The organism is Nocardiopsis sp. M1B1 (genome assembly GCF_052466615.1).
In genome coordinates, this window is sequence record NZ_CP196194.1 from 6626836 (window position 1) to 6740145 (window position 113310).

Consider the following 113310-nt stretch of genomic DNA (forward strand, 5'->3'; position numbering starts at 1 on the left):
CACCGAGGCGGACCCGACGACCAGGTAGGCCTGGCCGACGCTGCCGTCCAGCCACTCGATGTAACCGGTCTCGTCGACGCTCTTGACTCCCAGCACGGAGTAGAAGCCGCTGGGGTTGGAGCCGCGCCGGGTGATGACGCGGCGCGCGGGCCGGGGCAGGTACTCCAGAAGCGCGGGCAGGGACGCGAAGCGCATCTCCTTGGTCTTGGAGTACTGACCGAAGAAGGCGGTGGTCGCCAGCCACCAGACGACCACCAGGAGGATGAGCCACCAGTCGGCGCTGGAGACGAACGTGGAGGTGGTGACCCAGAACAGGAGCATCAGGGAGCCGGCCCAGAACAGGATCACCTTCATCGGCAGCGGCCGCATCTGCCATCCGCCACCGGCCAGCGCGATCTCGTGGTCAAGGAACGACCGATCCAGGCTGGTGGGGATCTTGAAGACGCTCTTGGCCATCGTTCAGATACTCCGCTTCTGCTCGTCTACGAGCAACACCTTACAGTTGGGGTCGGACAGTGGCAGCTGCTCGACCACCTGTGCACCACCAGCACCATCCGGCCCACCAGGGGCCGGATCCGGGCCGATCACCGAGCTGATCGGCTGCTGTCGGATCCGCTCCGGCGAGCCCTGGGCGGCTGGGGGCACACGGCCTTGATGTCGGGACGGGCTGCTTCTCTGGTTCGCGTTCCCCGGGAGGCACAGGTGCCTCTTCCAGGGGCTAGGGGTCGGGGGTCGGGGGTTCCCAGAGGAAGATGCCGAAGGCTGTGCGATGGTTCGGCGCAGGGGAACCGGACGGGGCGATCGATCGGGGCGTGGGCGACTCGCAGGGGACGCGAGCGCTTCGGGGGATGCTCATGGTCTCGCATCCGTGGTGCCGTCCGGTAGGCGGGTCCGGAATCAGGGAAAAGCGGGCCGGTTCGGAGCGTCTCCCGGGATGATCGCCTGCCGTGGACAGTGCGGGCGGCGGATCCGGAGTCCGATTCCCTGTGTCGGTACGCTGAGGGCTCCTGTGCCACTCTTCATCGCCCTCTCCACAGGGCAGCGATCAAGGTCGACCGGCACCACACCGCCCGGACACGCGTCCAACCAGCATGACCCTTTTGTCCTCCGGACACACCAGACCGAAGAAGGGACCCCTCATCATGCTCCTGCCCGCGCTCATGGCGTTCTCCTCCGGAGAACTCACTCCCGAACAGGTGAGGTGGCTACACGACACGCTCCAACTCGAAGAGAACACGCCCCGCACCGAGGGATACGGCGCCGGGCCGAGCATCGCGCACCGCCCCTTCACCGACGACGAGGGGCGCGGCCTCGTCCTGGAACTCGCCCGAACAGGCGAGAGCGGGTGGGTGTTCGCCTTGTGGTTCGGAGAGGACGGACGGCCCTCGACCGAGACCCTGGAGAGTCACAGGACACTCTTCCGCGACCTCATCGAACGGCTTGGGCTCACGCTCATCGAGATCAATCCGCCCGCGACCGCCGACGAGGTGGGCAGGATGTACATTCCCCCTGAGCCCGGCAATGTGGAAGGGGGGGTCGGTGGTGTGTACTGGGACCTTCCCTACAAGGAGCTGGATCATGCCTGGCTCCACCTCGGCCTGCGCAAGGACGCTCCCCGGGAGGTGAAGGAGGTCAAGCTGCGAGAGTTGATGCGCTTTCCGATCTGGTCCGTCGCCCCCGAGCCACTCCGCAGCCAGGTCGAGGAATTTCTCCGCGAGACCTGACGCCCCGGTCCCTCCCCCTCCCCCCGCGCTGTACCCGGCGCAGGGTCCGGTAGGGCCGGGATGATCGCCTGCCGTGGACAGTGCGGGCGGCGGATCCGGGGTCCGATTCCCTGTGTCGGTACGCTGAGGGCTCCTGTGCCATTCTTCAGCGTTCCCCGGCAAGCAGGGCTGACCGCCAGCCACGCTGCCCGAACACGCACCCGGTCGGTATGACCCTCCCGGCCCTCGAACACACCAGACCGAAGAAGGGACCCCTCACCATGCTCCTGACCGCGCTCATGGCGTTCTCCAACGGAGAACTGACCCCCGAACAGGTGCGGTGGCTACACGAGGCACTCCGGCTCGAGGAGAACACACCCCGCACCGAGGGTTACGCGGCGGGGGCGAGTATCGCGCACCGCACCTTCACCGACGACGAGGGGCACCGTCTCGTCCTGGACCTCGGCCGGATCGGCGAGGACACGTGGTCTTTCGGTCTGCACTTCGAGAAGGGCGAGCGGCCCTCGACCGAGACCGTCGAGAACCACCGGGCGCTCTTTCGCGAACTCATGAGCCAGTTTGGTCTCACGCTCCACAAGATCGATCCGCCCGCGACCGCCGACGAGGTGGGCAGGACATTCGTTCCCCCGCGTCCCGACAACCGTGAGGAGGACACTCTTGGTCTGGCCTGGGATCTGCCCTACGACGAACTCGACCACATGTGGTTCCACCTCGGCGTGGGCAAGGACGCTCCCCGGGAGGTGAAGGAGGTCAAGCTGCGCGAGTTGATGAGCACGCGGGTCTGGTCCGTCGCTCCCGAACGCCTCCGCAGCCAGGCTGAGGAGTTCCTCCGCGACGCCTGAGTGAGGGCGGGTCGGCGCCATCCGGGCTCCGAGCCGACGCCTGACCGACGCTCCGACATCCCCACGTGAGTCGTCGGTCCGCCGGATGGTGCCGCCGCACACGCCCAGACGGATGAGTGGCGCCGTGCGGGACCGGCCCGAGCTTCCCACAGGGATCACGGGAGCCGTCCGCGCCTCGACAATGGTGTGCTCCTCGACTCCACTCCCCTGGCCCGGGCCGCTGTTCCACCTTCCTCCCGGATTCACTGGACACCGCCCGGGAACAGCCCTTTCGCGTCCATGCGGAAGCCCGCCGACAACGTGCGGCCCGCGCCGAAGCGCCCTGCACCCACGAATTTCGGCGGAGTCGTCCTGCCCCTGGACGGCCTGTCCCCGCTCTCTCGGAGATCGCCACGGGTGCGAAATCATGATCGCTCCCCTAGCTTGTTGGCACCCCTGTCGAATTCTTCCTGATTCCCTCCGCCGAACCATTGTGAAAACTTCGGCGTCTTCCTCATAGGAACCCCTAACCCCGCCCCTCAGTCGCTAGAGAAGACACCCGTGCCTCCTCAGGAACGTGAACCAGAGCAGCCCGTCCCGATGTCCGAGCCGTATGTCCCCCCACCCGCTCAGGAATCGCCGGAACGCATCCGACAACAGCGGATCGGCGAGGTTTTACTGAGTGACGGCGGCCGTATCAGCGATACCAGCCAGGCCAAGACCATCGCCATCGAAGCCCTCGCCAGGCGCATGCGATCCTCGACCGGGCAGCTCGTCAGCGCGGCGATCGGCCTGAAGGTCGGAACCGACATGGCGGAGAGGCTGGGCGACCACCGATACGTCCTCGTCCCGCACAACGAGCGGTACCCCTCCATCGGGGCCGACGTCCTTCATGTCGACGAACTCGACCCGGAGCGGCCCGAACACGCCCCGGACAGAGTCGTGCGCATGGACCAACCGGAGGCCGACAACCTGGTTCGCCAGATCTCCGTCAGCGAGATCATGGGTGCCTGGGCCTACGGCTCCAACAACAACGTGCGCGTGTTCGCGATACAGGAGGCGACCCAGGAGGAGTTCGGTCTCACCCAAGCTCTGGACTGGAACTTGGACGCGCAGACACGCAAGGACGTGGACATCGAACTGGCCTGCAACCGTCACACGTTGCGGGACTTCGTGCGTACCCAGTACGAGATGACCCAGGAGGTCCTCGCCGAGCGCGGCATCTCGGAGTTGATCGGCTACCGGGCCATGAGCTGGCAGGAGGGAGCGCCTCGGCCCGACTGGTTGGGGCTGAACGTCGGTGACGGCTTCCAGGCTCGCCACCGGCCGCTGGCGAGCTGGTCGGCGGACCGCCAGATCGTCGCTGACTGGTTGGAGACACGTGGAGCCCCGGGCGCGATCCTGGTCGATCGCACGCCCGCGAGGGACGTCCTGTCCGTCCCGACGACAGGCATGGGGTACTTCGCGCAGATGGAATGGGTCGCCTTGCCCGGCGACCGGCCGAGCACGCTGGACGGTGTCTACCTCGGCAGGAGCCAGGAGCTCTCCGCGGAACAGACGGCGGCGAGCAGCGTCAACGTCGGCGCCCCCGCCTTGGACGGCGAGACGACGACCTTGCCGAACGCCTCGGCTGAGGATCCGAACGGGCAGGACCCGGGATCCGGCCCCCGATGGCAGCCGATCGAGATCACGGGGCGGCTCGACCCAGCCGATCCGTTCGACAGCCGGATGATCCGGGTCCTCGACGGCGAGGAGCCGTACCCCGACTGGTGGCCGCGCGACGATTCCGGCTACGCCGTCACCAAACGCGACCTGGAGTTCCTCGGAATCAACCCGGTCCAGATCAAGTGGCTCGCCGAGCGGGAGGCCCCGATGGGGATGACTCCGGAGCTCTACGAGCAGTTCGGCACAGAGATGCTGGAAGCACTGCGCCAGGACGGAGTGGACCCGTCAGCGGTGGACATCCGCCTCAAGGGCACCGGCGCCGGGTTCTTCTCAGGGATGCACAAGACCCTGCCCCGTGAAGAGGATCTGCCGGACAACCCGGAGGCGGCGCAGCGCCTTCAGGAGTGGTTCGGCGACAGCCGGGACCGCCCGCTGCGCCGCCCGCACGACGCGATGTGGCGCCTCGGCCTCGAGTCGGTGCCCAGCGACTTCGATCTCGACATCAACAGCACCCCCATGATCCGGGTCGCTCGCCAGCACTGGCGGGAGCATCACTCCGACCGCTATCCGGGCGACTTCATGGGCGGGCACGGGTACCTGGACAAACAGGCTGTCAAGGGCGCCTTCCCGTCACTGGCCGAGTGGTCGAACAAGTGGGAGAAGAAGCTGGGCCGGGAGCTCTCCCTGGGCGCCTTCGAGTCCAGCGGCCCCATCAACGCGACCAAGTTCGGCCGTACCATCTCCGGTCACTTCCGCGACAGCGACTGGATCATCCACAACACCGACAACCCCTGGCACGCGCCCGCGGAGCCGCGTCGGCAGATGGAGGCGGACGCGGGCGGGCAGGGACCGGATCGTGCGCTGGCCGATCGGGTCGTCGTGAACGACCTGCTCGCGGAGCGCGGTCACCGTGAGGCCTCGCGGTTCGACATGCTCGTCACCGGCATGAGCCCCGAGGATGCCGATGCCGCGATCTCCGCTTGGGAGGCACTGGGCAAGCCGGAGACCGCACGGGAGCGCGAGGCCCGTGGCGGGGCTGAACAGACCACTCCGGAAGCCGCCCAAGGGAGGACGCAGGAGCCGACCGCGACTTCGGAGCCCGCCAGGGAGCAGTCCTCCGAGCCGACCGGAAACCTCGGCAACACCCCGGAGCCCTCCCGTGAATCCCCCGCTCCGTCCGCCGACCGGGAAAAGGCACCCGAACGCCACCAGGGCGCGGGCGACCAGACCACGGCGAGGACGTCCAGCGCGATCTGGGGGACACCGCAGCCGCGGTTGGAGTCGCTGGCGGCGCAGCGGACCGAGTGGGCACTCTACGACGACCTGCACGGTTACGGGCGGCGTCCCCGGACGCTGACGGTCAGGACACCGTCCCAGGCGCCCGGCCCCTACGAGGCACTGCTCCACCCGAACACCGGTGCGGCCTACGAACGCGATCAGCGCCAGGCCGAGTCGGGCGACCGGGGGTACGGCGAGTAGCCGTCCGCGGGCAGCGGCGCGCTGCCCGCGGGACCCGGACGCACGAACACCTCCGCAACCTTTCGTCGCGGGGGTGTTCTCGTCACGGACAACAAATGACGGGATTTCTCTCCGGATACCGTTCGGCCCTACTCGGCCGGGATCCAGTTGCCATTGGAGTCGAGCTGCCAACCGTTGGTCTCGGGTTCGTGGACGAACAGCTCGTTGCCCTGCATGACGGCGATCTCGGCGCGGGCGAAAGTTTGGGGCTCGTCCTCGATCATCTGCGTGAAGACTACGTGCACGGTGTTCTCGGTATCGTTCGGCGAGACTGCGCACGTTACGGGCACCATCGCGGAGGTGTAGTCCTCGCTGAGTTCCGTGCTGCTGGGCTCTCCGGTGAGGAAGTTAGCTATGCGCTCTTCCATGGTGCTGTCGCCACGGTCGGCCGTCTCCTCGATGTATGCGAGGAAACGGTCGAGGCCGCCTTCGACGTACTCGAACTGGTATTCCACGGCGCACTGCGAGGGGTCCTCGGACTCGACCGCGGTGACGGTGATGGACTCGTACACACGGTCCTGGGCGTAGTCCTCGCTCAGTTCGAGCAGCTCGTCCGGGATACGGAACCCGATGCTCTGAGTCGGTTCCGTCACGGGCTCGGTGAAGTCGTAGCCGGTCGTGCCGCCCGAGCACGCGGTCAGAGACAGCACAGCAGCCGCGCTCACGGCCGCGAGCACCTTGGTGGGGGCCTTGCTGGAGGTCACAGTGGGGGTCTCCTTGGTTCGACTGGAAATCCAGGGGTTTTCAACGCTGCCCAGTTTGTCGCACCGAGGCGTTCTTGGCATTCCGGACATGACGCATTGAATGTGCCACATCGGTCTTGAGGACTTCGCGCAGACCGGGGAACTCCCATGGGAGGACCGCCCTTCGTCCTTTGTCATGCCGCACAGCGGTCCAGAGTACGCGTATCTGATAATTTCGCGCCATGTGTGCTGGTGGACCAGCGGAAACGCTGTACCGGGCACGGTTGCACGGTGTCCGCGTCCTTCCTGGCGGTGGCCGGGCTCGAGGCGGTCCTGGCCCGCAGTCACTCGGCTCAGGCCCTGCTCGACGATCACCTCGTCGGGGTCGCGGCCTACGGATGCGATCAGCGTCAGGCCGAGTCGGACGACCGGGGGTAAGGCGAGTAACGGCCCACCGGTGGCGACGCGCTCCCCTGTGACCCTCACAGACGGACTCCCCGCGATCTTGCATCGCGGGGGTGTTCTCGTCACAGACAACAACTGATGGTGTTTCTCCCCGGATACCGTTCGGCCCTACTCGGCCTGGATCCAGTTGCCATTGGAGTCGAGCTGCCAACCGTTGGTCTCGGGTTCGTGGACGAACAGTTCATTGCCCTGCATGACGGCGATCTCGGCGCGGGCGAAAGTTTGGGGCTCGTCCTCGATCATCTGCGAGAAAGCTACACGCACGGTGTTCTCGGCATCGTTCGGCGAGACCGCGCACGACATGGGCACCACCGCGGAGCTGTAGTCCTCGCTGAGTTCCGAACTCTCGGGCTCTCCGGTCAGAAGGCCGGCTATGCGCTCTTCCATGGTGCCGCTGTTGCGTTCGGCCGTCTCCTCGACGTATGCGAGAAGACGGTCGAGACCGCCTTCGGCGTACTCGAACTGGTATTCCACGGCGCACTGCGAGGGGTCCTCGGACTCGACCGCGGTGACGGTGATGGACTCGTACACACGGTCTTGGGCGTAGTCCTCGCTCAGCTCAAGCAGCTCATCGGGAACGCGGAACCCGATGCTCTGAGTCGGCTCCGTCACGGGCTCGGTGAAGTCGTAGACGGTCGTGCCGCCCGAGCACGCGGTCAGAGACAGCACAGCAGCCGCGCTCACGGCCGCGAGCACCTTGGTGGGGGCCTTACTGGAGGTCACAGTGGGGGTCTCCTTGTTCCGACTGGAAATCCGAGGGTTTTCAACCCTGCCTAGTGTGTCGCACTGAGATGTTCTTGGCATTCCGGACATGGTGCATTGAATGTGCCACATCGGTCTTGAGGACTTCGCGCAGACCGGGGAACTCCCATGGGAGGACCGCCCTTCGTCCTTTGTCAGGCCGAGTCGGGCGACCGGGGGCACGGCGAGTGAGGCACGAACACCCCCGCGACCTTGCATCGCGGAGGTGTTCTCGTCACGGACAACAACGGACCGTGTTTCTCCCCGGATACCGTTCGGCCCTACTCGGCCTGGATCCAGTTGCCGTTGGAGTCGAGCTGCCAGCCGTCATTGACCTCTGACTCGTGGACGAACAGCTCGTTGCTCTGCATGACGGCGATCTCGGCGCTGGCGAAGGTGATGCTCTCGTCCTCGACGATGTGCGAGAAGGCAACGTGCGCGGTGTTCTCGGCGTCGTTCGGCGAGACCGCGCACGTTACGGGCACCACCGCGGATCTGTAGTCCTCGCCGAACTCGATCGAGTCCAGGTCCTCGTCGACCAGGCGGCCAGCCATGCGCTGTTCCACCGTGTCGTCACGATCGGACTCGCTGTTCAGACGCTCGTAGTATTCGACGAGGCGGTCGAGGCCGCCTTCGACGTACTCGAACTGGTATTCCACGGCGCACTGCGAGGGGTCCTCGGACTCGACCGCGGTGACGGTGATGGACTCGTACACACGGTTCTCGGCGTAGCCGTCGCTCAGTTCGAGCAGCTCGTCCGGGATACGGAACCCGATGCTCTGGGTCGGTTCCGTCACGGGCTCGGTGAAGTCGTAGCCGGTCGTGCCGCCCGAGCACGCGGTCAGAGACAGCACAGCGGCCGCACTCGCGGCCGCGAGCACCTTGGTGGGGGCCTTGCTGGAGGTCACTGTGGGGGTCTCCTTGTTCCGCCTGGAAATCCGAGGGTTTTCAACCCTGCCTAGTGTGTCGTACTGACACATCCCCCGATATTTTGGGCGTGGCGCACCGAGTGCGCACCATCGGTTTCGAATACTCCGCAAAGGCCGGGCCCATGGGGGGACCGCCCTTCGTCCTTTGTCATGCCGCACGGCGGTCCAGAGTACGCATATCTGATAATTTGATGCCATGTGTGCTGGTAAACGAGTAGAAACGCCTGTACCGGGCACGACGGAGAACTCTGACAGGCGCCTACTCGTTCCGGACCTGGCGCGAGGGGCGATGCTGCTCCTCATTGCCTCGGCCAACGCCCATTACTGGTTTCGGCTGGACCCAAATGCGTCCGAAAACCACGAAAACTTGGTCTCGAACCTGCTGCACCTGCTGGTCGACGGGCGGGCCTACCCGCTCTTCGCGCTGCTGCTCGGCTTCGGCCTGGCGAGGACCGCGTACAAATCCATCCAGGCGGACCTGGCCGCGGGCCTCGACCGCGGGCGGGCCGAACAGCGCGCCGCGGCGCTGCTGCGCAGGCGGGGCCTGTGGCTGCTGGCCTTCGGCGCCGTGCACGCCCTCGTCTTCCCCCAGGACATCCTGGGCGTCTACGGGCTCGTCACGGTGGCGGTCGCCGGTATCGTCGCCTTCCGCCGCTGGCGGTCCGCACTGTTGTGGGCCGTCCTCGTCTGCACGGTGTCCACGTCCTTCCTGGCACTGGCCGGGCCCGAGGCGGTCCTGGCCCGCAGCCACGGTCTGGCGGCCCAGGCCCTGTTCGACGAGCGCCTCGCCGGAATCGCGGCCAACCTGGTGGTCTGGGCCGTCGCGACACCGGCGACGGTGCTGTCGTCGATGGCGCTGCCCGGCGCGCTGCTCGGAGCATGGCTGGCGGGCCGGGGACCGATCGAGCAGCCGCACCGGCACCGGCGGGGGCTCTCCGGTGCGGTCCTGGTCGGACTCGTCGTACCCGCCGCGGCCCTCCCTGTGCTCTGGGTGAGCGTGGACGGCACCGGCGTCGTGGCGCGGGCCCTCATGGCCTGGCACCAGGGCTTGGCGGGACTGCTGGCCGGAGCCGCCTACCTGGCGCTCGTCGCCCTGGTCGCCTCACACCGCGCCGCGGGGTCGGGGGTCCTCGGCCGAGCGCTGGCGGCCACCGGAAGGCGTTCCCTGTCGGCCTACCTGTCGCAGACCGTGCTTCTGGCGCTGGCGGCCGGGGCGCTGCGCGTGTGCGGCGTCGGGGAACTGGCCCTGGCCTGGCAGGTGTTCGTGGCGGCCGCCGTCTGGTCGGTGTCGGTACTCGCCTGTTCACTCATGGAGCGGTGCGGGGTCCGGGGACCTGCTGAGCGGGGGTTGCGCGGCCTGACAGCCGCGGACGCCCGGCGGTGAGGGTCTCCCGCGCCGCACCGGGCCGGTCCCGTCCCCGTGGCGGTTGGCCGGTACCGGCCAACCGCCACGGGGACGGATAGGACACGATCATCCCGGCGAGGGGGCCTTCCTGCCGCGGTCGTCGTCGTTGCGCGTCGGGTACAGCACCATCAGGACCGAGGCCGCGCCCACCAGCGCCGTGGAGAACACCAGAGGGGTCGCCATCGCCTCGACCAGGTAGACGGGCACCAGCACCGAGGCGAGGTTGAACAGCGCGTGCAGCACGACCACCGGCCAGAGCCTGCCCACGTGCTCGTGGACGAAGGCCAACAGCATCCCCAACGGCAGTGCCACGGCGACCTGCACGAGGTTGCCGTGCAGAACGGCGAACACCGTCGAGCTGACCAGTGCCGAGGCCAGTACCGGCCAGCGGCGCCGCAGCAGCGGGTAGACCAGACCGCGCATGAGGGCTTCCTCGCCCGCCGGGGCGGCCACGACCAGGGCGAACAACAGCAGCGCCACCGGCACCGCGTTCTGGGCGCTCTGCGCGGCGTCGAAGACGGGTGACCCGTACTCGGCGTAGAGCCACACGGCCAGCGTCTGGCCTCCGAGGAAGCACGTCACCAGCCCGAGGAGGACGAACACCCAGAACTGGGTCTCCCGTGCCTGCTGCGAGACACGGCTGGACGACCAAGCCCCGGGGGCCCAGCGCCGCCAAGCCGCGACCGCGCCGAACACCACGGGGCCGGAGACGGCCGTGCCGAGCACCGGCGAACCCGAGAGCAGCCCCACCGTGAACGACACGGTGACGTAGAGGACGAGCCCCGCGGCGCACTGGGCGAGGATCGCCGCCCAGGAGCGGGAACGGCTACCGCGGGCACTCACGTGTACTTCCGACAAGCGGGTCTCGTCGCCGACGGGGGTCTTCGGTTCACCACAGCGGTTCGTCCATTCCTTACTCTTTATCGCCAGATGCCATGATGGCCTTGATCGTTCGCTTGAAAGGTGAATATCCAGGTGTCTTCTTCTCGGCGGAAATAGGGATCACCACCGTGTCGGGACCGTCCACGGAACCGGTGGGGGTGCTTCGGCTCCCGCCACCGTGACGGCGCGGCGGACCGGAGGAGCGAACACGCCACGACAGCACGCCGCACGGCCGTCATGGCGCGGCGCACGTGGAAGGACGCGAGGGGAAGGCGACGGCGGACATGGACGACGGGGCGGAGCGGAGCCCTGACCGGGCTCCGGAGGAGAGGGACGCGGACGACCACGGTGAGGACCATATGTCCGAGGACGGTACCGGTGACGCCGAGGAGTCGGCCGAGGACCTGGTACCCACACGGCTGCCCGCGCTCGCCGTGGTCCTGGCGTTCCTCGCCCCGCCGGCGGGAGCGGTGCTGGGCCACGTCGCGGTGCGGCGCACCTACTGGCGGCGCGGCCTGTCCCGGCTGGCGATCACGGCCGGATGGACCATGACGGCGTTGAGCGCCTGCGGAGTGCTGCTCTACCTGGGCTACCGGGAGGAGGAGGCCCGGATCGAGGCGCTGGCGGCGGCCGAGGAGCGGGCCCAGGAGCAGATGCGCCAGGCGATCGCCGGGAGCCCCAGCACGGGGCTCCTCGACGAGGAGTTCTGCCGGGTGCTGGGCGAGGTCGCCGAGACCGCGCCCGCCACCGGGTTCGTCACCAGTCCCGAGCAGATCAACAGCGCGATGGTCGAAGGCTACGGAACCCTGGGTCGGACCGACACCCCCAACGCCCAGGTCTACGACGAATACGCGGAGTACCTGGTCTCGTTCGCCGACCACGACGTGGACGAGCACGTCGCCCACGCGGAGGACCTCCAACAGGCGGTCAACGACGACGTGCTGGCCTGCCTTCCCCTCGTGGACGAAACCCTGGAGTAGCGCCCGCCGAGACGGGTGGCGCCCGCCCCGCCCGTCCCGCCCGGCGCGGGCGGGAGGGCTTCCGGTAGCGGTGGTACACAGGGTCGGCGGCGCTCCGGCGGTCTCAGACCGAGCGCTCGGCGATGGGGTGGTAGGCGCGCTCCCTGCCTTCGAGGGTATCCGTGACCACGGCTCCGAGGCTGTTGCGGATGTGGGAGCGCACCAGTCCGGCCGCGGCGGCGCCGTCGCCGACGACGACGAGCTCCAGGATCTCGTGGTGCTGGTTGAGGTCGAGGGTGCGCGGCTCGGCGCCCGCGGGCAGCTCCAGGCCGATCCGCCGGTACCGGTCGGTCTTGTCCCACAGGTCGTCCAGGAGCCTGGTCATCACGCTGTTGTGCGAGGCGGCGTAGATCGCCCGGTGGAGGGCCCGGTGCGCCGCGATGGCCTCCTCCCCCCAGGTGCGGGTGACCGGCAGGAGCCGGTCGGCGGCCGCCCGCATGGCGGCGATGTCGCGTTCGGTGCGGCGCAGCGCGGCGAGCTCGGTGGCGGAGGGCTCCAGTGAGAAGCGGGCTTCCAGCAGCTCGCGCGCCTCGGTGGCGCTCATGGGCGCCACCCGGACGTCCCGGTGGGTGTCCATCACGACCCAGTCCTCGCTGGCCAGCCGCCTGACGGCCTCGCGCAGGGGCGTGATGCTCATGCCCATCTCCTCCGCCAGTTCGTACTGCGGCAGGCGTGAGCCCGGGGCGAGCTCACCGGAGGTGATGCGGCGGCGCAGCTCCGTGTAGGCCAGCCCGCCCTTGCTGGAGAAGACGTTCGCCCCGGTCATCGTGACCTCTCTCACCAGTTTCTCGCCCACGGCCTTGTGACCCCCGTCTCGGCCAGTATAGGCTCCGCATAACTTATAAGGCTCTTATAAGACCAAGTAGGCAGGAAGAGGCCCATGCGAATCGTTTCCGCCCACGTCGGCACCATCCCGATCAGCTCGTCGATGCGCAACGCGTACATCGACTTCAGCAGGATGGACTGCACGGTCCTGGCACTGGTCAGTGACGTGGTGGTCGACGGCAGGCCCCTGGTGGGCTACGGCTTCAACTCCAACGGCCGGTACAACGCCACGGCCATCCTGAACGAGCGGATGCTACCGCGGCTGCGCGAGGCCGCCGCGGAGGAGCTGCTGGACGGGAACGGCGAACTCTCGCCCGCCGGGGCGTGGGACGTCATGATGCGCAACGAGAAGCCGGGCGGACACGGCGAACGCTCCGTCGCCGTCGGCGTGGTGGACATGGCGCTGCACGACCTCGCCGCCAAGGCCGCGGGGGTGCCGCTGTACCGGTGGATCTCCGACCACTACGGCGACGGCGACCCGGACGAGGACGTCTTCGTCTACGCCGCCGGAGGCTACTACGCGCCCGGCAAGACCCTGGAGGACCTCCAGGACGAGATGCGGGGCTTCCTCGACGCCGGGTACGAGGTCGTCAAGATGAAGATCGGCGGCGCCGACCTGGCCGAGGACCTCAGGCGCATCGAGGCGGTCATCGACGTCCTGGGCGGCGACGGGTCCCGGCTGATGGTGGACGTCAACGGCAAGTTCGACCTGCGGACCGCGCTGGAGTACGGCCGGGCCATCGACCGGTACGGCCTCTTCTGGTACGAGGAGGTCGGCGACCCGCTGGACTACGCCCTGAACGCGACGCTGTCGGAGGACTACCGCAACCCCATCGCGACCGGCGAGAACCTGTTCTCCCTCCAGGACGCCCGGAACCTGATCCGCTACGGCGGGATGCGCCCGGACCGCGACTTCGTCCAGGTCGACCCGGCGCTGAGCTACGGGCTGACGGAGTACCGCCGGGTCCTGGACATGCTCGCCCGGCACGGCTGGTCCTCCCGCCGGTGCATCCCGCACGGCGGGCACCAGTTCTCGCTGCACATCGCCGCGGCCCTCAAGCTCGGCGGCAACGAGTCCTACCCCGGGGAGTTCCAGCCCACGGGCGGCTTCGCCGACGACGCGGTGGTCACCCGCGGCCGTGTGGCGCCGGGCGACCTCCCGGGCATCGGGCTCGAAGGCAAGGCGGAGTTCTACGAGGTCCTGCGGGGCCTGCACGACTGACCGCCCGGGAAGGGCGGCTCCCGCGACGGTCGCGGACCCGGGAGCCGCCCGCTCCCGGCCCCGCACACGACCGCTCCGAGGCGGCGTGAACGGCCGTCCGGGCCACGGGCGCCGCCGACGGAGCCGGTGCCACGACCGGCGACGGTCCCCTGTTTCCCTCGCGGAGTCCCCACGGCCCCGTTCCCCGGCCGATGCCGACCCGCGTACCCCCCGAACCGGTCCCCCGCCGCGCTCCGCGTCGGGCGAGGGGCCAGAAGAAGGTGCAGTGATGGCAACCTCTTACCCCTACTCCCTGTGGGAGAGCCTGTGGGCGTCGCACAGGGAGATCAAAGGGCTCCTGACGTTCTCCGGACGCGGGAGGTCGCGACGGGCCGAGCCGGTGGCCTCCGGCGGCGGGCCCGCCGCCGCCCATGACGGCCCCGGGGCCGCGGAACCGGACGCGGAGTCCGGCGGGCCCGGCCCCGGCTACACGCCCGCGCGCGTCACCGGGCTGGTGCTCGGTCCGCTGCTGTTCGTGCTGACGCTCGTGTTCTTCGAACCCGAGGGGCTCTCCTCGGCGGGGCGGGCGGTCCTCGCCACCACCCTCTGGGTCGCGACCTGGTGGATCACCGAGGCGATACCCATCCCGGTCACGTCCCTGCTCCCGGTCGCGCTCCTGCCGCTGACCGGCGCGCTGGAGGGCGACGCCGTGGTCGCGGCGTACGGCAACGACATCATCTTCCTGTTCCTCGGCGGTTTCTCGCTCGCGATCGCGATGGAGAAGTGGAACCTCCACCAGCGCATCGCCCTCTCGATCGTCGCGGCGATCGGCACGAGCCCGCGCCGCATCGTCCTCGGCTTCATGGTCGCCACGGGCTTCCTGTCGATGTGGGTCTCCAACACGGCCGCCACGATGATGATGATCCCCGTCGGGCTGGCGGTCGTGTACCAGGCCTCCCGTTCGCTGCGGGGCGGGGAGTTCGCCGACGACCTGCCCAGGTTCGAGAAGTCCGTCGTCTTCGGCATCGGCTACGCGGCCACCATCGGCGGCCTCGGCACGCTCATCGGGACACCGCCGCTGGCCGTCCTCTCGGCGACCTCCGGGGAGCTCTTCGGCGAGAGCGTCTCGTTCGGCGGGTGGATGCTCTTCGGGGTCCCGATCGCCGTCGTCCTCCTGGCCCTCGCGTGGTTCTACCTGACGGGCGTCAAGCTCAGGGTCCGGTTCAGGCAGCTTCCCGGCGGCAGGGAGATCATCCGGGAGGAGAGGAGGTCCCTCGGCCGGATGTCCACCGAGGAGAAGCTCGTGCTCGGCGTCTTCCTCGGCACGGCGTTCATGTGGGTGACCCGGTCGTTCCTGTGGGAGGACCTTCTTCCGGGGATCAGCGACGGGGTGATCGCGATCGTCGCCACCGTGGTCCTGTTCACGCTGCCGACCCGCGGCGCCGGGGAGAGGAGGATCCTCCAGTGGGAGGACTCCAAGAAGATCCCCTGGGGGATCCTCCTGCTGTTCGGCGGCGGGCTGGCCATCGCCGCGGGGTTCGTGGACACCGGCCTCTCCGCGTGGATCGGCGAGCAGCTGCGCGTGCTCGACGGAGTCGACGTGATCCTGACCATCGTCATCGCCACCGCGCTCGTGCTGTTCCTGACCGAGATCACCTCGAACGCCGCGACGGCGACGATGATCCTCCCGGTCATGGCGGCCCTCGCGGTCTCCCTGAACATCCACCCGTACGCGCTGATGGTCCCCTGCGCGATGGCCGCGAACTGCGCGTTCATGCTCCCGGTGGGCACCCCTCCGAACGCGATCATGTTCGGCACCGGCAGGGTGACGATCATGGAGATGGTCAGGAGCGGGTTCTGGCTGAACCTCATCGCCCTCGCCTTCGTGGTCGCGGGGACGCTGTTCCTGCTTCCGCCGCTGTGGGGGATCGACCTGATGACCCTTCCCGCCGCGTTCCGGTGAGCGGTGCGTCCGGTTCCGGCGGAGCGCGCCCGGAACCGGACGCGCCGGTGCCCCGGCGGCGCGCTCTCAGGGGCCCTCGTCGGCCCGGTCCTCCCCTTCCCCGAAGGGCCGGTCCTCCCCGGAGGACCGCTCCCGGAGGGTCCCGACCAGCGCCGAGGCGACGAGGGCGACGGCGCGGTCCTCGTCCCGGGCCAGCCGGTCCAGGATCCCGCGCACGGCGGTTCCCCCGATCTCGACCAGCGCCTGGACGAGACGGATCCGTGTCGCGGAGTCCGCGTCGGGTGCGGCGAGCTCATCGGTCAGTGCGGCCGTGATCCGGTCCGCGCACGCGGGGTCCCGGGACAGTCCTCCCAGCGCCTCCGCCGCCTCCACGTCCCTACGGCCGTGGACCACCATGCCGACCAGCACGGGTACGGCCGCGGCCTCGCCGTGCCCGGCCAGGGCCAGGGCGGCGTGCCCGCCCACCACGGGGTCCGGATCCCCGAGGGCGTCCGCGAGCACCGCGGCCGCGCCCGGGGCCCCGGGCATCCCGGCGATCGCCAGCACCGCGCGCCGCCGGACGTCGGTGTCCCGCGACCGCGCACCGGCTGCCAGGGTCGCCAGGACGTCACCGCCCGAGCAGGCGAGCGCCCAGCGCAGGGCGCCCGCGACGTGGGGGTCGGATTCGGTCAGGACCGCCCCGGCCAGCAGTTCGGCGGGGACCGACGCGTCCCCCGGCCGGGACAGGACGGCCTGCTGCCTGCGCGCGGCGCTGGTCGCGTCGAGCCCCCGCATGAGCTCGACGACGCCCAGGACGTCCTGCCAGTCGGCGGGCTCCGACGCGTCGATCGCGCGGAGCCGCCGGAGCAGTTCCCGTTCCCGGGTCAGACGCTCCCGCGTCCACCGGATGAGGTCGCCCACCAGGGCGGACGGGGTGAAGGCCGGGTCCTCCAGCGCTCGCCCGATCTGCTTGAGCGAGAGCCCGAGGGTCCGCAGGCTCTCCACCTGGAAGATCCTGCGGACGTCCTCGTCGGAGTACTCGCGGTAGCCGCCGGCGGTGCGGCCCGTCGGCCGCACCAGCCCCAGGGCGTCGTAGTGGCGGAGCATGCGGGTGCTCACTCCGGAGCGGCGGGCGACGTCACCGATCAGCAATCCGCGTCCTCCGTGTCCTCGGCGGCCACCGCCGTCTTGGATGCCTCCGCCGTCTCGGATACCTCCGCTGTCTCGGCGGCCTCCGGCGCCCCGGTGTCCGCCGACGCGACCGCGGCGGCGGCAGCGGCGGCCCGCTCCGGGCCGAGTGCGACCACGCGTCCGGCCTCCTCGACGGCGGCGTCGAAACCGCTCTCCGGGTCCCGCCGGAGCAGCTCGGTGGCACGGGCGTGCGCCGCCACCTCCGGGTCGGGGTCCTCCGCCGCCCTCTCCAGGGCGGGCGCGATCACGTCGCCGAGATCGACGAGGGCCCGGCTCAGGCTCAGCCGCACACCGCGGTCGCCGCGACCGAGTTGGAGGACCAGTTCACCGGCCAGGCCCCTCCTCTCCTCATCGTCCTCGGGCACGAGGGCGACCGCGACGCGCCACGCGGTCCGCGCGACCTGGTCGTTGGCGTCGCGCAGCATGTCGCGGGTGATCCAGGCCCGCGTGCTCCCGTCACCGATCTTGGAGAGCAGGTGCAACGCCTGGGCGCGGGCCTGGACGCGCTCGGAGACGAGCTCCCGGCGGATCCGCGGCAGGACGGTCTCCGGCGGGAGGCGGGTCAGCGCCCAGGACAGCATGTCCCGTACGAAGAAGTCGGGCTCGACCGCGCACCGCTCGACGAGCGGCTCCAGCAGCGAGGGGTCGGGGTCGGACCCGGCCGCCAGGGCGGCCTGGAGCCGGACCGACGTGTTCTGGGCGGACAGGGCGCCGGCGACGCGGGTGCTCTTCGGGGTCGTGTTGGCCGTGTTGATCGGAACCACCTCCTGCACCCGAGTGAAGACCCTGTCACCGTGTCAAGGTCAAGCCCGTGCCCGGCGAACGGCGTGCGCCCCGCGCGGGGGTCAGGTCACCAGTCCCTGCCGATAGGCGTAGACCACGGCCTGGACGCGGTCGCGCAGGTCGAGTTTGGTGAGGATGCGCGAGACGAAGGTCTTCACGGTCTCCTGGCTGATGAACAGGCTCGCGGCGATCTCGCCGTTGGACAGGCCGTTGGCGATCAGGCGCAGGACCTCCAGCTCGCGCGGGGTCAGCCGGGCGTCGGCCGCGGCGGCGTCGGGGGGCCGGATCCGGGCGGCGTACCTGCCCACCAGCTGCCGCGTGACCTCGGGGTCCAGCAGCGCCGCGCCGGTGGACACGGTGCGGATGCCGTGCAGCAGCTGGGCCGGGGGCGCGTCCTTGAGCAGGAACCCGCTGGCGCCCGCGCGCAGCGCCTCGTAGACGTACTCGTCGAGGTTGAACGTCGTGACCACCAGGACCTTGACGGGGCGGTCCACCCCGGCCCCGGCCAGGCGCCGGGTGGCCTCGATGCCGTCGAGCACGGGCATGCGCACGTCCATCACCACGACGTCGGGGCGCAGCCGCTCGGCGAGTTCGACGGCGGCCGCGCCGTCCCCGCACTCACCGGCGACCTCCAGGTCGGGCTGGGCGTCGATGATGGTGACGAGGCCGGTGCGGATCAGCACCTGGTCGTCGCAGACCAGGACCCGGATCGGCGCGCTCATGCCCGGTCGCCCGCCGGAGCGTGCGCGGGGATGCGGGCGTGGACGGCGAAGCCCCCGCCCTCGCGCGGGCCCGCGGTGAAGTCGCCGCCCAGGACCTCGACGCGTTCGCGCAGGCCGACCAGGCCACGCCCGCTTCCGCCGGGGGAGACGCCCGGGGGCCCGGCGTGGTCGGTGCTGACTTTCACGGTGATCTCCTCGGGGCGGTGGCGCACCCGCACGGTGGTGGGGCTGCCGTGCGCGTACTTGAGGGCGTTGGTCAGGGCCTCCTGCACGACGCGGTGCGCGACGAGGTCGGCGCTGCCGCGCGAGGAGGCCGGGGTGCCCTCCTCGCTGAACTCCACCGGCTGCCCGGCCCGGCGCGTCTGTTCGACCACGGTGAGCAGCCCTTCGTCGGAGGCGGGGGCGGGGGTGGAGTGGTCGGGGTTGAGCAGGTCGAGCAGGTGGCGCAGGTCGGTGATGGCCCGCCTGCCGGTGTCGGTGACCGCGGTCAGGGTCTGGTCGAGCCGGTCGGGCGCTGAGGTCAGGTAGCGCGCCGACTCGGCCTGCACGACCATGGCGGTCACGTGGTGGGTCACGACGTCGTGGAGTTCGCGGGCGATGCGGGTGCGTTCGGCGGTGCGGGTGGCCTCGGCGACGAGGCGGCGGCGTTCGGCCTCGGCGAGGCGGGTGGAGCGCAGCCACGCCCCGACCCCCCAGGCCAGGGCCAGCGCCCCGTAGAACGTCACGTACCCGGCCGGGGTCTCGCCCGTTCCGAGCCGGTCCACCCCGACCGAGAGCACCACGTAGGCGGCCGAGGCCACGAGCACGGTGGCCCACCGGTACCGGTGGACGTGGGCGCCGGCGCTCACCAGCGCGATGGGCAGCGCGGTGCCCGCGAACAGGTGGTAACCGTTGAGCTGGTCGAGGGCGAAGCCGCTCGCCACCAGGGCCAGGGTCAGGATCGGCCACCGCCGCCGCCCGGCCAGGGGCAGCGGCTGGAGGGCGATCGCGACCAGGCCCAGGGCGTCCAGGGGGCGGTCGGCCACCCCGCCGAACTCGGTCCCCTGCCCGTGCAGCGACGGGATGAGGGAGGCGATCAGGAGCAGCAGCCCCAGGGGCAGGTCCCGGAGGGTGACGTCGAGTCGCTGCCACAGTTCGGGGAGCCGCCGGAGACTGGTCACTGGGGAAGTGTAGTGGTGGCGGCGGGCCGCTCGCCGCGCCGGCGGAAGGGGACGATCCGGTCGCGGCGGCGGGCGATCCACATGAGGACCACGGTGACGATGACGCAGAACACCACGGAGTACATGCTGCCTTCGGGGCCGAAGTCGCCGCCGGTGATGATCGTGGGGCCCGAGATGGTGACGTCCAGCAGCCCCTGGGGGGTGTTGCTGCCCGAGACCGCGGTGCTGAAGATGGCGGATCCGGCGATGTTCCAGCCGAAGTGCAGGCCGATGGGCAGCCACAGGCTGCGGGTGGCGATGTAGGCGGCGGTGAGCATGCCGCCGGCCTCGATGGCGATGGCGATGGCGCCCCACAGGGTGGCGTGCGGGTTGATCAGGTGCACCAGGCCGAAGGCCAGGCCGGTCAGTGCGAGGGCGATCCAGCTGCCGGTGCGCTCCTCGATGATGCGGAACAGCACGCCGCGCCACATCAGCTCCTCGGTCACCGCGACGGCGGCCATGAAGCCGACCAGTCCCAGGGCGCTCATCGGAGAGCCCAGGCCGTTGACCTGGTAACCGCCGAGGAAGACGATGTTGACGATGACCAGGGCGAACAGTCCGACGCCGAGGAGGGTGCCCCAGCTGGTGGCGGAGGCGGCGCCCTTCCAGTCCAGTTCGGTCACGGTGCGGCGCTCGGTGCGGCGCACCACCCACCGGTAGACGAACACCGAGGCCACGGCGACCAGGAGGCCCAGGACCAGGGCGACCAGGGGGACGTCCTGGAACGCCATGACTCCCTGTGCGCCGATGAAGGCGACCGCGGCGACGGCCAGGAGCTGCCAGACAAGTCTCATCGAAATTCCTTCGTTGGGGGTTTCGCGTCTGGGAGAAACGCTACGGAGCGGGGTGGTGCTCGGTCGTCACCGTGGAGAGGACACCTGCGCGTAGCTCGCACGGGGGACACGGGGGCGCGGGGCGGACCTTCGCCGGTCCCCCCGGTGCGCGGCCCGCGCCCGTCCGCGGCGGTGGGCGGTCTCCCGGAAGCGGCTGCGGGGACGCGTCCCGGCGTCACAGACGCGGTAGCACGGCCGGTGGGTGGCGCGTCGTCGCAGGTGAACGGGTACCGCCCCGCGCGGGGGCGGGGTGTGCGGCTCGGCGCGGGCGAACGGGCACCGCCTCGGGCCGGCGGCGGGGCCCGCCCCGGTAGACGTCGGGCCCGTCCCCCGGAGGAGCCACACACAGGTGTCCACCGTGCGGTGACGACCCGGGCGCCGCAGCGTCCGTAGGTTCTTCCCCAGTCGCGGAGTCCCGGTCCGCGGGAGCGGGGTCGACTCCCTCTCCCCGGCCCTGCGGCGCCGCTCGACGACCCCCGTCCCGATTCCCTCGCTGGAGGCCCCGATGTCGCGCACCGTCCGGACGACCGCCCTGACCGCACTGTGCCTGGCCGTGGCCGGGACCGGCCTCGTCGGGTGCTCCGACGTGCGGTCCGGTCTGGAGGACGTGGGCGCCGGTCTGGAGGAGGTGGAGTCCGACCTGGAGTCGGCCGCGGAGGACGTGATGACCGACGGGGAGCTGTTCACCGGGACCAAGACGCTCGACGTCGAGGGCGGTTCCCTGAACGTCTCCTGCTCCGGCGCCCCGGCCGACGAGCGGCCGGTCGTCGTCCTCATGGCCGGGATGGGCGACGGCCTGGACACCATGGCCGATTTCCAGGAGACCCTGGCCGAGGGGGACCGGGTCTGCTCCTACGACCGGTTCGGCGAGGGCGGGAGCGACGAGCCGCCCGGCCCCCAGAGCGTCGCCGACGCCGGGCGGACCCTGACCGCCGTCCTGGACGACGTCGCCGGTGACGGCCCGGTCGTCCTGGTCGGCCACTCGCTGGGCGGGCTGATCGCCGCCCGCTACGCCCCCGACCACCAGGACCGGGTCAGGGGCCTGGTGCTGCTGGACGCCACGTCCCCGACGATGCTCGACGACATCACCGAGGTGATCCCCGAGTCGGCCACCGGCCCGGGCGCCGAGGTGCGCTCGCAGAACCTCGGGGTGTTCGAGGGCGAGAACCCCGAGAGCATCGTCATCGACAGCGACGCGGAGGTCCGCTCCGCCGGGGACATCCCGACCGAGGTGATCCAGCACGGGGTCCGGTACCTCGGTGAGATCCCCGAGTACGGCGCCGACCTGGAGCGCGTGTGGGCCGAGGGCCAGGAGCGGTGGCTCCGGGTGTCCGGTGAGAGTCGGCTCAGCACCGCGGAGGAGAGCGGCCATTACATCCACGTCGACCAGCCCGGACTGGCCGTCGAGGCGGTCCGGAGCGTCACCGACCGGGCCGCCGCCTGACGGCACCGGCACGGCGCGGGTGTGGTGACCCGGCCCCGCGGGCCGGTGCCCGTGTGTGCGGGTTCCGGGCCGCGTGCCGGTCCCGGAGGCGCCGCGGGCCGCGCCGGTTCCGGCGACCCTGGAGGAACCGGAGCCCCCGCGCGCTACGGGAACCGGGGAGGCGCACCTGGACGGTGGGCGCCTCCCCGGAGTCGTGTCCGGACACTCAGACGGGCCCGTCCCGCAGGCCCGAGGTGATCCGGTGGTAGAGGCCGCCGGAGGTCAGGCCGCCGTCGACGACCAGTTCGGCCCCCGTCACGTACCGGGAGGCCTCCGACAGCAGGAACAGGACGACGTCGGCGACCTCACCGGGTTCGGCCACCCGGCCCGCGGGCACCGAGCGCAGGCTCTCCTCGACGAAGTCGTCGGTTCCCGAGCGCAGCAGCGGGGTGTCCACCAGTCCGGGGTGCAGGGAGTTCACCCGCACTCCCCAGGGCGCGAACTCCAGCGCGCCCACCTTGCTCAGGCCGCGCACGCCCCACTTGCTCGCGCCGTAGGAGGCGGAGAAGTAGCCGGTCATCCCGGCGATGGAGGACACGTTGACCACCGAGGCCGACCCCGACGCGCGCAGCAGCGGGGCCATGGACCGCATTCCGTAGAACACGCTGGACAGGTTGACGTCGAGCACGCGGCGCCAGTCCTCGTCCGTGGTGTCGGCGATCCCGAAGCGGTGGCTGACCCCGGCGTTGTTGACCAGCCCGTCCAGGCGTCCGCCGTCCTCGTCCGCGATCCGGTCGCGCAGGCGCGCCCAGTCGTCCGGGTCGGCGGCGTCCAGGCGGGCGAACCGGGCCGTCGCGCCCAGCTCACCGATCTGGCGGGCCGTGTCCTCGCCCCGCTCCGCGTCCAGGTCCGCCACCCAGACCCGGGCGCCCTCGCGTCCCAGTGCCAGGGCCTCGGCCCTGCCCATGCCGCCCGCGGCGCCCGTCACCAGGACGACCCGCCCGGCCAGTCCGTGTCCGGTTCCGCCGCTCGTCGCGTCCGCTGTCCTCATGTCCCTCCCCCTCTCAGTCGATCGGCAGTTCGGTGCCGCGGGTCTCGGTGACGAACAGGACGGTCACCAGCGTCACCAGGGCGGTGAGGACGAAGTAGCCCGCGGGTGCCAGCGGCTGGCCGGTGGCGCTGATCAGCCAGGTCGCGACGAAGGGCGCGGTGCCGCCCAGGAAGGTGTTGGTGACGTTGTTGCCGAGCGCGATCCCGCTGTAGCGGGTGGAGGCGCCCAGCATCTCGGCGTAGGTGACGAACGAGGCGCCGTTGACGACCGAGACGCACACGAACAGCACCGTCTGGCCCACGATCGCGGCCCAGGCCGGACCGGCGGACATCATCATGAACATCGGGAAGCCCAGGAGCGCGGCCCCGACGCTGCCGACGAGGATGACCTTCTTGCGGCCGATGGTGTCGGCCAGGTAGCCCGAGAGCGGCAGGGTGGCGGCGCCGACGACCATGGCGACCGAGGTCGAGGCGAAGGCCAGCTGGGCGGAGTGCCCGGCCGTGGTCTGGAGGTAGGTGGCCGCGTACACGGAGACGATGTAGTAGCCGCCGGTGATCACCGCGCCCAGGCCGATGATCTTCAGCACGGACCGCCAGTTGGTGACCAGCAGGGTCCGGATCGGCATGCGCTCGGTCTCGCCCTTGTCCTCCAACTGCTTGAACTGCGGGGTGTCGTCCAGGTGGCTGCGGATGTAGAGGCCGATGACGCCGATGGGCAGGCTGAGCAGGAACGGCAGGCGCCACGCCCAGTCCAGCATCTGCTGCTCGGTGAAGGCCGTGGTGAAGGCGAGGGCCACCAGCGAGGCGAACAGCGAGCCGAAGTAGGTGCCCGAGTTGACCAGGGAGGTCTGGGTGGCCCGCCAGCGGGCCGGGGCGGACTCGGCCACGAAGGCGTTGGCGCCGCCGAGTTCGCCGCCCGCCGCGAAGCCCTGGACGCAGCGGCACAGGACCAGCAGGACGGTCGCCCACACGCCGAGCGTGTAGTAGTTGGGCAGCACTCCGATGGCGGCGGTGGCCAGGACCATCAGCAGGATGGTCCATGACAGGGCCCGCTTGCGCCCGTAGCGGTCCCCGATGTGGCCGAAGAGGATGCCGCCGGGCACGCGCATGAAGAACGCGACGGCGAAGGCGGCGAACGTGCCCAGCAGGGCCGCCGTCGGGTCCTCCGAGACGAAGAAGAGCATCGCCACGAACGTGGCCATGTAGCCGTAGATGCCGAAGTCGTAGTACTCGACGACGGTGCCGATGACCGCCGCGCGGATGACCTTCATCCGCGACTGGAAGCCCGCCTCCGGCGCCGGTGCTGGTCCGGACGCCGACTGCTGGTGGAGTGACATGCTGCCTCCCTGGGGAGAGGATCGGATCGGTGTGTGCGCCGCCCGATCCCGTGGTCGTGGGGGATGGCGGGGGCCGGGGCGCGTGCTGTCGACCGTCGGGAGGACGGTGGGAGCCGTGCGCCGAGGGGACCGCGTGAAGCGTCCGGTGCGGTGGGGCGGGAGGTGCGGGGCGGGTGCGCCTCAGGACCCCCGCCCCGGGGCGTGTCCGGTGGCGCCGCCCGTCACGCGGCGGGTTGCGCCCGCCGGGCGGGTCCGGTCCGCGCGCCCGCCGCTCCCCGGCCGGCGACGCGGCCCATGGTGAGGGCGTTGGCGACCGCGTTGCCGCCGCCGACGTAGCGGGGGCCGAGGACCCCGGCGCCCGCCTCGCCCGCGGCGAAGAGCCCGGGGACCGCGGTCCCGGTGCGGTCGCGCACGGCGGCGGCGGAGTCGATCTCCAGACCGGCGTGCGTGCAGACGATCTCGGCCGGGAGCACGCGGGCCGCGTAGTACGGAGCGGTGTCCAGGGGCTCGGGATCGGTCTGCGCCCCCTTGCCGCGCAGGGTCAGGTGGCGCAGGAAGTCCGGGTCCCGCCCGTTCGGCAGCTGGGAGTTCCAGGTCCGCACCGTGGTGAGCAGCGCTGCCTCGGGAACCCCCATGAGGGCGGCCAGTTCCTCCAGGGTGTCGGCGCGCAGGGTGCGGCCCGCGTCGGCCTCCTCGGTGACGCGTTCGGGGGTCCAGTCCGCGTACCCGGCGGGCAGCGAGGCCCGGGCCCGGTCGTCGAACACGCACCAGGCGGAGCCGCCCTGGGCGTCGATGATGCCGGTGGAGACTGCGTAGGAGGCGTCCTCGTCCATGAAGCGGCGCCCGGCCCCGTTGACGTACACGCGCGAGAGCGGCGGGAACCCCGACTGCCAGTGGTGCTGGCGCTGGAAGTAGACGGTGGGCAGCCGCAGCCCCCAGCCCGCGCCGGTCACGGAGGCGCCCACCTGTTCGGCGAAGCGCATGTGGTCGCCCCGGCTGCCGGGCGCGGCCACGACGAACGCGTGCTCGCCCGCCTCCAGGGCGTCCGGGTAGTACTCCTTGAGCAGTTCGGGGTCCTGGGCCAGGCCGCCGGTGGCGACCACGACGGCGTTCGCGCGGACGGTGACGCCGTCGGCGACGACGCCGCGCACCCGGCCGTCCTCGAACAGCAGGTGCCGCACCCGGGTGTTGAGCACGGTCTCGACCCCGAGGCGGCGGCAGGCCGCGGCGAGCACCTGGACCAGTCCGAGCCCCTGGTCGGCGGGGACGTGGGCGCGCCAGACGTCCTCGACCCCGGCCCGTGTCAGGCCGGGCATGTGCGCGTTGGTGGAGGTCCGGGCCGGGAACCCGGCGCCCAGTCCGATGAGCCATTCCAGGGTGGGTCCGGCGTTCTCGCAGAAGGCGCGGACCAGCCCGGGTTCGAGCATCCACTGGTTGAGGTCCATGTAGTGCTGGTAGAAGCGCTCGGCGCTGTCCTCCACGCCCGCGCCGCGCTGGACGCTGGTCGCGGCGGCGGTGAAGAGCCCCGCCGAGAGCTGGGTGGAGCCGCCCAGCTCGGACTCGGACTCGAACAGCAGGACGCGCGCGCCCTCCTCGGCTGCGGTGACGGCCGCGGCGAGCCCGGCCCCTCCCCCGCCGATGACGACGACGTCGGCGGTCTCCTCGTCTTCGTGGTCGTGCCGGCCGACGTGCTCAGACATGGCGGGACCCCCCGTCGACGGCGATGCTGTGCCCGGTCACGTAGCGGCTGCTGTCGGAGAGCAGGAAGAGCAGGACGCCGACGACCTCCTCGGGGGAGCCGACCCGGTGCAGCGGCACGTTGTCCAGGGCGGCGGCCAGGGCCTCGGGGTCGTCCTGGAGCCAGCGCGTCATCTCGGTGTCGATGAAGCCGGGGGCGATGGAGTTGACGCGCAGCCCCTTGTCGCCCAGTTCGACGGCGAGGGACTCGGTCAGGTGGGCGACGGCGGCCTTGGACGCGCAGTAGGCGGCGCGGCCCCGGCGCACGCGCACCGCCGACACCGAGGACATGTTGACGATGACGCCGCCGGGCCGCATGCGGCGGGCGGCGGCCTGGGCGCCGTGCAGGACCCCCTGGACGTTGACGTCGAGGACGGCGGACATCTGCTCGGCGGTGATCTCGCCGACGGTGGCGTACGGGAAGACCCCGGCGTTGTTGACCCAGTAGTCGAGGGAGCCGAACTCGTCGACGGCGGCGCGGGCGAGGTCGTCGTGCTGCTCGGGCACGACCACGTCGACGCGGCGGGGGGCGACCCGGCCGGGCCGCTCGCTCAGGGCGCCGTCGGCCAGGTCGCGGTTGATCTCGTCGGCGACCCGCTTCATGTCGACGTCGTTGATGTCGGCGGCGACGACGTTGACGCCGCGGGTGGCCAGGGCCGCGGCGAAGCTGCGGCCCATGCCGCGCGCCGCCCCGGTGACGACCGCGGTGCGGCCGGTCATCTCGGGGTGGACGGCCTCCATCACGCGGTGGACGACGCGGGCGGGGCCGGTGCCCTCGTGCTGGGTCATGGTGTGCGGCCTTTCCTTGGTGGGACGGGACCGGGTGGCGGGTCCGGGTCTGGTGGGGGCGGGTGCGGTGGAGCCGGTCGTGACGCGGCCGGGGTTCAGCGGGTGCGGTGGGCGCGGGTCCGGTCGGGCGCGGCCGGGGTTCAGGCGGTGTCGTCGCGCCGGACGTCCCGGCGCGCGATGCGCCAGTCCTGTCCGTCGTGGACCAGCCGGTCGCTGAGGGTGGTGAACCTCAGGATTGCGGTGTCGCCCGTCACACGGGTGCCGATGACCTGAAGATAGGCGCTGACCTGCGCGTGTGTGGTGTCCGCGGACTCCACGAAGAGGTTGGTGACCACGTGGCGGCGCACCTCGCCCGCCTCCCGGGCCGCGTGCGCGAAGTCCTCGGCGAAGGCCCGCAGGCGGTCGCGCCCCACGACCGGCGCGGGATAGGTCGGTGAGTGGAACTCGCCGTCGGGGGCGAAGGTCCGCGCCCAGGCGTCGGCGTGGCCGCCGTCGATCAGGTGGGACTGGCGCGCGTAGAGCTGGTGGATGCCGGTGACCAGCGAACCGTCCATGACCTCCCCCTCAGTGTGCGATAATCGCACTAGGAGTGCAATTAAGGCTTAACGTATGTGTCACACGTCACCTGCGTCAAGAGGCGGGAGGTGTATCTTCGCGGTGCGAGAGGAGCCAGATGCCCGAGACACCGGCCGACAGGCCCAACACCCGGACGTCCAAGACCCTGCACAACGGGATCGAGGTGTTGGAGCTGCTCAGCCGCAGTCCGCACGGACTGTCGCTCACCGAGATCGCCGAGGGGGTGGGGGTGCACCGCACGGTCGCCCACCGGCTGGTGCGCACGCTGGAGGAGCACCGGCTGTGCAAACGCGGCCCCTTCAAGCGCATCACCCTGGGGCCCGGACTGGTCGCGCTGGCCGAGTCGGTGGAGGCGGACCTGCGCCAGGTCGCCGGTCCGGTCCTGGCCGAGCTGGCCGAGTCGCAGGCGGCCACCGCGCACCTCGTCGTTCCCGAGGGTGAGGGCGAGGCGCGCGCCCTGATGGTGGTGGAACCGCGCGGGGCCACGGCCCACATCGCCTTCCGGACCGGGCGGGTCGATCCCATCGACAAGGGATCGGCCGGACTGGCACTGCTCGCGGCCATGCCGCCCCGGCCCGGGGAGCGCGAGGAGGTCGCCCTGGCCCGCGAGCGGGGCTACGCCGTCTCCCACGCAGAGGTGACCAACGCGGTGACCGGGGTGTCGGCGGCGGTGGTCGGGAGGAGTTCCGAACCGGTGGCCAGCGTCGGCGTCTCGCTCCTGGAGCTGGACGACCCCGCCCCCTTCGGCGCCGCCGTGCGGGAGGCGGCCGGCCGGATCGCCGAGATGGTGCACCTGCCCTGAGCCGGGGCCGGGCGCGACCGGCCGGACCTTTTCCCCTGGCCGCAACCGGGACGTCCTGACGCACGCCTGTTTCCCCGACACCGGGCCTGGCTCACTAGGTTGCTCGTTGCCATTCCAGTGAGCCACCTAATGCACCACCTAATGAGCAACCTAGTGAGCCACCGTTCGCTCCGTCCGGCCACGGGCCGAGGCGGCGCCGGGTCCCGTGCCGTTTACGCGTTTGCCCCCCGGGTAGCGGCGTTCACGCGTTTCGGCCGCACGGGAAGGGGTGGTGTCGGTGCCGTCCAGGGACAGGATCGCCGAACCATGGGGGTCGCGCACCCCGTACGGGCCCGGTCAGGAGTGGCCGGCCAGAGTGGACGGTCATCTGGCCGAGGGGGTGGTCCCCGACCAGGTGGACCGCTGGGTCCAGTCCGCGTCGATCCTGCACTCCAACGGCGACGCGCTCGACATCGCGGTCAAGGACGACCGGATCGTGGGGGTGCGGGGCCGCGAGGGCGACCGGGTCAACCACGGGCGCCTGGGCCCCAAGGACCTCTACGGGTGGCAGGCCAACCACTCACCCGACCGGCTCACCCGGCCCCTGGTGCGCCGGGACGGCGAACTGGTCGAGACCGACTGGGACACCGCGATGGACCTGGTCGTGCGGCGCAGCAGGGAGCTGCTCGACGAGCAGGGCCCCAGCGCGATCGGCTTCTACACCAGCGGGCAGCTCTTCCTGGAGGAGTACTACACGCTCGCCGCCATCGGGCACGGCGCGATCGGCACCAACCACATGGACGGCAACACCCGGCTGTGCACGGCCACCGCCGCCGCCGCGCTCAAGGAGTCGTTCGGCTGCGACGGGCAGCCCGGCTCCTACACCGACATCGACCACGCCGACGTCATCGCCCTGTACGGCCACAACATGGCTGAGACCCAGACGGTGCTGTGGACGCGTGTGCTCGACCGGCTGGCCGGGCCCAACCCGCCCCGGATCCTGTGCGTCGACCCCCGGCCGACCCCGGTGGCGAGGGAGGCCGCGCTGCACCTGGCGCCGCTGCCGGGGACCAACGTCGCGCTGATGAACGGCATCCTGCACGAGATCATCCGGCTGGACATGGTCGACCACGACTACGTCGAGGCCCACACGGTCGGCTACGACTCCCTGGTCGCGGAGGTGGAGGGGTACCCGCCCGAGCGCGCCGCCGAGATCTGCGGGGTCCCCGAGGAGCGGATCCGCGAGGCCGCCGCGCTCTTGGGCGGCGCCGAGCGGCTGATGTCGACCGTGCTCCAGGGCTTCTACCAGTCGCACCAGGCGACCGCCGCGTCCGTGCAGGTCAACAACATCCACCTGATCCGCGGCATGCTCGGCAGGCCGGGCGCGGGCGTCCTCCAGATGAACGGGCAGCCCACGGCGGAGAACACGCGCGAGTGCGGCGCCGACGGCGACCTCACGGGCTTTCGCAACTGGAGCAACGACGACCACATCAGCGACCTCGCCGCGGTGTGGAACCTCGATCCCATGCAGATCCCGCACTACGCGCCGCCCACGCACGCGATGCAGATCATGCGGTACGCCGAGAAGGGGTCGATCAAGTTCCTCTGGGTCAGCGCCACCAACCCGGCGGTGTCGCTGCCCGAGCTGGCGCGGATCCGCTCGGTGCTCGCGCGGGAGGGGCTGTTCCTGGTGGTGCAGGACATCTTCCTGACCGAGACGGCCGAACTCGCCGACGTGGTGCTGCCCGCCGCGACCTGGGGCGAGAAGACGGGCACGTTCACCAACACCGACCGCACCGTCCACCTGTCCGACAAGGCCGTCGAGCCGCCCGGCGAGGCCCGGTCGGACCTGGACATCTTCTTGGACTACGCCCGGCGGATGGACTTCCGCGACAACGACGGTGCGCCGTTCCCGCAGTGGCACGACCCCGAGTCGGCCTTCGAGGCGTGGAAGGAGGCCACCGCCGGACGGCCGTGCGACTACACCGGCCTCACCTACGGCAAGCTGCGCGGCGGCAGCGGCGTGCAGTGGCCCTGCAACGACCAGAACCCGGACGGCACCGAGCGCCTGTACGCCGACGGCCGGTTCTGGGCGGCGCCCGACCAGTGCGAGAGCTACGGCCGCGACCTGGTCACCGGGGCGCCGCTGGAGCCGACCGAGTACAAGGCGATGAACCCCGAGGGCCGAGCGATCATCAAGGCCGCCGAGTACCTGCCGCCGCACGAGGAGCCGAGCGGGGAGTACCCCTTCGCGCTGATCACCGGCCGCACGCTCTACCACTTCCACACGCGGACCAAGACCGGGCGGGCACCGCAGTTGCAGGGGGCTGCCCCCGAGGTCTGGGTGGAGGTCTCGCCCTCCGACGCCAGGGAGGCCGGGATCTCCGAGGGCGACCCCGTCGAGGTGGCCTCGCCGCGCGGGGTGGTCCGGGCGCAGGCGCGGATCAGCGACATCCGCCCCGGGGTGCTGTTCGTCCCGTTCCACTACGGCTACTGGGACAGGGACGCCGACGGCGGCTCCCCCGACCGGGACCGGGCGGCCAACGAGACGACCGTCACCGACTGGGACCCGGTGTCCAAACAGCCCCTGTTCAAGACCTCGGCGGCCCGGCTGCGGCCCCTGGGAGCCGGGGACGGCACACCGGCACCCGCGCCGACGACGACCGCGTCCCGGCCGGTCGGCGGCGGGGTGCCCGAGACCGCGGGCGGCCCCGACGCCGCCTCCGAGGAGAACGTCACCGGAGGTGCGCGATGAGGATCACCGTGGCCCTGCGCGAACTGCACGACGCCGAGAGCGCCCTGGCCGGGGAACTGCTCAGGATCGCCGACCGGCACGAGAAGGAGCAGGAGATCCACCACGTGGCCCGGGACCTGGTCCGCTGGTCGCGTGAGCACGTGCGGGAGATCGCCGAGGCCGGTGCCCGCTACGGACTGGACCTCGGGGAGCCGGAACCGGAGAACCCGGACCCGCCCACCGAGGAGGCGGGCGAGCTGCCGGGGGACGACTCCGACCCCGACCTGCTGCTCCTGGCGGACCTGCGACGGCTGTACCGCATGGCGGCGGGCGTGTCCCTGGACTGGGACCTGCTCGGGCAGGGCGCGCAGGTGACCGCGGACGCCGAGCTGCTGGCGCTCACCAAGCGGTGCCACCCGCAGTCGCTGCGGCAGATGATCTGGGCCGACGCGATGCTCAAGACGGTCTCGCCGCAGATCCTGGTCACCTGAGGCAGCGCGCGGAACCGTTCCGCGCGGCCGACGCGGCCGTCCGCACGGACTCGTACGCGCGGCCGCGCCGGGCTCACCGCCCGTCGAGGTCGGCCAGGACCGCGGCGGCGGCCCGCGCCCCGCTGACCAGCGCCCCCTGGAGCGAGGGCGTGTCGCGGTGGTCGCCCGCGACGTAGAGGCCCTCCTCCAGGCGGACCGGACGGCGCAAATCGCCCAGGGGCGGCGGCGCCGCGGGCAGGGCGTCGGGCACGTGCACCGTCTCCAGGTGTTCCCAGTCCCCGTCGCGCGTGCCCAGGATTCCGGCGGCCTCCGCCCGCACCTCGGCCTCCGGGGGCTGGTGGGGGCCCACCGTGGAGGAGGCGATCAGCGCCCGGCCGGGCGGCGCGTAGGACGGGGCGGTGGCGGTCAGCACCATGACGCTGCTCAGCCTGGTCCCGCTGCGCCGGGAGCGCCCGTCCACGTGCAGGAGCGGGTCGTCGTCGGGTCCGGCGGGACGGGAGTGGTAGTAGGTGGTGGCGGGGTTGAGCACCGGCGCGGGCAGCGAGGGCAGGAGCCTGGGCGCCGCGCCCGGGCCGACCGCGACCACGACGGCGCGGGCCCGCACGGTGCCCGCCTCGGTGCGCACCGTCCCCGGCGCCACCTCGTGCGCGGGCGTCCCCAACAGGAACCGCGCGCTCCCGGCGCGCGCCGCGAGCTGGTCGGAGACGGCCTGGATGCCCGCCTCCGGAACGGCCAGCCGACCCCGCGCGAAGCTGCGCCATACCAGGTCGTTGACCCTGCTGGACGTGCTCAGGGACTCGTCCAGGAAGACGCCGGTCAGGAAGGGGCGCACCAGGGTGTTCACGGCCCGTTTGCCCAGGCCGAGGCGGCGCAGCGCGGTGATGGTGTCGGTCTCGGGCCTGGCCTTGATCCGGTCGGCCGGTTCCAGGGCGTCCGCGGCCACTGCGCGCAGCAGGCGGAAGAGGTCGGAGGGGCGGACGATCGAGCCGGAGAGCAGGGACAGCGACGACAGGGCGCCGGAGGGCGACGGGTGCAGCCGCAGCAGCCCCCGGTCGGTGCGCACGGCCATCCCCTTGGGGAAGGACCGCAGGCGCAGGGCGTCCAGGTCCAGGCGGCGGCGCACGGCCGGGTAGGCGGTGTTGAGGATCTGGAAGCCGCGGTCGAGCACGTAGCCGTCCCGCACGTCGCTGCGGACGCGTCCCCCCACGGACTCCCCGGCCTCCACGACGGTCACGTCGAGCCCGGCGGCGGCGAGGTCGGCGGCGGCGACCAGTCCGGCCATGCCCGCCCCCACGACCACGGCGTCACAGCGCTGCGGCAGATCAGTCATGGCGCCAGCGTAGGTCAGCCGCCCGCGCCCGGCCCGGACGCGGACCGGCGAGCCGCGGGTGGGCCCGGGGCCCGGGGCTCGGCGGGGCCGGTTCCGACCGTCGGGGGGCGGATGCGCACCAGAAGCCTTTTCGGCGACCGGCTCCCGCCCCTTACGGACCTCCATCACCGTCCGTAACCACACAGGGCGCACCGGCCGCTTTTCGCATCCGATCACCCTGGGTAACCCCATGGCGTCTCGTTGTCCTCGCAGCTCAGGCGGCTCACATGTCCCACGACCACGGCATCCCTCCCCTGACCACCGTCAAGCCCTCCGACAAGCGCTATCCCGCGCTCGACCGGGGGTTCAACCAGCGCTGGATCGCCCGTCCCGACTACGTGCGGATGGTGGCCACGCCCGAGGGCGCCGCCCGCGCCCTGTCCGAGGCGGTCAACCAGACGACGGCGGACACGGACCGCACACGGATCACGGTGCGCTCGGGCGGCCACTGCTACGAGGACTTCGTCTGCGGCGACGACGTCCGCGTGATCCTGGACGTCAGCCCCATGTGCGGGATCGGCTACGACCCCGGACTGGAGGCGTACTGCGTGGAGGCGGGCGCCACCAACTGGCACGGCTACAGCCACCTGTACCCGCTCAGCGGCAGGGCCCTGCCGGGCGGGTCCTGCTACTCGGTGGGCGTGGGCGGGCACATCACCGGGGGCGGCTACGGTCTGCTCTCCCGCCAGTACGGGCTCACCGTGGACTACCTGTACGCGGTGGAGGTGGCGGTGGTGCGCCCCGACCGCTCGGTCGGACTCGTCCTGGCCACCCGGGACGACCCCGACCCCGACCGCCGGGAGCTGCTGTGGGCGCACACCGGGGGCGGCGGCGGGAACTTCGGGATCGTCACCCGGTTCTGGTTCCGCGACCTGCCCGAACCCCCGTCGAACGTGCTGCTCAGCGGCCTCTCGTGGAAGTGGTCAGACTTCACCAAGGAGGACTTCGCCGCCCTGGTCACGGCGTACGGCGAGTACTTCCGCGACCACCAGGACCCGGACGAGGCGTCCGGCAGGCTCTTCGCGCTGCTCAAGCTCAACCACGTCAGCAACGGGGAGATCGGCCTCGTCGCCCAGGTCGACGCCGACGACTCCGAGGGCGGGCGGGCCATGGAGGAGTTCCTGGACGCCGTCGACGGCCGGATCGCACCGAAGTCCGGGCAGATGACGACCCCCATGGGGGAGCACCCCGCGGTCCAGGGCATGCAGACCCCCCGGAAGCTGCCCTGGCTGACGGCCACCCAGGTGCTCAACGGCTCCGGGGAGAACCAGTGCGGCAAGTACAAGTCGGCCTACCTGCGCAAGCCGTTCAGCCCGGCGCAGATCGAGGCCATGTGGGCCTACCTGGGCAAGGAGCACTACACCGACTACGTCAACAAGGAGGCCCTGATCCAGGTGGACTCCTACGGCGGGGCCGTCAACCAGCCGCCGTGGGACACCGCCGTGCCCCAGCGCGACTCCGTGCTCAAGGTGCAGTACCAGGTCTACTGGAAGCGCACCGAGCCGGAGTCCGACGTGGCCCGGCACATCGCGTGGATCCGCGACACCTACCGCAAGACGTTCGCCTCCACCGGCGGGGTCCCCGTGGTCGGCGACGCCACCGACGGGTGCTACGTCAACTACCCGGACGTCGACCTCGGCGACCCGGCCTGGAACACCTCGAAGGACCGCTGGTCGAAGCTCTACTACAAGGACTCCTACCCCCGGCTCCAGCGGGTGAAGGAGCGGTGGGACCCGCTCAACGTGTTCCGGCACCGGCAGTCGGTCGAACTCCCCGCGGCGGCGGACGGCGCCGTCCGGGGCTCCGGGGCCTCCTGAGGGAACCGGCCCCGTACACGCGGTGTCACCCCGTGCGCGCCACGGGGTGACACCGGTCGTGGACCGGCGGTCAGCCGGTGTAGTTCGGGTCCGCGGGCATGGGGACGGGGGCTGCGGCCTCCTCGATCTCCCGCTCGCGGTCCCGCTGCTCCTGCTCGGCCGCCTCGTCCTCCTCGGCCGGGGTGGGCTCCTCAGCGGGCGGCGTGGGCTCCTCCCCCGGCTGGGCCGGGTCCTCGCACGGCTCGGCCCCCGCGCCGGGCGCCCACCCGCCGGACTCCTCGGACGGGGCCCCGGCACCGGAGTCCTCGGCGGGCGGCGCGGGCTCCGCGGAGGCGCCCCAGCACTCGGCCGGGGCGGGGGTGGCTACCGGGACGGACGATTCGTCGGCCCAGACGGGGCTGCCGCCGAACAGGGCGGCGGCCGCGAAACCGGCGACGATCAGGTAGTTCTTCAGACGCATGTCGGTCCTCGTGTGTGGGTTCGTGTGCGCGGGATACCGTCCCGCGCGGCGGTCCGGAGCCGGTCGCCTCAGCCGGAGATCTCGACCGGGGTGCCGATCGGCAGGTTCTCGGCCATCCAGGTGATGTCCTCGTTGGAGACCCGGACGCACCCGTGGCTGATCTCGCGGCCCAGGGCGTCCTCGTCGTTGGTGCCGTGCACGGCGAGCTGGCCGGGCCCGCCGGCGAACGTCTCCAACGTCTCGGAGAACCCGCTCAGGCCGAAGGCGTAGACCCCGTAGGGCCCCTCCGGGTCCGGCGGCTGGAGCAGCTCGGTGAAGTAGTAGCGGCCCTCGGGGGTGGGGGTCTCGCCCTCCCCCGTGCCGATCACTCCGGTGCGCACCTCCTCGTCCCCGTCGAAGACGGTGAACTCGAAGTCGCCGGTGTCGACCTCCACGCGGTACTCCGTGGAGGTCAGCCACACGTCGTCGCTCCTCACCCAGCCCGTGCTGCCGTTCGGTCGGACCGGCAGCAGGACCTGGAGCCACTCGCCCTCGTTGCGCTCGACGAGGAACGCGCGTTCCACCCCGAAGTCGTTCGGACTCGCGAGGGTGTGCAGCACCTCCTCGCCGCCGGGCTCGGCGTGGACGTCGATCCCGTCGCCGACGACCGTCGCGATCTCCACGCCCTCGACGCCGTTCCCGGCTGCGTCGACGGGAGCCTCCTCCGACGCCGGTTCGTCGGCCGGAGTGGACGAGCAGGCCGTGAGCGCTACCAGGGCAGCGGTGACCGCGAGGGACGTCAGAGTCCGGGTGGGGCTTACGGGCATCGTTGGGCGCATGGGGTTTCCGTCCGGCTTCGTTCGGGGAGGCGTCCGGTGTGCTCGCGCTCCGGACGACAACGAACACTGGCCGACGAATGTGAAGAACCCGTGTGCCCGTCGTGTGGGACCTGTGTGATGACCTGCGGGGGCTCCACCGGCCCGCTCCGGCGCCCTCGCGCGCACGCGTACGATCGAGCCGCACCGAGGCCCGACCGGGCCGGAAGCCGATCGGAGGTCACCGTGTGCGCGCATGTGCTGGTCGCCGAGGACGACGTCAACCAGGCCGACCTGATCCGGCGCTACCTGGAGCACGAGGGGCACTTCGTCCGCGTCGTGCACGACGGGCGCGCGGCGGTCGCGGCGCACCACCGGGACCGCCCCGACCTGGTCGTCCTCGACGTGATGATGCCGGTCATGAGCGGACTCGACGCGTGCCGGGCCCTGCGGGCGGAGTCCGACGTGGCGGTGCTGATGCTCACCGCCCGCTCCACCGAGGAGGACCTGCTCACCGGGCTCGACCTGGGCGCGGACGACTACGTCACCAAGCCCTACAGCCCGCGCGAGCTGATGGCGCGGGTGCGCACGCTGCTGCGCCGCTCGCGCAGGGACCCCGCCGACGCGGACCGGGTGCTGCACGCGGGCCCGGTCTCGGTGGACCCGTCGCGCCACGCGGTGCGGGTGGACGGAACTCCGATCACGTGCACGCCCGCCGAGTTCCAGCTGCTCGCCGCGCTCGCCGCCCAGCCGGGCCGGGTCCTGACGCGCGCGCAGCTGCTGGAGCACATCCACGGCATGAGTCGGTTCATCACCGAGCGCACCATCGACGTGCACGTGAAGAACCTGCGCCGGAAGTTGGAGCCGGACCCGCGCAGACCGGTGCGGCTGGTCACCGTGTACGGCGTCGGCTACAAGCTCGTCGGGAAGACCGATGACCGGTCGGCGTAGGGGCGCGCTGCGGCACAGCCTGCTGGCGCGCCTGCTGGCGAGTTCGGTGCTGGTGGCGGTCTGCTCGATCTTCGCGACGGCGTGGCTGGCGGTGCAGAGGACGTCGGAGTCGCTCACCGTGCAGCAGGGGGAGACCCTGGCCGTGGACACCCGCATCCACGACGCGCTCGTCGCCTACGCCGCCGCCCACCCAGGGTGGGACGGCGTGGGCGAGACGGTGGAACGCCTGTCCGAGGACACGGGGCGGCGGATCGTCCTGACCACCGAGAACCGCGGGCTGATCGCGGACTCGGCCGAGGAGGTCCGGCCGCTTCCGCCGCGGACGACCTCGGTGGTCGATCCGCTGGCGGTGGACGTCACCCTCGCCTCCGACGTCGCCGGGCGCATCGACCCCCGCGCGGTGGGGCCGTTCGCGCTGTCGGAGGTGGAGCGGCTCCATCTGGCCGAGAGGGCGGAGCACACCGCCTCCTGCCTGCGCGACCTGTACGGGATGGCGGTGGAGGTGGAGGCCGGGCCCAGCGGACGCCCCGCCGTCACCGTGGCCCAGGCGGACCGGTACGCGTGGCTGGACTGCGGGCTGGAGGCGCTGGAGGAGCCGTCCGACGGTGAGCGGGAGGCGCTGGAGGAGCTGAACGGTCTGGTCAGGACCTGCCTGGGTGTGGAGGATCCCGAGGAGGCCGAGGCGGAGTACCGGATGGACGGGGCCCTCGGGGTCCCCGTGGCGTTCTCCGTCGGCTCGGCGGCGGTCCCCGGGGGCTCCGCGGCCGATCCCACGACCTTCGCGACGGACCCCGGCGGCTCCGCGACGGACTCCGGGGGCTTCGCGGACGAGGCCCGCGCCCCGCGTGAGCCCTCGGTGCCCGAGGAGGACACGGACGATCCCGGAGAGGTGCCGGACGATCCCGGCGGCGGCGCGGTCCCCGTGCCCGGGGAACCGTCCGAGGCGGAGCGGGACCCGGCCGTGGGCTCGGTCCCGCCTCCCGTGCGGGACGAACCGGCGCCGTCGCAGGAGCCGTCGCCGCCTCTGGTGCCCCAGGAGGTCCCGACCCCGGGGGCGGTTCCCGAGGAGATGGGCGGTTGGGGGTCCGGGGCGCCCCAGCCGCCGCGCTTCGACGCCCGCACCTCCGCGTGCCTGGACTCCGCCCGGCGCGAGCAGTTGGACCCCTACGTGGCCCCGGCGGCGCTGCTGTTCACCGACGACCCCGAGGCGGAGTCGTCGGGCGTCGTGCCGCTGACCGGCGAGGGCCTGGTTCGGGTCTTCGGCGTGGTGCTGCTGGTACTGGTGTTGACGGTGGTGGTGAGCGTGGCGGTGTCCACGCGGCTCGTCCGCCCGGTGCGCGCGCTGACCGACGCGGTGCGGCGGATGCGCGAGGGGCGGGGGGACTCGCGGGTGGAGGTGCGCGACTCCGGCGAGCTCGGCCAGCTGGCGGACGCGTTCAACGAGATGGCCGAGCACCTGGAGCGGTTGGAGAAGCAGCGCCGGGCGATGGTCAGCGACGTCTCGCACGAACTGCGGACGCCGCTGAGCAATCTGCGCGGCTGGTTGGAGGCGGCCCAGGACGGGGTCGCCGACCTGGACCGGGAGCGGATGGGGATGCTGGTCGGCGAGACGCTGCTGCTCCAGGACATCGTCGACGACCTCCAGGACCTGGCGCTGGCGGACGCGGGCAAACTGCGGCTGTCCCCGGAGCCGGTGGACGCCGGGGCGCTCGTGGAGCAGGTGGTGGACAGCCAGCGGCTGAGGGCCGCCGGGGCCGGGCTGCGGCTGGTGGCGGAGGCCGGGAACGAAGCCAGAGACGAGGCCGGGGGCGTGGTGGTGGTCGCCGACCGGACCCGGCTCGTGCAGGTGGTCGGGAACCTGCTGGGGAACGCGCTGCGGCACACCCCGGCGCCCGGAACGGTGACCGTGCGGGCGCGCCGCTCGGGCGGGGAGGCGGTCGTCGAGGTGGCCGACACCGGTGTGGGCATCCCGGCGGAGGACCTGCCGCACGTGTTCGACCGGTTCTGGCGGGCGGACAAGTCGCGCAACCGGCGCACCGGCGGGAGCGGGCTGGGGCTGGCCATCGTGCGCAACCTGGTGGAGCTGCACGGCGGGTCGGTGGCGGTGGAGAGCGTCGTCGGTGAGGGAACCACGTTCACGGTGCGGCTGCCGCTGGAGGGACCGCGAGGGGTGGAGGAACCGGAGTGGCCGGAGGGGTCGGAGTGGCTGTCGGAGGACTGAGGGGGTCGTGCCGCTGGTCGCCGGGGCCGGAAGGCGGAGCCCAGCGCGGCAGCCGGTGACGGTGGACCGTACATGGAAACGCGTGCGCGGCCGGAGACGGTCACGCCGCGCCCGGTATGCCCTGTCTCGTCTAGGATTCAGGCAGGCGCGGCACCGGCCCGACCGCGTTTCCCCCTGCCCCGGGCCCGCGGAGGATGCGTGCACCAGCCCCCGAACGTCCGTGTCCCGAACGTCGGTGAGGGCTACGCCCGGTCGTACGGCCGCTGGGTGACGGCCTTGGCGGTTTTCTTCGGCGTGTTCTTGGGGTCCCAGGCCCTCAACGGCGGAGCGATGATGCTCTTCGACGTCTCGGAGGACGTCTCCGGAGTGTTCCGGGGGTGGGGGGAGTTCGCGGCGGTCCTGTCGCCCGCGGCCGCGACCGTGGGCCTGGCCGTCCTCCCCCTCTCTCTGTTGCTCCCCCTCCTGTCCGTCCGAGGGCCGGTACGGCCGGGACGGCTTCCTCCGTGGACCACGCCAGCACAGGCACGGACCGCGAGGGCACTGGTGAACGAAGGTGTGCTCAGCAACGATGCCTGGACCGACCAGGTGGCCCGGGCATGGGCGGACACCATCCTCTGGAACGCGGGGCACCTGTCCTCCCCGGCCTTGCGGCTGATCCCCGTCGCCTCCTGCGTCCTGATGCTCGCGATGGGTGCCGCCGCCTTCGCGTCGGGCGCCCGAGCGGGCGACCTGAACCAGATGGCGCTCCAGGCCAACTGCCTCGCCTTCTTCGGAGCGGCCCTGCTCCTGGTCCCGTTCCAGACCCGGCTGGTGGGAAGAGCACGTAGGTTCCGCGCACTCCACGAAACCGCGTACGGAAAGGCGAGCCGATGAACGAGCAGCGCCCTCCCCTGTTCGTCCGTATCCGTGCCTACGCCCGACGCAACCCGGTCGGCTACGGGGTCGTCAACGGAATCCTCGCCGGAATCCCCTTCGGCACCATCATGGCGGTGACTCTGGGGTCCACCACCCAGATCTCCGACCCACTCCGGCTCGTGGGGGCCGGGGTAGCCCTCGGTGTGTTCTTCGGCGCGGGCATGGGCGTGTTCGCCGTGCTCATGGTGCGGGTGATGCCCAAAGAGCCCCTTCCGCCGGAAACTGACCGGGCCAGGCTGCGTGAAGCCGGGCGGCTGGTCCGCCGGGGAACCCCCGGAGCTGACCCCGTGGTCAACCAGATCGCCCGTCATCAGGCCGAGACCGTGCTGAGGCAGCCCTACTGGCCCAAGACCATGGCCACCATCTTCGGTCTGGGCCTCGCGCTGAACCTGTGGTCGGTAACGATGAGCACCACCGGGCCCGGGTTCTGGGGCAGCGTCGTGGGCCTTGTGGTGTTCCCCCTCATGCTGTTCGTGGCGATGCCGCTCACCGCACGCCAACGCAGGCGGGCCCGGGCCTTCCTCACCGCGTTGGAGGAAGTCCCGGGCCCGGGCCCCGACGCCTGAGCCCTCAGCGGCCGAGTGCCCGGAACCGCCGCACGCACAGCGGGAAGAAGACCGCCGTGAGCACCAGCGGCCAGACCACCGCCATGAGCACCGCGTTCTGCGCGATCCAGCTCTCCCCGCCCCACCCCGGGTTGCCGAACAGCTCCCGGGTGGCGGCGACCGTGGACGACAGCGGGTTCCAGTCCGCGACCGCGCCCAGCCACACCGGCATGGACGCCGTCGCCACGAAGGCGTTGGACAGGAAACCCAGCGGGAACTCCAGCATGTGCACGGCCCCGAGTGCGCCCTCGCCCCGCACGGCCAGGCCCACGTAGACGCCCACCCACACCAGCGAGAAGCGCAGCAGCAGGAGCAGACCGATCCCGGCGGCGGCCTCACCGATGCCGCCGTTCCACTGCCACCCCACCAGCAGGCCGCACAGGACCAGCAGGAACAGGGTGATCGCCGACCGGAGCATGTCCGCCGCGCACCGGCCCACCACGACGGCCGAAGGCGCCATGGGCATGGAGCGGAACCGGTCGGTGACCCCGCGCGCGGCGTCCTGGGACACGGCGGTGACCGTCTCGCCCACCCCGAAGACCATCGCCATGGCGAACATGCCGGGCATCAGGAACTCCCGGTAGTCCCCGCCGCCGGGCACGGTCATCGCCCCGCCGAACAGGAACCCGAACATCAGCACCATGACCACGGGGAACAGCAGTCCCGCGACGAGCTGGCCGGGCTGGCGCAGCCAGTGGACGACGTCGCGCCGGGCGATGGTCCACCCGTCCGCCAGCGCCCAGCGCAGCCGGTCGGCGGGCGCGGATACTGCGCCCTGGATGACGGTGTCGTTCATCGGCTCTCCCCCACTCGGTCGTCGCGTTCTTCGTGCTCTCCGTGCTCGCCGTGGTCCCCGCTGTCACCGTGTTTCCCACGAACGTCGTGACCGTCACCGCCACCGGCGTCGCGGTCACCTCCGTCACTGACGTCACGGTCGACACCGGCGTCACTGACGCCACCGCCATTACCGACTTCACCGGCTTCACCGACGCCATCACGGCCACGGCGGTCCCCGTGGCCATCGCGGTCGCCGCGGTCCTCATGACCGCCGGTCAGGTGCAGGAAGACCTCGTCCAGGGTCGGTCGGCGCAGCGCGACGTCCTCCACCTCGATCCCCTCCTCCTCCAGCGCCCTCACCACCTCGGTGAGGGCCGCGACCCGGTTGCGAACACCGACGCCGATCCGACGCGCGTCGGCCTCGACCTCGGGCCGCTCTCCGGTCACCCGGCCGATGAGGGCGGCGGCCCGGTCCAGCGCGGCGGCCTCGTGGAGCACCACGTCGAGCCGGTCACCGCCCAGCCGGGACTTGAGTTCCTCCGGTGTGCCCTCGGCGACGACGCGGCCGGAGTCGACCACCGAGATCCGGTCGGCGAGCTGGTCGGCCTCCTCCAGGTACTGGGTGGTGAGCAGCACCGTGGTGTCGCCCGCCACGAGGGCGCGGACGGCGTTCCACACCTCGTTGCGGCCCCGGGGGTCGAGTCCGACGGTGGGCTCGTCCAGGAACAGCACGGGCGGGGACAGGATCATGCTCGCGGCCAGGTCCAGTCGGCGGCGCATGCCGCCTGAGTAGGCGCTGACCGGCTTGCGTCCGGTGTCGGCCAGGCGGAAACGTTCCAGCAGCTCGTCGGCCCGCGCGGCGGCGCGGCGGGCACCCAGGTGGTACAGGCGGCCGAACATCTCCAGGTTCTGCCGTCCGCTGAGCACCTCGTCCACGGCGGCGTTCTGGCCCACCAGCCCGATGCTCCGGCGGACCGCGTCCCCCTGGGAGGCCACGTCGTACCCGGCGACGCGTGCGGTGCCCTCGTCCGCGCGCAGCAGCGTGGCCAGGACGCGTACGGCGGTGGTCTTGCCAGCGCCGTTGGGCCCGAGCAGCCCGCACACGCTGCCCGCGGGCACGTCCAGGTCGAACCCGCGCAGTGCCCAGCTCTTCCCGTAGCGCTTGCCCAGACCGCGCGCGGTGATCGCGCCTCCGGTCGTGTTCACAGCGTTCCCCTCTCCACGCTTGTCGTACGCCGTACAGTACGGCCTACGATCTAGGGAACACAAGGGGATCGGAGATAATTCCGTACGGCGTACAGAATCTTTTTTTCGCTCTGGGACAGGGGGCTGCCTCCGCTCCGCGCCGGGGTTCAGGCGGTGGGCCACTGGTCGACCCGGAGCAGTCGGCGGACCTCGGCCGGGACGAAGCGCAGGTGGCCGCCGGGGGTGCGGACCACGGGGATGCGCCCCTGTGCGACCCACCGGTTCACGGTCCTGGGATTGACCCTGAACAGGTCGCCCACCTCGGCCACGGTGAGCAGGGAAACGGGCAGGTCGGCATGGGATGCGTGGGGCTTGCGGGGTGTGTGGGTCACGGGAGTCCTTCGTCGGGGGTGGGGCGGGGGCGGAAGACAGAGGGTGGGGCCGCGCGCCGGGGGCTCGGAGCCACCCGGCGCGCGGCCGGTTCAGGGAGCGGGCGTGCGCTGCCGGGGGATGGACGGCGGCTTCTCCGGTGGCAGTCCCTCCAGGGGCGACCTCCACACGACCGGGTGGAGGCGGTGGTGCTCCCACGGGGTGCGGCAGACGCGGACCTGCGTGCCCTTCTGAGCGCCGTAGACCTCCTCGTGCTGCCAGGTCGAGCCCAGGTAGTGGACCCTCACACGGTGGGCACGGGCCCAGGCGCGCAGGTCCTCCCTGCTCTCCACTTCGTGCACCTCGAACACGGTCCTCGGTTCGCGGCGCGGCTCGGGCACGGCGGTCATGGCTCACGTCCCGGCCGTTGACCGGACTCGCGCAACTCGCGGGCGGCCTGCTGAGCCAGGCGGGCGAGCTTCTCCAGGGCGGCGACGCGCGCGGCGCGGCCGTGCGCGCTCCATCCCGGGGAGAGGTCGACGTGGCAGGCGGCCACGGCCAGGGAGGCGAGTGCGCCGGAACCGCTGGCTTCGCGGCACAGACGGACGTCGTCGCACGTCAGGTCCGTGATGGTGACGGCGGTGGTCGCTGACATCATCGCTTCGCCTCCCGGAGTACCTGGTGTGCGGCGGTGAGCACGATCGGAAGGGCGCCCGTGGCGACGCTGACCCATGCCGTGGGGAGCACGGTCAGGAAGGGACGGGTGCGGCGGCTGCGGTGACGGTGGTCGTGGCGGTGGTAGCGGCGAAGCGGTTGGAAGACGAGGGAGTTCACGCGCGCACCCCCTCGACGGTTCGGGCGGCCTGGATGGGCTGGGCGGTCTGGGCGGTCTGGGCGGTCTGGGCGGCCTGGACAGTCTGGGCGGCCTGGACAGTCTGGGCGGTGTGCCACTGACGGACCACGGCGGCGAGGTCGGTGAGGTCGCCCGGTGTGCGCGGTGGCGGCGCGGCCGGGGCGATGACGTGCAGGATGTCGCCCGCGAGGTGGTCAGGAGCGGGTCGCTTTTCTGCTCGCGTCTGCTCCCATGCCCGGTAGTAGGGCGGGATGAGCTCGCGCTCCACCGGGGGTTCGACGGGCTCCGGAGGAGGGGGCGGCGGGTCCTGCCACTCCCAGCGGCGGCGCACGGGTGGGCGGCGGCGCGGGGCTTGGATTCGAGCGGGAGGCGGCGCGGACCGCGTGTGACGGCCCTGGGCGGGCGGGGCTATCGCCCGCCACAGCATGACGAAGAACTGGATCAGGTATCGCACGAGGCGACTCCTCTCGGCTGCCGGGTGGGAAGCCCGGCAAGGACTGAGTAACCTCATGATGCAACTAGGATTCCAACTTTTCAAGGTTAGGATTCCTAGTTGTGCGCTTACGTCCGATATCCAGTTACAGGATTCCTAAAATGTCCCTCTCTGACCGACGACGATCTACGATCAGGGGCATCATGGCCACCAGGTACTCGCCAACCATCCGACGACGTCGCCTGTCCGCTGAGCTGCGACGCATCCGCCAAGCCGCGCGCATGACCAGTGAGGAAGTCGCGAAGGCCGCCGAGCTGTCCAAGTCGACGTACTCCAACATCGAATCCGGCCTCAAGCAGCGCCCGAAGCTCCCGGAAATCCGCGCCATCCTCAACGCCTGCGGGCTGTCACCAGGCCGCGAGTACGAGGAGATCCTCGACCTGTGCCGCCAGTCCCTCGAACGCGGTTGGTGGAACCGGTACCGAGACGTCCTGGCCGCGAGATACGTGGGATTCGAGACCGAGGCCAACGCGATCTCCACGTGGGAGCCTGTGGTCCTGCCCGGTCTGCTCCAGGTGCCGGGGTACATGGAAGTCATCGCCCAGGCAGCGCTGTTGCGGCCGGAGGACATCCGCCGCATCGTCGACGCGCGGATGACCCGACAGCGCATCCTGGACGACGAGGACGCACCGGAGCTGTGGGCCATCTTTGACGAGACCGCGCTTCTGAGGCTGGAGCAGCACCCGATGGTGCGTCAGGAGCAGATTCGGCATCTGCTGGACATGGCCGAGCGCCCGAATCTGACCCTCCAGATGACACGCGCGACCCAGCTCAACGCGGGGAGTGGAGGCCCCTTCGTCATCCTGGAGTTCCCCGAATCGGTCGATCCCACGGTGGTCTATTTGGAAACGGACACCGATGGAATCTACTTGGAGGAGCCCGACGAGGTCGCCCGATACAGAACCCTGATGAACCATCTGCGCCTGGCCGCCCTCCGTCCCGGCGAGACGATCGACCACCTTCGACACATGATCGAGTAGAAAACCATGACCTCAGTTCCCACCCCGCTCAACTTCCGCAAGTCGAGCTACAGCCAGCCCAGCGGCGGCAACTGCGTCGAGGTCGCGGACACCGGCACCGGTGCCGCCGTCCGTGACACGCAGAACCGTCATCTCGGTCACCTGGAGGCGCCCTCAGCCGAATGGGCTGCGTTCCTCACCAGCGTCCGCTCCCGGTAACACGCATAAAAGGGGCCGCCAGCGATCTCCGCTGGCGGCCCCTTCTCAGTTCCCACGGGAAGTCTACTGACCAGACCATCCCCGCGTGCGCGGGGAGCACCATGAGGCCTCCTATATGAGTCGCGATGGTGTGGGACCATCCCCGCGTGCGCGGGGAGCACATCAGGCAGGCGTGCCGCCGGTTCGACGTGCAGGGACCATCCCCGCGTGCGCGGGGAGCACCCGGGCTAAACGAGCCCATGCCAGCGAGCGCGGGGACCATCCCCGCGTGCGCGGGGAGCAGCTGCGCCTGATCATCCACCGCCTCCACGACCAGGGACCATCCCCGCGTGCGCGGGGAGCAGTAGGAACGCAGCGCCAGCTGGTTGAACCGGTCGGGACCATCCCCGCGTGCGCGGGGAGCAGGTGGCGGCCCTGGAGGAGCGGATGAACCAGGGGGGACCATCCCCGCGTGCGCGGGGAGCAGACAGGAAGAGTCCGCAGGTGAGCGCGTCGGCGAGGACCATCCCCGCGTGCGCGGGGAGCAGAGCAGCGGGAGCACGATGAGCGCGATCAGCGTGGGACCATCCCCGCGTGCGCGGGGAGCAGACTCGCTGAACTGGGAACTTACCAGCGGCAAGCAGCCGAATTTCCAACTTCCCAAGAAACAGACATTCCACCCACAAAGCCGAGTCCGATCCAACCGATGATTCCACACAGGCCCACGCGTTCACCGTGCCGAACGGGCACACGATCAGCGAGCCGCCCAGAACCAGGAAGTCACACCCCTGCGACACCGCCGATGACGTGCGGGTGGGCCCTGGGCTCCTCCCCCTCCATCGGCAACTCCACCACGGGCACGTACCGGCCGACCGCCTCCCCGCCGTACTCGTCGCTGTAACCGAGGGTCCCGCCGCCCGCCCGTACCTCGTGGGCGCTGTTGAGCAGCATCAGTTGGGAGGCCACCTCCTCCGCGGTGGGCGGGCCGCCGTTCAGGTCCATCCCGTTGGTCATCCTCACGGCACTGGCCGCCACGGCGAACGCGTCGTGGTTGACCAGGGCGTATCCGTTGTTGAGGGCGTCGGGACCCTCGCCCCCCACGTACTCGTGGAAGGCGTTCACGAAGGACCCGTAGTGCGGCGGCGCGTTCTCTGGAGCCCGTCCCGTGCTCCAGCGCGGGTCGATGGCCGAGGCGTAGACCAGGGTGATGTCCCCGTCGCGCAGGTAACCCATCACCTCCTCGTCGTCCATGGCGGTCAGCCCGATCACCGAGAACAGCACCCGGAAGGGCTGGTCGGAGCAGGCCCGGCTGGCCAGGGAGGCGAGGAACTCCTTGAGGTCCGGCGCACGACCCGCGAAGAGCACCGTGTCCGTGCCCGAGGCGCACACGTTGAGGGTCACCGTGTGGAACAGGCCCGCACGGGGCGGGTCCCCGACGGTCGTACCGGTGTACTCCTGGGGGTGCCCGGTGATGTACACGCCGAGCTGGTTCTCGTAGGCCTCGCGCAGGGAGGAGACGAACAGGTCGGGTTCGTTGGCGTCGTAGACCAGGCTCGCCCTGGGCGCCTCCTCCAGGTCGTCGAGGTAGGCCCGCAGCGCCCGCACGTACTCGGTGTTGCTGGGCGCGGCGCGCATCAGGCCCGGCGTCTCGGGGTGGGCCAGGCCGTCGGCGGTGACCGCGGCCGAGACCATGGGAATGCCGTGCACGTCCAGGCGGGCGGCCACGTCCCGGGTGGAGTTGACGCTCACCCCCATGCCGACGACCGCGACGAGGGGGTTCTCCTCGTCTCCGGCCATGGCGACGAGTTCGTCCACCACCGGCTCCCAGCTCTCCTGCTGCCCGCCCATGTTCGCCAGGTAAAGCTGTATCGCCGGACTCTGGTCACCGAAGTGGGGCGTGTGGTTGGCCCGCATCTGCGCGGTGTGGGCCCCCTCCAGTGACCTGACCATACGGACGGGGTCCATGGGGCTGACGTCGCCGAAGGTGAGCGTGCCCAGGAGGGCGATCCGGACGACGTGTCCGTCGGCCTCCTCCCCCACCCGGGTGTTCTCGCGGGCGATGGCCGCCTGCACCTCGGCGTACTCCTCGTGGTAGACGTACGACCCGTCGGTGACGCCCACGCACTGCCCCTCCGAGAGGCGCACGCCGCTTCCGGGCCCGCCGCAGGTGAACACGTCCCAGTAGAGGGCGATCGGGACCAGCAGCAGGAGCGCCAGCACCGGGACGACCAGCTTCCACCAGCGCCGCAGCCATCTGCGGACGAGGGAGCCCGGACCGCCGGGCACGTGCGGGGACAGGGGCGCGTCGTGGGGGCCGGTCATGGTCGTCCCTTCTGTGGTGGGCGGTCGCTCAGGCCTTGGCGCCGAACTTGGCGACCAGCCGCAGGTGCCACGCCGCCTCGTCGAAGATGTGCGCCGCTCCCTTCGGAGCCCGTCCGGCGAGGTCGTTCAGCGCCATGTGGCAGACCGAGTGGAGCGCCCCGGAGCGGAAGAGGTCGGGGTCGTTGAGGATCTGGCGGGCCGCGACGAGCTTGAGGACGGTCTCGGTCTCCTCGCTGCCCTCCGACCCCTCCGGGTCCGCGTGCCGCTGCCAGGTGTGCGTCCACGCGTCCAGGAGCGGGAACGACGGGCGGACCCGCAGGGGCGCCGCGGTGACGCCCCGCAGCAGGCGGACCCACTCCTCGCCGCCGATGTCGGGGGCCTTGAGCCAGCCCTGGAGGTGCCAGGCCACGCGGGCGAGCTGCCCCGCGCAGAGGCGGTGGTAGATCGCGCACTCGGCGGAGCGCCGGTTGTCGGACTCCCCGCTCTGGTAGTGGTCGGCGAGCCTGCGGTGGACGGCGTCCCAGTTCCCGGGGGCTCCGCTCGGGCGCCGGGCCAGGCTGCGGGACAGGAGGCGGCGCAGCACGGTGGTCGTCTCCGGGGCCGTGCGGTCCCACAGGGGGTGGTCGAGGAGGCGGTCCTCCTCCACGCGTTCGGTGAGCTCGCCCGACCGGTTCAGCCACAGCCCCGCGTCGGGGTCCCTGGCGGCGGAACAGGTGACCAGAGCCTCCCGCAGGCGCTGGTCGAGGCGGTCCGGATCGACGCCCAGGGCCGTGGTGAGCATGCCCTCCTCCACGGTCACGGCGGACTCCAGCCTGGTGACCGGGTCGACGGGGCGGTGGGCGAGCGCGGCGTGCAGGCTGGTGCCCCGGACCGCGACCCAGGCGTCGGCGAGCTGGGCGGTGGTTCCGGGGTGCCCGCCGGTGAAGTCCGCGAGGAGGTCGACGATCTCGTTCGAGACGTGACCGCTGCCCTTGGCACGGGAGCGGGCGCGCGAGAACAGTTCGCCGATGGCGCGCCGGTCGAGTGGTTCCAGGGCCGAGAAGCGCATGTGCTGCCGGGTGTCCTCGTAGAACCGTTGGAGGGGCACGCCGTCGACCGTCTCGGAGGTGGTGGCGACCACGGTGAGCGGTTCCGGGAAGCCGACGCCGCTGCGGAACCCGCTTCGGGCGAAGGGCGCCGGGGCCTCGGCCAGGGACCGCAGGAGCACGGGCCCCACGCCCCGGTCGGCGTTGTCCAGCATCAGGACCGGGGTGGGCTGGTAGCCCACGCGCCTGGCCGCGTGCTGGAGGTCGGTGAACAGGGCCTCGCTCAGGAAGCGGGCCACCTTCTCCCGGTTGGAGATGCGGGACACCGCGTCCACGGCGTCGGGCTCGCGGGCTTGGAGCCACAGGTGGTAGAGGGAGTCGGCCACCTGTTCCCGGGCCTGCCCGCCCTGGCCCTGCGCGCGCATCCACTCGAAGACGCGCTCCAGGACGCGGGCGCCCATGCCGGACACGGCGGCGGCCCACCGGGCGAGGTCAACGGGCAGCGGGTCGACGCCGACCAGTTCGGCGGGCGGGATGAGGTCGCCCGCCTCGCTCAGGAACCTGCTCAGCCGACCCATGCCGCTGGGCCACACCTGGTCCACCAGGGCGGTGATCTCGGCGTGCGCCCGGTCGTTGCGGCTCCTGATGCCGCCTTCGTCGCCCGGCGCCGCGTCGGCGTCGATCTCCAGGCGGACGGTGATCAGGCTGATCCAGAGCCGGGGGAACTGGAGGCGACCGTAGTAGCGCAGGGCGCGGGCCAGGCCCCTCTCCTGGTGGGAGGAGATCGCGGCGAAGGCGTCGGGGACGCTGGAGTGGTACCTGACGTCGGCGAGGTCGAGGTGGGCGTGGGGGACGCCGAGCCTCTCCAGTTCGCGGGCCTTGTGCAGGGCGAAGTGGGACTTGCCGTACCCCCGGGGGCCGTGGACGAGCAGGATGGGGCGCCTGCGGCCGGGCGGCCCCGACCAGCCGGGGTCCACGAGTTCCTTGTAGCAGACGGCCTGCGCCTCCTGCCCGACCGGCGTCTCATCACCGTCCGGCACCTGCGCGCCATTCGCCACGATCCGATGGCCTCCCTTTGCCCGCTCCCGTTCCGACCCGCCACCGACATATGATGCGCACCCTTCTGCGGTTTATGGCGTTATCGGGTTTTTGTGACGTACGCGTTATGAGAATCATCCAGTTATGGGTGCTGTGGCCTCTCATACGAATATTGATATTCATGTTCCTGGTGTTGCTGATGGGGCTTCTGAGGGCGCACGGAAAGGGCGCACTCCGAAGTTGTCCACAGAAGCAGGAGGCGCCTTCCGGCGCGGCGGCGGCCCTGTTTTCATAAAAGGGAAAGAGCGAGAACCGCTGATCCGACGACCCGAACGGAGGCCCCGTGACCGGTACCGAGGCGGCACCCGCCCCCCGCACGTCCGCCGCCGCCACCGGCCCGCGTCCGCGCGTGCCCGAACCCGGCACACCGGACGCCCGGGGCCCCTGGCACTACCTGTGGTGGCTCATCGCCTCCCAGCCCTGGCGGGTCCTGGCCGGAGCCTTCTGGGGAACCGTCTGGATGGTCGGCCTCATGCTGATGCCCTACCTCATCTCCCGCGCCGTCGACGACGGACTACGGGCCGGGGACCGAGGCGCGCTACTGCTGTGGGTGGGCGCCCTGGCGGGCACGGGGATTCTCAACGCGGCCGTGTCGATCATGCGCCACCGCACCATGACGCTCGTGCGGATGGACGCCTCGCTGCGGACCATGCGTGTGATGGCCAGACACGCGGCCCGGCTGGGCGCGGCGCTGCCCCGGCGGCTCTCCTCCGGGGAGCTGTCCGCCCTACAGGTGCTGGACGTGGGCCGGATCGCGCACACGCTCACCATGACCGGGCCGGGGGTCGGCTCGGTGATCGCCTACGCCTCGGTCGCCGTCCTGCTGCTGACCGTGTCACCCCTGCTGGCGGCGGTCGTGCTGGTCGGCGTACCGCTGCTCGCCCTGACCCTGGGACCGCTGCTGCGCAGCCTGCGCGGCGGACAGAGCGGCTACCGCGAGCAGGAAGGGCTCCTGACCACCCTGGCGGGCGACATCGTCACCGGACTGCGCGTGCTGTCCGGCATCGGCGGCCGGGAGCGGTTCGCCGCCCGCTACCGGGAGCGCTCGGCCTCACTGCTGCGCCAGGGGTACCGGCTCGGCGCGACCAACAGCTGGTTCGAGGCGGTCAGCTCCTGCCTGCCGGTGGTCTTCCTGGCGGTGGTCACCTGGATCGCCGCCCGGCTCGCGGTGGCCGGGGAGATCACCGTGGGCGAGGTGGTCGCCGTGTACGGCTACGTGGCCGTGCTCATCATGCCGGTGTTCTTCCTGATTGAGGCGGCCAGCGCCCTCACCCACGGCCACGTGTCGCTGGAGCGCGTGGTGAAGCTGCTGCGGTCCGGGCACGATCTGCCGGAGGGCGGCGGCGCGGCGCCCCCGGAGGGCCCCGCCGAGCTGGTGGACCCCGAGAGCGGAACGCGGGTGCCGCCGGGGTCGATGACCGCCCTGGTGTCGCTCCGGCCCGGGGACGCGGCGCTGGTCGTGGACCGGCTGGGCCGCTACACCGACTCCGACGCCCGCTGGGGCGGGGTGCCGCTGCGCGACATGGACGTGGAGCGGGTGCGCGACCGCGTCCTGGTCGGCGACAACGAGTCGTACCTGTTCGCGGGTTCGCTGCGCGAGGTGATCGCGGTGCACGGCGGCCGCACCGACGCGGAGGTCATGGAGGCGCTGCGGACGGCCGGGGCTCTGGACGTGGTCTCGTCCCTGCCCGACGGGCTGGACTCGGAGATGGAGGAGCAGGGCCGCAACCTGTCCGGCGGGCAGCGCCAGCGGGTGCGGCTGGCCCGCGCGGTCCTGGCCGCGCCGGAGGCGCTGATGTTGGTCGAGCCCACCTCTGCGGTGGACGCGCACACCGAGGCGCTGGTCGCGGCCCGGCTGCACGAGGCACGGAAAGGACTCACCACCGTGGTCGCGGGCACCTCGCCGCTGCTGCTGGCGCGGGCGGACCGGGTGGTGCTGCTCGACGAGGGGCGGGCGGTGGCGGTGGGCACGCACGGGGAACTGGTGGCCACGCGGCCGGACTACCGGGAGCTGGTCCTGCGCGGCGCGGACGAGGGGAACCAGTCGTGAGCACGGAGACGGGGAAGGACGCGAAGACCGGCGGGAGCACGGGCGCCGGGGAGGAAAGGGAGGCCGGAGAAGGGGCGGGGGCCGTCGCAGGCGCGGGAGCCGAGGCGGAAACGGGAACCGGACGGGTCGGCAGCGGGCACGGGACGCGCGCCGGGGAGGAGGAACGGCTGCCGCTCGCGGAGCCCGCCGAGGCGCGCCGGGACGCCTGGCGGCTGGTGTCGGCCGACCGCGCGGGGCTGGCCGCGACGCTCGCGCTGACCTGCCTGGCCAGCGCGGCCGGGCTGGCCGGGCCCTACCTGCTGGGCCGGATCATCGACCTTCTGGAGGCCGGGCGGGCCACCGTCGCGGCGGTCGACGGGCTGGCCGCCGCCGTCCTGGCCTGTGCGCTGGCACAGCTGGTGCTGACCCGGTACGCGCGGCTGGGCGCGTTCCGCTTCGGGGAGCGGGCACTGGCACGGCTGCGCGAGGAGTTCGTGGACCGGGCCCTGGCCCTGCCCGCCCGTGTGGTGGAGCGGTCGGGCACCGGGGACCTCACCAATCGGGCGTCCGGCGACATGGGGGTGATCGCGACGACCCTGCGCGGAGCCGTCCCGGACGTGTTCCCCGCCCTGGTGCAGATCCTCTTCCTGCTGGCCGCGGTGTTCTGGCTGAGCCCGTCCATGGGCGTGCTGGTCCTGGTGGTCGTGCCCCCTCTCTGGTGGGCGTTGCGCTGGTACCTGCGCCGGTCGCGCGCCGCCTACCTGGCGGAGGGAGCGGCCGCCTCGACGGCGCTGGCGGGGGTGACCGCCACCGCCGAGGGCGGGCGCACCGTGGAGGCGCTGGGGCTGCGCCGGGGGAGGGTGGCCCGTACCGACCGCGACACCCTGGAGCTGTACGAGGCGCGGCGGCGTACCCTGCGCCTGAGATCGGTGCTGTTCCCCGTCGCCGACGTCGCGTTCTCCCTGCCCGCCGTGGTGGTGCTGCTCGGCGGCGGCCTGCTCCACCTGGAGAGCGGGGTGAGCCTGGGGGTGGTGGTGGCCTGCTGCCTCTACATGCGCCAGATGGAGGAGCCCGCCACCGGGATCATGTACTGGGTGGAGCAGTTGCAGCGCGGTGGGGCCTCGTTCGCGCGGGTGCGCGGCGTGGGCCGGGTGGCGGCTCCGGTGGGCGCGGCCCCGACACCCGCCGATGACCGGATCGAGGTCCGCGATGCCCGCTACGCCTACACGGCGGGCACGGACGTCCTGCGCGGGATCGACCTGACGGTGCGGCCCGGCGAGCGGCTGGCGGTCGTGGGCCCCTCGGGAGCGGGCAAGACCACGCTGGGGCGGCTGCTGGCCGGGGTGGACGCGCCGGACTCGGGGAGCGTGCTGGTGGGCGGGGTGCCCGTGGCCGACCTGGGCCCGGAGGAGCTGCGCCGCCGCATCGTCCTGGTCAACCAGGAGCACCACGTGTTCGCGGGAACGCTGCGCGAGAACCTGGCCCTGGCCTCGGAGGAGGCCGACGACGCCGACCTGCTGGCCGCGCTGGAGGCGGTGGACGCGGACTGGCCACGGGAGCTGCCGGAGGGACTGGACACCCGGCTGGGCGCGGGTGGCACGGCGCTGGACGCCGCGGCGGCACAGCAGTTGGCCCTGGCCCGGGTGGTGCTGGCCGACCCGCACACGGTGGTGCTCGACGAGGCCACCTCGCTGCTGGACCCCACCGCCGCCCGGGCGGCGGAGCGCTCCCTCGCGGCGGTGCTGGAGGGCAGGACGGTGATCGCGATCGCGCACCGGCTGCACACCGCGCACGACGCCGACCGGGTGGCGGTGGTGGAGGACGGCCGGATCACCGAACTGGGCGGACACGACGAACTGGTGGACGCGGGCGGCGCCTACGCGGCCCTGTGGAGATCCTGGCACGGCACCACCTGAGCCCTTGAACACGGAGGCCCGTGGAGACCACGATGGCGTGGTGCCGTGCGACTCACCAGAAGATCACAGTTCGAAGACCACCACGCGGTCACCGCATAGCTTGTCCATGTCGTCCTTGTCGGAGGTGAAGACGGTGACGGGCTCCTTCTGGCGCAGGGCGATCGCGGCGAGAACAGCGTCGATCGCGTATTTGTGCCCGTGAAGCCCTGCGGACCTCAACAACTGGATCGCGTCGTTGGCGATCTCCTCGGTCACCGGCTCGACGTGGATACGAGACAGAGTCCACTGCCAGGCCGCCTGACGAGCTCTCATGTCGTAAGCCTCGATGAGGGTCATGGCCGTGGTCATGACCCTGATGCCCATGCGATCGGCGTACTTGAGCTGTCCACCCACGACACGTTCTCCCGCAGCTGCGCGAGACAGGCCTTCGCTGTCGAGGAGGTAGATCTGTTGGACGTTCATCCAGCCTTCTGAAGAGGGTCGCGTTTACGGGCCAGTTCGGCATGTCGACGGTCGATCTCTCGCTGTCTTGCCTCGGCCTCGGCGAGTTCCTCATCGGTGATGGCCCCGTACTCGGACTCCCACCACTCGACGTACTCGTGGAGCCGGTCGCGCTCGTGCTGACGCTCGACGGCCTGAGTGACGTAGCGGCTGAACCCACCGGGACCCACCTCTGTGCGGATGGCCTCGGCCAGTTCCTCCGGAAGGGTCACCGTGTACTTCTTGGTTGCCATACCACTGACCATACCTCGCACTCCGGAAGTTGCCGGTTACTTTTTCGTGAGCCTAACGAGCGCGGGTTCCTCACCGTTGGGGTTTCCGAGAACTCCCGGACACGAAGGTCCTTCGCGGTCAGGCGGGTCGGCGCGCCGGTGTCGGCCAGCAGTCGGGACGCCTCGCCCGGTATCGGAACGTCCATGTCAGTCGAGGACGCTCCTTCCAGTCCCGCATGCGCGGGGAGCACCCGTATGACCCCGTGGGGGCGGTAGCTCAGTGGGGACCATCCCCGCGTGCGCGGGGAGCACGGAGGTGATCGTCCACCGTCCCAGGTGGGGGGACCATCCCCGCGTGCGCGGGGAGCACGGGCTGCGCGACCTGGGCCTGGTCGGCCTGCCGGGACCATCCCCGCGTGCGCGGGGAGAACCCCCGAACCCGTCGCGGTGTTGGGTGGGTTCAGGGACCATCCCCGCGTGCGCGGGGAGAACCCGGCGATGGACCCGGCGATCAGCTTCTGGATGGGACCATCCCCGCGTGCGCGGGGAGAACTACCCGCGCAAGTCCAAGGCGGTGCGCCACCAGGGACCATCCCCGCGTGCGCGGGGAGAACAGTCACTGACCTGGGAAATTACCAGCGACAAGCAGCCGAATTTCCAACTTCCCGAGAAACAGGCATTTCACCCACAGAGCCAAGTCCGAACCATCCCATGGTTTCACACACAGGACCGGCGCACTCGCCCTACTGATCAGGACCGCGACCAGCGAGACACCTGCGCAACGCACCCCGGCCGGAGGTCACGTCCGGACTGTCACCGACCTGCGGCACCATGGAGGCGACCACCGCCGCCGGCCCCGAGGAGCTGCCATGTCCGACCAGCGCTGTGCCTGGGCACGGGGGTCCTCCGAGCTGATGGTGGCCTACCACGACCAGGAGTGGGGCAGGCCCTCCCGCGACGACGCGCACCTGTTCGAGATGCTCGTCCTGGAGGGCGCGCAGGCCGGGCTGTCCTGGTCCACCGTGCTCAACAAGCGGGAGAACTACCGGCGGGCCCTGGAGGGCTTCGACCGGGAGCGGATCGCGGAGTACGGCCAGGAGGACACCGACCGGCTCCTCCAGGACGCCGGGATCATCCGCAACCGGCTCAAGGTGGCCTCGCTCCCCCGCAACGCCCGGGCCTTCGGGGACGTGCGCGAGGAGTACGGCACCTTCGCGGCCTACCTGTGGGGCTGGGTGGACGGAACCCCCGTGGTCAACCGCTTCACCGAACCCTCCGAGGTCCCGGTGAGCACCCCGCTGTCGGACCGGGTCAGCAAGGACCTGAAGAAGCGCGGCTTCACCTTCGTGGGCACCACCATCGTCTACTCCTACCTCCAGGCCGTGGGCGTGGTCGACGACCACCTGGTCGCCTGCCCGGCCAAGCCCGCCTGACCGCCGCCGCCGACCGCTCCGAGCCGCGGCCCGACCATGGCCCGGCCGCGGCTCGGCGTCGGCTCGGTGACGAGGCACCGGCGGCCCGGCGGCGGGGCACCGACTCCCCGCCGCCGTCCCCGGTCAGTCGGCCCCGGACGCCTCCACCGGGGCGCGCCCGCGCTCGGTCCGCCACCAACGGCCCACCCCGACCTCGCGCAGGAACGCGTGGTCGTGGCTGGCCACCAGCAGAGCACCCCGGTAGTCCGCGAGGGCCTCGGCCAACTGCCGCTGGCTGTCCAGGTCGAGGCTGTTGGTGGGCTCGTCCAGCACCAGCAGCCGGGGCGGCTCGTCCGCCAGCAGCAGCCGGGCCAGCGCCACCCGGAACCGCTCGCCGCCGGAGAGGTCTCCCGCCCTCTGGTCAACCCGGTCCCCGCGGATGAGGAAGCGGGCCAGACCGGCCCGCACCCGGTGCGGCGTGGCGGAGGGCGCCGCCGCGCGCACGTTGTCGAGCACGCTCAGGCCGTCGTCCAGCACGTCCAGCCGCTGCGGAAGGTAGCCGATCCGGTCGGCGGCGTGCACCACCTCGGCCTGCGGGTGGCGCCCCCGGCCGACCACCGCCCGCAGCAGGGTGGTCTTGCCGGACCCGTTGGGCCCGACCAGCGCCACCCGTTCGGGCCCGCGCAGGTACAGCCGCCCGCCGCCCGGGGTGCCCAGCTCCAGGACGCCGTGCCCGGCCGGGACCTCGGTTCCGGGCAGGGCGATGCGGATGGCGTCGTCGTCGCGGACGGCGTCCTCCGCCCGGCCCAGCTCCTCCCTGGCCCCGACCAGTTTGGCCTCCTGCATGATGCGGTGCTTGCCCGCCGCCACCTGGGCGTCGCGCTTGCGCTGCTTCATGACCACGCGGGGCTCGCGCTTGGTGTCGTACATCTTCTTGCCGTAACGCACCCGCCTGGCCAGCTTGACCTGGGCGTCGGCGAGCTGGCGCTTCTCGCGGCGCACGTCGGCCTCGGCCACGCGCACCATGCGCCGGGCCGCGTCCTGCTCGGCGGCGAGCTGCTCGGTGTAGGCGGAGTAGTTGCCGCCCCACACACGCATCCTCCCTTCCCGGAGTTCGGCGATCTGGTCGACCCGTTCCAGGAGTTCGCGGTCGTGGCTGACCACGACGAGCACCCCCTGCCAGGAGGCGACCGCGTCGTGGAGCCGCTCCCGGGCGTGGCGGTCCAGGTTGTTGGTGGGCTCGTCCAGCAGGGTGACGGCGGGGCGGCGCAGGGCCAGTCCCGCGAGTGCGACCAGCACGGCCTCCCCTCCGGAGAGGGTGCCGACGGGGCGGTCCAGCGGGCTGTCCCCCGCCAGGGCGACGCCGAACCGTTCGAGCTGGGCCAGGGCGCGTTCCTCCACGTCCCAGTCCTCGCCGACGGCGGCGAAGTTCGCCTCGGTGGCCTCGCCCGCCTCGATGGCGTGCAGCGCGGCGCGGGCCCGGTCGACGCCCAGCAGCCCGGCGACGGTGCGGCCGGTGTCCAGGGTGAGCCCCTGGTCCAGGTAGCCGACGTCGCCGTCCACGGACACCGTGCCCGACGCCGGGGTCAGCCGCCCCGCGACGAGGCGGAGCAGGGTGGACTTGCCGCTGCCGTTGCGGCCGACCAGTCCGGTCCGCCCGGCGCCGAAGGCGGCGTCCAGGCCGGTCAGGACGGGCGTGCCGTCGGGCCAGGCGAAGGACAGACCCGTGCAGACGACGGAGAAGGCGGAAGACATGCGGACCTCTCGATGGTGGTGGAGAACTGCCGGGGACCCTGGGTGCGGCGGAATCGGCCCATCGTGATCTCCTCCTTCGAGAGGGCTTGATGCGACTGTTGTCGCGATAAGGAGCATGGCACACGAAGACAGCAAATGCAACTAGAGTTGCGTTATGACCTCTGACACGGGAACCCCAGGCGCCGCCAGACCCGGCGGCCGCACCGCGCGCAACACCGCCGCCGTACTCCAGGCCACCCTCGACGAACTGGGCGAACACGGCTACGCCGGACTCACCGCCGAACGCGTCGCCACCCGCTCCGGCGTACACAAGGCCACCGTCTACCGCCGCTGGGGAGGGGTGGACGGACTCCTGTCCGCGGCGCTGGAGTGGTCCACCACCCGCGACTGGGAACCCGAGCGCACCGGCTCCCTGCGCACCGACCTGCGGGCCCTCAACGCGACCGTGCTGCACGGCTTCACCGAGGCCCCCGAGGGCGCGATGTCCGCGGCCTCCATCGCGGCCGCCTTCGCCTCCCCGCGCGTGGCCGGGGCACTGCGCGTGTTCATGGCCGACCGCCACGCGCGCGCCGCCGTCCTGGTGACCGAGGCCGTCGCCCGGGGCGAGGCCCCCGAGGGCACCGATGCCGAGGAGGTGGTGCGCTCGGCGATCGCGCCGGTCTACTACCGCCTCTTCGTCAGCCGCGAGCCCGTCACGTCCGCCGACCTGGACCTGGCCGCCCTGGTCACCGCCGAGGCCGCCGCCCGGGGCGCCTTCGTCCGCGCGCCCTGACACCAGCGCCGCCCGGGTCCGAGCGCCCCGGACCGAACGCGAATGCGCGCTGACGCCCAGGGTTTCGCGCTCCTCCTCGGACACCCGGGCCGCCCTTGCACACGGTTCCCGTACGGCGTACTGTACGCCTTACGGAAACCAGCTTCCCCCAGTGGACGGATGGAGAGCCATGACCTTCCTCGTCGCCGGAGCCACCGGCAACGTCGGCCGCCACGTCGTCGGGCAACTGCTCGGCGCCGGGCACCCCGTACGCGCGCTGACCCGGTCCCCCGAAAGGGTCCGCCTTCCCGAGGGCGCGCAGGTGGTCGGCGGCGACCTCACCGACCCGGACGGCCTCGCCCCGCACTTCGAAGGGGTCACGGGGCTGCACCTGATCACCTTCGGCGGGGACGACCACAGCCCCCTCACCTCGGCGCCGCGACTGGTCGAACTCGCCGAGAAGGCGGGCGTGCGCAGGGTGTCGGTGCTGTGCGACTTCTACCCGGGACCGGTGGAGGAGGCCCTGGCCGCGAGCGACCTGGCCTGGACCCTGCTCCACCCGGTCGAGTTCATGGCCAACACCCTGGACTGGGCCGACTCCGTCCGCGCGGAGGGCGTGGTCCGCGAGGCGCGCACCGCGCCCAGCGCCCTGGTCCACGAGGCCGACATCGCCTCCGTGGCGGTCACCGCCCTCACCGGGGACGGCCACGGCGGCCGCACCTACCCCCTCACCGGCCCCGAGGCGCTGACCCCGGCGGAGCGGGTGGCCGCGCTCTCGCGCGGGATCGGCCGCGAGGTCGGGCTGGTCCGCCTCACCCTGGAGGAGGAGGCCGAGCGGCTGCGCGCCCTGGGCCACGACGAGGAGTACGTGGCCTTCGGCCTCCAACTGGCCACCGACCCGCCCGAGGTCGGCACCAGGGTCCAGGACACCGTCGAGCGGGTCACGGGCAGGCCCGCGCGCACCTTCGCCGAGTGGGTCGGGGAGAACGCGGACGCCTTCCGCCCGCAGGTCTGACCTCGGGACGACGATCCTGGTGACTTCCCCAGCGGACGCCTTCCGCCCTCGGGCCTGACCTCGGGACGACGGTCTCGGTGGCATCCCCAGCGGACGCCTTCCGCCCGCGGGCCCGACCCGCGGCCCGCCGCGTCCGGCCGGGGCACTCCCCCCGGCCGGACGCGGTCCGCTCCCCGAACCTCCCGACGCCCCGGCCTCCCCCGCGACGCCGTACAGCGGGGCGTGCGCCCGTGGAACACGCCCTAGACTGGCCGGACACCGGACCGAGAGCAGGACGGCCGATGCCCACGCAGTACACCAAGAGCGGCGATCCCGCGCGCAGTCTCGCCCTGCTGTGGCGAACCCAGGAGCCCGTCAGCCGCCGCAACAAACCGGACCTGAGCGTGGACCGGATCGTGGCCGTGGCCTCGGAGATGGCCGACACCGACGGGCTCGCCGCGCTGTCCATGCGCAAGGTCGCCGAACGCCTGGGCGTGGGGACCATGTCCCTGTACACCTACGTGCCCGGCAAGGGCGAGCTGGTCGACCTCATGCTCGACGCCGCCTACGCCGACATGTACGCGGACGGCGAGCGCCCCGAGCACTGGCGCGAACGGCTGAGCGCGGTGGCGTACGCGAACTGGCGGCTGCTCCTGCGCCACCCCTGGATGCTCCAGACCCCGCGGGGCCGCCTCCTGGGCCCCCACCTCATCGCCAAGTACGAGTACGAGCTGTCCGCCGTGGACGGCCTGGGCCTGTCCGACGTCGAGATGGACTCCACGGTCAGCCTGGTCAACAGCTACGCGGAGGGCGCCGCCAGTCAGGCCGCGGCGGTCAGCGAGACCGAACGGGCCACGGGGATGACGGACGGCCAGTGGTGGAGCACCCACGGCCCGCTGCTCGCGGCGTTCACACGGGACAGCGACTACCCGCTCGCCTCACGGGTGGGCAGCACGGTGGGCAGGGAGCACAGGACGGTCTACTCGTCCGACCACGAGTTCGCGTTCGGCCTCGAACGCGTCCTGGACGGCGTCCGGGTCCTGGTGGAGTCGCGCTCCGCCCGGGGCGCGGAGGAGTCCTGAGGAACGGAGCACCCGGGGTCAGGGGGTCGCGCGGCGGCCCTCCATCGGCACCGCGCGTCTCTTCGGCCGATCCGCCCGCCTCCGGCCGCGGGCGCCGACCGCGCCTAGATCACCGCGTCCCCGCCCCGGACGGGGACGAGCCCGCTCCGGAAGGCCCAGACCACCAGCTGGACGCGGTTGCGCAGTCCCCGTTTGGCCAGGACGCTGGACACGTGTGACTTGATGGTCGTCTCGGACAGTCCGAGGACCCCGGCGATCTCGGCGTTGCTGGCGCCGGTGGCGACCAGCGCGACCACGTCCTTCTCGCGGTCGGTGAACTGCTCCTTCCAGCACGAGTCCGGGTCGTCCGCCCCGACGCACACCGCCGCCTCGTAGCGCACGAACTCCTCCACGACCGTGCCGACCACGGCCGGATCGAGCACGGTGTGCCCCTCCCGGAGCGAGCGCACGGCGTCGGTGATGACGGACATGTCGCTTCCGGTAAGGATGTAGCCGCAGGCACCGGCCCGCAGGCAGCTGACGAGGCTGTCCCTGTCGTTGGGCACCGCCAGGGCGAGGGCGCGAACGCGGGGGTCGTCCAGCTCCGAGAGCTCGCGGACCACCTCGTTCCCCCTCTCCCCCAGCGCCGCCATGTCGACGACGGCCACGTCGGGACGGAGCTGCCGTGCCCTGGCCACCGCCACTCGCAGGTCGCCGGTCGTTCCGACCACCTTGATGTCTTCCGTCGCTCCGAAGGCCGTACACAGTCCCAGCCTCACTACGTCCTGGTCACCGATAATCAGTACGCGGGTAATCAGTTGACCTGTCCCCTTTTCGTGCGAAACCTCCGGGGCGTGGGGGCGGGGGAACCCGGGGTTGTCCATTGGAAAGAAGCCAGCCGTCCTTAAATCCCCGATACCTTACGGACAAACCCTTCGCCCTTGGCCGCATGTGGCCAGCGGAGAATAAATCCGAAAAAACCGGTCACGGCCCGTGTTCACGGAGTACAGAGGTCCGAGCATCGCGCCGGGATCCTCATTTCCCTCCCTGTGGGCGATCACGCCCGGGCAGGCCGCACCGTGCCCGGAGGCTTCGAGCCGCAACCATTTCCTTTTCCATAGGATATCGCCGTGGGTATCGGACGGGGAATTCCCCTCTTTTTGGAATCCCGTCCCTAAAGGACGGCGCCTCATCCACCCCAGGCAACGGGAAGGGAGTGCACCCCGTAGACCGCGGAGGTGTCGCGCATACGAACGCTGTGCGGCGGGACGGCCAGGCGCAGGTCGGGTATCCGCCGGAACAGCGTGCCGTACCCCAGCCGCAGTTCCGTCCGGGCCAGCTGGTGGCCCAGGCAGTGGTGGGCGCCCAGGCCGAAGGCCAGGTGCATGGGGCGCTCCCGCCCCGGGTCGAGCACGTCGGGTCCGGGGAAGGCCCGCGGGTCGCGGTTGGCGGCGGACAGGGAGACCACGACCGCCTCCCCCGCCCGGACGCGCTCCCCGCGCACCTCCAAATCCTCGCGGGCCACCCGCATCGCTCCGAACTGCATGATCGTCAGGTAGCGCAGCAGCTCGTCCACCAGCCGCGCCATCGGCTTCGGGTCGGTTCCGGTGAGCGCCCCGCGCCACGGCCCGGGGTGGGTGAGCAGGGCGAACGCACCCAGGGCGAGCATGCTCGCCGTCGTCTCGTGCCCGGCGACCAGCAGCAGAAAGGCCATCGCCGCGACTTCCTCGTCCGTCAGGTCCGGGGCGTCCAGCAGCCCGCTGAGCAGGTCCTCCCCCGGTTCGCGGCGCTTGCGGCGCACCAGCTCGGCCAGGAAGGCGTTGAGGTCGGCGAGCGCCGCCGAGACCCGCTCCCGGGGCTGGCCCACGTCGAAGGCGACCGCCGTGTCGCGCTGGAACCGCTCGCGCTCCCCGTAGGGCACGCCGAGCAGCTCGCAGATGACCAGTGACGGCAGCGGCAGGGCGTAGTCGGCCACCAGGTCGGCGGGCGCGCCCGCCGAGAGCATGCGCTCCACGTGCTCCTCGGCGATCTCCCCGATGCGCGACTCCAGCAGGAGCATCCGCCGCCGGGTGAACTGCCCGGCCAGGCGTCTGCGGTAGCGGGTGTGCTCGGGCGCGTCCATCCGCACGAAGAAGCCGGGCGCCGCGGGGGGCGCCGGAGCCTGCCCCGGCGGCGGGACGCGGATGTCCTGGCGCGCGCTGAAGCGCTGGTCCACCAGAACGTCGCAGGCCAGCTCGTAGTCGGTCACGAGCCACCCCTCCGTCCCGTCGGGCAGGGCCAGCCGGGTGATCGGCGACCTCTCGCGCAGTTCGGCGAAGCGGGGCGGCGGGTCCAGGGCGTGCTCACGCGCGGTGGGCAAACTCACAGGGCACGCCGACGGTGTCGGGGCGTCGGCCATGGACGTGCTCCTCTCGTCGCGGGGGCCGGCGCTCACGGGCGCGCGGACGCCCCGGCGTGGGCGGCGGCCATCGCGGTGACCAGGGTCGTGTGGTAGCAGGTGCGGAAGACGTAGGCGGTGGCCCGCTCCCCCGTGCGCCCGGCAAGGACCCCGGCGTCGAAGGGCGGGCCGGGCAGGGAGCCGTCGGGGCGCTGGGCCCCGGCCAGCCGCTCCCAGGCCCGCCGTTCCAGCGCGAAGGGCCCTCCTCGGACGATCCGCGCGCACAGGAGCAGTTCGGCGGCCAGGTCCAGGTGGCCCTCGTCCAGGTAGGCGCGCAGCAGGCCGTCGAGCACGCGCCCCGTGCGCGTGGCGTCCCCCGGCAGCGGCCGGGCCCCGAAGTCGGTGGCGTACAGGACGGCGTGCGTGACCCCGTAGGCGTCGTACTCGCCGGTGCCGCCCGCGTGCTCGGCCAGGCAGGCCTGGTAGAGCGGCGCGGCGCCGGGCAGGTCCGCGGGGGCGGCGAGCCCGGCCAGGTCGAGGATGTGGCGCAGTTCCAGGGCCAGGACCGGCGAGGCGCCCGCCTCGGGGGGCCGCGGGGGCCGCCGCTCGGCCGGGGCTCGGGCGTCGGCGAGGGGCACGTCCGCCGGACGGCCCAGGTCGGCCAGCAGCGCCGCCGTCCACAGCCGGTAGGGCGGGTTCTCGCCCTCCCCGCCGGGGGCGGTCGCGGCGACCGCGTCCCGGGCCAGCTCAGCGGCGGCGCGCTCCAGTTCCGCGGCTCCGGGCGGGGCCGGGTCCATCCGGCGCAGGAGGCGGCAGAGCATGAGCAGCTCCATGACGGTGGACCCGGCGAAGTCGCGCGGCGGGAAGTGGTCGTCCCAGCGCGGCCCGAACCACTCGGCGTGGTCGGTGAGCCAGGCCAGGGCCGCGTCCAGGACGCCGGAGGCGGTGCTCGCGTCCGTCCGGGCCGTCGTGCCCGTCCCCCCGGTGGCGACCATCGGTCCTCCCCGTCGTGCGCCGGGCGGGTCCCGGCGGTCTCCTCTTCCCTGCCGACGCTCCCGACACTAGGTCGGCCCCGCGCACGGCGCCTCGGTCCGGAGGAGGAAATACGCGCCCCTCCCGCGGACCGGCCGGGGCCGTCCGGGCGGCGGAGCCTCCTACCTGGGGAGGAGGATGCGCGAGAATGTCCGGGAATCGCGCCGGGAAGGGCGTCGTGAAGCGGTGTGGTGCCCCGGGTCGGGGGTAGGTTGAAGCCCGCGTTCACACAGAGCGACCATCGAGCGACACTGGAGCGGGGACGGTATGGGAGACATCGACCTGGCGCTGATCGGGGACCTGTACCGCAGGTACCGGGACCCCCTGGCGAAGGTGCGGGACGCGCAGCGCGAGTTCCTCCGGCGCACGCGCGGGCGGATGACGCCGCAGCTGGACGACCTGGAGGCGGAGATCACCTACCTGCTGCTGCGCGAGACGCGGCCGGACACGGTGATGGAGCTGGGGACCTTCCACGGCTGGTCCACCACGTGGATCCTGTCCGCGCTGCGCGACAACGGCGGGGGGACGCTGCACTCCTTCGACATCGTGGACAACGTGGTGGCGAACGTGCCCTCCGAGCTGTCCCTGGGGCGGTGGGAGTTCCACAAGGGCGACGTCCGCGAGAACATGTCCCAGGTCCCCGAGGGGATCGGGTACCTGTTCGTGGACGCCGCGCACAACGGGCGGTTCGCCAGGTGGTATCTGGAGGCGCTGTTCCCGCGCGTGGCCCCGGGGACGCCGGTCAGCGTCCACGACGTCTTCCACGGCAAGCGGGCCCTGCCCTTCACCGAGGGCGCCGTGGTGCTGTCGTGGCTGCGCGAGAACGGCACGGAGTTCTTCACCCCCTCCCGCAAGAAGGCCCCCGCGCCCTACACCGCCCTCCTGGAGCTGCGGGAGGACCTGGGGCTGGGCGAGCCGGTGCGCACCAGCACGGACAACCCGATGATCTACTTCCGGATGCCGCAGCACCGGGGCGCCCCGACCGGGGACTGAGGCTCCCGCGCCGGTCGGGGCCCCGGGGCAGCGCCCACAGCGTCGCCAGGTGGCGGGGTCCACGCCGGTCGGGGCCCGGGAGCCGTACCCGCCGGTGACACCACGGGGTGACGGGGCGCCGGCGCTGGTCGGGGCCGCCCGGCCTCAGACCGGCACCGGCCCCGCCCCGCTGCTCCGCCACAGTCGGGCGTAGGCGCCACCCGAGGCCGACAGCTCCCCGTGCGTGCCCGTCTCGACCACCCGGCCGCCGTCGAGCACCGCGATCCGGTCCGCGCGGGCGGCCGTCGCCAGGCTGTGGGTGACCACGAAGGTCGTCCTCCCCCGGGACAGGCGGTCCATCGCCGTCAGCACGGCGCGCTCGGTGCCCGGGTCCAGCCCCGCGGAGGGCTCGTCCAGCAGCAGCACGTCGGGGTCCACCAGCTGCGCCCGTGCCAGCGCGACGAGCTGGCGCTGTCCGGTGGACAGGCCGCGCCCGCGCTCGCCGACCGGGTGGCGCATCCCCCGGGGCAGGGCCGCAACGGCGTCCAGGGCGCCGACCGCGCGCACGGCCTCCTCCGCCTCGCGGTCGTCGGCCCCGGGGCGTCCGTAGCGCACGTTGTCGGCGACGGTCCCGGTGAACAGGTGGGGCTCCTGGGGGACCACGCCGAGTCTGCGCCGGTGCTCGGCCGGGTCGAGGTCGCGCACGTCCGTCCCGTCCACCAGGACCGCTCCCCGGTCGGGATCGTGGAAGCGGGCGATGAGCCTGACCACGGTGGACTTCCCGGCGCCGGTCTCGCCGACCAGCGCCACGGTCTCGCCCGGGTCGGCGGACAGGGTGACGTCGGCCAGGGCGGGCCCGCCCGCGCCGGGGTAGGTGAAGCCGACCCCCTCCAGGCGCACCCGGCCGCCGCCCCGCCGGACCGGTGCGGGGACCGCCCGCCGGGAGGCCGCGGCGGTGGGCGGTGTGCGCAGCAGTCCGCCGATGCGGTCCACGCCCACGCGCGCCTGCTGGTAGCTGTCGAAGACCACCGACAGCTGCTGGAACGGGGCGTAGAACATCCCCAGGTAGAGCAGGAACGCGGTCAGGACGCCCACCGACAGGGTGCCCTCCGCCACCCGGTACGCGCCCGCCCCGAGGACGGCGGCGGTGGACACGTCCCCGAGCAGGGTGACGAACGGGAAGTACAGGGCGATGTGGCGCTGGGCGGTCAGCCGGGTCCTGCGGTAGCGGTCGGACAGGGCGGCGAAGCGCTCGCTCGCGCCGTCCTCGGCCCCGGCCGCCTGGGACTCGCGCGCCCCCGCCACCTGTTCCTGGAGGTCGGCGTTGACCTCCCCGATCCGTTCCCGGGACAGGTGGTAGGCCAGCGACACGCAGCGGCGGAAGTACAGGGTCGCGGCGAGCAGCACCGGCAGGACCGCCAGGGCGACCAGGGCCAGGCCCGGGTCCAGCACCAGCATCGCCACGACCATCCCCAGCACGGTGGCGCCGTTGACCACGACGATGGTCAGCCCGCTCTCCACGAACGTGGACAGCGCGGTGACGTCGGTGGTCATGCGGGTCATGGTCCCGCCGCCGCGCTCGCGCTCGTGGAAGTCCACGCCGAGCCGGTGCAGGTGCCGGAAGACGCGCAGGCGCAGGGCGTACAGGGCGCTCTCCCCGGTCCGGGTGACCACGCGGGGCTGGAGGGCCAGGACCCACCAGTTGACCGCCACCAGGGCCAGGGCCGCCGCGCCCACGGCCGCGACAACGCCCGCGTCGCCGGGGGCGACGCCCCGGTCCAGGCCCCAGCGCAGCACCACGGGCAGGGCGGTGGTGGCCAAAGCGTCGGCCAGGACCAGCACGACGGCGAGCGCCAGCAGGGCCCGGACGGGGGCCAGCACCCGGCGGACGCCGAAGCGCGCTCCGGGCTCCTCCGGCGGCGTGCGGTCCAGGCGCCCGGCGGGGCGGTCGTCGGCGGCGGGCAGCGCGGCCTCGTCGGGGTCGGCGGCCTCCGGCACGGGTTCGGGCCACAGGGGGGAACCGCCGCCCTCGGGGGCCGGGGCAGGTTCCTCGACGCCGCCCCCGTCCCCGGCGCACAGCCGCACGAAGAGCGGGCAGCGCCGGGTCAGTTCCGCCTCGGTGCCCACGTCCACCACCCGGCCGCCGTCGAGCACCGCGATCCGGTCGGCGAGGGCGAGGGTGGACCTGCGGTGGGCCACGAGCAGGACGGTGCGGTCGGCGGTGACGTCGGCGAGCGTGGCGACCATGGCGGCCTCGGTGGCGGCGTCCACGGCCGAGGTGGCGTCGTCCAGCACCAGGACTCGGGGATCGCCCAGGAGCGTGCGGGCCAGGGCCACGCGCTGGCGCTGGCCGCCGGACAGGGTCAGGCCGCGCTCGCCCACGGGGGTGTCGTAGCCGTCGGGGAGCGCGCGGACGAAGCCGTCGGCCCCGGCGGCGCGGGCCGCCGCGCGGACCTGCTCGCGGGTGGCGTGCGGGCGTCCGTACGCGATGTTGTCGGCCACGGAGCCGGAGAACAGGAACGGTTCCTCGAAGGCCACGCCGACCGCGGCGCGCAGCGAGCGCAGGCGCAGCGAGCGCACGTCCACCGCGCCGCCGGGAGGGCCTATCCGCACGGCGCCGCCGGTGGTGTCGTAGAAGCGGGGCAGCAGCAGCGAGACGGTGGACTTGCCCGACCCGGCGGGGCCGACCAGCGCCAGGGTCTCGCCGGGGCGCACGCGCAGGGACAGCCCGTCGAGCACGGTGGAGTCGCGGGTGTAGCCGAAGCGCACGCCGTCCAGCTCCACGCCGACCGGTCCCTCGGGCACGTCGGCGGCGTCGGGCGCGTCGGTGACGTCGGGGCGGGAGTCGGCGAGGTCGAACACGCGCAGGGCCGCGGGCCGCACGAGCTGGGCGCTCATGACCAGGTTGGACAGGGACGCCGACGGCGCGGTGAGGGTGACCATGTACCCCGAGAAGGCGACGAGGGCGCCCAGGGACACCTCGCCGCGCGCGACCAGCCACGCGCCCACCACCAGCACCGCGGCCTGGCCGAGGTAGGGCAGTACGCCGAGGGTGGCGCTGGGGGCCGCCTGCATACGGGCCACCCGCATGCGCTCGCCGAACAGGCGGGCGGCGAGGTCGGCCAGGCGCCGGGTCTCGCGCTCCTCCTGACCGAAGGCCTTGACGACGCGGACGCCGGTCACGGTCTCCTCGACGTGCTGGGCGATCTCGGCGGCGCGGCGCTGCACGGCCATGGTCGCGGGCGGCATGCGCCTGCTGACCCGCGCCGTCACCACGACGAAGGAGGCCACGACGGCCGCGGCCACGACGGTGAGCACGGGGGAGAGCCACAGCATCGCGGAGAAGGCGAACACGATGAGCACGAGTCCGCCCAGGGCCTGTGGCGCGGTGGCCAGCAGCCCCTGGACCAGTTGCAGGTCGGTGTTGGCGCGCGACATCACCTGGCCGGTGCGCAGGGTGTCCTGTTTGCCGCCGTCGAGCCGCTGGACCGAGTCGAACACGGCCGTGCGCAGGTCGTGCTGGACGCCCAGGGCGAGCTTGCCGGACAGGAACTGGCGGGCGAACGCCCCGGCGAACTGGAGCGCGGCGGCCCCCAGCAGGGCGAGGGCGAGCACGCCGATCCGGTCCGTGCGCCCCTGGACCGCGTCGTCCACGGCGATCTGGGCGGCCAGCGGCGCCAGCGCGGTCAGCCCGGTCCCCAGGACGGCCGCCGCGGCCACCCCCGCGGCCAGCGCCGGGTGGCGGCGGCAGGCGGACAGCAGCCGCCGGACCCAGTGGCGGCCCCGGTCGGCGGGCGCTTCGGTCGGCGGGGAGCCGGGCATCAGACCTCCGGTGTGACGGGGTGCGCCAGGACGAGCTGCTCCCACGCGGGCCGCGCCCCGGTGGCCGCGTACAGCAGTGCCAGGGCCACGCCCGCGTCCCCTTCGAGGAAGGAGGCGTCGCGGATCATCCCGGCGGGGTTGAAGTAGGTCAGCGGGCCCTCGGCGCGCCGCTCGGCGAGCCAGCCGGTCCAGCGCCGGACGCACTCCAGCCCCTCGGGAAGGCCGTGGTCGTCGTGGGCGCGGCGGCCGAACCAGACCAGTCCGGCGGCGCCGTGGCACACGCACCCGTCCGTGATCCCGCAGTCCCGCTCGGGCCGGGTGGCGACCGCCAGGGCGGTGGCGCGGGCCAGGTCGGCGTCGCGCGGGTCCCCGGTGACCCCGGCGGCCGCGGTCAGGGCCAGGGCGATGCCGGGGTCCCCCGAGCACCAGGTGGCGCGGGCGGGCGTGTAGCGCGTCTCGACGCGGTGCGGGAAGACGGCGTGGGAGAAGTCGCCGCGCTGGGCGCGCAGCCAGCGCACGGAGTCGTCGAGCAGCGGGCGTGCGCGCGGGGCGGCGGCCGTCCCGGCGGCCGAGGCGAGGTAGGACACCAGTCCGGCGGTGCCGTGGGCGGCGCCGAGCACCCGGCAGCCCGCGGACTGGTCGGCGCGGCGCGCCGGTGAGTCGCCCAGGCGCAGGAACAGGCCGTCGCCGTCGCGTTCGGCGCGCTCCTCGACCACGTCCAGGACGCCGGAGGTGGCCTTGTCGCGGAACCCGGCGTCGGGGTGGGCCAGGGCGTAGGCGCCCAGGCCCAGCACGCCCATGGGCAGGTCGACCTCGCCCTCGGCGGGGTAGTCGGCGATCCACCGCAGGACGGCGTCGTCCACGGCGCCCAGTCCGGACGGCTCTGTGCCGCGTTCCCGGGCGAGCCGGAGCGCGGTCCACCCGGCCTGGGCGGCGCCCCGGTAGAGCCAGGGGCCGGTGCCGCCGCCGGAGCGCAGCAGGCCCATCGCCCCGTGGAAGGCGTCCTCCGCGCGGTGGTCCTCGCCGAGGGCGCGGGCGAACTCCATCCGGGCCACGGCCTGGTCCAGCAGCAGCGGGAAGGTGGGGTTCTCGCGCACATGGGCGTCCATGTCGGCCAGGAACCGTCGCGCCAGGTCCAGCGTGTCAGCGTCGTTCATCGCTTCTTGCCCTCCAGTGCGTGCAGGCGGCGCAGGTGGCGCCGGGCGAGTTCGTGCGCCAGGTACTCCATGCGCACCGCGTCGAAGGCGAAGGTCCGGTTCAGGTGCAGGTGCAGCGCCGACCCGAACACCGACCACCGGCCGCGGGTCCCGGTGCCGGGCTCCAGGGCGGCGGCCAGGGCGCCCAGGGCCTTGGCCACGTCCTCGTCGGGGCGGACCTCCTCCACGTGGGCGCGCAGGGCGGAATCGTGCGCGCGGGCGAACTTGCCGAGGCGGTTGCCCTCGCGGGTGGGGGCCACGTCCAGGCCGCCCTGGCACGCGCGCAGGAACTCGTCGCGCTCGTCGAAGGCGGCGAACAGTTCGGTGCACCAGTGGGTGACGTCGGCGACCGCCCGGTAGAGGCGGGCGGACTCGTCGGCCAGGTCCGGCAGCGCGGCGGCGACGCGGTCGCTGGAGGCGGTGAACAGCCCCTCGGCCGCCCGCAGGCCCTCGGTGCCGCCGTAGCGCGCCACCTCGGGCACGTACTCGTCCAGGGCGACCCTGCTGACCAGCCCTTCGGCGGCCAGCCGGGCTCCGAGGGCGTCCACGGCGGTGAGCACGTCGGGCCGCGCGGCGGGTTCGGCCGGGCGGACGCGCACCCGCACGTGGTAGCCGTCCCCGTCCTGGTAGCGGAGGAAGAACCACTGGTCGGCCCGCCCGGCGGCGCGCAGGTCCGTGGAGAGCCGGTGGACGCGCGACACCACCTGGTCGGCGGTGGCGTGCCCGCAGTACAGGCGCGCGTAGATCCAGGCCCGGCCGTGGCCGCGGTCCAGGAGGGCCGTGCCCGCGCCGGTGCCGGGCGGCTTGCGCAGGACGGGTCCGGTGGGCACGACCACCTCGGCGACGTGGCCCCCGCCGGGGCCGCGCACGGCGGGCGCCTCGGCCTGGGGCATCTCCACGAAGGCGGTGTCGCGGTCTCCGGCGCGCGCCAGGGCGGCGCGCACCGAGGCGTCCTCGCGCAGGTCCACGGGGAGCACGTGGTCGTACTCGCCGGTGCCCACCCAGGTGCGCCCGCCCAGGCCGGGCAGGCGGTCGCGCAGCGCGGCGGCCGGGGAGGGCGCGGACAGGACCGCGGCGACGTCCCCGGGGCGCAGCAGCCAGCGCTCGGGGGTGACCACGACCCGGCCGCAGGTGACGCGCGGCAGGTGGGGCAGACGGGCCAGCGGGCCCCATGACCAGCCCGCTCCCCCGGACGTGGCCAGGTGGCCCAGCACCGCGTAGACCGGGTCCAGGCCGTGGAAGTCGACGTTGTGGGCGGTGTTGAGCTCCACGAGGACGGGTCGGCCGGTGCGTGAGTCGCGCAGCCGGAATCCGTCCGGGCACAGGCGCAGGAGCAGCCGGTCAAGGTGCAGGGTGCCCGCGTGGGCTCCGGTCAGGGCGATGGTCTCGTCCAGCACGCGGGGGCGCACCAGGACGTTGCCGATGCGTCCGCCCGGGTGGTAGACGAGTTCGGCGTGGAGGGGCTCCTCCGCCGCGTCCTCGGCGCGGTGCCGCTCGCGGGCGCGGTCCACCTGCTCCCGGACGCGGTCGGCCACGGCGGGGCGGTGGAGGCCGAACCGGGCCGCCAGGGCGTGGGGGGCGCGGCCGACCCCGCCGACGAGCATGCTGTGCGGTCCGTCGTGGGAGGCCGGGTCGGCGTCGCCGAGCAGGACGGCCAGCAGCGCGCGGGAGCCGTCGGTGTCGGCCTCGGGCAGGTGGGCGATGTCCACGGAGCCGCCGTCGAGGTGGCCGCCGTCGGCGGTCCAGCGTCCGAGCAGGTCGAGCAGCTCGGGTTTGACGGTGGGTTCGGCGGGGCGGGAACCGGTGCGCAGGCCCGCCCTCGCGGCGAGTTCGGAGGCGCCGCGCTGAGCGGGCCGCAGCACGCCCGACTCCAGGTCCAGCGCGCTCAGCAGCGGCACCTCGGCGTCCTCGAAGCGCTGGGCGAAGGCGGCGCGGAAGGAGGCCATGTCGAAGCCGGGGCCGCCGCCGGGGGAGGAGAGGGCGGCGAGGCGGCGCACGGCGGAGCTCAGGTCGGCGACGGTGCGCCGGTCCAGGCTGGCGGCGCGCATGGCGAGTTCGGGGTGCAGGTCGAAGCGTTCGGCGTACTTGGTCCGGGCCAGGGCGGGCGCGTGGTCGGCGGCGCGGTCCCAGGCGGTGTCGAGCCGGTCGCGCAGCCCCGGCTCGAAGGGGCGCTCCCCGGCGGCGTCGGCCCGCAGGACGCGCACGGCGGCGGCCCGGTCGCGGTCGCCGACGGCGTCCAGGAGGCGCACGGCCCGGTCGGCGGGCTCGTCGCCGGGGGCGATCAGGCCGTCGGAGGGCTGGAGCAGGCCCCTGTCCCGCAGGCCGCGCACGAAGGCGCGCAGGCGGTCGGGCTCCACGCCGGGCAGCCGCTCGGCGAGCGCGTCGGCGAGGTCGGCGGCGCTCGTCTCGGCGCCGCCGAGGAGCTCCAGGGCGGTGTCGATGGCCTCGGTGCGCCGCACGCTCACCACGGCCGCGGTGGCGTCGCCCGGAGCGGCGAAGCGCACGGCGGAGGGGCCGACGCGGGCCAGGGGGTTGAGGCGCAGGGGGACGCGGTCGGGGTCGGCGGCGGCGAGGGCGTCGGCGACCGTCTCCTCCAGGGCGCGCACGTCCACGCGCACCCGCACGCGGTGCCGGTCGCGCCGGTCGGCCTCCAGGTCGCGGCGGTCCCCGACCGTCAGCGGCGCGGTTCCGGCGAACAGTCCGTAGGGGGTGGCGCGCCCGCCCATGCGCGCGAGGTAGCGCAGCAGGGTGGCGCGGGCGCGCTCCTCGGAGGCGGACGCGGTGCGCAGGTGGGGGTCCGCGGCCAGGTCGACGGCCATGGCGGCGACGGGGTCGTGGACGTCGCCCGCGGCGACCATGCGGGCGGACTCCTCGACGCTGAGCAGGGGTACGCGGACCAGGCCGAAGTCCGACTCGCTCACCGGGCACCGCTTCCCGTAGCGGCGGCCTCGGCGGGAAGGGGCCCGTCGGCGGGCGCCGGGTGGCCGGTGGGTGCGGTGGTACCGCCGGAGGCGGCGCCGCCGGGAAGGGCCGCGGCCTCGACGGGGGAGGCCGCGCGGCGGCGCACGGCGGCGAAGACCTCCTCCAGGGCGCGCAGGTGGTCCTCGGGGTCGCTGGACAGCTCGGTGACGACCGCCTCGTCGGCGCCGGTGATGGCCAGGACGCGGTGCACGGCTTCGGCGCACTGGTCGGCCGTGCCCGCGCAGTTGACCCGCACGCCCTGGCGCAGGCTGTCGGCGCGCGCCGTGGCGGGGTCGTCGTTGGCGACCAGGGCCAGGGCCACGGCCGTGCGTCCGCCGGGGCGGGCCGCCCGGTAGGCCCTGAGCGTGCTGACGCAGGCGTCCACGTCGGTGTTGAAGAACAGGGCGTGGCAGTAGTGGGTGCCGGTCCTGGCCGCGATCTCGGCGGAGCGGTTCCCGGCGCCGTGCGACCAGAGCTGGAACCCGGTGTCCACCGGATCGACCCACTCCGAGCCCCCGCGCAGGAGGGCGACGGTCGCGTCGATGACGGCGCCCACGTCCTGGCCGCGCTCGCGCAGGTGGGCCAGGTCCTCGGCCGCTCCCCCGCTCACGTCGCCCCGACCGAACCCGACGTCGAGGCGGTCGGGGCAGAAGTGCGCGGCGGCGGCGACGTCCTCGGCGGTCAGGTGGGGGTCGCGGACCCTGGACAGCGTGACGGCGGTGCCCACGCGCACGCGCCGGGTGTGGCTGCCCAGGACGGCGGCCAGCAGCAGCGGGTTGGTGCTGGGCACGCCGGAGGCGTGGTGCTCGGGCAGCCAGACGCGGCTGTAGCCCAGCCGCTCGGCGAGCAGGGCCGAGGCGAAGGCGGTGTCGCGCTTGTCCCGGACGGGTCGGCCCTCGGTCAGGTCGAGGTACTCCAGCAGGCCCAGCGGCGGCGCGGCGTCCGGCGGCGTCTCCTTGCGGTCCTGCGCTGTGTCGTCGTGCATGGGGGCTGCCTCCTCGGCCGGGTCCGCGCCCGCGGAGCCGCGCTCGCGGAAGGGACGGAGAACACCTGTGGATGTGCCGCGGGGCGGCGGTCGCCGAGCGGCCGCCGCCCCGGGCTGGTCGTGCCGGGCCGCGGTGGTTCAGGGACGGGGTCCCACCGTCACGGACGGCCGAGTGCCGTCCACGGCCTCTGTGGGGACTACGGGTCCGATCCCCTAGCAGGAGACGGTGTTGGCGCTCGGGCAGGGGGTGCCCCAGCAGGTGGTGCCGAAGGTGATCGGACCGGGGACCTCGGCGCCGCTGTTCTCGACGGACTGGCCCGAGCCCGGGGTCTCGAAGGTCTCGGCGTCGACGTCGAGGTTGATCTCGGGGCGGTTGCTGGCGGAAACGGCCATGGGAATGCCTTTCTCGAAACACGGCGACCGTTTTGTCGGTAACGCCTGTTGTGAAATACACATTAGGCTCCGGCCGCGCCGCGGTCTTCATTCACGCGGACCATTTTCCCCTCCTCCTTCGGGACGGGGCCGCAGCCTTCCGCGGGACGGCCCCCCCGTCCCCGGGAGCGGGGGTCGTGCAAAGGAGGCCCCCACCCGAAGGAGGGCCGCGAATGCCCGCGATCCGGGAAACGGACCCGCTTCCACCTGCGTTTATTCCTGACCCACCCGACACGGCGGCTGCGGCGCCGTCGCCCGTGGCCGGAGCCGCGCCGCCCCGTGTCTCCGCCCCGGGGAGGAGACGCGTCGGCCTGGGACGGAAACCCCGGATAACAGCAGAAAGCCGTAAAAATAACCCGGAAAAGGGAAAACCCCGACCGCCGAGACGGCGGCCGAGGACCGGAAACCGCGTCAGAGGACGCCCTTGTGCCGTTCCTTGACGAACTCGGTGATCGAGGAGACCACGTAGTCGATCATCTCGTCCGTGAGCCCGGGGTAGACCCCGGTCCAGAAGGTCCGCTCCGTGGCGATGTCGCTGTTCTCCAGATCTCCGGACACGCGGTGCGGCCGGTCCAGGTAGGCGGGGTGCCGGGTCAGGTTGCCCGCGAAGAGCAGGCGGGTGCCGATCCGCCGGGACTCCAGGAAGTGGACCAGCTCGGCCCGGTCGAACGGGGCCCCGGGGTCCACGGTGACCACGAAGCCGAACCAGCTCGGATCGCTGTTGGGCGTGGCCTCCGGCAGGATCAGGCCCGGAAGCCCGTCCAGGCCCTCCCTCATCCGGCGCCAGTTGCGGCGCCGGGCCTCGCCGAAGGAGTCGAGCTTGTCGAGCTGGCTCAGCCCGAGCGCCGCCTGGAGGTCGGTCGCCTTCAGGTTGTAGCCCACGTGGGAGAACGTGTACTTGTGGTCGTAGCCGGGGGGCAGCGTCCCGAGCTGGTAGCTGAAGCGCTTGCGGCAGGTGTCGCTCTCACCGGGCTCGCACCAGCAGTCCCGTCCCCAGTCGCGCATGGACTCCACCACGCGGGCCAGCATGAGGTTGGACGTGAGCACGCAGCCGCCCTCGCCCATGGTGAGGTGGTGCGCCGGGTAGAAGCTGACCGTCGACAGGTCGCCGAAGGAGCCCGTCACCCGCCCGTCGTGGAGGGAGCCCACGGCGTCGCAGTTGTCCTCGATCAGGAACAGGTCGCGCTCCTCGGCCAGGCGCGCCATCTCCCGCGCCTCGAACGGGTTGCCCAGCGCGTGGGCGATCATGATCGCCCGGGTACGCGGGCCGATGGCCCGTTCCACCCTTTCGACCGTGGTGTTGTACGTGCGCAGCTCGATGTCCACGAACACGGGCACGAGCCCGTTCTGGAGGATCGGGTTGACGGTCGTCGGGAACCCGGCGGCGACCGTGACGACCTCGTCGCCGGGGCTCAGCCGCTGGTCCTCCAGCAGGTGCGAGGTCAGGGAGGACAGCGCGAGCAGGTTGGCCGAGGAGCCGGAGTTCGTGAGGTGGGCCTTGCGCCTGCCGAGCCTGCGGGCGAACGCGGACTCGAACCGGCGTGCGCTGGGGCCCGCCGCGATGCGCATGTCGAGGGCTGCCGCGACCAGGGCCACCCTGTCCTCCTCGTCCAGGACCGCCCCGGAGGGCCAGATCTCCGTCACACCCGGAACGAACTCGCGTTCGGTGCGGGTGGACCGGTGGTGGTCGCGGACCGCATCGAGAACCGCCGCCGCCTCGTCACTCGTCGCCATGCGTGGTACTTCCCTCCTGGGCTCGCGGCCCGGACGGGAGCGGACCCCTCCGACCGCTTCCGCGGACACCGGGCCCTCCCGGCCTCCGGGCCCGGGTGCAGCGCCGAAAGAATAGGGGAAGCGCCGCGCGGCACCACCCCCTTCGGGAGGGGGGAGCGGACCCGCTCCCGCTCCGGCGCGGGCGGCGGCGCCCCCGCCCGCCGCGGCTCTGGCAGTATGGCCGCGCCGAGTCCGTGGCCGGCTGCCGCCGCCACCGGTGCCTCGGCAGCGGTCGACACGAGGGAGGTCGTGTGTCCTCGACGCTCGGGGGTACGGGAGCGCCGGTACGGCTCGGACTGGTCGGCTGCGCCGACATCGCCTGGAGGCGCGTCCTGCCCGCCGTGGCGGTGACGCCCTCGGTGGAGCTCGTCGCCGTGGCCAGCCGCGACCCCGCCAAGGCGCAAGCGTTCGCCGAGCGCTTCGGCTGCGAGGCCGTCACCGGCTACGCCGACCTGCTCGCGCGCCCGGACCTGGACGCCGTGTACATGCCGCTCCCGGTGGGGCTGCGGCACGAATGGGTGGGCCGGGCCCTGGAGGCCGGGCTCCACGTCCTGTCCGAGAAGCCCCTGACCGTCGGCGAGCGGACCTCGGCCGAGCTGGTCGCCGAGGCCGGTCGGCGCGGCCTGACCGTCATGGAGAACTTCGCGTTCCGGCACCACTCCCAGCACCACGAGCTGAGGCGGCTGCTGGAGGGCGGCGCGGTGGGGCGCACGCGCGCGCTGATGTGCGAGTTCGGCGTGCCGGCGCGCGCGCCGGGGGACATCAGGCACGACCCGGCGCTGGGCGGCGGCGCGCTGCTCGACGTGGGCGTGTACCCGCTGGGCCTGGCGCAGTTCCTGTTGGGCGACGGCCTGCGCGTACGCGGCGGCTTCCTGGACCACGATCCGGACACGGGGGTGGACGCGCGGGGTTCGGTGCTGCTCTCGGGTCCGGGCGGGGTGGCGGTGCAGCTCGGGTTCGGCTTCGGGATGCACTACCGCAACACCTACACCGTCTGGGGGGAGAAGGGGAGCCTGCGGCTGGACCGGGCCTTCACACCGCCCGAGACGCTGCGCCCCACCCTGGAGCTGCGCACGGACGAGGGGACCGAGGACCTGTCCCTGGAGGCCGACCACCAGTTCCGCAACCTGTTGACGGCGTTCGCGGACGGCGTGCGGGGGCGGGCGGCCGTGGACACGGCGCCGGTCCTGGCCCTCGCCGGCCTGGTCGAACGCGTCCGCGAGGCCGCCGCCCACTCCCCGGTCTGAGCGCGTGCGCGCCGGACGTCAGCCCCCCGCCCGGCGGACGAGCGCGTCGGCGAGGTCGGACGGCGAGGGCATCGCGCGCATCTCGTCGCGCACGCGTGCGGTGCCCCGGGCCAGGGCGGGGTCCTCCAGAAGCCGGGAGACCGCCGTGCTGACGTCCCCGGCGGTCATGGTCCGGTGGGGGACGGAGACAGCCGCGTCCCGCGCGGCGAGCATGTCGGCGAGCATCGGATCGTCGAACCAGCTGGGGACGATGACCTGCGGCACGCCCGCGTCCAGTCCCGTGAGCACGGTCCCCCACCCCCCGTGGTCGACCATGGCGGCGCAGGTGGGTGCCAGGGCGTGCAGGGGGACGTACTCGACCAGGCGCGCGTTGCCGGGGACCGCGCCCAGCTTGGCCTGTTCGCTGGCGGGCAGGGTGGCCACGACCTCCACGTCCAGGTCGGCCAACCCCTCCAGGAGGTCCCGGAACACGTCCCCACCCCGGTCCTGACCCATGAGGGTGGTGCCCAGGGTGACGCAGACGCGGGGTCGGTCGGGGGGTGTGCGCAGCCAGCGGGGCACGACGGCGCGTCCGTTGTAGGGCACGTAGCGCACCGGCAGGTACTCCAGGTGCGCGGGCGTGTCCACCCGCAGGGACGCGGGGATTTGTTCGACGGTGGCCTGGCCGTGGACCAGGGTCTCGGAGAAGTCCACGCCGTGCCGGGCGGCCCGGGCCCCCAGCCACCCGGCCAGGGGGTCCTCTCTTTGGGAGTCGGGCTGCTCGCCCATCCGCGCCAGGAACCGCGCGCGGGTGCGGGCGAAGATGTCGGCCCCCCACAGGTAGCGCACGTGCGCGGCCCCGCAGGCCTCGGCGGCGATCGCCCCGGAGAAGCTCACCGAACCCCAGACCACCAGCTCGGGGCGCCACTCCCGGCAGAGGGCGACCAGGTCGTCGACCATGGGGTCGTTGACCATCCGCCACCACCACGGCACCACGCGGCGGTAGCCCTCCAGCAGGTACTCCCAGGGAACCCGTTCGTAGGGGTCGGTGACGCGGCCGAACAGCGGGACGTCGTCGAGGGTGTCGTGGAGGTCGAAGACCTTCATCGTGCGCCAGAAGGAGTGGTCCCTGCCGACGGCGGTGAAGGGCAGCCCCGCCCCCGCCGCGACGGGCTCCAGCGCGGGCTGGCTGGCCACCCGGACCTCGTGGCCCGCGGCGCGCAGCGCCCACGCCAACGGGACCATGCCGAGGAAGTGCGGCTTCTCCGCGGCCGCGGCCAAGAGCACACGCATGTCCGGTCCCCTCCTCGAAACGCGTCGGAAGACTAGGGGAGGACGCGTCGGCCCGTCCAACCCCGGTCGGCGCCGGACCGCGCACGCGCCGCCTCCGCCCCTCGCCCGGAGCTGGTAGACATGGCGCTTCCGCCGGAGCGGCCCCCGCTCCGCGCCCTCCACACCTCGGTGCCCCCACCGACCGACGACCCCAGGAGAGTGACCGTGCGCGTCGTCGTGGCGTCCCTCGCCGAGAAGACGAACTTCCTGAGCCTGGTGCCCCTGGCGTGGGCGCTGCGCGCCGCCGGGCACGAGGTGCGGGTGGCCAGCCAGCCCGCGCTGGAGCCCGTGGTGCGGGAGGCGGGCCTGCCCTTCGTCGCGGTGGGACGCGACCACGGGTTCTGGCGCCACCTCACCGCCCGGTCCTCCTTCGACGGGATGCGGGGAGGCGTCCCCCTCTTCTCCGTGTACGGCCGGGGCGGGCCGGAGGGCTCCTGGGAGGAGACCCTGGAGGAGTACCGGCAGGTCGTCACCTGGTGGTGGCGGATGGTCAACGACCCCATGGTCGACGACCTGGTCGCCCTCTGCCGGGAGTGGCGCCCCGACCTGGTCGTGTGGGAACCCATCACCTTCTCGGCGGCGATCGCCGCCGAGGCCTGCGGGGCCGCGCACGTGCGCTATCCCTGGGGCGCGGACGTGTTCGGCGCCGTACGCGCGCGTTTCCTGGCGCGGATGGGCGAACAGCCCGCCTCCGAGCGGCAGGACCCCCTGGCCGAATGGCTGGGGGCCCGAGCCGCCCGGCACGGCGTGGACTTCTCCGAGACCCTGGTCCACGGCCAGGCCACCATCGAACAAATCCCCGCGTCCCTGCGGGTGGACACGCCCCCACACCTGGACTACCTGCCCGTGCGCTACGTGCCCTACAACGGACGCGCCGTCGTACCCCACTGGCTGCGCACACCCCCCGACCGACCCCGCGTGGCCCTGTGCCTGGGCACCAGCACGGCGGCGTGGCTGGGCAGGTTCGGGGTGGACGTGGCCGCGGTCCTGGAGGGGTTGGCCGACCTGGACGCCGAGGTGGTGGCCACCCTGCCCGCAAGCGAACAGGCCAAGCTCGGCGCCGTTCCCGGCAACGCCCGCCTGGTCGAGTACGTCCCCCTGCACGCCCTGGCCCCCACCTGCACCGCCATGATCACCCACGGCGGGACGGGCACCGTCCTGACCGGTCTGGCCCACGGCGTCCCGCAGCTCGTCTCGCCCCGGCCCACCTTCGACGAACCCCTGCTGGCCTCGTCGGTCGCTGCCGAGGGCGCGGCGCTGGTCGTGGACCCCGACCGCCTGGACGCCGCCACCGTCACCGAGGGCGTACGCACCCTCCTGGAGGACCCCCGCCACTCCCGGGCCGCCCGCACCCTGAGCGAACGCATGGACGCCATGCCCACCCCAGCCGACCTCGCCCACACCCTCACCGCACGCCTGTCCGCATTCCGAAGCAAATGAAACCAGGCCGAAACGCCACATCGAAAACAACCGGAACATAAACGGACACTTTCTGTGGTTCACTGGCCCGGACCGCGGAACGCCACGGAGAAAAGGCGGCGCGGAAAGGGCGCGGCCGCGTCGGGGCGTAACGCGCGAAACAGCCGACCGACCGGCGGACCGCGAAGGCACAGAGGAGCGAGGAGGGCCCGTGCCCATCCTGGAAGTCCAAGGAGTGAGCAAGAGATATGGGAAGAACCTGGCGGTCGACGACGTCAGCTTCTTCATCGACGAGGGGGAGACCTACGGCCTGCTGGGACCCAACGGAGCGGGCAAGTCCACCACGATCGGCATGATCACCGGCATCCTGCGCCGGGACGCCGGGACGATCCTCGTGGACGGCGTCGAGCACAGCGTCACGAACAGGAAAAGCAAGTCCCTCATCGGGTTCGTCCCCCAGGAACTCGCCCTCTACCACGACCTCAGCGCACGCGACAATCTGCGTTTCTTCGCGCGCATGTACGGGCTCTCCTCATCGGAGGCGCGAAGCCGGACGGAGGAGGTCCTGGAAACAGTCGGCCTCTCCGAGCGCGCCGGTGAGGCCGTATCCAAATTCTCCGGAGGAATGGCCCGAAGGCTCAATATCGGCCTCGGACTGCTCAACAACCCGAGGCTCCTCATCCTCGACGAACCGACGGTCGGCGTGGACCCCCAGAGCCGCAACTCCATCCTGGAGAGCGTGGACGCCCTGACGCGGGGCGGCGTCTCCGTGCTCTACACGACGCACTACATGGAGGAGGCCGAACGCCTCTGCGACCGCGTCGGCATCATCGAGGGCGGTCGCATCCGCGCCGAGGGCACGCAACGCGAACTGGTCGCCCAGGTGGGCGAGGACGACACGGTCCTGGTCACCCTGGACTCCCCCGGCGAGAGGCTGCTCGACGCCCTGCGCGCGCTGGACCGCGTGGACGAGGCGACCTGCGAGGGGAACCGGATCAGGCTCCTGACGCCCGACGCCCGGGACGTCCTGCCCCGCGTCCTCGACACCCTGACGCGGGAGGGCGCCGGCATCAGGTCGGTCGAGGTCCAGGAGCCGGACCTGGAAGCCGTCTTCCTGCGCCTGACCGGGAAGGGACTCCGGGAGTAGCCATGGCGAACGGAACCAACGCCCTCTCCATGACCGCGGCCATCGTCGCCAAGGACGTGCGCCAGCGGCTGCGGGACGGCAGCCTGCTGGTCTTCGGGCTGCTCCTGCCGCTCGGGGTGGCCTTCTTCTTCAACATGCTGCTCGGCGACGGGACCTCCCAGGGGACGAGCTCGGAGTACGTGGTCGTCGACGGCGACTCCGGATCGCTCGGCGGGGGCTTCGTCGACGAGGCGCTGCGCCCCCTGGAGGACGACGGGGTGCTGGAACTGTCCGAGGCCGGTTCCGAGCGCGAGGCGCGCGAGGCGGTCGAGACGGGGGCCGCCGACGCGGCCTTCCTCATCCCCGAGGACTTCACCGAGTCGCTGGAGGCGGGCGAGGACGCGGTCCTCACCGTCGTCGGCGACGCCGACTCCCCCGTGGCCACCCACATCGCCCGGGAGATCGGCCGCGCCTACGCCACCGAGCACCACCGCATCCGCCTCGCGATCGCCACCGGCTTCGACTCCGAACCCGACCCGGCCGCCGCGGCGCGGCTCCTGGAGGAGGCGGAGACGGCGGCGCCGCCGCTGACGGTGGCCGAGGACGCGGACCTGGAGTGGCGGGAGCTGGGCACCGCCACCTACTACTCGGCCTCCATGGCGTTCTTCTTCGTCTTCTTCGCGGCGATGTTTAGCGTCACCAGCATCTTCGACGAGAAGGCGGGCGGGACCCTGGCGCGCCTCCTGGCCAGCCCGATCCCGCGAGGGGCGATCCTGGTCGCCAAGCTCTCCAGCGGACTGCTCATCGGCCTGGCGAACATGGCGGTCCTGGCCGTCGCGACGACCCTGTTCTTCGGTGCCGACTGGGGCGACCCGCTGGGCGCGGCGGCGCTGATCACCACGGGCGTGCTGGCCGTCATCGGGCTCACCGCCGCCGTGGCGAGCTTCGCGCGCAGCTCGGAACAGGCCGCCAACTGGCTCTCGGTCCTGGCGATGCTGCTCGGAGCGTTCGGTGGAGCGCTGTTCCCGATCTCGCAGCTCAACGCGCTGGCGGTCGTCAGCTACCTGACCCCCCACCGGTGGTTCCTGCTCGGCCTGGGCGAGCTCTCGGCGGGAGGCGTCGGCTCGGTCCTCCTGCCGTGCGCGGTCCTGCTCGCGCTCGGCCTCGTCGGCTCGACCGTCGCGCTGTTCCGTATGGGACGGATGGTGAACTCATGAAATCGCTGACCATCGGCGTCCTCAACGTACGCCGCGTCTTCCGCGACCGGACGAACATCTTCTTCGTCCTGCTGCTCCCCTTCCTGATGGTCTTCATGATGGGGCTGATGTACGGGGAGGGAAGGCCGGTCCTGGGCGTCGTCGCGCCCTCCGGCGGAGGACTCCCCGAGCGCCTCGTGGGCGCCCTGGAGGAGGACGAGCGCATCGACGTCCTGCGTCTGGACGAGACGGAGATGCGCGACCTGGTGGAGGCCGGGGACGTCCAGGCGGGCCTGGTGCTCCCGGACGACTACGGGGACCTGGTGCGCGACGGCGGGCAGGTTGAGCTGGAGCTCGTCACGCGCGGCAACGACTGGGCCGCCGCGGACGTGGGGACCTGGGTCCGCTCCGTGGTGGCGCAGGAGTCGGCGCTGCTGAGCACCGCCCGGGTCACGGAGGGCGTCCGCGACGACGGGTTCGAGGAGCGCCTGGCGGACGCGGAGGAGACCGAGGTGTCCGGCGTCCGGGTGGAGGTGGTCACCGCGGGTGAGGCGACGTTCCCCGAGGGGGTCTCCTCGCACAGCCTGGCGGCTCCCCCGCTGCTGCTGCTCTACACCTTCATCACGGCGCTGACGACGTCGCTGGGCATCGTCCAGGCCAGACGCTCGGGGGTCCTGCGGCGCTTGTACGCCTCCCCCACCTCAGCGGGGTCCATCGTCCTCGGCGAGGCGCTGGGCAGGTTCCTCATCGCCCTGACACAGGCCCTGCTGATCCTCTTCGGGTCGGCCCTGCTGTTCGGCGTCGCGTGGGGGAACCTGTTCGCCACCTCGCTGGTGGTGACCGCGTTCTGCCTGGTCAGCAGTGGCGCTTCCCTGCTGCTCGGCAGTCTGGCGAGGACCGAGGGCGGCGCGTTGGCGGCGGCGGTGGGCATCAGCCTCGGGGCGGGCGCGCTCGGCGGCACCATGCTCCCGCTGGAGTCCTTCGGCGACACCATGACCACCGTCGCGTTCCTGACCCCGCACGCCTGGGGCTACGACGCGTTCAGCGCGCTGGTCCGCGACCAGGCCTCAGTCGGAGACGTGCTCCCGCACGTGGGCGTGCTCCTCGGGTACGCCGCCGTCCTCCTGGCGCTGGGCGTCTGGCGCTTCCGCGCCGCGGTCACCAGGTAGGCGGGCCCCGGCGGGGTGCCGCGCCCGGCCGTGGCCGGACGCGGCACCCCTTCTCCGGGGGCGGCGGATCAGGCGGACCGGTCCGTCACCGCCCGGTGGGAGGGCGTCAGCTGCAGCTCACGAGGCTGGCACCGCTGTTGAGGAAGGCGCCCTCCTCGACGAGGGTCTCCGCCTCCAGGGACTGCAGGTCGAGAACGTCGCTCACGGCCATTTCTTCACCTTTCAGGAGAAAGGAATCCCGGGCTGCCCGAGGCATTCGACCCGGGCCCGCACCGCGATCCGACCCGGCTTTGTGCCAGGGTCGTCTCACGATAACAGCGCCCGCCCCGCCGCTTCCTTCCCATATCCGAGAGCCCCTTTCCCCGAGTCCGGGAAAATTGACGGCGGCCCCGCGGAGTGGAATGGCGGGCACACCTGGCGGGATGCGGCGGGAGCCGGGGCGGGGCGGCCCGGCGGCGGGGGCGGAAACGCCCGTACCTGCCAGAACGGAGCCCGCGAGGCGGCTAAGGTAACCGGAGCCGCCCCGCCTGTCCCGCTGGCGGGACAGGCGGCGGGAACCCCCGATACGCCCCCATTCCCTCCGTCCCCGTTTTCGGGAATCCTCCCCCTTCCGGCGCACGGCAGGAACGGAACGGCTGCGAACCGACAAAAAGTTGAGGCAGGAGAGCGTGCCAGAAAATATCGTGGAAACACGCAGAGTCAGGCTCCGACCGGTTGAGAACCTGGGCGCGGACGCCGCCGTACGCGCATTGGCGGAGGGGGGCGTCCCCGAATTCCCGGGAATGGACGACCTCGTCAGGCCGCTCCCCCGCGACGCCGCGGACGCGGCGGAGCAGTTCCTCGCCGTCGCCCCCTCCACCGGCGCCGTCCTGGGGTTCTGTTCGCTCTCGCGCCTGGACCGGGAGGAGCGGTGGGTCCAGGTGGACGTGGTCGTGGACGAGGGGACCAACGCCGTCGGCATCGCGTTGGAGGCCACGGTGCTGACCGTGGACCGCGCCTTCCGCGCGTGGCCGGTGGACGAGGTCCGCTTCTGGTCCGCCGGTGAGCGGGCCAACGGCCTGCGCGACCACCCGACCATGGTGACCGAGTCGGAGCCCCCGCGGCGGCCCCCGGGCCTGGAGTCCGCCTCCCACTTCGTCATCCAGCGCGAGCGCTGGGAACGCTACGGCGCCAAGTTCGTCCAGCGCCTCTCCCAGGGGCCCGACGCGGGCTGAGGACGCCACCCCACCACACCAGAGAAGAGGTTCGGCAACGATGGCCGCAGTAGACCAGAGCGAGATCCTGTCCCAGATCAAGGTCCAGGCGATGACCGTCCTGATGTTCACGTCGAACGAGCCGCAGTTCGACCTCCCCGAGCCCTCGCAGACGAGCGACCTGGACTCGTTCTCGATCGTGCAGCTCGTCCTGGCCCTGGAGGACGTCTACAACGTGTCCCTCCTGGAGGACATGTCGGAGTTCACCGGCAGCAGCTTCGAGGACCTGGCCGGGTTCGTGGCGGAGAGGATCCGGGAGCAGAAGGGGGCGCCCGACAGGGCGTGACCCCGGCGGGAACGCCGTGTCCGCTCCGGGAGCGGACACGGCGTTCCCGTCCTCAGGCGCGTCGGCCCTCGGCGGCCAGCTCCTCCAGCACCGGGACGAGCCCGGCCGGGCTGGTCATCCCGTGCGCCCTGTCGCGGAGCACGCGCGCGCCCTCGGCGAAGCGGGGCTCGTCGAGCAGGCGCCCGACCTGGAGGGCGACCTCCGCGCCCGTCATCTCGGCCCCCGTCAGCGTGAGGCCCGCCCCCAGCTCCGTGATCCGCTCGGCGAGCAGCGGTTCGTCGAAGACGTACTGGGCCATGGAGAACTCGGGGAGGACGAGCTGCGGGACGCCGTGAAACACCGCGGTGCAGAAGGTCCCGGCTCCCCCGTGGTGGACCACCGCGTCGCAGTGGGGCATGAGCGCGTGCAACGGCACGTGCTCCACCACCCGGACGTTGTCCGGCAGGGTTCCGGCCCGCGCGCTCTGCTCGGCGGACAGGGTGGCGACGACCTCCGCGTCCAGTCCGGCGACCGACTCCAGCAGCTCCGCGAGGGGCAGCCGGTAGCGGTCGTCGAACTTCTCCGGCACGGCCGAGCCGAGGGTCAGGCAGACCCGCCTGCGCCCGCCCGGGGAGCGCAGCCAGTCGGGCACCACCGCGGTCCCGTTGTAGGGCACGTAGCGCAGGGGGATGTGGCGCACGCCCTCCTCGGGGTCCAGGCGCACACCCGGCGGATAGGGGTCCAGGGTGGCCTGGCCCCGGACCAGGTCCTCGGAGAAGTCGGCGCCCACGCGCCGGGCGCTGCGCTCCAGCCAGTCGGCGAGGGGGTCCTCGCGGTCGGCGGCGGGCAGCGCGGCGGCGCGCTCCAGGAACCGGCGGCGGGTGCGGGAGAACACGTCCAGCCCCCACAGGACCCGGACGTGCGCCGCGCCCGAGGCCCGGGCCGCCACCGGCGCGGCGAAGGTGGTCGGCTCCCACAGGACCAGGTCGGGGCGCCACGAGCGGCAGAGGTCGGTGAGGTCGTCCAGCATGGGCGTGTTGACCGGATGCCACCACAGCCGGACGAACTCGCGGTAGCCGTCGAGCAGGTAGTCCCAGCCCAGCGCCTCCGGATCGCTCCTGGTCATGTCGAAGCCCCGGCTGTCGCCGAAGCCCAGGCCCTTCAACGTGGTCAGCAGCTGGTGGAAGAGGTGGTCCCGGCCCACCCGCACGGCGGGCAGCCCGGTGCGCGCGGCGACGGGGACCAGCGCGGGCTGGCTGGCCACCCGCACCTCGTGCCCGGCGGCGCGCAGCGCCCACGCCTGCGGGACGAGGCCCAGCAGGTGGGTCTTCTCCGCCTGGCTGACGACGAGCACGCGCATGTGCGGTACTTCCTCCCGGTCGGGCCGGGCGGGGCGCGCCCCGCCCTCAGCCCAGGGTGTGCAGGCAGACGAGGAGGGTCCTCGCCTCGATGTTGAGGTAGTGGCCGTGCCGGACCAGCTCCATGAGCTGGGCGACGGTGACCCAGAGGAAGTCCGGGGGGACCTCCGCGGGCGTGTCCGGGTCGGCTTCGACGATCCGGTACCTGGTCTGGGCGTGGTGGAAGCGCCCGCCCTCCTCCGAGAGCAGGGCGTCGTAACGCACGCGGTGGGCCGGCGGCGACTCCGCCTGGGCGGCGAAGGGCTCCGGGCGGCCCAGGGCCTCCGCCGAGGCCGAGTACTGCACCGTCGGGGTGATCTCGACGCGGTCGAGGGTCCCCGGTTCGGCGCGTGCCCGGACCAGGACGTGGAGCAAGCCTCCGATCTCGCGCACCAGGAAGGCGGCGAACCCGTGCCTCTCGGGGGCGAGCAGGGGCTGCGTCCAGGACGCGACCTCGCGGATGCGCGCCGAGACCGAGACCATGATGATCCGGAACCCGGGGCCGCCGGAGATCTCGTCCCCGGTCCTGCGCCACCCCTCGGCCCGGGGCAGCGGCAGCAGCTCGGAGCGCCAGTCCACGACCGTCTTGGCCTCGGTGAACCAGCTGACCACACCGGTCATCGGGTGCAGCGCGCCGTCCCCGTAGGAGCGCGCGAGCGCCCGCCCGAAGGGGTCCGCGGGCTCCGGCCCCTCCCCGCGGGTCACGGGCAGGCAGGACAGCACCGTGCGGGCGTCCATGTTGACGAGGTTGTCCCGGCGCAGCATCCCGTGGATCTGCCGGAGCGTGAACCACCGGTAGTCCTCGTGCTCGGGGACGTCCTCGTCGGGACCCACCTCGACGACGATGTTGCGGTTGTGCTTGCGCCAGAACCACTCGCCCTGCTCGGACTGGAGCACGTCCACCAGGACCCGGCCGCGGCGCGGAGCGCGGAAGTACTCCACGTAGGGGGTGGCCCGGCCTCCGTGGACCCCCGTGTAGTTGCTGCGCGTGGCCTGCACGGTGGGCGAGACCTGGCGGAGGTTGACGTTGCCGGGCTCGAACTTGGCCTGCATCAGGAAGTGGGGCACCCCGTCGAACTCCTTGACCAGGATGCCCAGGATGCCGATCTCCGGCTGGTCGATGACCGGCTGGTGGACCACCGCCCCGCCGGAGGCCACGCGCAGCCCCCGGACGGAGAAGAAGCCGCCGCTCTCGTGGACGAGGTCCCCGGTCCCGGCGGAGAAGGACCAGCTGCGCGTGTGGTCGAAGCCGACCCGCTCGACGGAGAGCAGTTCGTGCCGGGGCCTGCTCTCCCACCACCGGGCGAACTCGGCGTCGGACACCAGCGGTACCGCCCGGTCCGACGCCGAGAGCGCGAACCGGGCTCCGTCCCCGGAACCGGTCACAGCCTGGCCAGGGTCTTGGTCAGGGCCTCGATGATCCGGTCCTGCTCCTGTCGGGGCAGCGAGGGGTACATCGGCAGAGAGAAGATCTCGTGGGCCAGCTTCTCGGTCACCGGCAGGCTCCCGGTCTCGTAGCCCAGGTGGGCGAAGCCCGACATCGTGTGGACGGGCCACGGGTAGCTGACGTTGAGCGCGACGTCGTGGGCCTTCATCTCCTCGATGATCCGGTCCCGCTCGGGGTGGCGGACCACGTAGAGGTAGTAGGCGTGCTCGTTCCCGGGCGCCGTCGCGGGCAGGACCAGCCCGGTGTCGGCGAGCGCCTCGTCGTAGGCGCGGGCCACCGCCCTGCGGCCCTCGATGTACTCGTCCAGACGGCCGAGCTTGCGGCGCAGGATCTCCGCGTGGACCTCGTCGAGCCTGCTGTTCTGCCCGTTCGGCGTGACGACGTAGTAGCGCTCCTGGTCCATGCCGTAGTAGCGCAGGCGCCGGAGGGAGGCGTCGACCTCCGGGTCGTTGGTGATCGTCGCGCCCGCGTGGCCGTAGGCGCCGAGGATCTTCGTCGGGTAGAAGGAGAAGGCGGCGGCGTGGCCCATGGAGCCCGCCACGCGCCCGTGGTGGGTGGCTCCGTGCGCCTGGGCGCAGTCCTCCAGGAGGACCAGGCCGTGCTCGTCGGCCAGCGCCTCCAGCGGGGCCATGTCCACGCACTGCCCGTACAGGTGGACCGGCAGGATGCAGCGCGTGCGCTCGGTGATCGCCGCGGCGACCTGGTCCACGCGCATGAGGTAGGTGTCCGGGTCGATGTCGACGAAGACCGGGTGCGCCCCCACCAGGTCGATGGCCAGGACCGTGGGCGCGGCCGTGTTCGACACGGTGATGACCTCGTCGCCCTCACCGACGCCCAGGGCGCGCAGGGCGAGCACGATGGCGTTGGTGCCGTTGTCGACGCCCGCGCAGTGCGCCACGCCGTGGTAGCGGGCGAACTCCTCCTCGAAGGCCACCAGGGAGGGGCCCCAGATCAGCTTCCCCGACTTGAACACCGTGTCCACGGCGTCGAGGATGTCCTCCCTTTCCTTCTCGTACTCCTCCAGGTAACCCCAGACATAGGTCGTCATGTGTTCCTCCGTTTTCAGGTCGCCAGTGGCCGAAAGAAACGGGCGCCCGGATCGTGTCAGCAAGGGTTTCCCCGCGCGGCGACCACCCGGCTCCGCACCGGTTTCCGGCGCGCCGGGAGAATCGCCGGCGAGGGTTTCCCCGCGGGGGGAGTCAAAATACACGGCGGGTCCGCAACGGACCCGGGATCTCGGCTCAGCCGACCTCAATCATTTTCTTGGCAGCCATGTCCAGGGCCTTGGAAGCCCACTCCGGGAAACTCATACCAGAACTCTCGGCGGCTTCCTGCCATTGCCTCTTCCGCTCCGGGTTAATGGCCACCTGAACGTATATGGTCTCCCGTGCGGGGTCCACTCCCCGGGCCTTGAGGCGGATGCGGCGGCGGAGCTCGTTGCGGGACCAGCGGCCCGCCTCGGCCTCGGCCAGCCAGCGCTCCTGCTCCTCCTCCGGGAGGCCGCACACCTCGGCGTGGTGCTGGAAGCTCAGCTTCTCGCGGCGCCGGGCTGGGACGAACTTCCTGGCCACCCAGGCGTAGTTGCGCAGGGTCTGGTAGTCGAGGGAGGTCTTCTCGATCGCGCGCTTGTACCGCTGGGGGTAGTTCTCCTGGCCGTAGATGAGCCAGTCCCCGAGCCACCAGGCGGACGCGTCGGAGATGACGAAGATGTGCTGTCCCCAGCGCTCCCAGTCGACAATGGCCATGCCGTCGGGCAGGTGGAGGCTCGTTCTGCGGGTGGGGTTGCCCGAGGCGCCCCGCCGACCGCCCGAGTCCGCGGCGGACCGGCTCCGTCTGGCTTCGGGGACCTTCGCCTGGGGGCTGGCGTGGCTGTCCGGATTCATCACTGCTTCCATGTGGGTCCCCTTATCGACCTTCCTGGGAGGGCAAGAGAACTCAGCGCTCGGACCAGGATCAGTCGTCTTGTAAGACAAGGTGGTCTGATATCGGTAAGAGGGCTCACGGCGCATGTTCGCGGGCTGTGCGGACAAGGGTCCGGGCACACGTCAACACCGGGTTCATGGGAGCACACGTGAAAAAGGGGAACGGCCGACAGAAGTCGATCCTCAACCCCTCAGCGCAGATATGCGGTGAGCACAGAACGGACACAGTCTTCAAACTGGTTTAAAGAGGTCAAGAAATCAACTGGAGCCTGAAGACCCTCCCTGGCCGATGCCGCAGCGAAACCGGTCGTGGATAACCGGCGATAACCCGTCCGTCAACATGGCCGGTATCGGTCAACGCCGTTCGTAAAGCAGCGTATGAGATAGCTGAGCGTACAGGCAACCCCCTGAATATTAAGCACTTTGCGCTAGGCGGCGCACACGGTAAGTCGCGCAGATGGGACGCCAAACCGCATCCCGACCCCGACGACACGCGGCCCGAACGGCCATCACTCTCAGCGACGGACCCCGGACGCAAGGGGGAAGGTCATGTGAGAAAAGGTTTTACTAATTCATTCGAAACCTTCGCCCTAGCATTTCTGACAGATAGCGAGGATCTCCGGTGCGTATCTTGTTCGCAACGTTCTCCGAGAAGACCCACTTCATCGGGATGACCCCCCTGGCGTGGGCGCTGCGCGCCGCCGGGCACGAGGTGCGCGTCGCCAGCCAGCCCGAGCTCGCGCCGACGGTGGCCGCGACCGGGCTGCCGTTCGTCGCCGCGGGGTCGGACCACGTGCTCCCCCAGGTGATCGCCTGGGTCGGGCGCATGGCGCGGGACATGCGCCCCGACTTCGACATGATGCGCGTGGCGGCTCCGGAGGTCCCCTCCGGGGAGGAGCTGCGGGCCGCCTACCGCGACGTGCTGGTGCCGCTGTGGTGGAAGGTCGTCAACGACCCGATGCTGGAGGACCTGGTCGCCCTCTGCCGCGAGTGGCGCCCCGACCTGGTCGTGTGGGAACCCATCACCTTCTCCGCGGCGATCGCCGCAGAGGCGTGCGGCGCGGCGCACGTGCGCTTCCTGTGGAGCCTGGACCTGTTCGCCGCGATGCGCGAACAGTACCTGCGCCACATGGAACGACAGCCCCCGCAGGAGAGGGACGACCCCCTCGCCGCATGGCTGGGCGACCGCGCGGCCCGCCACGGCGTCGACTTCTCCGAAACCCTCGTCCGAGGCCAGGCCACCCTGGACTACCTGCCCGCCTCCCTGGGCGTGCCCGCCCCCACCGGCACCCACCGCCTGCCCATCCGCTACGTGCCCTACAACGGACGCGCCGTCGTCCCCCACTGGCTGCGCACACCCCCCACCCGCCCCCGCGTCTGCCTCAGCCTCGGCACGACGGCCACCCAGCGCCTGGGCGGCTACACGGTCGACGTCGCGACCCTCCTGGAGGGCCTGGCCGACCTGGACGTGGAGGTCGTGGCCACCCTGCCGGCCAGCGAACAGCACAAGCTGGGCGCCGTCCCCGACAACGCCCGCCTGGTCGAGTACGTCCCCCTGCACGCCCTGACCCCCACCTGCGCCGCGATGATCACCCACGGCGGGGCGGGCACCGTGATGTCCGGCCTGGTGCACGGGGTGCCGCAGTCGGCCGTGCCGCACCACATGTACGACGAGCCCCTGCTGGCCTCACTGGTGGCCGCGCAGGGCTCGGGAGTGGTCGTGGACCCCGCCCGGGTCACCCCGGAGGCCGTCCGGGAGAGCACCCGGCGCCTGCTGGAGGACCCCTCCCACGCCGAGGCGGCGCGGCGCCTGCGCGGGGAGGTGGACGCCATGCCCTCCCCCGCCGAGGTCGCGCGCCGGCTGACGCGGGCCGCGGGGGAGGGCGGGCGGGTGGACCTCACACGGTTGTGACGTCCGGGACGTAGTGGATCCAGCGTCCCCCGGCCTCGCGGAACCCCTCCTCCTTGGCCATGATCTCCTCGGCGTGGTTCCAGGCCAGCAGGAGGGCGCGGTCGGGGTAGGAGGCCGTGAACGCTCCGTGGTCGCGCACCGGCACGTGGGAGCCCGGCGTCAGGCGCCCCTGCTTGGCAGGCGTGGTGTCGCAGACGAACTCCAGCAGGTCGGGGCCGATCCCGCAGAAGTTGAGCACGGTCGCGCTCTTGGCGGTGGCGCCGTAGCCCACCACGCGCAGGCCCCGGTCGCGCAGCGAGCGCAGTTCCTCCACGAGCCGGTCGCAGTTGCCCCGCACCCGGTCCGCGAAGGAGGCCAGCGACTCCGGGGAGGTCAGCTCCCGCTTCCTCTCCTCCTCCAGGATCGCCTCCACGGCGGGGGAGGCGGCCCGGGAGCCCTCGCGCGCCAGGGTGTAGCGCAGCTCGCCCCCGTGCGTGGGCAGGCGCTCGACGTCGACCAGCTCCAGGCCGAACCTGCGCGCCATGTTGCGCACGGAGGAGGCGGTGAACAGGAAGAAGTGCTCGTCGTAGAACTGGTCGAAGGACGCCTTCTCGCTCACGTCACCGAAGTAGGGGTCCTCGAAGACGAACACGCCCCCGGGGGACAGCAGCTCCCCGATCCCCTCCAGCACCGAGTCCACGTAGGGGATGTGGCAGAAGGTGTTGGCCGCGTAGACGACGTCGGCGGGCCCGTCCCCGGCCCGGATCTCCAGGGCCGTCGTCTTCTCGAAGAAGGCGTTGCGCACGCGCACGCCCTTGCCGCGGGCGACCTCGGCCACGGCTCCGGAGGGCTCCATCCCGAGGTGGCGCACGCCCGCGCGGGCCACCGTCTCCAGCATGACGCCGTCGTTGCACCCCAGCTCGACCACGAAGGGGTCGGAGCCGGTCAGGTGCTCCGCGAGGAGCTTCTCGGCGGTCGCCTCGAAGTGGGAGCGCATCACGGTGGAGCCCGAGGAGTAGTACGGGTACCCCTCGTGGAACATGCGTTCCCGGGGCACCTCCTCCATCAACTGCACCATCTGGCAGTCCGGGCAGAGCCCGACCGCGAGCCGGTAGAAGAACTCCTCGCTCGTGTCGTCGGGCGCACGGAAGGCGTCGGACAGCGGCTGGCGGCCGAAGTCCATGAACTGGGTGACCGTTCCTTCGCAGACACGGCACGTGGTGGTGGGGACCAACCTCAACTCCTCGGCTTCTCACGGACGTCGTCGGACGGGCGCGCCGGAGTCGGCGGCCCGGGGCGGGCGGGGCGGTGGCGCACCGGCCGCGGCGGGGTCAGCCGGTGGTGTTCTCCGGCTGTTCGAGCCACCAGGGGTTCTCCTCGGCCCACTCGATGGTCCGGGCGACCCCCTCCCGCAGCGGGGTGGTGCTCTTCCAGCCCAGGAGCGAGCGGATCTTCCCCGCGTCGGGGATGCGCCGGTCCAGGTCCTGGTAGGAGTGCCCGAACCTGTCGCGCGTGTCGATCGAGGTCGGGACGACCTTGCCGCCGGTCATCTCCACGATCAGGTCCACGGCCTCGCGGATGGTGACCTCGTCCGAGCTGCCGACGTTGAAGCACTCGCCGTCCGCCTCCGGACGGGTGCCGATCTCGACCGTCGCCTCGACGGCGTCGTCGATGTAGGTGAAGCTGCGGGTCTGGCCGCCCTCGTCGTAGACGACGGGGGGCTCGCCGCGCAGGGCGCGGTGCAGGCTGCGGCTGACGAGGAAGGCGGGGCGCTGGCGCGGCCCGTAGAGGTTGAAGTAGCGGACGATGGAGGCGTTGAGCCCCCGGCCCATGTAGCCGAACGTCAGGTGCTCGGCCAGGGCCTTGCTGGAGGAGTAACTCCACCGGCTCGCCGAGGTCGTGCCGAGCACCCGGTCGGCGTCCTCCTTCCAGGGGACGTCGGGGTTCTTGCCGAACACCTCGCTGGTGCTGGCGAAGACCACCTTGGCCCCGGCGCGCTCGGCCAGGTCCAGGACGTTGCGCGTCCCCGTGAAGTTGACGTCGATGACCTCCATCGGGGACTCCAGGTACCGGTCCACCCCCACCACGGCGGCGAGGTGGTAGACCACGTCCACGCCCCCGCGGACCGCCTTGGCGAGCTGTTCGGAGGAGCTGACGCTGCCCCGGACGTACTCGACCTCCTTCCATGAGGGGGCGGGCGCGGGCCGGGCCCCCCTCGTGTCGAAGACCACGACCTCGTCGCCCCTGGCGAGGAGCCGGTCCACGAGGTGGCTTCCGACGAAGCCGTTCCCTCCGGTCACTACGGCGCGTGCCACGTGTCTACCGTCCGATCCCTCGGTAGGTGAAACCGAGCCCCGTCAGGGACTCGACGGTCTGGTCGTCGAAGTGGGCCCTGCCGTCCAGGAGGAGACACTCCCGCGCCGTGAGGCGGCGCAGGGCCGCCATGTCCAGTGCGGCGAACTCGTCGTGCCAGGCGAGCACGGCGAGGCAGTGGGCCCCGGTCGCGGCCGCCTCCGCCGAGGGGGAGGGCTCCAGGCCGAACGCCTTGCGGACCTCGTCCGGATCGGCGAGCGGGTCGAACACCGCCACGTCGGCCCCGGCGTCGCGCAGCGCCGCGACCACGGGCAGGGTCGGCGTGGACCTCAGGTCGCCGGTGTTGTTCTTGAAGGACAGCCCGATCACGGCCACGCGGGCCCGCTCGGCGGGGGTCCCCAGCGCGTCCAGCCCCTCGGTGACGAGCCCCGCGACGTAGCCGGGCATCGCGTCGTTGGCGCCGCGGGCCGAGACGACGGTTCCCAGGTGCACGCCCCTGTCCCGGGCGGAGCGCCACAGCATCCAGGGGTCCTTGGTCAGGCAGGAGCCTCCGACCCCGACCCCCGGGGAGAGGACGTTGATGGTGCCTCCGCCCTTGGGCACCTCGTTGGTGGCGGCGATGACCTCCATCGCGTCCACCCCGATCGACGAGCAGAAGCGGGCCAGTTCGTTGGCCAGGGCGATGTTGTGGTCGATCCACCAGTTGTTGAGGAGCTTGACCGTCTCGGCGGCCTCCATGGAGGAGCAGACGACGGTCCGCACGCCGAGCCGGGACTCCCAGAACCTCGCGGCGGCGGCCCCGCTCTCCGCGTTCCACCCGCCGACCACCACGGGCAGCTCCCGGATCTCCGCCAGGGCGTTGCCCTGGGACAGCCGCTCGGGGCAGAAGGCCAGCCCGAAGTCCTCGCCGCACCTCAGCCCGCCGCTCTCCAGCAGGGGGACGACGAGATCGCGGGTCGTGCCCGGGGGGACCGTGCTCTTGAAGACGAGGAGCTGCCCGCGGCGCAGGTGTCGGCCCGCCTCGGCGGCCGCGCTCCTGATCTGGGTCTCGACGAGGGTGCCGTCCTCCCGGACCGGCGTGCCGACCGCGACGACGACCACGTCCGCCGAGGAGATCGCGGAGTAGTCGGTCGTGGCGCGCAGGCTCCCGGTGCCCCGCCCCCGGGCCACCAGTTCGGGCAGCCCGGGCTCCTTGAGGTGGCAGCGGCCCGCCTCCATCTCCTCGACCGGGTGGGCGTCCACGTCCACGCCCACGACGTTCACCCCGTTGGACGCGAGGCTGGCGGCCACGCACGACCCCACGTACCCCAGGCCGACGACCGAGACGGTGATCTCCTCCCGGTCCAGCAGGAAACGCATACGATCTCCATTCGACTCTCAGCCCGGCGCTACAGGGAAAACAGGTCCGGAGGGACCTTGACGGGAAAATGCGGGTTCCGCACCCGGCCATTCACCTGGCCCGGAGGCCGGATTCTCCCACTCTTTCTTCACTACTTCCCGTGGCCAGCGGCGCACGGGGCAACATCGAGGGAATCATCGTCGGAATCGGAACAGCCAGCTTCTCTACAATCCCCTTTGTCGAAGACAGATAAAGCACCGGCCGGATCGGCTGGGCAATGATATCCGCGCGGAAGCGGCTCTTGGCAAACCCGGTTGCGCGGTGATTGGACCGCCCGCCGGAAAGGTAACAGGCCCGCCACCGGAGGCGGCGGAACGGGGAGCGCCCCGGTTCCGTCCCGGTGCGCGGGACCGCACACGAAGGACGGAGGCGACGGCCGTGCGCGTGCTGATCGCGACGCAGGCGGAGCGGACCCACTTCCTGGGGCTGGTGCCCCTGGCGTGGGCGCTGCGCGCCGCCGGGCACGAGGTCCGGGTGGCCAGCCAGCCCGAACTGGAAGCGGTGGTCGCCGGGACGGGCCTGCCCTTCTCCCCCGTGGGCAGGGACCACCTCCTGCGCCGGGTCATGCGGCAGTACCACGCGATGACCGGCGGGGAGGACGACGACTTCGACATGGCCGAGGACCGTGACGAGGTCCTGACCTGGGACTACCTCCTGGAGGGCTACCGCCTGACCGTGCAGTGGTGGTGGCGGATGGTCAACGACCCCATGGTCGACGACCTGGTCGCCCTCTGCCGCGAGTGGCGCCCCGACCTGGTCGTGTGGGAGCCCATCACCTTCTCCGGGGCGATCGCCGCCGAGGCCTGCGGGGCCGCGCACGTGCGCTACCTGTGGGGGGCCGACATCTTCGCCCGCACCCGCGCGCGCTTCCTGGCGCGGATGGGCGAGCAGCCCGACTCCCAGCGCGAAGACCCCCTCGCCCAGTGGCTGGGGGCCAGAGCCGCCCGGCACGGCGTGGACTTCTCCGAGACCCTGGTCCACGGCCAGGCCACCATCGAACAGGTGCCCGCCCCCCTCAGGGTGGACACGCCCCCGCACCTGGACTACCTGCCCGTGCGCTACGTGCCCTACAACGGACGCGCCGTCGTACCCCACTGGCTGCGCACACCCCCCGACCGACCCCGGATCGGCCTCAGCCTCGGGACCAGCGCGAACGAGTGGTACGGCGGTCACCGGGTCTCCGCCGGGGAGATCCTGGAGGGGCTGGCCGAGCTGGACGTGGAGGTCGTGGCCACCCTGCCCGCCAGCGAACAGGCCAAGCTCGGCGCCGTTCCCGGAAACGCGCGCCTGGTCGAGTACGTGCCCCTGCACGCCCTGGCACCCACCTGCGCCGCCATGGTCACCCACGGCGGCCCCGGCACCGTCCTGACCGGTCTGGCCCACGGAGTCCCCCAACTCCTGTCACCCAATGCGCACATGTTCGACACGGTCCTGCTGTCCGGGCTGGTGGAGGCGGCCGGGGCGGGCAGGGTCGTGGACCCCGACCGCCTGGACGCCGAAACCGTCACCGAGGGCGTACGCACCCTCCTGGAGGACCCCCGCCACACGAAGGCCGCCCACGCCCTGCGCGAACGTATGGACGCCATGCCCGCCCCCGCCGACCTCGCCCACACCCTCACCGGCCTCGCCCGCACCTGAGCACGGACCGCGGGAGGAGCACTCAGGCACCGCCGCCACGGGCCGCCGTTGTCCCGCTGGCGGGACCGTCCCTCAGACGGGAGCGCCCAGTTCCTCCAGGACGCGGGGCAGGCCGCGCACCGCCTCCGCCGGCGAGGGCATGGCGGCCATCTCCCCGCTCAGGCGCCGCGCCGCCTCGACGTGGGAGGGGTCCTCCAGCAGGCGCCGGGTCGCGTCGCGGACGCTGTCGGCCCCCGCCTCACCCGACCGCACCACCAGCCCGGCCCCCTCCCGCTCCACCAGCCGCGCGAGCAGGGGGGCGTCGAGGCGGGGGCCGGGCACGAGAAGCTGGGGAACACCGTGGGAGAGCCCGGAGCACAGGGTCCCCGGCCCCGCGTGGGTGATCATGACGTCGCAGGTGGGGGCCAGGACGTGCAGGGGGGCGTACCCCACCAGCCGCACGTTGTCCGGGACCGCGCCGAGTGCGGCCTCCTCCTCGGGGGGCAGGGTCGCGACCACCTCCACGTCCAGTTCACCGAGGCCGCGCATCACCTCGGCCAGGGAGAACGTGTGCCCGCCGAACCACTCGGTCGTGCTGCTCCCCACGCTGAGGCAGACGCGGGGGCGGGTGGGGGGTGTGCGCAGCCAGTGGGGGACGACGGCGCGTCCGTTGTAGGGCACGTAGCGGATGGGCAGGCGGTGGGCGCCGGTGGGGGCGGGCACGCCCAGGGAGGCGGGCAGGTAGTCCAGGGTGGCCTGGCCTCGGACGAGGGTTTCGGAGAAGTCGACGCCGTGGCGGGCCGCGCGGTCGCCCAGCCATGCGGCGAGGGGGTCGTCCCTCTCCTGCGGGGGCTGTCCTTCCATGTGGCGCAGGTACTGTTCGCGCATCGCGGCGAACAGGTCCAGGCTCCACAGGAAGCGCACGTGCGCCGCGCCGCACGCCTCCGCCGCGACGGGGGCCGCGAACGTCGTCGCCTCCCACACGACCAGGTCGGGGCGCCACTCGCGGCAGAAGGCGACCAGGTCCTCCAGCATCGGGTCGTTCACCATGCGCCACCACCAGGCCGCGGTGTCGCGCACGCCCCAGCGCATCTCGTCCCAGGACAGGTCGCCGGGCCAGCTCTCCCCCACGTCGAACAGCCCCGGGGCCTCGCCCTCGCCCCACTGCGTCACCAGTTCGAACCGCTCGCGCAGCAGGTGGTCCCGCCCGACCGGGACGGCGGGCAGGCCCGCGCGCCTCAGGAACCCCGCCAGGTCGGGCTGGCTGGCGACGCGCACCTCGTGCCCAGCGGCGCGCAGCGCCCACGCCAGGGACACCATGCCGATGAAGTGCGTCTTCTCCGCGTAGGAGGCGAGTAGTACACGCAAGGGGTCATCTCCCAGATGGAAGGCGGAACCCGCTTCCGGGGCCGGGGCGGGCGCCGCGCGGCTCGGCGGCGGAGGAGGGGGCCCTCGGCCGCGTCGGGTTCACGGGGCCCGGGATACGGTGCCATTCGTCCGCCGGGAGCGGGTCGGTCCCGGCCCGAATCCGCCGGACCGGAGCATACCGGCGCGGCCTTTCCCCGGAACGTGGAAGCCTTCCCCCGACGGCCTTTCCTGCTCCGGAGAAGTGTCGGCCTGCCCGTGGGCCTCTGTAGCGGATGACAGCTCCGTCCGACCCCGAGTCCCGTTTTCTCCGCGAGAGACACCATGAAACAGGGGAGAGAATGCAGTACACACGCCTTGGCCGGACCGCTCTGGAGGTCAGCCGGCTCTGCCTGGGAACGCTGAATTTCGGCGTGAACACCCCGAGGGACGAGAGTTTCGCGATGATGGACAGGGCCCTCTCCCACGGCGTCAACTTCTTCGACACCGCCAACCACTACGGATGGCAGGTCCACAAGGGCATGACCGAGGAACTCATCGGCGAGTGGTTCGGCAGGGGCGGCGGACGCCGCGAGCGCTCCATCGTGGCCACCAAGGTCTTCAACCCGATGAGCGACTGGCCCAACGACCGCGGCCTGTCGGCCCGCCACATCATCGCCTCGTGCGAGGGGTCCCTGCGGCGGCTGGGCACCGACTGGATCGACCTCTTCCAGATGCACCACGTGGACCGCAACGCGCCGTGGGAGGAGGTCTGGCAGGCGATGGAGATCCTGGTCCACCAGGGCAAGGTCCGCTACGTCGGCTCCTCCAACTTCGCGGGCTGGCACCTGGCGGCGGCGCAGGAGGCCGCCAACCGCAGGAACTTCCTCGGCCTGGTCTCCGAGCAGTGCGCCTACAACCTGGTGACGCGCCACGTGGAGCTGGAGGTGCTCCCCGCGGCGCAGGCGTACGGCATCGGGGTCCTGACCTGGTCGCCCCTGCACGGCGGCCTGCTCGGCGGCGCCATCCGCAAGCTGCGCGAGGGCACCGCGGTCAAGACGGTCAAGAGCCGGGCGATGCAGGCGCTGGAGGAGCGGCGCGAGACGATCGCCGCCTACGAGGACCTGTGCGACGAGATCGGCAGGGACCCCGCCGAACTGTCCATCGCCTGGGTCCTGTCACGCCCGGAGGTGCACTCGACGATCGTCGGGCCGCGCACCCTGGAGCAGTTCGACGGGGCGCTGCGGGCCCTGGAGACGGGGCTCGGCGACGGGGCCGGCGAGCGGATCGACGCCCTGTTCCCCCCGGTCGGCAAGGGCGGCCCCGCCCCCGAGGCGTGGTCCTGGTGACCCCGGGAGGACCGGGGCCGCTCAGGCCTCCCCGGTCCTCCCGGCGCACAGCATCGCCGCGATGCTGCGGACGTCGGTGAACGCGCGGGGATCGATCCTCTCGGCCCGGATCGGCACGCCGAGGCCGGTGTGGATGTGGTTCATCAGGACGGCGGTGTTGAGGGAGGTGAGCACGCCCCACTCCCGCAGCGGCGAGTCCTCGGTCAGCTCGCCGTGGGGGTCGCCGTCCAGGAACCGGTCGCGGACGAAGAGCAGGAGGAGCTCCCGCACCTCCTGCTCGCTGGCGTCCTTCGTCACGTGTTCTCCCTCCGCTCCGGAGCACGCGCCCACCGGGCGAGCTCCAGTCTGTCGGTCTTGCCGTTGGGTGTGCGCGGCAGCGCCTCGGTGAAGCGCACCGCGTCCGGGATCATGTAGGCGGGCAGGTGCCGCGAGGCGTGGCGCTTGAGCCCCAGCACTCCCAGCCGGGCGCCCCTCCTCAGGACGGCGAACGCCGTGATGGCCGCCGTGACCCCGCTCCCGGTCACCACGACGGCCGCCTCCTCGACGTCCGGGCTGCGCTCCAGCGCCGCCTCCACCGCCCCCGGCTCGACGCGGTACCCGCGGACCTTGGCCATGTGGTCGCGGCGCCCCAGGAACTCGAACACGCCGTCCTCGCGCACGCGCGCCAGGTCGCCCGTGGCGTAGGGGCCCTCCACGGGCGGCGCCCCCCAGTAGCCGAGCATCACCGTGGGGCCGTCCACCACCAGTTCCCCGGCCTCGCCCGGAGCCGCGGGCCCGCCCGTGTCGGCGCGCACCCAGACGCGGTTGCCCGCGGTGGCCCGGCCGATGGGCAGCGGCCCCCCGTCCTCCAGGTCGGCGGGCACCACCTCGTGGAAGGTGCACGCGTTGGTCTCGGTGGGTCCGTACAGGTTGAGCAGCCGTGCGGGGCTCCACTCCGCCAGGCGCCGGGCGTACTCCGGGGGGAGCGCCTCCCCGGCGAAGAGCACGGCGCGCAGGGCTGGAGGCGGGGGCCGGTCGGCGAGGCCGCCGTCGCGGAGCATCAGCACCAGCGCCGAGGGCACGGAGTACCAGACGGTCACGCCCTCGCCGTGGACGAGGTCCACGAGCAGGTCGGGCGCGAAGGAGTACCCCTCGGGGATCAGCGTGACCGACGCCCCCGCGCTGAAGGCGGTGTACAGGTCCAGGACCGACAGGTCGAAGGTGAGCGAGGCGTGGTTGGCGAAGCGGTCCCCCGGCCCCGCGTCCAGTTCCCCGCGGGCCCACTCCACGAAGGCCAGGGCTCCCGCGTGGCTCACCGTCACGCCCTTGGGCCTGCCGGTGGACCCCGAGGTGTAGAGCACGTAGGCGGGCGCGTCCGCGGGCGCGGTGTATGCGGGGACCGGCCCGCTCCGCGCCGGAGGGGCGTCGATGTCGAGGAACGCCGTGTCCGCGCCGAGGCGTCCGCGCAACCGCTCCAGGTCCGCCGCGGCGGCGCAGACCACACGCGGCCGGCAGTCCTCGGCGATCCGCAGGACGTGGTCCGGCGGCATGGCGCCGCTGGCCGGAACGTGGACGGCCCCCGTCCGGAGCACCGCCTGGGACGCGGCGACGGCGCGCAGGCCCTTCTCCGCCCAGACCAGGACGCGTTCGCCGGGGCCCGCGCCCAGCGCCGCCAGGTCGGCGGCCATGGCGTCGGCCTCCGCGTCCAGCTCCGCGTAGGTCCGCTCCCGGCCCCCGCAGCGCAGCGCGGTGCGCTCGGGCGCCTCGCGCGCGGAGCGGCGGACCAGGTCCTGGAGGTTCACAGGCCCTCCCCCCGGGCGATGATCTCGCGCTGGATCTCGCTCGTGCCCGAGACGAGGGTGCCGGGCAGGGCGTCGCGCAGCCGCTGCTCGACCCCCGTGGCGACGAGGTAGCCGGAGGAGCCGAAGAGCTGGACGGCGTCGAGCCCGTTGGCCACGGCCGCCTCGGTGACCGCGACCTTGGCCAGGGCGACGGCGGTGTCGGCCTCCGGCCTGGCCCGGTCGAGCAGCCAGCAGGCGCGGTAGAGCAGGAGGCGGGCGCCCTCCAGCCGCTGGCGCATCGCGGCCACCCGGTGCGAGACCGCCTGGAACTCGCTGATCGGCCGCCCGAACTGCCTGCGGCCGCGCGCGTGTGCCGCGACCCGGCCCATCTGGTCCTCCATGGAGCCCAGGTAGATCGCCGGGAGGCAGGCCCGCTCCCAGGCCATGGAGAACTGGAAGACCGCGTTCCCCTGCCCCTCGGCGCCCAGCCTGAGCGAGGCGGGCACGCGGCAGCCGGAGAAGGTCACCGGCGCCGCCGCGCAGGCGTGCAGTCCCGCCTTGCGCAGTGTCGGACCGACGGTGACCCCGGCCGTGCCGCGCGGCACGGCGAACGCGGTGACGCCGAAGAAGCCCGCCGACGGGTCGGTGACCGCGTAGGCGACCAGGACGTCGGCCTCGGCGGCGTTGCTCACGAAGGACTTGGTCCCGTCGAGCACGTAGCCCCCGTCGTCCGGCCGGGCCGTGGTCGCCATGGCGTTGACGTCGGAGCCCGCCCCCTCCTCGGTCGCGGCGTTGCCCGCGACCAGTTCCCCACCGGCCATGCCCCGGAGCAGGTCGGTGACCTCCGGGCCGCGGCCGAACTCGCGCATGGGGACGCCGCAGGCCAGCAGGTGGGCGGCCACCGCGAAGGGCAGCCCGGCGTCGGGGCAGGCCGAACCGAGGGCTTCCAGGGCGAGGGCGGTGTCGAGCGCGCCGAGCCCTCCGCCGCCCACGGAGGTGGGCAGGCACGCGCCGGTCAGTCCGGCCTCGGCCGCGGTCCGCCACTCCTCGCGGGTCAGCGGCTGATCGTGTTCGCGGGGCGGGGCCCCGCCGAGGCGGTCCCGGACGAGCGCGGCGACGCGCTCGCCCCTCTCCCGCTGCTCGGGGGTCGGGTCGAAGTCCACGGTGTCCCTTCCGTCTCAGGAGCCGGACGGGGGTTCGGCGATCCTCACCACGGCGCAGGAGACCGTCATCCCCGAGCCGAGTCCGCCCAGGATGACGTGGTCCCCCGGCCCGACCTCGCCCTCGTCCATGAGGTGGCGCAGGCCGATGAAGGGGTCGGCCGCGCCGATGTGCCCGATGGTGCGGCCGTGTTCCCACGTGGAGCGTTCCATCGGCAGGCCGAGGACCTCCATCCAGCGGTGCTCCACCGCCTCGGGGCCCAGGTTGCCGAAGGCCGCCCGGGAGACGTCCCCGAAGCCCACCCCGGCCTCGGCCAGGGTCCGGCCCACCAGCAGCATCATCTTCTTCTGGAGGGTGAACCAGGCGATGTTCACCTCCGGGTCCAGCTCGCCCTTCCGGGCGTGGTCGCGGGCCCTGGCGCGGAAGTCGAGGAGCGAGCCGGTGGTGGCCGCGGGCGGGAAGTCCGGTTCGCCCGAGCGGTGGTGCTGCTCCAGTTCGGGGACGACCATCGACCCCACCGCGAGCACCCGCGCGGGTCCGGGGCGCCGGCCGAGGAGGACGGAGCAGGCGCCGTCGCCCAGCACGAAGGCGCCCGACCGCCACCGGTCGACGCCCGGGGTGCCGAAGTTGTCCGCGGCGACGAGGAGCGCCGTGGCGTCCTCGGGCGCCTCCCTCAGGTGGGGGACGCACAGCTCCATGGCGGTGAACAGGGCGTTGCACCCCTGGCGCACCTCGGCGGCGATGACGTCGCCGCGGACCAGGTGGTGCTGGAGGTGGTACTGGGGGAACCAGCCGTCCGGGCCCTGGTGCCAGGTGTCGGCGTACAGCAGGACGCGCACGTCGTCCGGGCTGGCCCCGGCCCGTTCGAAGGCCTCGCGGGCGCTGCGCAGCGCCATCTCCGGCGCGGGCAGGTCGTCGGCCACGGCGGCGCCGACCATGTCGTGCACGGCGGCCTCATCCGCCGTCGTGAGGCCCCGTTCGACCGCGGACCGCACGCTCACGCGGGCCTCGGGCAGGTACACGCCGAGGCCGCGGATCCATAGTTCTGGCGTCTTCAAGGGGAACCCTTCCTGTCCGGTCGCGGCGGGCTGCCGGGGCCCGCCCGGATGCGCGCCCGGTCGGCGGCGCGCCCCCGGACCGGGGCGCGGGACGAAGGTAGCGAAGGGCCGGGGCGCCCGCCCCGGCCTCCGTCACAGCTCCGGCAGGGGCCACCGGTCGGCTCTGCGGGCGGCCTCCGCGGCCAGGGCGTCGCGCACGGCCCGCACCTCGGCGGCCAGGGGGCGGTCGCGGTCCAGCGGCGGGCTGAGCTCGGCGACCCGGGCCCACGGCCCCGCCTCCTCGGACCGGCCCGAGAGCGCGGCGAGCTGCGCCAGGCCCACGCCGAGCGAACCGACGACGAGCCAGGCCAGCTCGACCGCCTGGGCCAGGGAGTTGGCGCCGTTCAGCGCCATCGGCACGTGGTCCTGGTTGCCGTTGTTGCAGGGCAGGGCGGTGAGGCTGGCGGGCGTCACGAGCTGGCGGATGCGCGAGACGAACGAGGTGGCGCTCACCTGGACCCCGGCCAGACCGCTACCCGCGCCGGGACGGGGGGTGAGCATGGGGGGCAGGCCCCCGTTGGTCTCCGAGGCGCAGAGCAGGGAGAGCTGCCGGTCGGCCAGGTAGGCGACCTGCTGGAGGGCCAGGCCGATCTGGTCCGAGCACAGCCCCACCGGCATCGCGTGGAAGTTGCCCCCGTGCAGGACCTCGTCACCGTGGCTGACCGGGTTGTCGGTGGTCCCGACCGCCTCGCGCAGCAGGATGCGTGAGGCCGCGGAGAGCTGGTCCAGGACCGCGCCCAGCACCTGCGGCGCGCACCGCAGGCTGTAGGGCTCCTGGAGGGGCCGCGAGGGCGCGCGCTCGGCGCCGGCGGGCAGGTCGGACCTGATCCAGGCCGCGACCGCGGCCTGGCCCGCCTGGCCCCGGGCCTCGGAGACACCGTGCGCGTACGCCTGGGGGTTGGCCCCCAGCAGGTCCGCCATCCGCGCCGTCATCATCGCCGAGGCGCGCACGACGTCCTCGACCTGCTGGTGGTTGTGCAGGGTCACCGCGAGGCTGACCCCGCTGCCGTTGACGAAGGAGAGGGCCTCGCGGGCGCTCCAGCGCACGGGGGCGGCGCCCAGGCGGGCGAGGGCCTCGTCGGCGGGCACCCGGGACCACCGGCCGGGGCCGTCGGACACCCACGCCTCCCCCTGACCGGCGAAGGCCAGGGCGGCGCTGGCCAGGGGCTGGAGGTCGCCGCTCGCGCTGACGGTGCCCTCCCGCGGGATGACGGGTGTGAAGCCCCGGTTCCACAGGCCGACGAGCTCCTGCCAGAAGTCGACCGAGACCGCCGAGTAGCCCCGGCGCATGCTGGTGAGGCGCAGCGCGACCACGAGCCTGCTGACCTCGGGCGGGAGCGGCTCGCCCTGGGCGCTGCCGAGGTGGGAGATGAGCCCCTCCCCCTGCTCGCCCGCGGACTCCGCCGCGGGGAAGGCCACGAGCGGGCCGAAGCCGCGCGTGACTCCGTAGACGTCGGCGCCCCCGGCCAGGTGCTTGGCCATGGTCGTGGCACTGGCGCGCATGCGCGAGAGGTCCTCCTCGGTCCATCCGATGCGTGCGTCCGGCTCGGCATGGCGGAGGACCTCGGCCAGGCTGCTCGGCGTAAGCGTCAACTGTCCACTCCTTCGGGGCGGGCGCGCGTCGGCTGCACGCGCCGTAGTTTGCCTGTCTCGGAGCGGTCGATCCGCTCCACCGCGCACACCCTGCGGGGGCGGTACGCGATCTGGTCCAGGGCCCGCGCCATCTCGTCGGTGCCCGGGACGCCGTTCTCCCCCGGTACGACCAGCAGGTCGAAGTGCTCCCCCGTCAGGGGGTCGCGCACCGGGACGCAGGCGAGGTCCTCGCATTCCAGGGCGCCGGACAGGGTCTCCTCCATGGCGTCCAGGTCCAGGCGGCGGCCGTTGACGTTGACCAGCCGGGTCCTGCGCCCGGCGAAGCCGAAACCGCGCTCCCCCACGCGGACCACGTGGTCGTCCATGCGGCACTCGGGGCCCGCCGTCCCGTCCTGGGGGCGGGCCAGACGGGGGCTGCGCACCACCAGGGGCGCCTCCGCCGCCGGGTCGGCGGGCCCGTCGCCGAACTCGACGTCGGGGAAGAGGCGCCACGGCGGGTCGTCCGGGCCCCACACCCGGTGGGCGACGCCACCGGTCTCCGTGGACCCGAAGACCTCCACCAGGCTCGCCCGGTCCCCCAGCCCGGCCATCAGGTCGACCGCGCTCTGCGGCAGGACGGCCGTGCTGTGCACGAAGGCCAGGTGCTCGGCGGAGGCGAGCCACTCCCGGCGCTGCCGCAGGATGCGGAAGGTCCAGGGGATGGCCATCACCGCCCAGCGGCGGCCGTGCACCGGCGGGAGCGGCGCGAACTGGGAGACGTACCAGACCGGCACGCCCAGGTAGGCGGGCACCAGCACGCTGGCGAGCATGCCGTAGACGTGCCGGGGCGGGGCGAAGGACAGGACCGCCTCCGGGCGGTGGCCGACCACCAGGTCGGCGAGCAGGCGGGCCTCGTCCATGAGCTGCTCACGGGTGCGGAACCAGGACCGCGGCCGCCCCGTGCTCCCCGAGGTGAAGAACTCCGTCTCGGGCGGGAGGAGTTCGGCGAACAGCCGGTCGACCGGTTCGTCCGCCTCGTCCCAGCGCACCGTCCACGGGCGCTCGGTGAGTTCGGGGGCCCGGGGCAGCTTCGCCATGAGGTCGCCGGGGGTCAGCTCGTCAACCGCCACGTGAGTCCTGATCCGATCGTGGTCGTGTCCCGGACCGGGCCGGGAGCTGTGCGGATGGGGCGCGCCCGCGAGCCCGTGTCCCGCCGGCGGGACGCGGCCCGGGGCGGGGCCCGTCAGTCGTCCTGCTGGGGGAGGCGCTTCTTCAGCGGCTCCCACCAAGCGCGGTTCTCCGTGTACCAGGCGACGGTGCGGGCCAGCCCCTCCTCGAAGGAGACGGAGGGTCGGTACCCGAGCCTGGTCTCGGCCTTGGAGCCGTCCACGGAGTAGCGGCGGTCGTGGCCCTTGCGGTCGGCCACGAAGCGGACCATCGAGCCGTCGTGGCCGAGCAGTTCCAGGAGCGCCTCGGTGACCTCCAGGTTCCGCTTCCCGACCGAGCCGCCGATGTTGTAGACCTCCCCGGGCTCGCCGTGCTCGGCCGCCAGGGCGAGGGCGTCGCAGTGGTCGTCCACGTGGACCCACTCCCGGACGTTGCCGCCGTCCCCGTAGAGGGGGACCGGGACGCCGTCCAGGAGGTTCGTCACGAAGAGGGGGATCATCTTCTCGGGGAACTGGAAGGGCCCGTAGTTGTTGGCGCAGCGGGTGACGCAGACGCGCATCCCGTAGGTCCGGTGGAAGGACCGCGCCAGCAGGTCCGAGGCGCTCTTGGAGGCCGAGTAGGGGGAGTTCGGCTCCAGGGGGTCGGTCTCGACCCAGGACCCCGTGCTGAGGGTTCCGTAGACCTCGTCGGTGGAGACGAGGACGAAGTTCTCCACGCCCTCGTTGAGCGCGCTGTCCAGCAGGTGGAACGTGCCCAGGACGTTGGTGCGCACGAAGCACCCCGCGTCGGAGATGGAGCGGTCGACGTGGGTCTCGGCGGCGCAGTGGACCACGGTCGAGACCCCGCGCATGAGGCCGCGGACGAGCTGCTCGTCGCAGACGTCCCCCTGGACGAACGTCATCCGGGGGTGGTCGGCGACGGAGGCGAGGCTCTCCGTGGTGCCCGCGTAGGTCAGTTTGTCCAGGACCACGACCTCGGCGTCCGCGAAGCGCGGATAAACGCCTGCGAGCACGCGCCTGACGAAGTTCGAACCGATGAATCCGGCTCCACCGGTGACCAGGATCTTCATACGCCCGCACCCTGCCATACCCCGGCCGCCCGGCGGGCGGCCTCCATGACGTACTCGCCGTAGGGCGAATTCTGCATTTCCTCCCCGAGGCGATAGCACTCATCGGCCCCGATGAAGCCCATGCGCAATGCGATCTCCTCAAGACAGGCGACTCGGACTCCGGATTCCCGGGCCATGGTGGACACGTACCGGCCTCCCTCCAGCAGGGATTCCTCCGTGCCGAGGTCGAGCCACGTTATCTCGTTCCCCATGGTCACGAGTTCGGCTCTTCCCATTTCCAGATAGGCGCGGTTGACATCGGTTATCTCAAGCTCTCCGCGCCCGGAGGGCTCGATCCGCTCAGCGATGTCTACCACGTCCTGGTCATAGAAATAAAGCCCGGTCACCGCGTAGTCCGACTCCGGCTCGGAGGGCTTCTCCACCAGGGAGGTGAACCTGCCCTTTTCGCCGAAGCCCGCCACGGCGTAATGCCGGGGGTCGCCCACCTTGCACCCGAACAGCGTGCAGCCGGAAGTGGAGGCGGCGGCCCTGCCGAGGAGGCCCGGAAACCCTTCGCCGTGGAATATGTTGTCGCCCAGCACCAGGGCGCTGCGGGTTCCGCGAATGTGCTCCCTCCCGATGAGGAGCGCCTCGGCTATACCCCTTGGCTCCTTCTGGACCGCGTATTCGATCTCTATTCCCAGATGGCTTCCGTCACCCAGGGCCTGCTGGATGAGGGGGAGGCTCTCTGCGTTCGATATCACCATGATCTCCCGGATACCGGCCATCATGAGCACGGAAACCGGATAGTAGAACATCGGCTTGTCATAAACCGGGAAAAGGTGCTTGGAGACGCTTCGCGTGGTGGGGAATAGGCGGCTCCCAGTACCGCCTGCCAGCACAATACCTTTCATGGTGACTCCCAACGGTGGCCGAACATCGATATTGCTGGGCAAGCACACCACGGATGCGCCGTGGTGCTTTGGTCAGCGGCCTGGACCCGGCACTCGGTGCTAGGCTCTCCGAACCTCTCCCGAAGGAATCCTCACAACAGTACCGTCACGCTGCCTCGGGAGAGGAGAACAGCCCGGAGTGCAGCACCCGCAATGAACATGCCGCGGGCCGGACTTGTCAAGGATCGGTGTCGGATTTCACTCCTCGGGCCATCGGGTCATCGAAATCTCGGAAGTGGGGAACACGTTGCGAATCGTCGTCGCGGCTTACGCGGACAAAGCTTATTTCTTTAGCATGGTGCCGACGGCGTGGGCACTGCGCGCCGCCGGGCACGAGGTCCGGATCGCCACCCAGCCCTCCATGACCGACGCCGCGGCGGAGACGGGCCTGACCGTGGTCCCGGTCGGCGGCGACCACACCCTGGCCGAGGTGCTGGCCCACGCCCGCGAGCAGCAGGGCGAGTCGATCTTCGACCTGGCCGAGGAGCGGCCGCGGATGCTGGTGCCGGAGAAACTGCACCACGCCTACGAGGAGTACGTCACCTGGTGGTGGAAGCTCGTCAACGAGCCGATGGAGCGGGACCTGGTCGCCTTCTGCCGCGAGTGGCGCCCCGACCTCGTGTTGTGGGAGCCCAACACCTACTCCGCGGCGATCGCCGCGGAGGCGTGCGGCGCCGCGCACGGGCGGTTCCTGTGGAGCGTGGACCTCTTCGCGCGCATGCGGCGCCTGTACCTGGGGGCCGCCGACGCCACGCCCGGACCCGACCCGCTCAGGAGCTGGCTGGAGGAGAGCGCCGCCCGGTACGGGGTGGAGTTCTCCGAGGACCTCGTCCTCGGCCAGTTCTCCGTCCACCAGCTCCCGGAGGCGCTGCGGTCGCGCGAACTGGAGAGGACGGGCACCCACCTGAGCGTGCGCCCGGTCCCCTACGCCGGGAGCGCCGTCCTGCCCCCGTGGGCGCGGGCCGGGTCCGAGCGGCGGCGCGTCCTGGTGGACTGGGGGTCCTGGAGCAGGACGGCCGAGGGCGCCGCCGCCCTGGTGGACGTCATCGACGCCTGCGCCGAGATCGGCGCCGAGGCCGTCGTCCTCTCCCCCGCCTCCCGCCGGGACTCCCTGCCCGCGCTGCCCGAGGACGTGGTGGTGACCGACTCGGGGGCGGCCCACATGCTCATGGGCTCCGGCTCGCTGATCGTCCACGGAGGCGGCTTCGACGTGTGCTGCAACGCCGTGGTCGAGGGGCTGCCGCAGCTCGTCGTGCTCAACACCGAGCAGTTCGACGCCGCTCCGCTCTCGCGGGCGCTCCGGGAGCGCGGGGCCGCGCGCGTACTGGCGGTGGAGGAGGTCCTCACCCGGGGCGTGGACGACCTCCTCACGGAGCTCCTGGACAGCGGGGAGGTACGGGCGGCGGCCGGGCTGGTGCGCGACGAGGCCCTGGCCGTGCCCGCCCCGGACCAGGTGGTGCCGGAGCTGGAGCGCATCGCGGCGGCCCGTGGCGGCGGTGCCTGAGTGCTCCTCCCGCGGTCCGTGCTCAGGTGCGGGCGAGGCCGGTGAGGGTGTGGGCGAGGTCGGCTGGGGTGGGCATGGCGTCCATCCGCTCGCGCAGGGCGTGGGCGGCCTTCGCGTGGCGGGGGTCCTCCAGGAGGGCCCGCACGCCCTCGGTGACGGTTTCGGCGTCCAGGAGATCGGGGTCCACGACCCTGCCCGCCCCGGCCCCCTCCACCAGCCCCGCGAGGACCGGGATGTCGAACATCCGGGCGTTGGGTGACAGGAGTTGGGGGACTCCGTGGGCCAGACCGGTCAGGACGGTGCCGGGGCCGCCGTGGGTGACCATGGCGGCGCAGGTGGGGGCCAGGGCGTGCAGGGGCACGTACTCGACCAGGCGCGCGTTTCCGGGAACGGTGCCGAGCTTGGCCTGTTCGCTGGCGGGCAGGGTGGCCACGACCTCCACGTCCAGGTCGGCCAGACCCTCCAGGAGGGTCGCGACGTCGACCGTGTAGCCGCCCAGGCGCAACGCCGCCGTCGTGCCGAGACTGAGGCCGATCCGGGGGCGGTCGGGGGGTGTGCGCAGCCAGTCGGGGACGACGGCGCGTCCGTTGTAGGGCACGTAGCGCACCGGCAGGTAGTCCAGGTGTGGGGGCGTGTCCACCCTGAGCTGGGCGGGCACCTGCTCGATGGTGGCCTGGCCGTGGACCAGGGCCTCGGAGAAGTCCACGCCGTGCCGGGCGGCTCGGGCCCCCAGCCATTCGGCCAGGGGGTCCTGCCGCTCGGAGGCGGGCTGCTCGGCCATCCGCGCCAGGAAGGTCCGGCGGACCCTGCTGAACAGGTCCACGCTCCACAGGTGGCGCACGTGGGAGGCCCCGCACGCCCGGGCCGCGACGGGGGCCGCGTAGGTGGACGGCTCCCACACGACCAGGTCGGGGCGCCACTGGCGGCAGAGGGCGACCAGGTCGTCGAACATGGGGTCGTTGACCGTCCGCCACCACCAGGTGACCACCCCGCGGTAGCCCTGGAGGAGGTGGTCCCAGGTCAGGACCTCGTCCCGGTCCTCGGCCATGTCGAAGTCCAGGTGCCGGTCCGCCCGGCCGTCCCGGCTGATCCTGGCGAAGTGGTGGTCGCGGCCCACGGCGGTGAAGGGCAGCCCCGCCCCCGCCGCGACGGACTCCAGGTGGGGCTGGCTGGCCACCCGGACCTCGTGGCCCGCGGCGCGCAGCGCCCACGCCAGGGGCACCAGCCCCAGGAAGTGGGTCCGCTCCGCCTGCGTCGCGAACAGCACCCTCATCCCGGCGCCCCCCGCCGGAGGGAGCCCGTCCGCGGGGCCGCGCTCACGCCGTCCTCCCGGCCGCGGCGTCCCGGACGTAACCGGTCCCGGCCGCGTCCCACGCCTCCCGGTAGACGGCGAAGATCCGCACCGAGCGCAGCCGTTCGCCGTCGAGCACGTACTCGGAGAGCGTCCCCTCCCGGTGCACCTCGACGCCGCTCGCCCGCAGCGCGGGCAGCCCGCTGTCGACCACCCAGAAGTAGACCTTGCGGATGTTCCACATCGCGAAGGCGTAGTTCACGGCGAGGGCGTGGGCGTGCTCCACGCCCTCGGGGCCCAGCACCTCCGGGTCCGCGGCCACGGAGCACTTGACGTAGCGCCCCAGCGGATTCAGGGAGTGGAGGGAGGCGTAGCCCCCGACCCTTCCCGACCCCGGTTCCTCCGCGAGGAACTGCGCGGCCACGCCCTCGAACTCCTTGGGCCACAGGGACGCGAAGACGTCCCTGCTGGGAAGGCCCCCCAGCCCGTGCCGCGAGAGCTCGTCGTGGACCGCCTCCCCCGACCTCTCCGCCGTGGAGGCGAACCTGACGGCGCGCGTCACGATATGCGGGAACACGATCTCCTGCACCACATCTCCCGTCGCCCCGAACGGGGCAGAGAAAAGCGCTGTGAAGAATGGATTTCTCCACAGCGCATCAGAGGAATCAGCTGCAACCGACGTAGCTGAGACCGCTGTTCAGCAGAACGGCTTCATCGAGGACGGTGTCCATCTCCTGAAGGGACAGGACGTCAGAGAGAACCATGGCTGGCCTCCTTTCCTTCGCGTGGGCCGACACTGGCGGGACAGAACCTAGGACAATTCCTCCGGCTCGACAAGAAGACAGACCGGACCGGGGCCCCGGAGGCGGCGGCTGTCCCGCCGGCGGGACGCCGCGCGGCGGGAGGGGGTCCGCGCCGAGGCGCGGACACTAGGGTGTGGCGCCATGCTCACACTGCACCTGGAGACCCCGCGTATCAGGTTCGGTCCCATCGCCCCGGAGAAGGTCGGAGAACTCTACGACCTCCTCGTGGAACTGGGCCTGGAAAGCCTTCCGTCACGGGACGCCTTCATCGAGTCCTACCACTCGGTGGCCAAGCGCTTCGTCGACGTATTCGAGATCCAATTCCGCAGTACGGGCGAGGTCCTCGGTTTCGCGTCGATTCGTGAACACGATCCGGCGGGGCACGTGAAACTGGGCATCTTCATGCGCACGGACCGCCTTCCCGTGGGTGTGGGAGCCGAGTCCATGATGATGCTCGTCAACTACGCCTTCGCCCACTGGGATTACCTGCGGAAGGTATACGTTCTGACGACGGACGCGAGTCTGGGGAAATTCGGCTCGGCGCTCGCCAGCACACCCCGGGAGGCGTCCCTCCCCCGGCACGTCTACTTCCAGGGCCGCCTGTGGGACCTGCACTTCTACTCGGTCTCCCGCGGTGCCTGGACCGCCAAGGGGGCGCCCATCCTCGACCGGATCGCGCGCGGACCGCGTTCGAGACGGTCCGAGGGACCGGACCGCGGCTGAGCCGCCGACCGCGAGCCGGACGCAGCACCCGCCACACCGCCCATCCCGGAGGGAAGCCCCCCATGCTCGACCTGGTCGAGATGTACACGCTCGCGGACCCGTTGTTCTTCGAGGAGCCGAGCAGGCTCACGGACGACTCCCCCAACGCCCTCGTGACCCCGGCGGACCTGTCCGTCACGAGGCTGGACCCGCCCCCGGGTTGGCGGCGCGAGCGCGACGGCCTGTGGCACGTCGTCTCCCCGGAGGCTCCGGACCTGCCCGAGCAGGGCTGGAAGATCCACGTCTCGGCGACCGTGGACAACGCGGACGCGATCTGCCGCGAGGTGTGGGACCACTGCACGGAGCACGGCCTGGTGTTCAAGTACCTGTTGAACAGGAACATCCTGGTCGCGGCCAACACCAAGTACGCCCCCCGGGCCTCCAGCGGCAAACTGCTCACCGTCTACCCCCGCGACGAGGAGGAGCTGGAGAGGACCCTGCACGCGCTCTCCGCGCGCGTGGGCGGGCA

Annotated in this window: 99 protein-coding genes, 1 pseudogene and 2 CRISPR repeat arrays (2 of these 102 cut by a window edge); of the genes and pseudogenes, 39 read left to right on the forward strand and 61 right to left on the reverse strand. The window is 72.3% G+C overall.

Going from position 1 to position 113310, the window contains the following annotated elements:
- A protein-coding gene (locus tag ACSTA4_RS28705) for a hypothetical protein (RefSeq protein ID WP_130395715.1) crosses the window boundary here: on the reverse strand, positions 1–456 show its 5' portion. 411 nt of this gene lie to the left of the window's left edge; the window shows 456 of its 867 coding nt (coding positions 1–456); its start codon is at positions 454–456; the stop codon falls past the left edge of the window.
- Between the two features lie 686 nt (positions 457–1142).
- Between ACSTA4_RS28705 and ACSTA4_RS28710 the strand changes: the two genes are divergently transcribed.
- The 3 genes from ACSTA4_RS28710 to ACSTA4_RS28720 all read left to right on the forward strand — a co-directional run bounded on the left by ACSTA4_RS28710 (position 1143) and on the right by ACSTA4_RS28720 (position 5689).
- Positions 1143–1724: a hypothetical protein gene (locus ACSTA4_RS28710; protein WP_444961794.1), complete on the forward strand. Its 582-nt coding sequence runs from the start codon at positions 1143–1145 to the stop codon at positions 1722–1724.
- A 209-nt stretch (positions 1725–1933) separates the two neighbouring features.
- Complete coding sequence (locus ACSTA4_RS28715) at positions 1934–2566, forward strand: hypothetical protein (RefSeq protein WP_444961795.1); 633 nt, start codon at positions 1934–1936, stop codon at positions 2564–2566.
- Positions 2567–3145: 579 nt separating this feature from the next.
- Positions 3146–5689 (forward strand): hypothetical protein, encoded by a 2544-nt coding sequence (locus ACSTA4_RS28720; protein WP_444961796.1) that lies wholly within the window; start codon positions 3146–3148, stop codon positions 5687–5689.
- Between the two features lie 128 nt (positions 5690–5817).
- On the opposite strand, the gene ACSTA4_RS28725 is transcribed toward ACSTA4_RS28720, so the two are convergent.
- Positions 5818–6432: a hypothetical protein gene (locus tag ACSTA4_RS28725; RefSeq protein ID WP_444961797.1), complete on the reverse strand. Its 615-nt coding sequence runs from the start codon at positions 6430–6432 to the stop codon at positions 5818–5820.
- A gap of 270 nt (positions 6433–6702) precedes the next feature.
- Here ACSTA4_RS28725 and ACSTA4_RS28730 point away from each other — a divergent pair, with 270 nt between their 5' ends.
- Positions 6703–6849, forward strand: coding sequence for a hypothetical protein (locus ACSTA4_RS28730; protein ID WP_444961798.1), 147 nt, complete (start codon positions 6703–6705; stop codon positions 6847–6849).
- A gap of 135 nt (positions 6850–6984) precedes the next feature.
- Here the strand turns inward: ACSTA4_RS28730 and ACSTA4_RS28735 are convergent, their stop codons facing one another.
- Together ACSTA4_RS28735 and ACSTA4_RS28740 are read right to left on the reverse strand one after the other, a co-directional pair.
- Positions 6985–7599, reverse strand: coding sequence for a hypothetical protein (locus ACSTA4_RS28735; protein ID WP_444961799.1), 615 nt, complete (start codon positions 7597–7599; stop codon positions 6985–6987).
- 299 nt (positions 7600–7898) lie between these two features.
- Entirely contained in the window at positions 7899–8525 is a 627-nt protein-coding gene (locus ACSTA4_RS28740) for a hypothetical protein (RefSeq protein ID WP_444961800.1), read from the reverse strand.
- A gap of 388 nt (positions 8526–8913) precedes the next feature.
- On the opposite strand from ACSTA4_RS28740, the gene ACSTA4_RS28745 reads away from it, so the two are divergent.
- Positions 8914–9930 carry a DUF418 domain-containing protein gene (locus ACSTA4_RS28745; protein ID WP_444961801.1) on the forward strand — a complete coding sequence of 339 codons (1017 nt, stop codon included), beginning with the start codon at positions 8914–8916 and terminating at the stop codon, positions 9928–9930.
- Positions 9931–10017: 87 nt separating this feature from the next.
- Here the strand turns inward: ACSTA4_RS28745 and ACSTA4_RS28750 are convergent, their stop codons facing one another.
- Positions 10018–10794, reverse strand: coding sequence for a lysostaphin resistance A-like protein (locus ACSTA4_RS28750; protein WP_444961802.1), 777 nt, complete (start codon positions 10792–10794; stop codon positions 10018–10020).
- Between the two features lie 398 nt (positions 10795–11192).
- Between ACSTA4_RS28750 and ACSTA4_RS28755 the strand changes: the two genes are divergently transcribed.
- Positions 11193–11813: a hypothetical protein gene (locus ACSTA4_RS28755; protein WP_444961803.1), complete on the forward strand. Its 621-nt coding sequence runs from the start codon at positions 11193–11195 to the stop codon at positions 11811–11813.
- A 103-nt stretch (positions 11814–11916) separates the two neighbouring features.
- Here ACSTA4_RS28755 and ACSTA4_RS28760 read toward each other — a convergent pair whose 3' ends face one another.
- Entirely contained in the window at positions 11917–12618 is a 702-nt protein-coding gene (locus ACSTA4_RS28760; RefSeq protein WP_444964301.1) for a GntR family transcriptional regulator, read from the reverse strand.
- A gap of 114 nt (positions 12619–12732) precedes the next feature.
- On the opposite strand from ACSTA4_RS28760, the gene ACSTA4_RS28765 reads away from it, so the two are divergent.
- Both ACSTA4_RS28765 and ACSTA4_RS28770 read left to right on the forward strand, forming a co-directional pair.
- Positions 12733–13899, forward strand: a complete 1167-nt coding sequence (locus tag ACSTA4_RS28765) for an enolase C-terminal domain-like protein (RefSeq protein ID WP_444961804.1) — start codon at positions 12733–12735, stop codon at positions 13897–13899.
- Positions 13900–14167: 268 nt separating this feature from the next.
- Positions 14168–15841, forward strand: coding sequence for an SLC13 family permease (locus ACSTA4_RS28770; RefSeq protein ID WP_444961805.1), 1674 nt, complete (start codon positions 14168–14170; stop codon positions 15839–15841).
- A 66-nt stretch (positions 15842–15907) separates the two neighbouring features.
- Here the strand turns inward: ACSTA4_RS28770 and ACSTA4_RS28775 are convergent, their stop codons facing one another.
- The 5 genes from ACSTA4_RS28775 to ACSTA4_RS28795 form a co-directional block, all read right to left on the reverse strand.
- Positions 15908–16972 (reverse strand): MerR family transcriptional regulator, encoded by a 1065-nt coding sequence (locus tag ACSTA4_RS28775; RefSeq protein WP_444961806.1) that lies wholly within the window; start codon positions 16970–16972, stop codon positions 15908–15910.
- Positions 16966–17784, reverse strand: coding sequence for a HEAT repeat domain-containing protein (locus ACSTA4_RS28780; RefSeq protein ID WP_444961807.1), 819 nt, complete (start codon positions 17782–17784; stop codon positions 16966–16968). The genes ACSTA4_RS28775 and ACSTA4_RS28780 overlap by 7 nt, the downstream gene beginning before the upstream one ends.
- 72 nt (positions 17785–17856) lie before the next feature.
- Positions 17857–18516, reverse strand: coding sequence for a response regulator (locus ACSTA4_RS28785; RefSeq protein ID WP_013155645.1), 660 nt, complete (start codon positions 18514–18516; stop codon positions 17857–17859).
- The gene (locus ACSTA4_RS28790) at positions 18513–19676 is read right to left on the reverse strand and encodes a sensor histidine kinase (RefSeq protein WP_444961808.1); all 1164 of its coding nucleotides are present in this window, start codon (positions 19674–19676) and stop codon (positions 18513–18515) included. The genes ACSTA4_RS28785 and ACSTA4_RS28790 overlap by 4 nt, the downstream gene beginning before the upstream one ends.
- Positions 19673–20509: a lysostaphin resistance A-like protein gene (locus ACSTA4_RS28795; RefSeq protein ID WP_444961809.1), complete on the reverse strand. Its 837-nt coding sequence runs from the start codon at positions 20507–20509 to the stop codon at positions 19673–19675. Before ACSTA4_RS28795 ends, ACSTA4_RS28790 begins: the two co-directional genes overlap by 4 nt.
- 544 nt (positions 20510–21053) lie before the next feature.
- Here ACSTA4_RS28795 and ACSTA4_RS28800 point away from each other — a divergent pair.
- Positions 21054–21992: an alpha/beta fold hydrolase gene (locus tag ACSTA4_RS28800; RefSeq protein ID WP_444961810.1), complete on the forward strand. Its 939-nt coding sequence runs from the start codon at positions 21054–21056 to the stop codon at positions 21990–21992.
- Between the two features lie 205 nt (positions 21993–22197).
- On the opposite strand, the gene ACSTA4_RS28805 is transcribed toward ACSTA4_RS28800, so the two are convergent.
- From ACSTA4_RS28805 to ACSTA4_RS28825, 5 genes are all read right to left on the reverse strand, one after another.
- The gene (locus ACSTA4_RS28805) at positions 22198–23022 is read right to left on the reverse strand and encodes an SDR family NAD(P)-dependent oxidoreductase (RefSeq protein WP_444961811.1); all 825 of its coding nucleotides are present in this window, start codon (positions 23020–23022) and stop codon (positions 22198–22200) included.
- 13 nt (positions 23023–23035) lie between these two features.
- Positions 23036–24358 (reverse strand): MFS transporter, encoded by a 1323-nt coding sequence (locus ACSTA4_RS28810; protein WP_248772713.1) that lies wholly within the window; start codon positions 24356–24358, stop codon positions 23036–23038.
- Between the two features lie 221 nt (positions 24359–24579).
- Entirely contained in the window at positions 24580–26058 is a 1479-nt protein-coding gene (locus ACSTA4_RS28815; protein ID WP_444961812.1) for an FAD-dependent oxidoreductase, read from the reverse strand.
- Positions 26051–26884 (reverse strand): SDR family NAD(P)-dependent oxidoreductase, encoded by an 834-nt coding sequence (locus ACSTA4_RS28820; RefSeq protein ID WP_212642233.1) that lies wholly within the window; start codon positions 26882–26884, stop codon positions 26051–26053. The genes ACSTA4_RS28815 and ACSTA4_RS28820 overlap by 8 nt, the downstream gene beginning before the upstream one ends.
- 140 nt (positions 26885–27024) lie before the next feature.
- Positions 27025–27438 (reverse strand): nuclear transport factor 2 family protein, encoded by a 414-nt coding sequence (locus ACSTA4_RS28825; protein WP_444961813.1) that lies wholly within the window; start codon positions 27436–27438, stop codon positions 27025–27027.
- 119 nt (positions 27439–27557) lie between these two features.
- Between ACSTA4_RS28825 and ACSTA4_RS28830 the strand changes: the two genes are divergently transcribed.
- The 3 genes from ACSTA4_RS28830 (at position 27558) to ACSTA4_RS28840 (ending at position 31466) form a co-directional block, all read left to right on the forward strand.
- Positions 27558–28262, forward strand: a complete 705-nt coding sequence (locus ACSTA4_RS28830; protein WP_444961814.1) for an IclR family transcriptional regulator — start codon at positions 27558–27560, stop codon at positions 28260–28262.
- Between the two features lie 355 nt (positions 28263–28617).
- The gene (locus ACSTA4_RS28835; RefSeq protein ID WP_444961815.1) at positions 28618–30996 is read left to right on the forward strand and encodes a molybdopterin oxidoreductase family protein; all 2379 of its coding nucleotides are present in this window, start codon (positions 28618–28620) and stop codon (positions 30994–30996) included.
- Complete coding sequence (locus ACSTA4_RS28840) at positions 30993–31466, forward strand: hypothetical protein (protein ID WP_444961816.1); 474 nt, start codon at positions 30993–30995, stop codon at positions 31464–31466. Before ACSTA4_RS28835 ends, ACSTA4_RS28840 begins: the two co-directional genes overlap by 4 nt.
- Positions 31467–31539: 73 nt before the next feature.
- On the opposite strand, the gene ACSTA4_RS28845 is transcribed toward ACSTA4_RS28840, so the two are convergent.
- On the reverse strand, positions 31540–32796 hold the full coding sequence (locus tag ACSTA4_RS28845) for an FAD-dependent oxidoreductase (RefSeq protein WP_444961817.1): 1257 nt from the start codon (positions 32794–32796) through the stop codon (positions 31540–31542).
- A gap of 266 nt (positions 32797–33062) precedes the next feature.
- Between ACSTA4_RS28845 and ACSTA4_RS28850 the strand changes: the two genes are divergently transcribed.
- Positions 33063–34652, forward strand: coding sequence for an FAD-binding oxidoreductase (locus ACSTA4_RS28850; protein ID WP_444961818.1), 1590 nt, complete (start codon positions 33063–33065; stop codon positions 34650–34652).
- Between the two features lie 70 nt (positions 34653–34722).
- On the opposite strand, the gene ACSTA4_RS28855 is transcribed toward ACSTA4_RS28850, so the two are convergent.
- Positions 34723–35112: a hypothetical protein gene (locus ACSTA4_RS28855; protein ID WP_444961819.1), complete on the reverse strand. Its 390-nt coding sequence runs from the start codon at positions 35110–35112 to the stop codon at positions 34723–34725.
- A 68-nt stretch (positions 35113–35180) separates the two neighbouring features.
- Positions 35181–35918 carry a L,D-transpeptidase gene (locus ACSTA4_RS28860; protein WP_444961820.1) on the reverse strand — a complete coding sequence of 246 codons (738 nt, stop codon included), beginning with the start codon at positions 35916–35918 and terminating at the stop codon, positions 35181–35183.
- Between the two features lie 234 nt (positions 35919–36152).
- Between ACSTA4_RS28860 and ACSTA4_RS28865 the strand changes: the two genes are divergently transcribed.
- From ACSTA4_RS28865 to ACSTA4_RS28880, 4 genes are all read left to right on the forward strand, one after another.
- Positions 36153–36857 (forward strand): response regulator transcription factor, encoded by a 705-nt coding sequence (locus ACSTA4_RS28865; RefSeq protein ID WP_444961821.1) that lies wholly within the window; start codon positions 36153–36155, stop codon positions 36855–36857.
- Positions 36841–39078, forward strand: a complete 2238-nt coding sequence (locus tag ACSTA4_RS28870; protein ID WP_444961822.1) for an ATP-binding protein — start codon at positions 36841–36843, stop codon at positions 39076–39078. Before ACSTA4_RS28865 ends, ACSTA4_RS28870 begins: the two co-directional genes overlap by 17 nt.
- Before the next feature lie 198 nt (positions 39079–39276).
- A complete protein-coding gene (locus tag ACSTA4_RS28875; protein WP_444961823.1) occupies positions 39277–39951 on the forward strand; it encodes a hypothetical protein in 675 nt (224 codons plus the stop codon).
- On the forward strand, positions 39948–40559 hold the full coding sequence (locus ACSTA4_RS28880) for a hypothetical protein (RefSeq protein WP_444961824.1): 612 nt from the start codon (positions 39948–39950) through the stop codon (positions 40557–40559). Before ACSTA4_RS28875 ends, ACSTA4_RS28880 begins: the two co-directional genes overlap by 4 nt.
- 4 nt (positions 40560–40563) lie before the next feature.
- On the opposite strand, the gene ACSTA4_RS28885 is transcribed toward ACSTA4_RS28880, so the two are convergent.
- The 7 genes and pseudogenes from ACSTA4_RS28885 to ACSTA4_RS28915 form a co-directional block, all read right to left on the reverse strand.
- Positions 40564–41394: an ABC transporter permease gene (locus ACSTA4_RS28885; protein ID WP_444961825.1), complete on the reverse strand. Its 831-nt coding sequence runs from the start codon at positions 41392–41394 to the stop codon at positions 40564–40566.
- 227 nt (positions 41395–41621) lie between these two features.
- Positions 41622–42581 (reverse strand): annotated as a pseudogene (locus ACSTA4_RS28890) (ATP-binding cassette domain-containing protein); the annotation flags it as partial.
- A gap of 146 nt (positions 42582–42727) precedes the next feature.
- Positions 42728–42952, reverse strand: coding sequence for a BldC family transcriptional regulator (locus ACSTA4_RS28895; RefSeq protein WP_444961826.1), 225 nt, complete (start codon positions 42950–42952; stop codon positions 42728–42730).
- Positions 42953–43042: 90 nt separating this feature from the next.
- Entirely contained in the window at positions 43043–43339 is a 297-nt protein-coding gene (locus ACSTA4_RS28900) for a hypothetical protein (RefSeq protein ID WP_444961827.1), read from the reverse strand.
- Positions 43336–43584 carry a hypothetical protein gene (locus ACSTA4_RS28905; RefSeq protein WP_444961828.1) on the reverse strand — a complete coding sequence of 83 codons (249 nt, stop codon included), beginning with the start codon at positions 43582–43584 and terminating at the stop codon, positions 43336–43338. The genes ACSTA4_RS28900 and ACSTA4_RS28905 overlap by 4 nt, the downstream gene beginning before the upstream one ends.
- Positions 43584–43763, reverse strand: coding sequence for a hypothetical protein (locus ACSTA4_RS28910; RefSeq protein WP_444961829.1), 180 nt, complete (start codon positions 43761–43763; stop codon positions 43584–43586). Before ACSTA4_RS28910 ends, ACSTA4_RS28905 begins: the two co-directional genes overlap by 1 nt.
- Positions 43760–44236: a hypothetical protein gene (locus ACSTA4_RS28915; protein WP_444961830.1), complete on the reverse strand. Its 477-nt coding sequence runs from the start codon at positions 44234–44236 to the stop codon at positions 43760–43762. The genes ACSTA4_RS28910 and ACSTA4_RS28915 overlap by 4 nt, the downstream gene beginning before the upstream one ends.
- Before the next feature lie 182 nt (positions 44237–44418).
- Here ACSTA4_RS28915 and ACSTA4_RS28920 point away from each other — a divergent pair, with 182 nt between their 5' ends.
- Together ACSTA4_RS28920 and ACSTA4_RS28925 are read left to right on the forward strand one after the other, a co-directional pair.
- A complete protein-coding gene (locus tag ACSTA4_RS28920; RefSeq protein WP_444961831.1) occupies positions 44419–45255 on the forward strand; it encodes a helix-turn-helix domain-containing protein in 837 nt (278 codons plus the stop codon).
- 6 nt (positions 45256–45261) lie between these two features.
- Positions 45262–45453, forward strand: coding sequence for a DUF397 domain-containing protein (locus ACSTA4_RS28925; RefSeq protein ID WP_444961832.1), 192 nt, complete (start codon positions 45262–45264; stop codon positions 45451–45453).
- Between the two features lie 71 nt (positions 45454–45524).
- Positions 45525–46041: a CRISPR direct-repeat array (repeat unit 29 nt; unit sequence GGGACCATCCCCGCGTGCGCGGGGAGCAG).
- Positions 46042–46212: 171 nt separating this feature from the next.
- Here the strand turns inward: ACSTA4_RS28925 and ACSTA4_RS28930 are convergent.
- Together ACSTA4_RS28930 and ACSTA4_RS28935 are read right to left on the reverse strand one after the other, a co-directional pair.
- Positions 46213–47754: a hypothetical protein gene (locus ACSTA4_RS28930; RefSeq protein ID WP_444961833.1), complete on the reverse strand. Its 1542-nt coding sequence runs from the start codon at positions 47752–47754 to the stop codon at positions 46213–46215.
- A gap of 28 nt (positions 47755–47782) precedes the next feature.
- Entirely contained in the window at positions 47783–49837 is a 2055-nt protein-coding gene (locus tag ACSTA4_RS28935) for a hypothetical protein (protein ID WP_444961834.1), read from the reverse strand.
- 323 nt (positions 49838–50160) lie between these two features.
- Here ACSTA4_RS28935 and ACSTA4_RS28940 point away from each other — a divergent pair, with 323 nt between their 5' ends.
- Both ACSTA4_RS28940 and ACSTA4_RS28945 read left to right on the forward strand, forming a co-directional pair.
- Entirely contained in the window at positions 50161–51927 is a 1767-nt protein-coding gene (locus tag ACSTA4_RS28940) for an ABC transporter ATP-binding protein (protein ID WP_444961835.1), read from the forward strand.
- 167 nt (positions 51928–52094) lie between these two features.
- Complete coding sequence (locus tag ACSTA4_RS28945; RefSeq protein ID WP_444964302.1) at positions 52095–53822, forward strand: ABC transporter ATP-binding protein; 1728 nt, start codon at positions 52095–52097, stop codon at positions 53820–53822.
- A gap of 63 nt (positions 53823–53885) precedes the next feature.
- On the opposite strand, the gene ACSTA4_RS28950 is transcribed toward ACSTA4_RS28945, so the two are convergent.
- Both ACSTA4_RS28950 and ACSTA4_RS28955 read right to left on the reverse strand, forming a co-directional pair.
- Positions 53886–54284 carry a PIN domain-containing protein gene (locus ACSTA4_RS28950; protein ID WP_444961836.1) on the reverse strand — a complete coding sequence of 133 codons (399 nt, stop codon included), beginning with the start codon at positions 54282–54284 and terminating at the stop codon, positions 53886–53888.
- The gene (locus ACSTA4_RS28955) at positions 54281–54556 is read right to left on the reverse strand and encodes a CopG family transcriptional regulator (RefSeq protein WP_444961837.1); all 276 of its coding nucleotides are present in this window, start codon (positions 54554–54556) and stop codon (positions 54281–54283) included. Before ACSTA4_RS28955 ends, ACSTA4_RS28950 begins: the two co-directional genes overlap by 4 nt.
- A gap of 262 nt (positions 54557–54818) precedes the next feature.
- Positions 54819–55149: direct repeats of the CRISPR family, unit length 29 nt; unit sequence GGGACCATCCCCGCGTGCGCGGGGAGAAC.
- 255 nt (positions 55150–55404) lie between these two features.
- Here ACSTA4_RS28955 and ACSTA4_RS28960 point away from each other — a divergent pair.
- Entirely contained in the window at positions 55405–55968 is a 564-nt protein-coding gene (locus tag ACSTA4_RS28960; RefSeq protein WP_444961838.1) for a DNA-3-methyladenine glycosylase I, read from the forward strand.
- 123 nt (positions 55969–56091) lie between these two features.
- Here ACSTA4_RS28960 and ACSTA4_RS28965 read toward each other — a convergent pair whose 3' ends face one another.
- Positions 56092–57702, reverse strand: coding sequence for an ABC-F family ATP-binding cassette domain-containing protein (locus ACSTA4_RS28965; RefSeq protein ID WP_444961839.1), 1611 nt, complete (start codon positions 57700–57702; stop codon positions 56092–56094).
- Between the two features lie 154 nt (positions 57703–57856).
- On the opposite strand from ACSTA4_RS28965, the gene ACSTA4_RS28970 reads away from it, so the two are divergent.
- The 3 genes from ACSTA4_RS28970 to ACSTA4_RS28980 all read left to right on the forward strand — a co-directional run bounded on the left by ACSTA4_RS28970 (position 57857) and on the right by ACSTA4_RS28980 (position 60529).
- The gene (locus tag ACSTA4_RS28970) at positions 57857–58474 is read left to right on the forward strand and encodes a TetR/AcrR family transcriptional regulator (protein WP_444961840.1); all 618 of its coding nucleotides are present in this window, start codon (positions 57857–57859) and stop codon (positions 58472–58474) included.
- Positions 58475–58643: 169 nt separating this feature from the next.
- On the forward strand, positions 58644–59468 hold the full coding sequence (locus ACSTA4_RS28975; protein ID WP_444961841.1) for an SDR family oxidoreductase: 825 nt from the start codon (positions 58644–58646) through the stop codon (positions 59466–59468).
- 281 nt (positions 59469–59749) lie between these two features.
- Complete coding sequence (locus ACSTA4_RS28980; RefSeq protein WP_248772745.1) at positions 59750–60529, forward strand: TetR/AcrR family transcriptional regulator; 780 nt, start codon at positions 59750–59752, stop codon at positions 60527–60529.
- 104 nt (positions 60530–60633) lie between these two features.
- Here ACSTA4_RS28980 and ACSTA4_RS28985 read toward each other — a convergent pair whose 3' ends face one another.
- The 3 genes from ACSTA4_RS28985 to ACSTA4_RS28995 form a co-directional block, all read right to left on the reverse strand.
- Entirely contained in the window at positions 60634–61326 is a 693-nt protein-coding gene (locus tag ACSTA4_RS28985) for a LuxR C-terminal-related transcriptional regulator (RefSeq protein ID WP_444964303.1), read from the reverse strand.
- A 371-nt stretch (positions 61327–61697) separates the two neighbouring features.
- Positions 61698–62906, reverse strand: a complete 1209-nt coding sequence (locus ACSTA4_RS28990; protein ID WP_444961842.1) for a cytochrome P450 — start codon at positions 62904–62906, stop codon at positions 61698–61700.
- 32 nt (positions 62907–62938) lie between these two features.
- The gene (locus ACSTA4_RS28995; protein WP_444961843.1) at positions 62939–63880 is read right to left on the reverse strand and encodes a DUF6895 family protein; all 942 of its coding nucleotides are present in this window, start codon (positions 63878–63880) and stop codon (positions 62939–62941) included.
- 304 nt (positions 63881–64184) lie between these two features.
- On the opposite strand from ACSTA4_RS28995, the gene ACSTA4_RS29000 reads away from it, so the two are divergent.
- Positions 64185–64910, forward strand: coding sequence for a class I SAM-dependent methyltransferase (locus ACSTA4_RS29000; protein WP_444961844.1), 726 nt, complete (start codon positions 64185–64187; stop codon positions 64908–64910).
- Positions 64911–65054: 144 nt separating this feature from the next.
- Here the strand turns inward: ACSTA4_RS29000 and ACSTA4_RS29005 are convergent, their stop codons facing one another.
- The 6 genes from ACSTA4_RS29005 to rfbH form a co-directional block, all read right to left on the reverse strand.
- The gene (locus ACSTA4_RS29005) at positions 65055–68711 is read right to left on the reverse strand and encodes an ABC transporter ATP-binding protein (protein WP_444961845.1); all 3657 of its coding nucleotides are present in this window, start codon (positions 68709–68711) and stop codon (positions 65055–65057) included.
- On the reverse strand, positions 68711–69868 hold the full coding sequence (locus ACSTA4_RS29010; protein WP_444961846.1) for a lanthionine synthetase C family protein: 1158 nt from the start codon (positions 69866–69868) through the stop codon (positions 68711–68713). Before ACSTA4_RS29010 ends, ACSTA4_RS29005 begins: the two co-directional genes overlap by 1 nt.
- Positions 69865–72828 (reverse strand): thiopeptide-type bacteriocin biosynthesis protein, encoded by a 2964-nt coding sequence (locus ACSTA4_RS29015; RefSeq protein ID WP_444961847.1) that lies wholly within the window; start codon positions 72826–72828, stop codon positions 69865–69867. The genes ACSTA4_RS29010 and ACSTA4_RS29015 overlap by 4 nt, the downstream gene beginning before the upstream one ends.
- Positions 72825–73853: an LLM class flavin-dependent oxidoreductase gene (locus tag ACSTA4_RS29020; protein ID WP_444961848.1), complete on the reverse strand. Its 1029-nt coding sequence runs from the start codon at positions 73851–73853 to the stop codon at positions 72825–72827. Before ACSTA4_RS29020 ends, ACSTA4_RS29015 begins: the two co-directional genes overlap by 4 nt.
- A gap of 213 nt (positions 73854–74066) precedes the next feature.
- Positions 74067–74246, reverse strand: coding sequence for a hypothetical protein (locus tag ACSTA4_RS29025; RefSeq protein WP_444961849.1), 180 nt, complete (start codon positions 74244–74246; stop codon positions 74067–74069).
- A 450-nt stretch (positions 74247–74696) separates the two neighbouring features.
- Positions 74697–76019: a lipopolysaccharide biosynthesis protein RfbH gene (gene rfbH / locus ACSTA4_RS29030; protein WP_444961850.1), complete on the reverse strand. Its 1323-nt coding sequence runs from the start codon at positions 76017–76019 to the stop codon at positions 74697–74699.
- A 290-nt stretch (positions 76020–76309) separates the two neighbouring features.
- Here rfbH and ACSTA4_RS29035 point away from each other — a divergent pair, with 290 nt between their 5' ends.
- Complete coding sequence (locus tag ACSTA4_RS29035; RefSeq protein WP_444961851.1) at positions 76310–77305, forward strand: Gfo/Idh/MocA family protein; 996 nt, start codon at positions 76310–76312, stop codon at positions 77303–77305.
- A gap of 18 nt (positions 77306–77323) precedes the next feature.
- Here ACSTA4_RS29035 and ACSTA4_RS29040 read toward each other — a convergent pair whose 3' ends face one another.
- Positions 77324–78577: an activator-dependent family glycosyltransferase gene (locus ACSTA4_RS29040; RefSeq protein ID WP_444961852.1), complete on the reverse strand. Its 1254-nt coding sequence runs from the start codon at positions 78575–78577 to the stop codon at positions 77324–77326.
- Positions 78578–78781: 204 nt separating this feature from the next.
- Between ACSTA4_RS29040 and ACSTA4_RS29045 the strand changes: the two genes are divergently transcribed.
- From ACSTA4_RS29045 to ACSTA4_RS29060, 4 genes are all read left to right on the forward strand, one after another.
- On the forward strand, positions 78782–80056 hold the full coding sequence (locus ACSTA4_RS29045; protein WP_444961853.1) for an activator-dependent family glycosyltransferase: 1275 nt from the start codon (positions 78782–78784) through the stop codon (positions 80054–80056).
- Positions 80057–80246: 190 nt separating this feature from the next.
- Complete coding sequence (locus tag ACSTA4_RS29050) at positions 80247–81182, forward strand: ABC transporter ATP-binding protein (RefSeq protein WP_249352076.1); 936 nt, start codon at positions 80247–80249, stop codon at positions 81180–81182.
- Positions 81183–81184: 2 nt separating this feature from the next.
- Positions 81185–82378 carry an ABC transporter permease gene (locus tag ACSTA4_RS29055; protein ID WP_444961854.1) on the forward strand — a complete coding sequence of 398 codons (1194 nt, stop codon included), beginning with the start codon at positions 81185–81187 and terminating at the stop codon, positions 82376–82378.
- On the forward strand, positions 82375–83526 hold the full coding sequence (locus tag ACSTA4_RS29060; protein ID WP_444961855.1) for an ABC transporter permease: 1152 nt from the start codon (positions 82375–82377) through the stop codon (positions 83524–83526). Before ACSTA4_RS29055 ends, ACSTA4_RS29060 begins: the two co-directional genes overlap by 4 nt.
- 106 nt (positions 83527–83632) lie before the next feature.
- Here ACSTA4_RS29060 and ACSTA4_RS29065 read toward each other — a convergent pair whose 3' ends face one another.
- On the reverse strand, positions 83633–83737 hold the full coding sequence (locus ACSTA4_RS29065) for a hypothetical protein (RefSeq protein ID WP_013155697.1): 105 nt from the start codon (positions 83735–83737) through the stop codon (positions 83633–83635).
- Between the two features lie 571 nt (positions 83738–84308).
- Between ACSTA4_RS29065 and ACSTA4_RS29070 the strand changes: the two genes are divergently transcribed.
- Together ACSTA4_RS29070 and ACSTA4_RS29075 are read left to right on the forward strand one after the other, a co-directional pair.
- Positions 84309–84740: a hypothetical protein gene (locus ACSTA4_RS29070; RefSeq protein WP_444961856.1), complete on the forward strand. Its 432-nt coding sequence runs from the start codon at positions 84309–84311 to the stop codon at positions 84738–84740.
- A 40-nt stretch (positions 84741–84780) separates the two neighbouring features.
- Positions 84781–85065 (forward strand): hypothetical protein, encoded by a 285-nt coding sequence (locus tag ACSTA4_RS29075; protein WP_013155699.1) that lies wholly within the window; start codon positions 84781–84783, stop codon positions 85063–85065.
- A 52-nt stretch (positions 85066–85117) separates the two neighbouring features.
- On the opposite strand, the gene ACSTA4_RS29080 is transcribed toward ACSTA4_RS29075, so the two are convergent.
- The 4 genes from ACSTA4_RS29080 to ACSTA4_RS29095 form a co-directional block, all read right to left on the reverse strand.
- Positions 85118–86404 (reverse strand): activator-dependent family glycosyltransferase, encoded by a 1287-nt coding sequence (locus ACSTA4_RS29080; RefSeq protein ID WP_444961857.1) that lies wholly within the window; start codon positions 86402–86404, stop codon positions 85118–85120.
- Between the two features lie 46 nt (positions 86405–86450).
- Positions 86451–87827 (reverse strand): NDP-hexose 2,3-dehydratase family protein, encoded by a 1377-nt coding sequence (locus tag ACSTA4_RS29085; protein ID WP_444961858.1) that lies wholly within the window; start codon positions 87825–87827, stop codon positions 86451–86453.
- Positions 87824–88936 carry a DegT/DnrJ/EryC1/StrS family aminotransferase gene (locus ACSTA4_RS29090; RefSeq protein WP_444961859.1) on the reverse strand — a complete coding sequence of 371 codons (1113 nt, stop codon included), beginning with the start codon at positions 88934–88936 and terminating at the stop codon, positions 87824–87826. The genes ACSTA4_RS29085 and ACSTA4_RS29090 overlap by 4 nt, the downstream gene beginning before the upstream one ends.
- Before the next feature lie 193 nt (positions 88937–89129).
- Entirely contained in the window at positions 89130–89783 is a 654-nt protein-coding gene (locus ACSTA4_RS29095) for an LmbU family transcriptional regulator (RefSeq protein ID WP_444961860.1), read from the reverse strand.
- 649 nt (positions 89784–90432) lie between these two features.
- On the opposite strand from ACSTA4_RS29095, the gene ACSTA4_RS29100 reads away from it, so the two are divergent.
- On the forward strand, positions 90433–91722 hold the full coding sequence (locus ACSTA4_RS29100) for an activator-dependent family glycosyltransferase (protein ID WP_444961861.1): 1290 nt from the start codon (positions 90433–90435) through the stop codon (positions 91720–91722).
- On the opposite strand, the gene ACSTA4_RS29105 is transcribed toward ACSTA4_RS29100, so the two are convergent.
- The 3 genes from ACSTA4_RS29105 to ACSTA4_RS29115 all read right to left on the reverse strand — a co-directional run bounded on the left by ACSTA4_RS29105 (position 91709) and on the right by ACSTA4_RS29115 (position 95373).
- The gene (locus ACSTA4_RS29105) at positions 91709–92935 is read right to left on the reverse strand and encodes a methyltransferase domain-containing protein (protein WP_444961862.1); all 1227 of its coding nucleotides are present in this window, start codon (positions 92933–92935) and stop codon (positions 91709–91711) included. The two genes, ACSTA4_RS29100 and ACSTA4_RS29105, sit on opposite strands and share 14 nt — an antisense overlap.
- Positions 92936–93032: 97 nt before the next feature.
- Positions 93033–94016 carry an NAD-dependent epimerase/dehydratase family protein gene (locus tag ACSTA4_RS29110; protein WP_444961863.1) on the reverse strand — a complete coding sequence of 328 codons (984 nt, stop codon included), beginning with the start codon at positions 94014–94016 and terminating at the stop codon, positions 93033–93035.
- Positions 94017–94020: 4 nt separating this feature from the next.
- The gene (locus ACSTA4_RS29115; protein ID WP_444961864.1) at positions 94021–95373 is read right to left on the reverse strand and encodes a nucleotide sugar dehydrogenase; all 1353 of its coding nucleotides are present in this window, start codon (positions 95371–95373) and stop codon (positions 94021–94023) included.
- Between the two features lie 418 nt (positions 95374–95791).
- Here ACSTA4_RS29115 and ACSTA4_RS29120 point away from each other — a divergent pair, with 418 nt between their 5' ends.
- On the forward strand, positions 95792–97051 hold the full coding sequence (locus ACSTA4_RS29120) for an activator-dependent family glycosyltransferase (protein WP_444961865.1): 1260 nt from the start codon (positions 95792–95794) through the stop codon (positions 97049–97051).
- Positions 97052–97123: 72 nt separating this feature from the next.
- Here ACSTA4_RS29120 and ACSTA4_RS29125 read toward each other — a convergent pair whose 3' ends face one another.
- Positions 97124–98398 carry an activator-dependent family glycosyltransferase gene (locus ACSTA4_RS29125; protein WP_444961866.1) on the reverse strand — a complete coding sequence of 425 codons (1275 nt, stop codon included), beginning with the start codon at positions 98396–98398 and terminating at the stop codon, positions 97124–97126.
- A 338-nt stretch (positions 98399–98736) separates the two neighbouring features.
- Here ACSTA4_RS29125 and ACSTA4_RS29130 point away from each other — a divergent pair, with 338 nt between their 5' ends.
- Positions 98737–99723 (forward strand): aldo/keto reductase, encoded by a 987-nt coding sequence (locus ACSTA4_RS29130; protein ID WP_444961867.1) that lies wholly within the window; start codon positions 98737–98739, stop codon positions 99721–99723.
- A 21-nt stretch (positions 99724–99744) separates the two neighbouring features.
- Here the strand turns inward: ACSTA4_RS29130 and ACSTA4_RS29135 are convergent, their stop codons facing one another.
- From ACSTA4_RS29135 to rfbA, 8 genes are all read right to left on the reverse strand, one after another.
- Positions 99745–100020 (reverse strand): phosphopantetheine-binding protein, encoded by a 276-nt coding sequence (locus ACSTA4_RS29135; RefSeq protein ID WP_094805408.1) that lies wholly within the window; start codon positions 100018–100020, stop codon positions 99745–99747.
- Positions 100017–101504, reverse strand: coding sequence for an amino acid adenylation domain-containing protein (locus ACSTA4_RS29140; RefSeq protein WP_444961868.1), 1488 nt, complete (start codon positions 101502–101504; stop codon positions 100017–100019). Before ACSTA4_RS29140 ends, ACSTA4_RS29135 begins: the two co-directional genes overlap by 4 nt.
- Positions 101501–102646, reverse strand: a complete 1146-nt coding sequence (locus ACSTA4_RS29145; protein WP_444961869.1) for an acyl-CoA dehydrogenase family protein — start codon at positions 102644–102646, stop codon at positions 101501–101503. Before ACSTA4_RS29145 ends, ACSTA4_RS29140 begins: the two co-directional genes overlap by 4 nt.
- A 15-nt stretch (positions 102647–102661) precedes the next feature.
- Complete coding sequence (locus ACSTA4_RS29150; RefSeq protein WP_444961870.1) at positions 102662–103702, reverse strand: ketoacyl-ACP synthase III family protein; 1041 nt, start codon at positions 103700–103702, stop codon at positions 102662–102664.
- A 132-nt stretch (positions 103703–103834) separates the two neighbouring features.
- Complete coding sequence (locus tag ACSTA4_RS29155; protein WP_444961871.1) at positions 103835–105334, reverse strand: aromatic amino acid lyase; 1500 nt, start codon at positions 105332–105334, stop codon at positions 103835–103837.
- The gene (locus ACSTA4_RS29160) at positions 105331–106443 is read right to left on the reverse strand and encodes an AMP-binding protein (RefSeq protein WP_444961872.1); all 1113 of its coding nucleotides are present in this window, start codon (positions 106441–106443) and stop codon (positions 105331–105333) included. Before ACSTA4_RS29160 ends, ACSTA4_RS29155 begins: the two co-directional genes overlap by 4 nt.
- Positions 106444–106556: 113 nt before the next feature.
- Positions 106557–107549, reverse strand: coding sequence for a dTDP-glucose 4,6-dehydratase (gene rfbB / locus ACSTA4_RS29165; RefSeq protein WP_358418941.1), 993 nt, complete (start codon positions 107547–107549; stop codon positions 106557–106559).
- Entirely contained in the window at positions 107546–108442 is an 897-nt protein-coding gene (gene rfbA, locus ACSTA4_RS29170) for a glucose-1-phosphate thymidylyltransferase RfbA (RefSeq protein WP_444961873.1), read from the reverse strand. Before rfbA ends, rfbB begins: the two co-directional genes overlap by 4 nt.
- Positions 108443–108776: 334 nt before the next feature.
- Between rfbA and ACSTA4_RS29175 the strand changes: the two genes are divergently transcribed.
- Positions 108777–109985 (forward strand): nucleotide disphospho-sugar-binding domain-containing protein, encoded by a 1209-nt coding sequence (locus ACSTA4_RS29175; protein WP_444961874.1) that lies wholly within the window; start codon positions 108777–108779, stop codon positions 109983–109985.
- Between the two features lie 22 nt (positions 109986–110007).
- On the opposite strand, the gene ACSTA4_RS29180 is transcribed toward ACSTA4_RS29175, so the two are convergent.
- The 3 genes from ACSTA4_RS29180 to ACSTA4_RS29190 form a co-directional block, all read right to left on the reverse strand.
- Complete coding sequence (locus ACSTA4_RS29180; RefSeq protein ID WP_444961875.1) at positions 110008–111258, reverse strand: activator-dependent family glycosyltransferase; 1251 nt, start codon at positions 111256–111258, stop codon at positions 110008–110010.
- 43 nt (positions 111259–111301) lie between these two features.
- On the reverse strand, positions 111302–111853 hold the full coding sequence (locus tag ACSTA4_RS29185; protein ID WP_444961876.1) for an N-acetyltransferase: 552 nt from the start codon (positions 111851–111853) through the stop codon (positions 111302–111304).
- An 88-nt stretch (positions 111854–111941) separates the two neighbouring features.
- Complete coding sequence (locus tag ACSTA4_RS29190; RefSeq protein ID WP_013155722.1) at positions 111942–112040, reverse strand: hypothetical protein; 99 nt, start codon at positions 112038–112040, stop codon at positions 111942–111944.
- Between the two features lie 180 nt (positions 112041–112220).
- Between ACSTA4_RS29190 and ACSTA4_RS29195 the strand changes: the two genes are divergently transcribed.
- Together ACSTA4_RS29195 and lanKC are read left to right on the forward strand one after the other, a co-directional pair.
- Complete coding sequence (locus tag ACSTA4_RS29195; RefSeq protein WP_444961877.1) at positions 112221–112802, forward strand: GNAT family N-acetyltransferase; 582 nt, start codon at positions 112221–112223, stop codon at positions 112800–112802.
- A 62-nt stretch (positions 112803–112864) separates the two neighbouring features.
- Positions 112865–113310, forward strand: the beginning of a protein-coding gene (gene lanKC / locus ACSTA4_RS29200) for a class III lanthionine synthetase LanKC (protein ID WP_444961878.1). 2074 nt of this gene lie beyond the right edge of the window; only the first 446 of its 2520 coding nucleotides appear in the window; its start codon is at positions 112865–112867; the stop codon falls past the right edge of the window.

Excerpts from the sequence above, each read along its gene's own strand:
- ACSTA4_RS28930 (WP_444961833.1), bottom strand. The coding sequence starts at position 47,754 with ATGACCGGCCCCCACGACGCGCCCCTGTCCCCGCACGTGCCCGGCGGT.
- ACSTA4_RS28755 (WP_444961803.1), top strand. The coding sequence starts at position 11,193 with ATGTCCGAGGACGGTACCGGTGACGCCGAGGAGTCGGCCGAGGACCTG.
- ACSTA4_RS28920 (WP_444961831.1), top strand. The coding sequence starts at position 44,419 with ATGGCCACCAGGTACTCGCCAACCATCCGACGACGTCGCCTGTCCGCT.
- ACSTA4_RS28765 (WP_444961804.1), top strand. The coding sequence starts at position 12,733 with ATGCGAATCGTTTCCGCCCACGTCGGCACCATCCCGATCAGCTCGTCG.
- ACSTA4_RS29010 (WP_444961846.1), bottom strand. The coding sequence starts at position 69,868 with ATGAACGACGCTGACACGCTGGACCTGGCGCGACGGTTCCTGGCCGAC.
- ACSTA4_RS28885 (WP_444961825.1), bottom strand. The coding sequence starts at position 41,394 with ATGAACGACACCGTCATCCAGGGCGCAGTATCCGCGCCCGCCGACCGG.
- ACSTA4_RS28860 (WP_444961820.1), bottom strand. The coding sequence starts at position 35,918 with ATGCCCGTAAGCCCCACCCGGACTCTGACGTCCCTCGCGGTCACCGCT.
- ACSTA4_RS28975 (WP_444961841.1), top strand. The coding sequence starts at position 58,644 with ATGACCTTCCTCGTCGCCGGAGCCACCGGCAACGTCGGCCGCCACGTC.
- ACSTA4_RS28955 (WP_444961837.1), bottom strand. The coding sequence starts at position 54,556 with ATGGCAACCAAGAAGTACACGGTGACCCTTCCGGAGGAACTGGCCGAG.
- ACSTA4_RS28825 (WP_444961813.1), bottom strand. The coding sequence starts at position 27,438 with ATGGACGGTTCGCTGGTCACCGGCATCCACCAGCTCTACGCGCGCCAG.
- ACSTA4_RS28980 (WP_248772745.1), top strand. The coding sequence starts at position 59,750 with ATGCCCACGCAGTACACCAAGAGCGGCGATCCCGCGCGCAGTCTCGCC.
- ACSTA4_RS28925 (WP_444961832.1), top strand. The coding sequence starts at position 45,262 with ATGACCTCAGTTCCCACCCCGCTCAACTTCCGCAAGTCGAGCTACAGC.
- ACSTA4_RS29115 (WP_444961864.1), bottom strand. The coding sequence starts at position 95,373 with ATGCGTTTCCTGCTGGACCGGGAGGAGATCACCGTCTCGGTCGTCGGC.
- ACSTA4_RS28880 (WP_444961824.1), top strand. The coding sequence starts at position 39,948 with ATGAACGAGCAGCGCCCTCCCCTGTTCGTCCGTATCCGTGCCTACGCC.
- ACSTA4_RS29080 (WP_444961857.1), bottom strand. The coding sequence starts at position 86,404 with ATGCGCGTGCTCGTCGTCAGCCAGGCGGAGAAGACCCACCTGCTGGGC.
- ACSTA4_RS29090 (WP_444961859.1), bottom strand. The coding sequence starts at position 88,936 with ATGACGACCTATGTCTGGGGTTACCTGGAGGAGTACGAGAAGGAAAGG.
- ACSTA4_RS28970 (WP_444961840.1), top strand. The coding sequence starts at position 57,857 with ATGACCTCTGACACGGGAACCCCAGGCGCCGCCAGACCCGGCGGCCGC.
- ACSTA4_RS29060 (WP_444961855.1), top strand. The coding sequence starts at position 82,375 with ATGAAATCGCTGACCATCGGCGTCCTCAACGTACGCCGCGTCTTCCGC.
- ACSTA4_RS28820 (WP_212642233.1), bottom strand. The coding sequence starts at position 26,884 with ATGACCCAGCACGAGGGCACCGGCCCCGCCCGCGTCGTCCACCGCGTG.
- ACSTA4_RS29190 (WP_013155722.1), bottom strand. The coding sequence starts at position 112,040 with ATGGTTCTCTCTGACGTCCTGTCCCTTCAGGAGATGGACACCGTCCTC.
- ACSTA4_RS28850 (WP_444961818.1), top strand. The coding sequence starts at position 33,063 with ATGTCCCACGACCACGGCATCCCTCCCCTGACCACCGTCAAGCCCTCC.
- ACSTA4_RS29040 (WP_444961852.1), bottom strand. The coding sequence starts at position 78,577 with ATGCGTGTGCTCTTGGCCGCGGCCGCGGAGAAGCCGCACTTCCTCGGC.
- ACSTA4_RS28950 (WP_444961836.1), bottom strand. The coding sequence starts at position 54,284 with ATGAACGTCCAACAGATCTACCTCCTCGACAGCGAAGGCCTGTCTCGC.
- ACSTA4_RS28995 (WP_444961843.1), bottom strand. The coding sequence starts at position 63,880 with ATGGTCGCCACCGGGGGGACGGGCACGACGGCCCGGACGGACGCGAGC.
- ACSTA4_RS29070 (WP_444961856.1), top strand. The coding sequence starts at position 84,309 with ATGGACGACCTCGTCAGGCCGCTCCCCCGCGACGCCGCGGACGCGGCG.
- ACSTA4_RS28715 (WP_444961795.1), top strand. The coding sequence starts at position 1,934 with ATGACCCTCCCGGCCCTCGAACACACCAGACCGAAGAAGGGACCCCTC.
- ACSTA4_RS28770 (WP_444961805.1), top strand. The coding sequence starts at position 14,168 with ATGGCAACCTCTTACCCCTACTCCCTGTGGGAGAGCCTGTGGGCGTCG.
- rfbA (WP_444961873.1), bottom strand. The coding sequence starts at position 108,442 with ATGAAAGGTATTGTGCTGGCAGGCGGTACTGGGAGCCGCCTATTCCCC.
- ACSTA4_RS28800 (WP_444961810.1), top strand. The coding sequence starts at position 21,054 with ATGTCGCGCACCGTCCGGACGACCGCCCTGACCGCACTGTGCCTGGCC.
- ACSTA4_RS29180 (WP_444961875.1), bottom strand. The coding sequence starts at position 111,258 with ATGAGGGTGCTGTTCGCGACGCAGGCGGAGCGGACCCACTTCCTGGGG.
- ACSTA4_RS29005 (WP_444961845.1), bottom strand. The coding sequence starts at position 68,711 with ATGCCCGGCTCCCCGCCGACCGAAGCGCCCGCCGACCGGGGCCGCCAC.
- ACSTA4_RS28840 (WP_444961816.1), top strand. The coding sequence starts at position 30,993 with ATGAGGATCACCGTGGCCCTGCGCGAACTGCACGACGCCGAGAGCGCC.
- ACSTA4_RS28710 (WP_444961794.1), top strand. The coding sequence starts at position 1,143 with ATGCTCCTGCCCGCGCTCATGGCGTTCTCCTCCGGAGAACTCACTCCC.
- ACSTA4_RS28805 (WP_444961811.1), bottom strand. The coding sequence starts at position 23,022 with ATGAGGACAGCGGACGCGACGAGCGGCGGAACCGGACACGGACTGGCC.
- ACSTA4_RS28815 (WP_444961812.1), bottom strand. The coding sequence starts at position 26,058 with ATGTCTGAGCACGTCGGCCGGCACGACCACGAAGACGAGGAGACCGCC.
- ACSTA4_RS28720 (WP_444961796.1), top strand. The coding sequence starts at position 3,146 with ATGTCCGAGCCGTATGTCCCCCCACCCGCTCAGGAATCGCCGGAACGC.
- ACSTA4_RS28760 (WP_444964301.1), bottom strand. The coding sequence starts at position 12,618 with ATGACCGGGGCGAACGTCTTCTCCAGCAAGGGCGGGCTGGCCTACACG.
- ACSTA4_RS29130 (WP_444961867.1), top strand. The coding sequence starts at position 98,737 with ATGCAGTACACACGCCTTGGCCGGACCGCTCTGGAGGTCAGCCGGCTC.
- ACSTA4_RS29020 (WP_444961848.1), bottom strand. The coding sequence starts at position 73,853 with ATGCACGACGACACAGCGCAGGACCGCAAGGAGACGCCGCCGGACGCC.
- ACSTA4_RS29095 (WP_444961860.1), bottom strand. The coding sequence starts at position 89,783 with ATGGAAGCAGTGATGAATCCGGACAGCCACGCCAGCCCCCAGGCGAAG.
- ACSTA4_RS28960 (WP_444961838.1), top strand. The coding sequence starts at position 55,405 with ATGTCCGACCAGCGCTGTGCCTGGGCACGGGGGTCCTCCGAGCTGATG.
- ACSTA4_RS29195 (WP_444961877.1), top strand. The coding sequence starts at position 112,221 with ATGCTCACACTGCACCTGGAGACCCCGCGTATCAGGTTCGGTCCCATC.
- ACSTA4_RS28905 (WP_444961828.1), bottom strand. The coding sequence starts at position 43,584 with ATGTCAGCGACCACCGCCGTCACCATCACGGACCTGACGTGCGACGAC.
- rfbH (WP_444961850.1), bottom strand. The coding sequence starts at position 76,019 with ATGGCGACGAGTGACGAGGCGGCGGCGGTTCTCGATGCGGTCCGCGAC.
- ACSTA4_RS29025 (WP_444961849.1), bottom strand. The coding sequence starts at position 74,246 with ATGGCCGTTTCCGCCAGCAACCGCCCCGAGATCAACCTCGACGTCGAC.
- ACSTA4_RS28900 (WP_444961827.1), bottom strand. The coding sequence starts at position 43,339 with ATGACCGCCGTGCCCGAGCCGCGCCGCGAACCGAGGACCGTGTTCGAG.
- ACSTA4_RS28845 (WP_444961817.1), bottom strand. The coding sequence starts at position 32,796 with ATGACTGATCTGCCGCAGCGCTGTGACGCCGTGGTCGTGGGGGCGGGC.
- ACSTA4_RS28870 (WP_444961822.1), top strand. The coding sequence starts at position 36,841 with ATGACCGGTCGGCGTAGGGGCGCGCTGCGGCACAGCCTGCTGGCGCGC.
- rfbB (WP_358418941.1), bottom strand. The coding sequence starts at position 107,549 with ATGAAGATCCTGGTCACCGGTGGAGCCGGATTCATCGGTTCGAACTTC.
- ACSTA4_RS28830 (WP_444961814.1), top strand. The coding sequence starts at position 27,558 with ATGCCCGAGACACCGGCCGACAGGCCCAACACCCGGACGTCCAAGACC.
- ACSTA4_RS28785 (WP_013155645.1), bottom strand. The coding sequence starts at position 18,516 with ATGAGCGCGCCGATCCGGGTCCTGGTCTGCGACGACCAGGTGCTGATC.
- ACSTA4_RS29065 (WP_013155697.1), bottom strand. The coding sequence starts at position 83,737 with ATGGCCGTGAGCGACGTTCTCGACCTGCAGTCCCTGGAGGCGGAGACC.
- ACSTA4_RS29175 (WP_444961874.1), top strand. The coding sequence starts at position 108,777 with ATGGTGCCGACGGCGTGGGCACTGCGCGCCGCCGGGCACGAGGTCCGG.
- ACSTA4_RS28965 (WP_444961839.1), bottom strand. The coding sequence starts at position 57,702 with ATGTCTTCCGCCTTCTCCGTCGTCTGCACGGGTCTGTCCTTCGCCTGG.
- ACSTA4_RS28990 (WP_444961842.1), bottom strand. The coding sequence starts at position 62,906 with ATGGCCGACGCCCCGACACCGTCGGCGTGCCCTGTGAGTTTGCCCACC.
- ACSTA4_RS29055 (WP_444961854.1), top strand. The coding sequence starts at position 81,185 with ATGGCGAACGGAACCAACGCCCTCTCCATGACCGCGGCCATCGTCGCC.
- ACSTA4_RS29075 (WP_013155699.1), top strand. The coding sequence starts at position 84,781 with ATGGCCGCAGTAGACCAGAGCGAGATCCTGTCCCAGATCAAGGTCCAG.
- ACSTA4_RS28795 (WP_444961809.1), bottom strand. The coding sequence starts at position 20,509 with ATGAGACTTGTCTGGCAGCTCCTGGCCGTCGCCGCGGTCGCCTTCATC.
- ACSTA4_RS28810 (WP_248772713.1), bottom strand. The coding sequence starts at position 24,358 with ATGTCACTCCACCAGCAGTCGGCGTCCGGACCAGCACCGGCGCCGGAG.
- ACSTA4_RS28855 (WP_444961819.1), bottom strand. The coding sequence starts at position 35,112 with ATGCGTCTGAAGAACTACCTGATCGTCGCCGGTTTCGCGGCCGCCGCC.
- ACSTA4_RS29000 (WP_444961844.1), top strand. The coding sequence starts at position 64,185 with ATGGGAGACATCGACCTGGCGCTGATCGGGGACCTGTACCGCAGGTAC.